The sequence below is a fragment of the Cupriavidus sp. 10L43_2 genome (assembly GCF_056395265.1).
Map to the genome: position 1 here is coordinate 173,015 of NZ_JBFTJE010000006.1, position 112,621 is coordinate 285,635.

Below are 112,621 nucleotides of genomic sequence, written 5' to 3' on the forward strand. Positions count from 1 at the left end.
ACGATGGCCAGCCCCAGGCCGGTGCCGCCGGTGTCGCGCGAGCGGCTGCGGTCCACGCGGTAGAACCGCTCGGTCAGGCGCGGGATGTGCTCGGGTGCAATGCCCAGCCCCGTATCGCTGACCGAAAACACCGAGTGTCCATCGGTAAAACTCAGCCGGATCGCAATCCGCCCGCCGTCCGGCGTGTAGCGCACTGCGTTCGACACCAGGTTACCCAGCGCCGACAGCAACTCGCTCTCCGCCCCGCGCAGTACCACGCCTGTGTCGATCTCGGCGGCGATCTGGTGGCGGTCCTGCGAGAGCGCCTCCGCATCGTGCACAAGGTGGGCCGCCAGGGCGCCCACATTCACGCGATCCTGCGTCGGCGGCTGCACATCGCTCTCGAGCTTGGCCAGCGCCAGCAGGTCTTCGACGATCCGCTGCATGCGCATCGACTGCACCAGCATCAGGTCCACGTAGCGCCTGCGGTCCTCTTCGGACACCGGCAAGTCGCGCACGGTTTCCAGGAAGCCGGTGAGCACGGTCAGTGGCGTCTTCAGTTCATGCGACACATTGGCCACGAAATCGCGGCGCATGGCTTCGGTGTTTTCCACCTTGGTGATGTCCTGCGTCAGCACGAGCTTGCGGTTTTCGCCGTAAGGAAGGATCTGGACAGAGGTGATGTTGCGCTTGTGCTCGCCCATGTCGCGCATGACCAGCGGTTCGTCGTAGCGCTCGCGGGTCAGGTACTGAATGAACTCGGGGCGGCGGATCAGGTGCGTAATGCGCTGGCGCACATCGCGCCGCGCGTTCAAGCCGAAATGCTGCTCGGCCACGCCGTTGCACCATTCGATCTGGTCAGCATCGTCAAGCATCAGCACGCCGTAAGGCGACGCCTGGATGGCCTGGATAAAGCGCGTGTGCTGCTGCTCCACCTGGAGCACCTGCGTGCGCCAGCGCTTGACCAGCCGGTGCAGGCGGTAATAGACCTCGCCCCACAGCCCGAGCGCGCTCGGGATTTCGCCATAGGCGGGCGCGTCGAGCACCTTCCACAGCCGGTTGATCTGGAACAGGTAGTAGCAAAGCTGCAGGAACAGCGCGATGCAAAGGAAGGTCAGGCCGGCAACCGGCCCCACAAAGACGTACAGACCGGCGGCGATAACTGCCAGGCTGACGAGGATGGCCGCGGATCGGGCCCAAATGACATTCATGAGAGGGATGTGGAGTCAGGCGGCCGGCCGGAGGCCGGGTCGACCGCAGTCGTTGCGACGGAGTGTGCCACGAATCCGCCGTGGCGATGGTGCCGGCGCGGCCCCTCTTACTGCTGCTCCGCGCCGGACTTGCCAGGATCTGGCGATCGGCGGATCAGTGGCTCGGCGAGCGCGCCAACCGATACCCGCTGCCACGTACCGTTTCGATCATATTGCTGTAGCCCCCGGGCGTCAGCGCGGCGCGCAGGCGCTTGATGTGCACGTCCACTGTCCGCTCTTCCACAAACACATGGTCGCCCCAGACCTGATCCAGCAATTGTGACCGACTATGCACACGTTCCGGATGAGTCATCAGGAAATGCAGCAAACGGAATTCGGTAGGACCAAGGTCCAGCTTGATCGGGCCGGAGTCATCCTGGCCGGTCACGCGGTGCGTGGCCGGGTCCAGCCGCAGGCCGTTGATGGCCACCACGTCGTCGGTCAGCTGCGGCGCACGACGGCGCAGCACGGCCTTGATGCGGGCCAGCAGTTCCTTGGGCGAGAACGGCTTGGTGACGTAATCATCCGCGCCAGCCTCGAGCCCCATCACCTTGTCCTGCTCCTCGCTGCGGGCGGTGAGCATGATGATGGGAATCTGCTTGGTGCGGTCGTTGGTACGCAGTTCCTTGGCGAAGGTCGCGCCCGACTTGCCCGGAAGCATCCAGTCCAGCAACACGAGGTCTGGCAGGACATCGCTCATGAGGGACAGCGCCTGTTCGGCGTTATACGCTCGGATTGGATAGTGCCCCGCGTGCTGCAGGTTGACGGCGATCAGTTCTGCAATCGCCGGTTCGTCTTCGACAACGAGAATACTGCTTGGCATGTATGTTTTCTCCGCTTCTCAGTCTTGCCGCCAGGGTCAGCTCAGCGCTTCGCGCTCCATATCTTCGCGCGAGGTATGGCGCACGTCCGTGCCCTTGACGATGTAGATGATGAATTCTGCAATATTCTTGGCATGATCGCCGATTCGTTCGATCGCCTTGGCGATGAACAGGAAGTCCAGCGCTACCGAAATCGAGCGCGGGTCTTCCATCATGTAGGTGATCAACTTGCGCACGAAGGCGCGGAATTCATCGTCGATGGCCTTGTCATCTTTGACGATGCGCGCAGCCGCCACGGTGTCGAGCCGGGCGAAGGCGTCCAGCGCCTGGCGCAGCAGCGTGATGGCCATCTCCCCCGACAGCTTCACCTCGGAGTAGTTGATGTTGTGCGCCGCCGCGTCTTCCATGATGTGCTTGGTGCGCTTGGCCACTTTCTCGGCCTCGTCGCCGGCGCGCTCGAGGTTGGTGATGGTCTTCGAGATCGCCATCACCAGGCGCAGGTCACGCGCGGTGGGTTGGCGGCGCGCGATGATGTTGTTGCAGTCCGCGTCGATTTCCACTTCCAGCGCATTGAGTTGCTGTTCGCGGGTGATGACCTGGTCCGCCAGGTCGGCGTCGAAGTCGGCCAGCGCGCGCATGGCGAGCTCGATCTGCGACTCGACAAGCCCGCCCATCTGCAGCAGCTTGGTGTTGATCGCGTTGAGGTCGGCGTCGAACTGGGTCGACAGGTGCTTGTCAGTCATGATGTTCTCCTGGCCGGGGCGTGGAAGGTCTGCGATCAGCCGAAGCGGCCGGTGATGTAATCCTCGGTTTCCTTGCGGTGCGGCTTGATGAAGATCTTCTCGGTCTCGCCGAATTCGATCAGCTCGCCCAGGTACATGTAGGCGGTGTAGTCCGAGCAGCGCGCGGCCTGCTGCATGTTGTGGGTGACGATGACCACCGTGTACTCGTCCTTGAGTTCGGCAATCAGTTCCTCGATGCGACCGGTGGAGATCGGGTCCAGCGCCGAGCACGGTTCGTCSAGCAGCAGCACTTCCGGACGGATGGCGATGCCGCGCGCGATGCACAGACGCTGCTGCTGGCCGCCCGACAGGCCGTAGCCCGACTGGTGCAGCTTGTCCTTGGCCTCGTTCCACAGGGCGGCCTTCGAGAGCGCCCACTCCACGCGGTCGTCCATTTCGGAGCGCGAGAGCTTTTCGAACAGACGCACGCCAAAGGCGATGTTGTCATAGATCGACATCGGGAACGGCGTGGGCTTCTGGAACACCATGCCCACCTTGGCGCGCAGCAGCGCGATGTCCTGCTTGCTGGCCAGCAGGTTCTCGCCGTCCATGTTGATCTCGCCCTCGGCCCGTTGCTCCGGGTACAGCGCGAACATCTTGTTGAAGGTGCGCAGCAGCGTGGACTTGCCGCAACCGGACGGGCCGATGAACGCAGTCACCTTGCGGTCCGGGATGGACATGTTGATGTGCTTCAGCGCGTGGAACTGACCGTAATAGAAGTTCAGGTTCCGCACGTCGATCTTGGCGCGCACGGTGTCGGGAATGTCGATGACGGTAGAGGTCATGCTCGTGTCTCGCTGGAATTCGATGATCGGGGCACGTGGCGCCGGCTTATTTCTTGAACAGCATGCGCGCGACGATATTCAGCGCGAGCACACCGACGGTAATGAGGAACACACCGGCCCAGGCCAGCTGCTGCCATTCGGTGAACGGGCTCATCGCGAAGCGGAAGATCGTCACCGGCAGGTTGGCCATCGGCTTGTTCAGGTCGCTGGTCCAGAACTGGTTGGACAGCGCCGTGAACAGCAGCGGCGCGGTCTCGCCGGCGATACGGGCCACGGCCAGCAGCACGCCGGTAACGATGCCCGCATACGACGACTTGACCGTGATCGACATCACCATCTTCCACTTCGGCGTGCCCAGGGCCAYGGCAGCCTCGCGCAGCGCGTTCGGCACCAGGTTCAGCATGTTCTCGGTGGTACGCACCACGATGGGAACCTGCAGCAGTGCCAGCGCGCAGATGCCGGCCCAGCCCGAGAAGTGCCCCATCCGCGTGACCACCAGCGCATAGACGAACAGGCCGATCACGATGGACGGCGCCGACAGCAAGATGTCGTTGATAAAGCGGATCAGGCTGGCCAGCGGCGACTTCTGACCATACTCGGCCAGGTAGATGCCGGCCAGGATGCCCAGCGGCGTGCCAATCAGCGTGGCCACGCCCACCATCACGAAGCTGCCGAAGATGGCATTGGCCAGACCGCCGCCGGCGGTGTTGGGCGCCGGGGTCATCTGCGTGAACAGGTCGAGCGACAGGCCGCCCACGCCCAGCGAAATGGTAGTCCAGAGGATCCACGCGAGCCAGAACAGGCCGAAGACCATGGCCGCGAGCGAGGCGGTCAGCGCGTAGACGTTCATACGCCGGCGGGACGCCTGCAGCCGGGTGCGCACGGCGTCCGCATCGGGGCGAACGGCCGGGATCTGCGTGGCAGATACGGTTTGGCTGGCTTGGTTCATTTGCCCCCCTCATTCTTGGCAAGGCGCAGCAGCAGCACTTTGGACAGCGCCAGCACCACGAAGGTAATGAAGAACAGGATCAGGCCCAGTTCCATCAGCGCGGCCGTGTGCAGGCCGGCACCGGCTTCGGCGAATTCGTTCGCCAGCGCCGAGGTGATGGAGTTGCCGGGCGAAAACAGCGAGACGTTGTCCAGCAGGTTGGTGTTGCCGATCACGAACGTCACGGCCATGGTCTCGCCGAGCGCGCGGCCCAGGCCAAGCATCACGCCGCCGATCACACCGGCCCGGGTGTACGGCAGCACCACGCGCCACATCACCTCCCAGGTGGTGCAGCCCACGCCGTACGCCGATTCCTTCAGCAGCACCGGAGTCACTTCGAACACGTCGCGCATCACCGAAGCGATGTACGGGATGATCATGATCGCCAGGATCACGCCGGCACACAGCAGGCCGATGCCCAGCGGCGCGCCCTGGAACAGCTTGCCGATCACGGGCACCTGGCCAATCGTGTTGGCCAGCGGCCTCTGGAAGTACTCGCCGAARATCGGCGAGAASACSAGCAGGCCCCACATGCCGTAGACGATGGACGGCACGGCAGCAAGCAGCTCGATGGCAGTGCCGAGCGGCCGGCGCAGCCAGGCGGGCGACAGCTCGGTCAGGAACAGGGCGATGCCGAAACTGACCGGCACGGCGATGATAAGCGCGATGATCGAGGTGATCAGCGTGCCGTAGATGGGGACCAGGGCGCCGTAGACGTCGGCAGGCGGATCCCATTCGGCGTTCCACAGGAACGAGATGCCGAATTTCTGGATCGAGGGCCAGGCGCTGAATGCCAGGGAAACGATGATGCCGCCCAGCAGCAGCAGCGTCACGATGGCGGCGCCGCGCGTCAGGCCGCCGAACAGGATGTCGCCCATGCGGCTGGGGGGCCGGACGGCGGGGAGATCGGGCGTAGTGGCCATGGTGGGATATGGAGTGCGTGGATGCAAGCGGCACGGCCCGCCTCGGTGACTTACCTGGGCGGGCCGGCCAGCCCTGCGGATGACAAGGCACGTGATCCGGTAGATCCTCGCGCCCTGCCCGTGCCGTCAGTACAGCAGCTTAGTACAGCGACTTGCCCGACGCGTCCTTGACGCTGGTCTTCCACGTCGTGCGGATCTGGTTCACGACCGATTCCGGCAGCGGCACGTAGTCCAGGTCAGCGGCCATGTTGGCGCCGCTCTTGTAGGCCCAGTCGAAGAACTTCAGCACTTCCGCGCCTTGCGCTGCCTTTTCCTGGCTCTTGTGCACCAGGATGAACGTGGCGCCAGCGATCGGCCATGCGGTCTTGCCTTGCTGGTTGGTCAGGATCTGGTAGTACGTCTTGCTCCAGTCCGCACCGGCGGCGGCGGCCTTGAAGGCGTCGTCGCCCGGCTGCACCACTTCACCCGAGGCGTTCTTCATGTTCAGGTGGGTCATCTTGTTTTGCTTGGCGTACGCGTACTCCACGTAGCCAATGGCACCGTTCAGGCGCTGCACGAAAGCGGCCACGCCTTCGTTACCCTTGCCGCCCGTGCCGCCGCCCGGCCAGTTGACCGTGGTGCCTTCGCCCACCGTGCTCTTCCAGTCAGCGCTGACCTTCGACAGGTAGTTCGTGAAGATGAACGTGGTGCCCGAGCCATCGGCGCGACGGACCGGCAGGATGTCCTGGTTCGGCAGCTGGACCTTCGGGTTCAGGGCCTTGATGGCGGGATCGTCCCACTTCTTGATCTTGCCCAGGTAGATGTTGGCGAGCAGTTCACCGGTGATGGTGAGGTCGCCCGGCTTCACGCCTTGCAGGTTGATCACCGGCACCACGCCGCCGATCACCGTCGGGAACTGCACCAGGCCTTGCTTGGCCAGTTCCTCGTCCTTCAGCGGGGCGTCCGATGCGCCGAAATCGACCGTCTTGGCGCCAATCTGCTTGATGCCGCCCGACGAACCGATGGATTGATAGTTGACCTTGTTACCCGTAGCTTTTTGGTAGGCGTCTGCCCATTTGGAATACACGGGCGCCGGGAACGAGGCGCCTGCACCGGTAATTTCCGCCGCGAACGCAGTACCCATCACTACCATCGAAACGATGCCTGCCACGGCAGTCTTGACCAGCTTCATATGTCCTCCAGAGAACATGGTTGGGAATGACAAATTTTTGACATCCGAACTTTATGCTTTCTATATGACAGATCCGTGACAACACGAGATGTTCTTAAAGCGGCCTTTTGTGATGGCTAGTTAACTCGTATATGTGGAGAAAAAGGCATAAATAATGACGCCAGCATCACGCTGGCGTCATTTTCGGTCACTACAGGAACGGTCAGGCGCGCAGCGAGTCAGCCAAGGCCTGGGCCGCGCGTTCGGCGGTCTCGACCTGTTCGGCCTCCACCATTACACGGACTACCGGCTCGGTGCCCGAGGCGCGGATCAGCACCCGCCCACGGCCTTCGAGTTCCGGCTCGATCTTGGCGCGCACCGCCTGCAGCCCGGCATGGGTCTGCCAGTCGAAACCCTTCTCCACGCGCACGTTGATCAGGGTCTGCGGGAACAACTTCACGCCTTCCAGCAACTGCGCCAGCGTCTTGCCGCTCCGGCGCAGTGCAGCCAGCACCTGGAGTGCCGACACGATGCCGTCGCCCGTCGTGTGACGATCCAGGCACAAAAGATGGCCGGAGCCTTCGCCGCCGAGTGTCCACTTGCGCTTGTTGAGTTCTTCCAGCACGTAGCGGTCGCCCACCTTGGCGCGAACGAATTCGACGCCAAGGCGCTTCAGCGCCAGCTCGACAGCCATGTTCGTCATCAGCGTGCCCACCGCGCCATCGACGCGGTGGCCAGCAGCCTGCCGGTCCCGCACGATCAGGTACAGCAGTTCGTCGCCGTTGTAGAGCCGGCCATCGGCGTCCACCACCTGCAGGCGGTCGGCATCGCCGTCGAAGGCCAGGCCCAGGTGCGCGCCGTGCGCCTTGACGGATTCGATCAACCGCTCAGGCGCCGTGGCGCCGTAGCCGGCGTTGATGTTGCGGCCGTCCGGCTGGTTGCCGATGGAGATCACCTCGGCACCGAGTTCGTGGAACACGTGCGGGGCGATGTGGTACGCCGCCCCGTGGGCGCAGTCCACCACGAGCTTGAGCCCGTGCAGGTCCTGCTCATACGGGAATGTGCTCTTGCAGAACTCGATGTAGCGGCCAGCCGCATCGTCGATGCGGCGCGCGCGGCCGAGGTCGTCCGAACGCACGCAGGCCATCGGCTCTTCGAGCTGGGCCTCGATCTTCAGCTCCGTCTCGTCCGGCAGCTTGTCGCCCGTCGACGAGAAGAACTTGATGCCGTTGTCGTAGTACGGATTGTGGCTCGCGGAAATGACCACGCCCGCCGCCAGCCGCAGCGCGCGGGTCAGGTAGGCCACGCCCGGCGTCGGCAGCGGACCGGTCAGCAGCACGTGCACGCCGGCAGCCGTGAAACCGGCTTCCAGCGCGGCTTCGAGCATATAACCCGAGATCCGCGTGTCCTTGCCGATCAGCACGGTCGGCCGGCCCTGGCTGGTTTTCTGGCCCAGCGCCAGCACCTTGCCGGCGGCGTAGCCGAGCCGCATCACAAAATCCGGCGTGATCGGTGCTTCACCAACCCGACCCCGCACGCCATCTGTCCCGAAATACTTGCGCGTCATCTGTTTCATTCTCCCGATTGCCCTGTACCGGCAACTGATTCATGGCGAATCGCCCACCAGGTCTTGATGGCGTCCACCGTCTGTTCCACGTCGTGCACCCGCACGATAAATGCGCCCCGCTCCACCGCGCACACGGCCGCGGCCAGGCTGGCCGCCACGCGCTGCTGCGGCGGTCTGCCGCCGAGAATGGCGCCAAGCGTCGACTTGCGCGAGAGCCCGGCCAGGATCGGCAGGCCGTCCACGGCCAGTCGCGGCATTTGGCCGAGCAGACGGAGATTATGATCCGGCGTCTTGCCAAATCCAAACCCCGGATCGAGCGAAATACGTGCGTCGTCCACGCCCGCCGCACGCAGGGTTGACACCCGTTCGCGCAGGAACCCCTCCACCTCGGCCACCACGTCGACATACTGCGGGTCTTCCTGCATGGTCTGCGGGTCACGCTGCATGTGCATCACGCACAGGCCCGCCTGTCCCGCCGCCGCGCCGCTCACGGCTTCCACCGCGCCCGGCATGCGGAAGCCCCAGATATCGTTGATCAGATCCGCTCCGCCCGCCAGTGCCGCACGCATGACTTCGGGCTTGTAGGTGTCGATCGACAACGGTTTGCCACACGGCGCCAGGGCCTCGACGATCGGCATCACCCGGGCCAGTTCCTGATCCAGCGGCAGCGCCGCTGAGCCCGGACGGCTCGATTCCCCGCCAATGTCGATGATGTCCACGCCTTCGGCAATCATCTGCTCCGCGTGGCGCAAGGCCGCATCGCGGCCCGCATGCTGGCCACCGTCGGAAAACGAATCGGGTGTGACGTTGAGGATGCCCATCACCAGTGGACGGCGGTTGCGGGCGAAACGGTAGCGCCCGCACTGGAAGAACTCGGTCGACAAGATCTGCTGTCCTGGAATGGAAAAAGCCGGTGCGCAGGGCACCGGCTTCTGAACTGCCCGCCTGCGAAGGCAGGGCAATCGCGATCAGGCCGTGGCAGGCGCGTTGGTCGGCGCCACCGGCGAACCGCCCGAAGGCGTGTTACCACCACCGTTCTGGCCCGACACGTTACGCGGCGGACGCGGCGGCTTGCCAGCCATGATGTCGTTCACCTGATCGGCGTCGATCGTTTCCCACTCCATCAGGGCGCTGGTCATCGCCTCGACCTTGTCGCGGTGATCTTCGAGCAGGTGCTTCGCCAGCGCATATTGCTCGTCGATGATGCGACGGATCTCGCCGTCAACCTTCTGCTGGGTGGCCTCGGACACAGTCTTCGACGAGAGCTTGCCGAACATGCCGTCCTGCTCCGTATCGACATAGACCATGGCGCCGAGCGAATCGCTCATGCCGAAACGGGTCACCATGTCGCGGGCGATCTTGGTGGCGCGCTCGAAGTCGTTGGACGCCCCCGTGCTCATGGCGTTGAGGAAGACCTCCTCCGCCGCACGGCCGCCGAAGAGAATCGCGATCTCGTCGAGCATGTTGTCCTTGTACTTCGAATATTTGTCATGCTCCGGCAGCTGCCAGGTCACGCCCAGTGCCCAGCCGCGCGGCATGATCGTAACCTTGTGCACCGGATCGGCCTTCGGCAGCAGCTTGGCCACCACCGCATGGCCGGACTCGTGGTAAGCCGTGGCCTTGCGCTCTTCTTCGCGCATGACCGTCGACTTGCGCTCCGGGCCCATGAAGATCTTGTCCTTGGCGTCCTCGAAGTCCTGCATGTCCACCACGCGCTTGTTGCGGCGGGCGGCGAACAGCGCGGCCTCGTTGACCAGGTTGGCCAGGTCGGCACCCGAGAAGCCCGGGGTACCACGACCGATCACCGACGCGTCCACGTCGTTGCCGATCGGCACCTTGCGCATATGCACCTTCAGGATCTGCTCGCGGCCGCGGATGTCCGGCAGGCCCACGTAGACCTGGCGGTCGAAACGACCCGGACGCAGCAGCGCCTTGTCCAGCACGTCGGCACGGTTGGTCGCGGCGATCACGATGACGCCCGAGTTGGCCTCGAAGCCGTCCATCTCGACCAGCATCTGGTTCAGCGTCTGCTCGCGCTCGTCGTTGCCGCCGCCCATGCCGGCGCCACGATGACGACCGACCGCGTCGATTTCATCGATGAACACGATGCAAGGCGCCTGCTTCTTGGCGTTCTCGAACATGTCGCGCACACGGGCCGCGCCCACGCCGACGAACATTTCGACGAAGTCCGAACCGGAAATGCTGAAGAAAGGCACCTTGGCCTCGCCGGCGATGRCGCGTGCCAGCAGCGTCTTACCGGTACCCGGAGGGCCAACCAGCAGCACGCCGCGCGGAATACGGCCGCCCAGCTTCTGGAATTTCTGCGGATCCTTGAGGAAGTCGACCAGTTCGACCACTTCCTCCTTGGCCTCGTCGCAGCCGGCCACGTCCGAGAACGTGACGGCGTTCTGGTTCTCGTCGATCAGGCGTGCACGGGACTTGCCGAACGAGAAGGCACCGCCTTTCCCGCCGCCCTGCATCTGCCGCATCATGTAGAACCAGAAGACGATGATCAGCAAGGTTGGCCCGAGGTAGTACAGGGCCTGGACCAGCACGTTCGGCTCGTCGTCGGCCTTGCCGGTGACCTGGACGCCGTACTTCATCAGGTCGCCGACCATCCAGATGTCGCCCGGCGAGATGATCGTGTACTTGGCGCCCTCTTTGGGCGAAACCACGAGATTACGGCCCTGCACGTCGACGCGGCTCACCTTGCCGTTCTTGGCGTCATCCATGAACTGCGAATAGGTGACACCGTCCTGGGCACGTGGTTTGTCGAACTGCTTGAAGACGGTGAACAATACCAGCGCGATTACGAGCCAGATTGCCGCCTTTTGAAACAGGTTGTTATTCAAGGCCGAACTCCTTTGCAATTGCCTTGCCAACGGGATAGCTGCATTGCATTGTAATGCAGCCCCCGCCCCCGCAGGGAATCTCTGAATCTATGGTCCCGATAGTGCCCGAGGCGCCCCATGGCGGCAAGCCGCCCGGGGTGTCCGGCGCACGTTTCAGTCCACCGACTTCAGGTAACGCCCAAGAATAAAGGTTTCTGAAGACTTGTCGCGCGACGCCTTGGGCTTGCGCTTCGCGACTACCTTGAACTGGCGCTTGAATTTCTCCACGATCTGGCTATACCCGCTGCCGTGGAAACACTTTACCAGCAACGATCCCTCGGGTTTCAAGTGCGCCTGGGCGAACTCGAGCGCCAGATCGCATAAATACTCGATCCTTGCCGAATCGGCCGAAGACACACCGGACAAATTGGGGGCCATGTCCGAGATAACAAGGTCGATCCGGGTGCCGCCAGACGCGGCCAGGACCACCTCCTCGAATTCCCGGAATACCGATTCCTCGCGGAAGTCACCCAGAATAAAAGTGACGTCGGCGACAGGTTCCATCGGCAACAGGTCGATGGCGATCACCGCTCCATCGATCTTGCCATCCTTGGCGCGCGGCGAGGCCGCCAGCCGGTTGCGGGCGTACTGGCTCCAGCTGCCCGGGGCGGCGCCGAGGTCGACGATGACGTGGCCCGGCTGGATCAGCTTGTCCTGCTCGTCGATCTCCTTGAGCTTGTAGGCCGCACGGGCGCGATAGCCCTCGCGCTGCGCCATTTTCACGTAGGGATCGTTGATGTGGTCATGCAACCACGCGTGATTAAACTTGTTCTTTGCCATTTTTTGCTGATCTTTACCGCCTGCCGGCGTCATTTTGGCGGATAATACGCGCCATTCCGCTTTGCGCCCTGACATGCCCGCACTAGAACTGATACCTGCCCAACGCTCCTCCCTCCGCGCCCGCGCCCACGGTCTGAACCCTGTGGTCATGGTCGGTGCGGAAGGCCTGACCCGCGCGGTCCTGGCCGAGATCGACCGGAGCCTGGCGGCTCACGATCTGATCAAGATCCGTGTATTCGGCGACGAGCGCGACACGCGCATCGCCATTTATGAAGCCATCTGCGACGAACTCGACGCCGCGCCCATCCAGCATATCGGCAAGCTGCTCGTGATCTGGCGTCCGGGTCCGGCCCGTCTGGAAGAGAACCGGCCCGAGGAACTGGGTCGCATGGCCCCGCGCCGCCCGACCACTGGCACCGCGCCGCGCACCGTGACGGTCCGCAAGCCCAGCGCCGCGCCGAACCGTCGGCCCACCCGCAAGGAAGTGACCGTGCTCGGCAACGAGCGCGTGACCCAGGGCGGCAACGTCAAGCGCCTGCGCGCCCGCCCCAGCAGCCAGAAGAAGAAGGCGCTGGGCTGATCCGCCCTGCCCTGCCTTCCTGGCCTGAAGAACGCCCGCTTGCGCGGGCGTTTTTATTCCCCGGCCGAACGCGGCGCTGCCGCGCGCCACACCAGCACTAGTGCCAGTATGCTGTGCACGAGGTAGATGACGCTCGACACGCCGTGCAGCATGCCGAACTGGCCCTTGAACGGCGACTCGGAGACGCCCAGGTTCAGCGCCTGCGCACGGACCTTGAGGCCTTCCATGAACGGCTGCACGCCGAAGTAGCCGGCCAGCACGCAAGCCAGCATGGCCAGCACGATCCAGCGCAGCGTGCGATAGCGCTTGGCACCGCGGCGGATCATCACGTTGCACAGTACCAACTGCAGCACGCCCACCGTGATGCCGAGGATCGCCTCGGTCCGGAACAGGTGGCCGGCGATCATGCCTGCCATCTCACGGTTCGGCAGCACCGAAAACAGCGTCGGTGCCACCATGTAACCTACTGTCCACAAACTGCCGGCCCAAACAACGGTCAGCAGCAGGAAAATCCGGTGGGGCAGCGGCGGCAGGTTCGAATACGAGGAAGAGAACACGTGTGGGCGCCCGTCAGACGTAGCGGACGGTGATCACTTCGTATTCGCGCTCGCCACCCGGGGCCAGCACGATCGCCACGTCGCCTTCGAACTTGCCGATCAGGGCCCGGGCGATGGGCGAGCTGACCGAAATCTTGCCGCTGTCGAGGTCGGCTTCGTCGTCGCCGACGATCTGGTAGCTCACGGGCTTGCCCGATTGCAGGTCTTCCAGGTCCACGGTGGCGCCAAAGACGATGCGGCCGTCCGTGTCGAGCTGGGTCGGATCGATGATCTGGGCAGCCGACAGCTTCGACTCCACGTCCAGGATGCGGCCTTCGATAAAGGCCTGCTTTTCCTTGGCGGCGTCGTACTCGGCGTTTTCCGACAGGTCACCCTGCGCGCGCGCTTCGGCGATGGCAGTGATCACCGCGGGACGTTCGACGGCCTTGAGGCGCTGCAGTTCTTCCTTCAGGAGTTCGGCGCCACGCTTGGTAATCGGAATGGTGCTCATATCTCGTTCAACAAAAAAATGAGCCGCAGCGGAGCTGGAGCCATGCTCCCGGCAAGGTTGCCGGAAGCACTTCCGCTCGACCGCGGCTTTCGGATAGGACCGAACGGCCCGTAGGCCGTTCAATCGACGAATTCGACGTAGTGTAGGCCAGAAAGCCCGCCGGTATCAACCCGGCGGGTCTGGCGGTGCAGCAATCAGGCCAGCTGCTTGTGCAGGCTCTGCAGGTCGTAGACCTCCAGGCTTTGCATGTGCTTCAGGCCCTCCACTGCGGCGCGGGCGCCGGCAATGGTGGTGTAGTAAGGCACCCGGCCGGCCAGCGCGGCGATACGGATCGAACGCGAATCGGCGATGGCCGTACGCGTCTCGTCCACCGTGGTGAACACCAGCGCCAGTTCGCCGTTCTTGATCATGTCCACAATGTGCGGACGGCCGTCCTTGACCTTGTTGACCACGCGCACCGGGATCCCCGCTGCCTCGATGGCCGACGCCGTGCCGCGCGTGGCGACGATCGGGTAGCCCAGGTCGTGCAGCATGCGGGCCACGCCCACGGCACGCGGCTTGTCGCTGTCCTTGACGGTGATCAGCACGGTGCCCTTCTCGGGCAGGCGCGAACCGGCGGCCAGCTGGCTCTTGAACAGGGCCTCGCCGAACACCTTGCCCACGCCCATCACCTCACCGGTGGAGCGCATCTCAGGTCCAAGCACCGGGTCCACGCCCGGGAACTTGTTGAACGGGAACACGGCTTCCTTGACGCTGAAGTACGGCGGTATCACCTCTTCGCCGATGCCCTGCGAGTCCAGCGACTGGCCGGCCATGCAGCGTGCGGCGATCTTCGCCAGCGACAGGCCGGTAGCCTTCGACACATACGGCACGGTCCGCGAGGCGCGCGGGTTCACTTCCAGCACGTACACGGTGTCTTCGCCGTTGTGCTGCTGGATCGCGAACTGCACGTTCATCAGGCCGATCACGTTCAGGGCCTTCGCCATGGCGGCGGTCTGGCGCTTCAGCTCGTCCACGGTGGCTTGCGAGAGCGAGTACGGCGGCAGCGAGCAAGCCGAGTCGCCCGAGTGCACGCCAGCCTGCTCGATGTGCTCCATCACGCCGCCGATGAACACGCGCTGGCCGTCGCTCAGGGCGTCCACGTCGCATTCGATCGCGTCGTTCAGGAAACGGTCCAGCAGCACCGGGGAGTCGTGCGACACCTTCACGGCCTCGCGCATATAGCGCTCGAGGTCGCGCGGCTCGTGCACGATTTCCATCGCGCGGCCACCCAGCACGTACGACGGGCGCACCACCAGCGGGTAGCCGATTTCCTCGGCCAGGCGCAGCGCCTCGTCCTCGGCCCGCGCGGTGCGGTTCGGCGGCTGGCGCAGGCCCAGTTCCTGCAGCAGCTTCTGGAAGCGCTCGCGGTCTTCCGCGGCGTCGATCATGTCCGGGCTGGTGCCGATGATGGGCACGCCGTTGGCTTCCAGGTCCAGCGCCAGCTTCAGCGGGGTCTGGCCGCCGTACTGGACGATCACGCCGACCGGCTTTTCCTTGTCGACGATTTCCAGCACGTCTTCCAGCGTCAGCGGCTCGAAGTACAGGCGGTCCGAGGTGTCATAGTCGGTCGACACGGTTTCCGGGTTGCAGTTGACCATGATGGTCTCGTACCCGTCTTCGCGCAGCGCCAGCGCGGCGTGCACGCAGCAATAGTCGAACTCGATGCCCTGGCCGATCCGGTTCGGGCCACCGCCCAGCACCATGATCTTCTTGTTGGCGGTCGGCTCGGCCTCGCACTCGCCGTGTTCGGCTTCGTACGTGCCGTACATGTAGGCGGTGTTGGTGGCGAACTCGGCCGCGCAGGTGTCCACGCGCTTGTAGACCGGGCGCACGTTCTGGGCGATACGCGCCTCGCGCACCGACTTGGCGTCGGTCTTGAGCAGCTTCGCCAGGCGGCGGTCCGAGAAACCCTTCTGCTTGAGCAGGCGCAGTTCGGGCGTCGAGAGGCTGGCCAGCGTGCGGTTGCGCACGATGGACTCGGTCTTCACGATGTCTTCGATCTGGGCCAGGAACCACGGGTCGATGGCGGTCTCGGCATGCACTTCCTCGAGCGACATGCCCAGGCGGAACGCGTCGCCCACGTACCAGATGCGGTCCGGGCCGGCTTCGCCGATCTCTTCCACCACCTCGTCGCGGTCGGTCGACTTCTCGTCCAGGCCATCCACGCCCACTTCCAGGCCGCGCAGTGCCTTCTGGAACGATTCCTGGAAGGTGCGGCCCATCGCCATCACCTCGCCCACGGACTTCATCTGCGTAGTCAGGTGGCTGTCGGCCTGCGGGAACTTCTCGAAGGCGAAACGCGGCACCTTGGTGACCACGTAGTCGATCGACGGCTCGAACGACGCCGGGGTCTGGCCGCCGGTGATCTCGTTCTTCAGCTCGTCCAGCGTGTAGCCCACGGCCAGCTTGGCCGCCACCTTGGCGATCGGGAAGCCGGTGGCCTTCGAGGCCAGCGCCGACGAACGCGACACGCGCGGGTTCATCTCGATCACGATCATGCGGCCRTCGGCCGGGTTGATCGAGAACTGCACGTTCGAGCCGCCCGTATCCACGCCGATCTCGCGCAGCACSGCCAGCGAGGCGTTACGCAGGATCTGGTATTCCTTGTCGGTCAGCGTCTGCGCCGGGGCCACGGTGATCGAGTCGCCGGTGTGGATGCCCATCGGGTCCAGGTTCTCGATCGAGCAGATGATGATGCAGTTGTCCGCCTTGTCGCGGACCACTTCCATCTCGTATTCCTTCCAGCCCAGCAGCGATTCCTCGATCAGCAGCTCGCGCGTCGGCGACAGGTCCAGGCCGCGCTTGCAGATTTCCTCGAATTCCTCGCGGTTGTAGGCGATGCCGCCGCCCGAGCCGCCCAGCGTGAACGACGGGCGGATCACGATCGGGTAGCCCGCCGTGCCGGTGTCCGCGGCGATGCGCGACTGCACGGCCACGGCCTCGTCCATCGAGTGCGCGATACCAGACTTTGCCGAACCGAGACCGATCTTGGTCATCGCGTCCTTGAACTTCTGGCGGTCCTCGGCCTTGTCGATGGCTTCCGGCGACGCGCCGATCAGCTCCACCTTGTACTTGTCCAGCACGCCATGGCGATGCAGGTCCAGCGCGCAGTTCAGCGCGGTCTGGCCGCCCATGGTCGGCAGGATCGCATCGGGACGCTCACGCTCGATGATGCGCTCGACCACTTCCCAGGTGATGGGCTCGATGTAGGTCACGTCGGCCGTGTTCGGGTCCGTCATGATGGTCGCCGGGTTCGAATTGACCAGGATGACCTTGTAGCCCTCTTCGCGCAGGGCCTTGCAGGCCTGGGCGCCGGAGTAGTCGAATTCGCACGCCTGCCCGATGATGATGGGGCCCGCGCCGATGATGAGGATGCTCTTGATGTCTGTGCGTTTTGGCATTGCACGCTCTCTTTGGTGGCCGGTGCGCGAAAGTCTCGCGCGCCGCGCCGGATATTCAGGTTATTTCGACTCGCCGGATCAGTTCAGCGTGGCCGTCGCCAGCTTCGCGCCGAAGCCGATGAACATGGCCCCCACACCGCTCGCCATGCCTGCCGACAGCCTGCGGCGCCGGCGGAACGCTTCGGCAAGCCGCGCGCCCACAAGGATGATGGTGGTCAGGTAGACGAAGCTGCAGATCTGGCAGACCAGCCCCAGCGCCACGAACGACAGCACCGGGCGCGCGAACTGCGGGTCCACGAACTGGATAAAGAACGAGATGAAGAACAGGATGGCCTTCGGGTTCAGCAGGCTGATGACCAGCGCCTTGCGGAACGGGTCCGTGGTGCGCTCGACCGGCACTTCGACCGCCGCCGGCTGCCCGGCCTCGCCCCGCTGGGACCAGCTGCGCAGCGCGCCGCGCAGCATCTGGAAGCCGATCCAGGCCAGGTAGGCCGCGCCGATGGTCTTGACCACGTAGAACAGCGCCGGGCTGGCCTTGAGCAGCGACGCCACGCCCGCGGCCGACAGCACCATCAGGATCAGGTCGCCCAGGAATACGCCGCACGCGCCCCGGTAGCCGGCGCGCACACCGCGCTGGGCGGCCACCGACAGCACGTACATCGAGTTCGGCCCCGGCAGCAGCACGATGAAGATCGTGCCRAGCACAAAGGTCCAGAAATCGGTAATGCCCAGGCTGGCGTGCATGAACGCGTTCATGGTTTCTCGCTGTGTCCTTGTTCTCGTTCGCGGCGGCTTACTGCTTCGCGTCCTTCATCAGCTTGATGAAGCGGTCGAACAGGTAGGCCACGTCGTGCGGGCCGGGCGATGCTTCCGGGTGACCCTGGAAGCAGAACGCCGGCTTGTCCGTCAGCGCGAAGCCCTGCAGCGAGCCGTCGAACAGCGACGTATGCGTGACGCGCACGTTGGCCGGCAGCGTGTCGGCATCCACGGCAAAACCGTGATTTTGCGACGTAATCACCACACGACCATCGTCCATGTCCTTGACCGGATGGTTCGCGCCATGGTGGCCGAACTTCATCTTGAGGGTCTTGGCGCCCACGGCCAGGGCCATGATCTGGTGACCCAGGCAGATGCCGAAGGTGGGAATGCCACGGGCGATGAACTCACGCGTGGCAGCCACGGCGTAGTCACACGGCTCGGGGTCGCCGGGGCCGTTGGACAGGAAGATGCCGTCCGGATTCAGCGCCAGGGCATCGGCGGCGCTGGCCTGGGCCGGCAGCACCGTGACCTTGCAGCCGCGCTCGGCCAGCATGCGCAGGATGTTGAACTTGACGCCGTAGTCATAGGCCACCACGTGGAACTGCGGCTTGTCCAGCTTGCCGTAGCCCTCGCCGAGCTTCCACTCGTTCTGGGTCCACTCGTACGGTTCCTTGACCGACACCACCTTGGCCAGGTCCATGCCGGCCAGGCCGGGGAACGAGCGGGCCAGGTCGATGGCGCGCTGGACGTTGTCCTCGCCAGCCAGGATGCAGCCGTTCTGGGCACCCTTCTCGCGCAGGATACGGGTCAGCTTGCGGGTATCGATGCCGGCAATGGCCACCACCTTTTCCTGCTTGAGGTAGTGGGCGAGCGTGTGTTCCTTGCGGAAGCTCGAGGCCAGAATCGGCAGATCCTTGATGATCAGGCCGGCGGCATGGACTTTCGTGGCTTCGACGTCCTCACGATTCACCCCGACATTGCCGATATGCGGATACGTCAGCGTGACGATCTGCCGGGAATAGCTCGGGTCGGTGAGGATTTCCTGGTAACCGGTGAGAGCGGTGTTGAACACCACTTCGCCGATGGTATGGCCGGAAGCGCCGATGGAATAGCCACGAAAGACCGTGCCGTCTGCAAGCGCGAGAATGGCGGACGGAAAAGACGGTAACACGGGTAGGCTCCTGCTGGACTCACCCCGTGACCGACCTGCTCAACGCCTCGTGCCCCGGGGCGGCGCCTCGCGCGCATGGGCGAGGGACCGGCCGGCTGCGTCTCATTCGTCACTTTTTGTAGTGCACGAACGGCGCGCGGATGGGGCGGCGGAAGGTGGAATACGGTAGGCGCTAGGGTGAAGGGTTCTGAAAGCGAAACTTTCGAATTATATCCCGCCGTGCCCAATTTCTCAAGTTTTCAAGGACTTGCGATGGCAAGCCCTGCCGTGATCGGTTATATACAGCGCCGCCACTAACCTGCCGACACGTCCGCCGGCACCACCGCCGTGACCTCGATCTCCACCTGGGCGCGCGGCTCCACGAGGTCCGCCACCTCCACCGCCGTCATCGCCGGGAAGTGCCGGCCGATGATTTCCCGATAGTGCTGGCCGATGTCCTTGTAAGCGCCCACGTACGCGGCCTTGTCCTTCACGTACCAGGTCATGCGCGCGATGTGCTCGGGGCGAGCCCCGCCCGCCGCCAGCACCGCAACGATATTGCGCAGGGTCTGCGCGACCTGCAGCGCGAAGTCGTCGGTCTCGAACTCGCACTGGGCATTCCAGCCGATCTGACCGCCGACGAAGATCAGGCGGCTGCCTACCGTCATCTCGGCGAGGATGCCGTTGGCGTAGCCCCGGGGCGGTGCCCAGTCGGGCGGTTGCAGCGTTTTCAACATATGACGATCCGGTTATGCGTGGGGATGAAGGAAACGCGCCATCGCGATGCGTACCCGGTCGGGCAGCGGCGTTGGCGTCATGGTTTGAGTATCGACGCAGACGAGCCGCTGGCCCACGGTCAGGCGCGTCTCGCCGTCCGGCCCGGCGAAGCGGGTGTCGATGGCGAAGCTGGTCCGTCCGATGTGCGTCACACGCAACTCGCGGGTCAGCAGTTCGCCCAGCCGGCTCGGCGCGGTAAAGCGGCATTGCAGTTCGGCGGTCGGCACGCCGGCGTGGCCGGCGAGGTGCATGGCGTCGAACGGCCAGTCGAGCCCATCGGCGAACCAGTCTTCGATGAAGTCGTTGAGCATCTCGAAGTAGCGCGGATAGAACACGATGCCGGCCGTGTCGCAGTGCTTGAAGCGCACCCGCACCGTGTTGCGGAACACGTCACTCATGGCTTGGTGCCTTCCGCGCCGGTCTCGGCGGTCTCGGTCGCCAGCTGGCGCAGCCGGAACCGTTGCAGCTTGCCCGTCTCGGTGCGCGGCAGCGCGGCCACGAACTCGATCCGGCGCGGGTATTTATAGGGCGCGATCTCGCGCTTCACGTAGGCCTGCAGCGCGGCGCGCATGGCGTCGCCGGGCTCCACGCCGGGGCGCAGCACCACGTAGGCCATCACCACCTGCCCGCGCTCCGGGTCCGGCGCGCCCACCACGCCGCACTCGGCCACGGCCTCGTGGCGCATCAGCGTGCCTTCCACCTCGGGTCCGGCGATGTTGTAGCCGGCCGAGATGATCATGTCGTCCGAGCGCGCCTGATAGAAGTAGTAGCCATCGGCGTCGGCCAGGAAGGTGTCGCCCGGCAGGTTCCAGCCATCGCGCACGTAGTTGGTCTGGCGCGGGTCGTCCAGGTAGCGGCAGCCCGTGGGCCCGCGCACGGCCAGCTTGCCGACCGTGCCCGGCGGCACCGGCTGCATGGCTTCATCGACGATGCGGGCCTCGTAGCCCGGCACCACGCGGCCCACCGCGCCGGGGCGCACGTCGGCGCCGGCGCTGGAGATGAAGATGTGCATCATCTCGGTGCCGCCCAGCCCATCGGTCATCTCGATGCCGGTGGCCGCCTTCCACGCCTGGCGCGTGGCGTCCGGCAGTGCCTCGCCGGCGGAGACGCTTTTCTTCAGGCTGGACAGGTCGAACTGGGGCGCCAGCGTCGCCATCTGGCGATAGAAGGTCGGCGCCGTGAAGACGATGGTGGCGCGATGGTCCTGGATCAGCTTCAGCAGCGTCTCGGGCGTGAGCTTCTCGGCCAGCGCCGTGCTCGCCCCGATCCGCAGCGGAAAGCACAGCATGCCGCCCAGCCCAAAGGTGAACGCCAGCGGCGGCGTGCCGCAGAAGATGTCGTCCGCCGTGGGCTTGAGCACATGGCGCGGGAACAGGTCGCACATCGCCAGCACGTCGCGGTGGAAGTGCATCGTACCCTTGGGCTGGCCGGTGGTGCCGCTGGTGAAGGCGATCAGGCAGGTGTCGTCGGCAGCGGTGTCGCAGGCGGTGAAGGTGTCGGGCTTGCTGGCCAGCGCCGTCTCCAGCGCGTCCGGGCCGGTGCCGTTGAAGTAGCGCACCGTCTTCAGGCTGGGGCAGAAGTGCTCTCCGCCGGCCAGCCGGTTGGCGTCGAGTTCGGCCTGAAGCCGGGCATCGCAGAGCGCCGCGCCCACCTCGGCTTTGTCGATGACCTGCTTCAGCTCCTTCGCGCGCAGCAGCGGCATGGTCGGCACGGCGATCAGCCCGGCCTTGAGCGTGGCCAGCCAGCAGGCCGCCATCATCAGGTTGTTCGGCCCGCGCAGCAGCACGCGGTTGCCGGGCACCAGCGCCATGTCTTCCACCAGCACATGGGCAATGCGGCTGACCAGCGCGGCCAGTTCGGCATAGGTCACGGTCTCGATGCGGCCGTCGCGCTCGTGCCGAATGGCCACGCGGGCGCCCTGCCCGGCTGCAACGTGGTGGTCCACCAGCGCCTCGGCGGCGTTCAGCCGCGCCGGATAGGTGGTGTCGGCGTTGAAGCGGAATTCGGGCCATTGCTCGGGCGGCGGCAGGCGGTCGCGAGCGAAGGTGTCGACCACGGTATCGCGCGTGGAAGTGGAAGCGGCGGTGGCAGGGGCGGGGGCGACCATGCTTGTCTCTCCTGTTTTCGTCGATTTACGACCGGCTGCGATCGGCCGCGGCCAGCGTCTCGCGCGCGATGATCAGCTTCTGCACCTCGGTGGCGCCCTCGTAGATCCGCAGCGAGCGGATTTCGCGATACAGGCTTTCCACGCGCGTCCCGACCTTCACCCCGAGCCCGCCGAACATCTGCACGGCACGGTCGATGACCTGCTGGGCGTTCTCGGTGGCCACCATCTTGGCCATGGCCGCCTCGCGGGTGGTGCGCACCCCCCGCACGTCGCGCAGCCACGCGGCACGGTAGGTCAGCAGCGCGGCGGCGTCCACCGCCGTGGCCATGTCGCCGATGGCGGCCTGCGTCAGTTGCAGGTCCGCCAGCACGCCGCCGAACATCGGGCGGCTGGTGGCGCGCGCCAGCGCATCGTCCAGCGCGGCCCGGCCGAAGCCCAGCGCGGCCGCCGCCACCGAGGCGCGGAAGATGTCGAGCGTCATCATCGCCACCTTGAAGCCCTGCCCCGGCTCGCCCAGCCGCTGGCCCACGGGCACGCGGCAGTCGTCGAATTGCAGCGTGGCCAGCGGATGCGGGGCGATCACGTCGATCCGCTCGGCGATGCGCAGGCCCGGCGTGTCGGCATCCACCACGAAGGCGGTGATGCCGCGCGCGCCCGGCGCCTCGCCGGTACGGGCGAACACGCAGTAGAAATCGGCGATGCCGCCGTTCGAAATCCACGTCTTGCTGCCGTTCAGCGCGTAGTGGCTGCCGTCCTCGGACAACCGCGCGCTGCATTGCATCGCCGCCACGTCCGAGCCGGCCTCGGGCTCGGACAGCGCGAACGCGGCGATGGCCTCGCCGCGGGCCACGCGCGGCAGGTAGTGGGCGCGCACGGCGTCGCTGCCGGCCAGCGTGATCGCGCCCGAGCCCAGTCCCTGCATCGCGAAGGCGAAGTCGGCCAGCCCATCGTGGCGGGCCAGCGTTTCGCGCAGCAGGCACAGCGCGCGCGAGTCCAGCGCCGGCAGCGCGCCGCCATGGGCGGCCGGCACGCAGTAGCGCAGCCAGCCGGCGTCGCCGAGTTGCCGCACCAGCGCGCGGCAGGCGGCGTCCGTATCGGTGTGATCGACGTGGGCCAGCGCGGTGCGGCACCACGCATCGAGGTCACGCTCCAGCGCCCGGTGCGCATCGTCGAAAAACGGCAGGTCGATGTAGGTCTTGTCGCTCATGGATGCTCCCCGGCCTCAATCAGCCTCAATCGCCCTCGAATACCGGCTTCTGCTTCGCCACGAAGGCGTCGTAGGCGCGGCGGAAGTCCTTCGTCTGCATGCAGATGGCCTGCGCCTCGGCCTCGGCCTCGATGGCTTCGTCCAGCCCCATGTTCCATTCCTGATGCAGCAGCTTCTTGGTCACGCCATGGGCAAAGGTCGGCCCCGCCGCGATCTGGGCGGCCAGCGTCTGGGCAGCGGCCAGCACGGCGTCCGGCGCGTGCAGCGCGTTGAAGAAGCCCCATTGCTGGCCTTCCTCGGCGGTCATCGCGCGGCCCGTGTAGAGCAGCTCGCTCGCCCGGCCCTGTCCGATCACGCGCGGCAGCAGCGAGCACGCGCCCATGTCCGCGCCGGCCAGCCCCACGCGCACGAACAGGAAGGCCGTCTTCGCCTGCGGGGTGCCGAGGCGCAGATCCGAGGCCAGCGCCATCATCGCCCCGGCCCCGGCGCAGATGCCGTCGATGGCGCTGATCACCGGCTGCGGGCAGGCGCGCATCGCCTTGACCAGGTCGCCGGTCATGCGGGTGAAATCGAGCAGCTCGGGCATGCTCATCTTGGTGAGCGGGCCGATGATCTCGTGCACATCGCCGCCCGAGCAGAAATTGCCGCCCGCGCCGGTCACCACCACGGCCTTGATGTCGGTGGCGTAGCAGAGACCGCGGAACAGGTCGCGCAGCTCCGCGTACGAATCGAAGGTCAGCGGGTTCTTGCGCTCTGGCCGGTTCAGCGTGATGGTGGCCACCTTGCCGTCGCCGGACACCGTCCACAGGAAGTGCCTGGGCTGGTAGTCGGCAAACGGGCGCTTGTGGTGGTGCATGTGCAGTGCGATCTCGCTCATGGGTTGTCTCTCTCGCTCTCGAATTTGTTCTCGAATTTGTTCGATGTCAGCCGGCCATGACCTCGCCGCCCGCCACGGGCACGGCCTGCCCGGTGATGGCGGACGCCGAGGGGCGGCACAGCCACGCCACGGCATCGGCCACCTCGTCCGGCTGCACCAGCCGGCGCTGCGGATTGCGTGCGGCCAGTTCGGCCCGGGCCTCCGCCTCGGTGCGGCCGGTCTTGCCGACGATATTCGCCACCGCGTCGCGCACGATGTCGGTTTCGGTGTAGCCGGGGCAGACCGCGTTGACGGTGATGCCCTTGGCGGCCAGCTCCAGCGCCAGCGCCCGCGTGAGGCCGATCACGCCGTGCTTGGCCGCGCAGTAGGCGCTGACGTAGCCGTAGCCGATCAGCCCCGCCGTGCTCGCCACGTTGACGATGCGCCCCCAGCCCGCGTCCAGCATCGCCGGCAGCGCGGCCTGCGTGCACAGGAAGGTGCCGGTCAGGTTGACGTCGAGCATGCGCTGCCACAGCGCGAGATCAGTCTTGCCGAACGGCGCGCTGTGCGCCTGCCCGGCGTTGTTGACCAGCACGGTGATGGCGCCGCGCGCCTCGGTGGCGGCGGCAAAGGCGGCTTCCACGCTGGCGGGCTCGGCGATGTCGGCGCACACGGCGCCCACCGAGGCGTCGCCGAGCCGGTGCGCCTGCAGCGCGGTGACGGTGGCGTCGAGCGTGGCAGCGTCGCGGCCCAGCAGCGTCACGCTGGCCCCTTCGCCCAGTAACTGACGCGCGATGGCGGCCCCGATGCCGCGTCCGCCGCCGGTGACGAGCGCGTGCCTGCCAATCAATGATGGCGATGGGGATAGGCCCATGGTCACTTCCCCGCCGGCACGCCGGCCGTGGCCGCCGCGCGCTCCATATTGGTTTCGAGCTGGCGCTTGCCGGCCACGTACTGCTTCGGCCAGGTTACGTCGCGGAAGCCGAGCCGCGCGGCCTCGTGCAGCGTCCAGGCCGGGTCGGCCAGATGCGGGCGGGCAATCGCGCACAGGTCGGCCCGGCCCGCTGCGACGATGCTGTCCACATGGTCGGCCTCGAAGATGGCGCCGACGGCAATCGTCGCAATGCCAGCCTCGTTGCGGATGCGGTCCGCGAACGGCGTCTGGTACATCCGGCCATAGACGGGCGCCTGATCGGGGCTGACCTGCCCGGAAGAGCAGTCGATCATGTCCGCGCCGGCCGCCTTGAACGCGCGCGCGATGGCCACCGCGTCGTCGGCGGTGATGCCGCCCTCCACCCAGTCGTGCGCGGAAATCCGCACCGACATCGGCCGCTCCGCCGGCCAGACCGCGCGCACGGCGGTAAAGACTTCGAGCGGAAAGCGCAGCCGGTTCGCCAGCGTGCCGCCATAGGCATCGGTGCGCAGGTTGGTCAGCGGCGAGATGAAGCTGGAGAGCAGGTAGCCGTGGGCGCAGTGCAACTCCAGCCAGTCGAAGCCCGCCTCCGCCGCGCGGCGCGCGTTGGCCACGAAGTCATCGCGCACCTGCGCCATGTCGGCGGGCGTCATCTCGCGCGGCATCTGCGAGATCCCGGGCAGATAGGGCAGCGGCGACGCGGAGATCAGCGGCCAGTTGCCCTCGGCCAGCGGATAGTCCATCTTCTCCCAGCCCAGTTGGGTCGAGCCCTTGCGGCCCGCATGGCCCAGCTGGATGGCGATCTTCGCGTCGCTGTTGGCGTGGACGAAATCGACGATCCGGCGCCACGCATCGCGCTGGGTGTCGTTCCACAGCCCGGGGCAGCCCGGCGTGATCCGCGCGTCCGGGGACACGCAGGTCATCTCGGCCACGACCATGCCCGCCCCGCCCAGCGCCCGCGCGCCCAGGTGCACGAGGTGGAAATCGCCCGGCACGCCATCGACCGACGAATACATCGCCATCGGGCTGACCACCACGCGGTTTTTGAGGGTGACGCCGCGCATGCGGTACGGCGTGAACATCGGCGGCAGGCCGTGTTGGGGATCGGCGGCGCGCAGGTGCAGCGTCTCGAGCGGCACGCCGGCCTGGGCGGCCAGCCATTGTTCGAAGTCCGCCACGTAGCCGGCATCGCGTACACGCAGGTTCTCGTGGGAGATGCGCTGCGAGCGGGTGAGCAGCGAATAGGCGAACTGCTCCGGCGCGAGGCTGTCCGCGTAGCGCTCCACGTTCTCGAACCATTCCGTGGAGTTGCGCGCGGCGTTCTGGATCTTGAGCACCTCCACGCTGCGAGTGGCCTCATAGTGCGTCAACGCCTCGGGCAGGCCGTCGATGCCGCCGTGCGCGCGTCCGATGGCGTTGGCGAGGTCGATTGCATCCTCCAGCGCCAGCTTGGTCCCCGAGCCGATCGAGAAATGCGCCGTATGCGCCGCGTCGCCCATCAGCACGACCGGCACCCGGCGCCCATCGTCCAGCGTGTTCCAGTGCACCCAGCGATGGCAGATCACACGCGGGAAGCGAATCCAGTTGGCCGAGCCGCGCAGATGGGTGGCGTTGCTGATGAGCGGATGGCGGTCCAGATGGCGCGCGAACAGGCGCTCGCAGAAGGCCACGCCCTCTTCCTGGCTCATCTGCTCGATGCCAGCGTCGCGCCAGACGCGCTCCGGGGCTTCGACGATAAACGTGGACGTGGTGTCGTCGAAGCGGTACGCGTGAGCCTGGAACCAGCCGTGCTCGGTCTTCTCGAACGCGAACGTGAAGGCGTCGAACAGCTTGTGCGTGCCGAGCCAGACGAAGCGGCACTGGCGGGTGTCGATGTCCGGTGCGAAGGTCTCGGCGTAACGCGTGCGGATGCGGCTGTTGATCCCATCGCAGGCAATCACCAGATCGGCGCCGTACTGGCGCGCCAGCGCCTGGTCATCGGCCACATCGGTCTCGAACACGAGCCGCACGCCCAGCGCCTCGCAGCGCGCCTGGAGGATGTTCAGCAGCCGCTTGCGGCCGATGCCGATAAAGCCGTGGCCGCCCGAGCGGATGGTGCGGCCGCCGATGTGGATGTCGATGTCGTCCCAGTGGTTGAACGCGGCGTCGATCTCGCGCGCACTCACGGGGTCGGCCTGGCGCAGGTTCTCGAGCGTGGCATCGGAGAACACCACGCCCCAGCCGAACGTGTCGTACGGCCGGTTGCGCTCCACCACCACTACGTCGTTGGCGGGGTCCTGCAGCTTCATCAGCAGCCCGAAATACAGGCCCGATGGCCCACCACCAATGCAAAGCACGCGCATAGGGTCGCCTCACTACATCATGGTTAAATATTTGATGCTTAAAATATTAGGCCGCACGGGAAGTCGTGGCAAGCGAAATCTGCGCGGTCGAAGGATGCCTCCCCGAGCCGTGCAGACTTTGCCCCTATATATATAGGCAGTCAGCCCGCCATGGCGGTCTTGACCTGCTCAAGTGCTGTGGGATCCTCAATTGTGGTCAGGTCGCCGGGGTCGCGGCCCTCGGCCACGGCCTGGATCGCGCGGCGCAGCAACTTGCCGGAACGCGTCTTGGGCAGTGCGTTGACGAAATAGACCCGCGCCGGCCGCGCCACCGCGCCCAGTTGCTGGTCCACCGTCTTCATCAGCTCGCCCTCCAGCGCCTGGCAGTCCGCCGGCGTAGCGGTGCGCGCCGCGTCACGGGCGATGCAGAACGCCATCGCCACCTGCCCCTTGAGCGCGTCCTGCACGCCCACCACGGCCACCTCGGCCACGCCGGCGTGCGAGGACAGGCTTTCCTCGATCTCGCGCGTGCCCAGCCGGTGCCCCGCCACGTTGATCACATCGTCGGTGCGGCCCAGGATAAAGACGTAGCCGTCTTCGTCGCGCACGCCCCAGTCGAAGGTCGAGTAGCACTGGCGATTCGGCACGGCGGACCAGTAGGTCTTCACGAAGCGCGCGTCGTCGCCCCAGATCGTGCTCATGCAGCCCGGCGGCAGCGGATAGTCGATGGCCACCACGCCCTTCTGGTTCGGCGCGCATTCCTCGCCGGTCACCTCATCCACGATGCGCAGGTCGTAGCCATAGGCCGGTACGCCGGGGGAGCCGAGCTTGGGCGGCAGCGGCTCCACGCCGCGCTGGATGGCGATGATCGGCCAGCCGGACTCGGTCTGCCAGTAGTTGTCCACCACGGGCTTGCCGATGCCGTCCTGGATCCAGCGCGCGGTAGGTTCGTCCAGCGGCTCGCCGGCCAGGAACAGCAGCCGCAGGCTGGACAGGTCGTTGCGCCGCAGCAGCGCCGGGTCCTGCTTCTTGAGCACGCGGATCGCCGTGGGCGCGCTGAACATGATGTTCACGCCGTGCTCCGCCACGATCTGCCAGAGGATGCCGCCATCGGGCCGGATCGGCGTGCCTTCGTACATGACCGTGGCCATGCCCGCCAGCAGCGGCGCGTAGACGATGTAGCTGTGCCCCACCACCCAGCCGATATCCGATGCCGTGAACATCGTGTCGCCGGGCTTGCCGCAGAAGATGTATTCCATCGACGTGGCCAGCGCCACCGCATAGCCGCCGGTGTCGCGCTGCACGCCCTTCGGCTTGCCGGTGGTGCCGGAGGTGTAGAGCACGTACGAAGGCTCGCTCGACTCCAGCCACGCGCAGGGCACCACCTGCCCGGCCACGCGCTCGCGCCAGGCGCCGTAGTCCTCGTCGCGGCCAGCGGTGACCGGCATGTCCGCGAGGCCACGGTTGACCAGCAGGACCTTGTCGGGATGATGGCCGGCCAGCCGGATCGCCTCGTCCAGCAACGGCTTGTAGGGCACCACCTTGCCGGCGCGGGAGCCCGCGTCGGCGCTGACGATCACGCTCGGCTTGGCATCGTCGATGCGTGCGGCGAGGCTCACCGAGGCAAACCCGCCGAAGACCACCGAATGCACGGCGCCGATGCGGGCGCAGGCCAGCATCGCGAACATCGCCTCGGGAATCATCGGCATGTACACCAGCACGCGGTCGCCCTTGCCCACGCCGAGCCCCTGCAGGATGGCGGCCATGCGCTGCACTTCGTCGTGGAGCTGGGCGTAGGTGTAGACGCGCTGCTGGTCCGTCTCGGTCGACACGTAGATCAGCGCGCGCTGGTGGGCGCGGTCCGCCAGATGGCGGTCGATGGCGTTGTGGCAGAGGTTGGTGCGCCCGCCGACGAACCAGCGGGCGAAGGGCGGCCGGCTGTCGTCGAGTACCGTTTCGAAGGGCGTTTCCCAGTCGATCCGCTTCGCCTGTTCCGCCCAGAACCCCGCCGGGTCGGACAGCGATCGCGCATGCAGGGCACGGCTTGCCGTCATGGTGTGTCTCCTCCGCCTTATCCGGCGTGTCTTTGGTCGACGGCCAGTGTGCCAGCGCGTGCGGCGCCGGTCTATCGGGGGAAATGGGGTGAAGCTCGGGGTGAAGCTGGGGGGGGGGGGAAGACTGCGGGGAAAGAGACGCCGCGCCGCCATGGAAGGGGCGCGGCGTCTCCCGGTCTCAGTGGACCTTGCTCTTGCTGCTGGCGCTGGCCTTGGGCGCCGGCGACGGCTTGGCCTCGCGCACGACCTTGGCCGGCGCGGCCTTGGATGCGGGCTTGGCCGCGCCCTTGCGCGGGGTGGCTTCCACCACCACGCGCTTGCGCGGCTCGGCCTTCTCGGTCTTTTCCGCCTTGGCGGACTTGTTGACGGTGTGGCCCTTGGGCTCCGGCTTGCCACGGGTGGCGGCACGCACCGGGGTGTCGTCATCGTCGTCGCGCGCGGCGCGGGCGGCGGCCGGCGAGTTGGGCCGCACCATCAGCACGAGGCTCTGGCCCGCCACGAGCTTGCTGCCCGACAGCTTGTTCCACGACTGCACCTGGCGCGGCGAAACACCGTAGCGGCGCGCCACCGACACCACCGTGTCGCGGCGGCTGGCCCGCACGACGATGCGCTTGGCATCCGGCACATCCGGCTCCACGGACAGCATCGCCGTGTCCACCAGCGAGGCGCTGATGTCCTGGTCATGCCGCTCCGAGCGCGGAATCATCACCGTCGAGCCAGCCTTCAGGCGCATGCCCTTGGGAATGCGGTTGATCTCACGCAGCGTGTCCGCATCGACATTGAGCCGCGCGGCCAGCGACTCCACGCGCTCGCGGCTGTCCACGGTCACCGCCGTCCAGCTCGACAGCCCGCCCCGGTACGTATTGAGGTTGAACTGGAAGCGCTCGGCGTTATCGAACGGTAGCAGGATCTGCGGATTGGCCGCGCCGAGGATCACCGGGCGGTTGAACGAGGGGTTCAGCGCCTTGAACTCGTCCAGCGGCATGTTGGCGAGCTTGGCGGCCAGCGCCACGTCGATGTCCCGCGAGGTGGTCACCGTGACGAAATACGGGTGATCGGGGATCTCGGGCAGCTTCACGCCGTACGCGGCCGGGTTGGCGATGATGTTCTTCACCGCCTGCAGCTTGGGCACGTAGTAGCGCGTCTCGTTCGGCATGGTCAGGCTGGCGTAGTCCGTGGGCAGCCCGCGCGCCTGGTTGCGCGCGATGGCCCGCGACACGGCGCCCTCGCCCCAGTTATACGCGGCCAGGGCCAGGTGCCAGTCGCCGAACATGTCGTACAGGCGCGAGAGATAGTCGAGCGCGGCATCCGTGGAAGCCAGCACATCGCGCCGCTCGTCGCGGAACATGTTCTGCTTGAGGTTGTAGGACTTGCCCGTGCTCGGGATGAACTGCCACATGCCGGCCGCCTTGGCCGTGGATTCCGCCTGCGGATTGAACGCGCTCTCCACGAACGGCAGCAGGGCCAGTTCCGTGGGCATCTTGCGCCGCTCCAACTCTTCCACGATGTGGTACAGGTAGCGGCTCGACCGCCCCACCATCCGCTCCATATAGTCAGGGCGTGCCGCGTACCACTGGGTGCGGTCGTCGACCAGCGTGCCCTCGAGGTCCTGCATGGCAAAGCCACGGCGAATGCGGTCCCAGATATCGTTCGACGGGCCGCGCAGCCAGTCGAGGCTGACCTGGTCCACGTTGACCACGGTGGTGCTGGCCAGCGAGCCGGCCTTGCCGGTGCTGTTGAGCGTATTGAGCGGGTCCTTGGGCGGACCGGATTCGAGGGCGGTCGTCGTGCCGGCCATCTCGCCGGCGGGCGGGGTGGGTGTGCTGGCGCAGGCTGCAACCAGCGCCGCACACGCAACTACCGCCAGAAATCGACCAAATTGCATGAATTTCTCTGAAGTGACGCCAAAAAAAGGTGGCCCGATCCTATGGAAAAGCCCCGTTGGCGTCAATGAGATTTTCCCGCGATCGGCCGATCTGCCGGCCTGTTTCGGACAAATTCGATGTCCTTTTCGATCCCTCCCCGCGCGCCGGCCCGGGGTCAGCGGAAGCCCTGCGCCCGCTCAGCGGAAGTTGTCCTTCCAGCCGCGCAGCGCGCCGAAAGCCGCCGCGTCGGTACTCATATCCGCGCCCTGGGCCTGGACGGCCCGGCGCACCGCCGGCTCGCGCGAGCGCAGGAACGGATTGACCGCGCGCTCGTGCGCCACGGTAGTCGGCACGGTGGGCGTGCCAGCTTCGCGCAGCGCATCCACGCGGGCCGCCCAGGCGGCGAGGTCCGCATTGGCCGGCTCCACCGCCTGCGCAAAGCGCACATTGCTGCGCGTGTACTCGTGGGCACAGTAGACGCGGGTGTCGCCCGGCAGCGCGGCGAGCTTGTCCAGCGAGGCCAGCATCTGCGCCGGCGTGCCCTCGAACAGCCGCCCGCAGCCGCTGGCGAACAGGGTGTCGCCGCAGAAGACCACCGGGCCGGCGCCGGGCAGGTCGCCCGCATAGGCCACATGGCCGGCGGTGTGCCCCGGTACGTCGATCACCCGGAAGGTGGCAGCCGGATGGCGCAGCGTCACCGTGTCGCCCTCGCGCACCGCCTGGGTGCGGTGGCCGATACGTTCGCCGGCCGGCCCGACCACCGGCACCGGGGCGCCATCGGGCCCCTTGGGATGGTCCGCCAGCAGGTCCGCCACCCCACCCTGGTGATCGCCATGGTGATGGGTGATTACAATAGCGCCCAGTGCCAGCCCGCGCTCGGCCAGGAATCGCGCCACGGGCGCAGCCTCGCCGGGGTCGACGATGGCGGCGCTATGCCCGTCATGGATCGCCCAGATATAGTTGTCCTGGAATGCGGGGATTGGCTCCACTTTCAACATGAGTGCTCCTATGTCCAACCGACCGATTATAGATTGGGAAGAATGGCTCGCCTCGCCGCCCGGCCAGTACGTGCTGGAATGGGAGTCGCGCCAGTACGACCAGGTCGTGGCGGACATCTTCGGCTATCACGCCGTGCAGATGGGCCTGCCCGCCATCGACACGCTGCGCGAGAACCGTATGCCGTTCTCGGCACTGGCGCTGGACGGCCGCGCCGGCCCCCACGGCCCGCGCGACGCCCATCCGGACGCCCGCCAACTGTTGTGCCGCTTCGACGAGCTGCCGTTCGACACCCAGAGCATCGACCTCGTCACCCTGCCCCACATCCTGGAATTCTCGGAAGACCCGCACGAAGTGCTGCGCGAGGTCTCCCGCGTGCTGATGCCCGAAGGCCGCATCGTGGTGACCTGCTTCAACCCGATGAGCCTGTGGGGCGCCCGCCAGGGCCTGAACCGGCTCGGCGCCCTGCCCTTCCTGCCCAGCGACGCCCAGACCATGGGTTTCGTTCGCATCAAGGACTGGCTCAAGCTGCTCGGGTTCGATATCATTCGCGGCCGCTTTGGCTGCTACTGCCCGCCCTACCGCACCGAGCGCTGGCTGCAACGCAGCGCGTTCATGGAGAAGGCCGGCGACCGCTGGTGGCCCATCTTCGGCGCCGTCTACATGATCTCGGCGGTCAAGCGGGTGAAGAACATCCGACTCGTCGGCCCGGCCTGGAAAAGTCCGAAATCCGCGCTGGCGCCAGTCTCCGCCCCGGTGGCCACGCCCACCGGCACGCACGGCAAGACGCCGCGCGACCATCGCTGAACCCATCGACCACGCCATGCAAGAAGTTACGATTTACTCCGACGGTGCCTGCAAGGGCAACCCCGGCCCCGGCGGCTGGGGCGCCGTGCTCATCGCGGGCACCCATGAGAAAGAACTGTTCGGCGGCGAGAACCCGACCACCAACAACCGCATGGAGCTGATGGCCGTGATCGAGGCGCTGCGCTCCCTGAAGCGCCCGTGCGTGGTCCAGGTCTATACGGACTCGCAATACGTCCAGAAAGGCATCAGCGAGTGGATCACCGGCTGGAAGGCGCGCGGCTGGAAGACGGCCGACAAGAAGCCGGTGAAGAACGCCGACCTGTGGCAGCAACTCGACGAAGCACGCCAGCCGCACACCATTTCCTGGCACTGGGTGCGCGGCCACAACGGCCACCCGGGCAACGAGCGGGCCGACGCGCTGGCGAATCGCGGCGTGGCGTCCATCGCCGTGTAACCACCCCGTCTCCGTTAGAATGCCCGCCATGCGACAGATCGTTCTCGACACCGAAACCACCGGCCTGAACCACGCCACCGGCGATCGCCTGATCGAAATTGGCTGCGTGGAACTGGTGAACCGGCGCCTGACCGGCCGCCACCTGCACTACTACGTCAACCCCGAGCGCGACATCCACGAGGACGCCATCGCCGTCCACGGCATCACGCTCGATTTCCTGGCCGACAAGCCGAAATTCGCCGAAGTCGTCCACGACATCCGCGAATTCGTGCAGGACGCCGAGTTGATCATCCACAACGCGGCGTTCGACCTGGGCTTCCTCGACATGGAATTCCAGCGGCTGGGCCACCAGCCCTTCCGCTCGCACGCCGCCAACGTGATCGATACGCTGCGCGAGGCGCGCCAGATGTTCCCGGGCAAGCGGAATTCGCTCGATGCCCTGTGCGACCGCCTCGGCATCAGCAACGCCCACCGCACCCTGCACGGCGCCTTGCTGGACGCGGAACTGCTCGCCGAGGTCTACCTGGCCATGACGCGCGGCCAGAACTCGCTGGTCATCGACATGCTCGACGCCGGCCCCCACGGCGCCGGCGCCCAGGCCGCGGCGGACCTCTCCGCCCTGACCCTGCCCGTGCTGCTGGCCACCGACGACGAAGTCACCGCCCACATGGGCGTGCTGAAGGAGCTCGACAAGGCCAGCGGCGGCAAGACCGTCTGGCAGGACGCCGCCGAAGCGACGCCGACGCTGCAGTAACCCGCGAAGTTTTTCGCGGAATGCCGAAAAAAGGGCTTTACAAGATACTGCGGCATCTGCATAATCTCGTTTCTCCACTGCACGACGTCACGCAACAACGACGCCGACGCAGCAAGGGGTGGTTAGCTCAGCGGTAGAGCACTGCCTTCACACGGCAGGGGTCACAGGTTCAATCCCTGTACCACCCACCAGAATACGGTGACCAAAAAGGATCTGAGGCGAAAGCCCAGGTCCTTTTTGCTTTGGGGCGCCGCCGAAGTTGGATGCACGGTGCCCTCTGGCACAATCGCGCCATCCCGTCCGCTTCCCCTCCCTAAATGCTCCGCCTCACCCTTCTCTTCGCCATCACCGCTGTTGCCGAGATCGTCGGTTGCTACCTACCGTGGCTGGTGCTCAAGCAGGGGAAGAGCGCGCTGCTGCTAATCCCCGCCGCAATTTCCCTCGCCCTGTTCGCCTGGCTGCTAACCCTCCACCCCACCGCCGCCGGGCGCACGTATGCCGCCTATGGCGGCATGTATATCGTCGTGGCGCTGGTGTGGTTGCGGGTGGTGGATGGGGTGCGGCTGACGAGTTGGGATGTGGCCGGCGCGGTGGTGTGCCTTGCCGGCATGGCGTTGATTGCGTTGCAGCCGCGGGCTTAGCCCGTCGTCAAACCACCTCGAAGAAGTGCGTGCCGTCGCGGTCGAGTTGGGCGATGAGGCCGAATTCCCAGTCGAGGTAGGCCTGCATGGCGGCCGATGCGTTGTCGGTGCCTTCGTACGGGCGGCGGTAGCGGTCGGTTCTCGGCACGGCCAGGCGGGTTTCGCCGGATTCCAGCGGCAGGCCAGCGTCGATCCAGGCCGTGGTGCCACCTTCCAGCACCACCACCTGCGCCGATGTGAGCCGCTTCAGGTCCGCCGCCGCAAAGCGGGCGAGCTGGCTGGTGCCGCAGGTCAGCACATAGCGTTTTGCCGAAGGGATCGTCGCCAGCGCCTGCGCCAGTTGGGCGCGGATGGCAAACCAGGCGCCTGGGATATGGCGCTTGACGTAATTGGCGCTGGCCGTCACGTCGAGCACGGCGATGTCGCCCTCGCTCGCATCCTCTAGCCATTTCGCGAGTTCGGCTGGCGAGACGGAATCGACGGCATCCGCTTCCGGCACCGGCGCCGCCGACGTGCCGCGCTCGCTGCGAGCATGTTCGCCCGCCGCCTCCACCACGAATACTTCCCAGCCCATCTGCGCCAGCCACGAAGCCGTCATGTCGGCGCGCACGCCGTGGTCGTCGTCGGCCAGCACGATCCGTGCGCCGCGCACCGGGGCGCTGTGGTCGGTTTCCTGCACCAGCTGGCCGCCCGGCGCGCTGGCGAAGCCCGGCAGGTGGCCATCGGCATATTCCTCGGGCGTGCGGACGTCGAAGCGGTACAGCGTCCGCCCCGGCTGGGCCAGCGTCGCCACGGCGTCGTGGGCAATCCGTTGCACGCCGGCCTTGTCGGCAATCGCCCGGGCGCCGCTACGGGCCCGCTCGCGGTGGGCGGCGTCCACCGCTACCGGCGCGCGCCGGCTGGCGCCGTGGTCGAGGGTCTGCCCCGCCAGCGTCCAGCCGATGGTGCCGTTGCGCAGCGCCGCCACCGGGTTCGGCAGGCCGGCATTGATCAAGGATTGCGTGCCGATGATGCTGCGCGTCCGGCCCGCGCAGTTCACGATGACCCGCGTCTGCGGGTCCGGCGCCAGTTCCCGCACGCGCAACACCAGTTCCGCGCCGGGCAGGCTGGTGGCCGTGGGGATGCTCATGGTCTGGTATTCGTCGAAGCGGCGCGCGTCCACGATGACCACATCGGCACGTTCGTCGATGAGCGCCTGCACTTCCTGCGCGGCCAGTGACGGCGTATGGCGCTTCGCCTCCACCAGCTCGCCGAACGACTTGCTCGGCACATTCACGTCGCGGAACACCTCGCCGCCGGCGGCGATCCAGGCCGCCAGCCCGCCGTCCAGCCGCGACACATCCGTATAGCCCAACCCGTGCAGCACCGCCGCCGCGCGCGGCGCCAGATCCTCACCGGCATGCTCGCCATAGACGACGATCCGCGTGTCGCGGCGCGGAATCCGTCGCCACGCTTCCAGTTCGAGCTTCGAGAGCGGGAAGTTCGCCGCCCAGAGCGGATGCTCCTGGGCGTAGGGGTCTTCCTCGCGCACGTCGATCAGCGCGATCTCGGCGCGGCCGAGCAGCGCCTGCCGCACGGACAGGCTGGAGACGGCGGGAAACACGGCGGGAACGACGGAGGGCAAAGCGGTCATGACGAAACGGGTTCCTTCGATCGATCCCAGGGATTGGGCAGGGTGGAATTGGAATAGCCGGAGATAAACGGCTTGCGCTCGCCCGCCTCCGGGTAGACGTGCCGCCGCACCGCGCCGATATTGGCGCCGTACACGTGGATGCTGATGGAGACGCGGTCCTCGTAGGCGTTGTGCACACGGTGGATGTCCCCCACCGTGGGCGACACCGCCTCCACGTGGCCCGGCTCCAACCGCGTGGCCGCGCCGTCCAACTGCGGGCGGCCTTCGGCATCGATCCGGTACGGCTGCGAATACTCGGCCCCGCGCAGCATGCCGATCAGCCCCCAGACCGTGTGGTCGTGGATGGGCGTGCGCTGCCCCGGCCCCCAGACAAAGCTGACGATCGAGAACCGCTCGGCGGAATCGCAATGGAGCAGGACCTGCTGGTAGTACTCAGGGTGCGGCTGGGCGAAGGCATCGGGCAGCCAGTCGTCGCGCGCCACCAGCGTGGCGAGCAGCGCGCCGCCTTCGGCCAGGATGCGAGGCTCATCGGGCTGCTGGTCGAGCAGCGCCGAGAGGCCGGTGATGAACTCGCGCAGCGGCGTGAGCGTACGCGCTGGGTGCGTGGGGTGTGTCAGGGCGTCGTGCATCCCGTGTCTCCTCGGTGGTCCGCGCGGTGATCCCGTTCGGTGGGCCGTCTGTGGATGGCGACGATCGCTGCGGCCCTGTCTCGAACAGCGGCCTTAAACATAGCACGAAGCCATCGTTCCGATATGGGTCAACCGGCCAGCGCGGCGCGGCCGGCGGCGGTCAGGATGGCGTCGTTCTGCGGCGTGTGGATGCGGCTGCAAAGCACATCGCGATAGTGCCGTTCGAGCGGATTGTTGCGGCTCAGGCCGTGATTGCCCGACAGCTGCAGCGCCAGCTCCACCGCCCGGATCGCATTGCCGGTGACGGTGTACTTCAGCAGCCCGCTGTCCGTCGCCGAGGCCGGCGTGCCGGCATCGGCCCGCGCGGCAGCATCGTCGAGCAGCACCTGGTTGGTGCGCAGCAGCGCGGCGATCTCGCCGATGGTCTCCTGCACGCGCGGCAGGGTGGCGAGCGGCGCACCCAGGCTGCCCGGCGCGCGGTCCTGCACGAAGCTGCGGATCCAGTCGAAGCCGGCCCGCGCCACGGCGTCGTAGAGCGTGCCGAGCAGGCCCACCATCCACGCCTGCTGGTCGGCATTGGCATCCACGTCGGCCTGGCTGGCCCCGGCTGGCGCCCAGGCCTCGGGCCGGCGGATGTCCACCGCATGGTCGAGCGGAATCCACACGTCCTCGAACACGGTTTCATGGCTGCCGGACGCGCGCAGGCCGAGGTGATTCCAGCTCTCCACCACGCGGATGCCCGGCGTGTCGGCCGATGGCTTCGGCACCAGGAAGATGCCCACGCGCGGCTCCGGCTCGTGCGTGCGGCCCCACACGGCCAGCCAGCGCAGCGCCGGAATGCCGGTGGTGTAGAGCTTGTGGCCGCGAATGCGCCAGCGGTCGCCAACGCGCGTGGCGACGGTGCCCGGCAGGCCGCCGCGCGCCGGCGAGCCGAGTTCCGGCTCCACGCGCAGCGAGTTGATCAGCGCGCCCTCTTCCACCGCGCTGGCGAAGACCTCGCGGCGCACCACCTCGGGCCAGCGCGAATCGGCCCGGCCGATGGCGCGATGCTGGAGATAGGTCATGGTCAAGACAAGCGCCGTGGCCGGGTCGCCGGCCGCCACGGCCGCGATGATCCGGCGTGCCTCCGCCAGCCCCGCCCCACCACCGCCGTAGTCGCGCGGCACCACCTGGGCGATCAGGCCATGTTCGTGCAGCAGCTCGAAGTTCGCGTGCGGGAAGCTGCCGTCTGCGTCATGGCGCGCGGCGGTGGTAGCCAGCCGGGCGGTCAGCGTCGCCAGCAACTCGGCCAGCCGGGGCTCGCTCGCAGGCAGGCGGCGCAGGGTGGTACGCGGGGAAGTCGAAGCCATGATGGGGGATCTCGGGAAAGCATCGTGCGATGAGTGCCGCATAGCGTACCGCGCGCCCGCCGCGCCGATAACGACGCATATCGCATATCGAGCGACGGTTTCTGCCGCATATCGAGCCGCGTTTTTATTCGTTTGGGGCCACCGCCCGCCGGGCGTACTTTGCTCGTCATTCCTGACACCGCCCGCAAGGAGGCCCGCGCCATGAGCGTCGATTTCATCGGCATGATCCAGAGCCAGAAGCAGTCCGAGATCCATCCGCCCTCGGGCCCCGTGATCGACCGCGACTATGTGCGCGCGTTCGCCCAGGCCCATGAGCAGGCCGGGTTCGACCGCGTCCTGGTGCCGCACCACTCCACCGGCCCGTCGGCCACGCTGACGATTGCCTACGCGGCGGCCGTGACCGAGCGCATCCACTTCATGCTGGCGCACCGCCCCGGTTTCACGGCGCCGACGCTGGCGGCGCGCCAGATCGCCACGCTCGACCAGTTCAGCGGCGGCCGGCTGGGGGTGCACTTCATCTCGGGCGGCTCCGACAGCGAGCAGGCGCGCGACGGCGATTTCCTCGATCACGACCAGCGCTACGCGCGCACGGACGAGTACCTGGGCATCCTGCGGCGCATCTGGACCGAGGACAAGCCGTTCGACCACGACGGCGAGTTCTACCGCTTCACGCAGGGCTTCTCGGAGGTCAAGCCGGCCCAGAAACCGCATGTGCCGATCTACTTCGGCGGCGCGTCCGAGGCGGCGCTGACCGTGGCGGGCAAGCATGCCGATGTCTACGCGCTGTGGGGCGAATCGCTCGACCAGGTGCGCGAACTGACCACCCGCGTGCGGGCGGAAGCCGCCAAGCACGGGCGCGAGGTGCGCTTCTCGGTGTCGTTCCGCCCGGTGCTGGCGGAGACCGAAGAGAAAGCGTGGGCGCGTGCCGACAGCATCCTCGAACGGACCCGCGCGCTGCGCGTGCAGGCCGGCTACAGCCGGGGCGGCCCGCAGCAGAGCGAAGGCGCGCGCCGCCTGCTGGCCGCCGCCGAACAGGGCGATCGCGTGGACCAGCGCCTCTGGACCGCCATCGCCCGCGAGACCGGCGGCCGCTCCAACTCCACCGGGCTGGTCGGCACGCCCGAACAGGTGGCGGAGGCCCTGCTGGCTTACTACGACGTCGGCGTGACCACCTTCCTGATCCGCGGCTTCGACCCGCTGGAGGACGCCATCGACTACGGCCGCGAGCTGATTCCACGCGTACGGGAGCTGGTGGCACGCCGCGATGCGGAAGCCAGCCGCAAGGCCGCCTGAGGCCGCCTGAGGCCACCTGCGCGTGCGCCCAACAACAACGAAAACGGGGAGTTCCAACACCATGAGCCAATCCAACGAATCGAATCCGCCCAACCTGCCACAGCCCAACACCCGCCGACGCGGCGTGCTGCGGCTGGCCGGCAGCGCCGCCCTCGCCGCCCCGGCGCTGATCCTGGGCCGGCAGGCGTGGTCGGCGCCGCGCAAGCTCACCTTCGCGTGGAACCAGAATTCGTTCTGCCTGACGCCCATCGTGGTGGCGCAGGAGCGCGGCTTCTTCGAGAAGAACGGCCTGCAGGTGGATCTGATCAACTACAGCGGCTCCACGGACCAGCTGCTGGAGTCGATTGCCACCGGCAAGGCGGATGCGGCGGTGGGCATGATCCACCGCTGGCTCAAGCCGCTGGAAGCCGGCTTCGACGTCAAGATCATCGGCAGCTCCCACGGCGGCTGCGTGCGGCTGGTGGGGGCCAAGGCGGCGGGGGTGACCAACCTCCAGGCGCTCAAGGGCAAGACCGTGGGCGTGAGCGACCTGGCCGCGCCGGGCAAGCACTTCTTCACGATCCTGCTGGCCAAGAATGGCATCGACCCCGACCGCGACATCACCTGGCGGCAGTACCCCGCCGACCTGCTCGGCGTGGCCGTCGACAAGGGCGAGATCCAGGCGATTGCCGATGGCGACCCCAATCTCTACCTGCTGGAGAAACGCACCAACGGCGCCTACGTGGAGCTGGCCACCAACCTGACCGGCGAGTACGCGCGCAAGGTCTGCTGCGTGGTCGGCGCCCGGGGCGATCTGGTCCGCAACGACAAGCCGGCCGCCGCCGCACTGGCGCGGTCCATCGTGCAGGCCACGGATTTCGTCAACGAGAACCCGAACGAGGCCGCGAAGATCTTCGCCAAGTACTCGCCCAAGATCAGCCCGGACGATCTGCGCAAGCTCTACGCCACGCTGACCTACACCCACCACCCCACCGGCGTGGACCTGCAGGAGGAAATCGCCTTCTATGCCGACGACTTCCGCAAGATCGGCGTGCTGAAGAAGTCCACCGACGCGAAGCGGCTGGCGCAGCACGTCTACGCCAACGTACTGGGATGATGCGATGACCACAACGAGTCCCTCCACCCTCGACGCGCGACTCGCCGCTAACGCGCCACGCCAGGCCGCCGTGGCCCGGCCGGGCCGCCTCTGGCCCACCGGCCTCCTGGCCGCGCTGGCCTGGGCCGCGTTCGGCGCCATCACCTGGCGCTGGCCGAACAAGGTGGCCGGCTTCACCGACTGGGCCTACACCGAGGAACTCGGCATCGCCGCGCTGGTGGTCGCTGCCGCGCTGGCCGGGCTGGCGCTGGCGGGATCGCGCCTCCCCCCGCTGCACCGCACGCTGGCCACCCTGCGCCCCACCGGGCCGTGGCTGGTGGCGTTGCCGCTCGGCTTCCTCGGCTGGGAAATTCTCACCGCCAAGGCCGCGCTGCTGCCCACGCCGTTCTTCGCGCCGCCGCAGGCCCTGATCGAGGTCTATGTGGATGACTGGCGCCGCCTGGGCGACAGTGTCCTCAACACCATCCGCCTGCTGGGGCTGGGCGTGGCCTATGGCGGCGTGGCGGGCTTCCTGATCGGCGTGTCGATTGGCTGGTCGCGGCGCATCGGCTACTGGGTGCACCCGGTGCTGCGCGTGCTGGGTCCGCTGCCCTCCACCGCACTGCTGCCGCTGACCTTCTACTTCTTCCCGTCGAGCTACTCGGCCGCCGTGTTCCTGATTGCGCTGGCCACCGCGTTCCCCGTGGCGGTGCTCACGTGGTCCGGCGTGGCGAGCGTCAACAAGAGCTATTACGACGTGGCGCGCACGCTGGGCGCCTCCGGCTGGTTCCTGGTGCTGCGCGTGGCGATTCCGGCCGCGCTGCCGCAGGTCTTCGTCGGCCTGTTCATGGGGCTGGGCGCGTCGTTCTCGGTGCTGGTAACGGCCGAGATGATGGGCGTGAAGTCCGGGCTGGGCTGGTACCTCACCTGGGCGCAGGGCTGGGCTTCGTACGTGAACATGTACGCCGCGCTGATCGTGATGGCGCTGCTGTTCTCGAGCGTCATCACGCTGTTGTTCGCCGTGCGCGACCGCGCGCTCTCGTGGCAGAAAGGAACTGTGAAATGGTAGCCGTGCTGGAACGTGAACCCGTGGCGGAAGCACCGGCAGCCCAGGCCAGCGCCGGAGCGCGCATCGACATCCGCAACGTCAGCCATGACTTTGGCGATGCCGGCCAGCGCCTGCCCGTATTGGACAACGTGAACCTGAGCGTGGCGCCCGGCGAGTTCGTGGCGCTGCTGGGGCCGAGCGGCTGCGGCAAGTCCACGCTGCTGCGGCTGGTGGCGGGGCTGGATGCGCCCACGTCCGGCCAGATCCTGCAGGACGGCACGCCGATCACCGAGCCCGATCCGTCGCGCATCGTGGTCTTCCAGGACCCCACGCTCTTCCCGTGGCGCCGCGTGCGCGCCAACGTGGCGCTCGGCCTGCAGGCACGCGGCATCGCCCGGCAGGAGGGGCATCGCGTGGACGAGGCGCTGCGGCGCGTGGGGCTGGAAGCCTTCGACCGCGCGTATCCGCACCAGCTCTCCGGTGGCATGGCGCAGCGCGTGGCGCTGGCCCGCGCGCTGGTCAACGACCCGCGCCTGCTCGTGCTCGACGAACCGCTCGGCAAGCTGGACTCCCTGACGCGCCTGACCATGCAGAGCGATCTCGTCGAACTGTGGCAGCGCGCGCGGTTCTCGGCCCTGCTGGTCACGCACGATGTGGAGGAGGCGCTGTTCCTGGCCCAGCGCGTGATCGTCTTCAGCCAGCGGCCGGCGCGCATCACGGCGGAGATCGTGGTGGACCTGCCCTACCCGCGCCATCGCGGCGATCCGCGCCTGACTGCGCTGCGGCATGAAGCGCTGCGCCATCTGGGGCTCGATGCCAGCTGGTGATGGGTGCTTCGGTCTGGCTCAACAACCTGCTGGCGGGGCTGCAGGCGGCGCAGCTTGCGCTGCTGCGGCTCTGCCACGCGCTGGGCCTGACGGGCGATAGCCACGGCCAGCCGGCGTGGCCGTGGGCACGGCGCATTGCCGGCGAGACGCTGCTGATCGATCCCGGGCTGGCCCGGCAACTGGCGTGGAGCATTGGGGCGATGGCATTCGCGCTGCTCGCGCTGATGTTGGCGCTGGCATGGCGACGGGGCCGGCTGGCCTCGTTCGGCGCCGGCGCGCTCGCCCTGATCCTCGCTCCATGGCCGGCGCCCGACCTCGTCCTCGGCCCCGCCGCCCCCACCAGCTTCCACGTCAGTCCTACCCCCTTCGCCGTGGCCTCCATCGCGCGGGGTGAACGGGTCTATACCCGGCACTGCGCGGCCTGCCATGGCGACGATGGCCGGGGCGAGGGCCCGCTGGCGGCGTCGCTGTCGCGCTGGCCGCCGACGCTCGCCGGCCCGCTGCTGGGCCGCCGCGCCGATGGCGAGCTGTTCTGGCATATCGTGGCCGGCATGCGCGGCCGCGACGGCCAGCCGACCATGCCCGCGTTCGGCGCCACGCTGGGCGACGCCGATGTCTGGGCCGTCATCGACTATATGAAAGCGCTGTCCGCCGGCACCGGCGCGCGCCTGCAGGGGACGTGGCCCACGGCGCTGGCCCTGCCGGACATGCCCGTGCAATGCGAAGGCGCGGCGCCCCGCTCGCTGGCCGACTGGCGCGGGACGCAGCGGGTGCGGCTGGTGGCCGTGGATAGCCGCGCGGCGCTGCCGATGGAGGACCCGCGCTTCCTGACCCTGCTGGTGACGCCGGATGGCCACGCGCCCGCCGAGGTGCCGCAGTTCCGGGCCGGCTGCGTCGCCGCCGCGTCCGAGGCGTGGGCGGTGATGGCGCGCATTGCCGGCGTGTCCCCGGCGGCCTTGCCGGGCACCGCCCTGCTGAGCGACCGCCAGGGCTGGCTGCGGGCCCGAGGGGCGCCGGGGCAGGCCGCGTGGCGCGAATCGGACCTGCTGTGCACGTCCGGGGGACCGCGCCAGTCTCCGGATCCATCGGTCGATGCCCCCGTCGATGGCCTGACCGCCCTGCTGCTGCGCATGGACGCCGAGCCGGTCCGCTTCATCAAGGGCGGCTTCGTCCATTAGCCCGGGGGCTTTTGCACTTTCAGAATCGTCTCAAAGACAGCAGCGGGCGCCGTGCTTACCGTGGGGGTTCCGTCCCACCACAAAGCGCCGCGCATGTCCCTCGATGTCCTTCCCGATGAAATCACCCTGCAGGCCGTCTCCGGCCGGACGCTGACGTGGACCGGCCACTACGCCGTGTCCGCCGGCCTGTTCGAGATCCGGCCGCCCCGTATTCCGCGCGACGCGCGCCCCGTGTTCGACGAGGATCTTGACTGCATCATCGGCTACCAGCGCAGCTTTGGCGGCTGCTATCAGTTGTACGACCTGAACGGCGACATGACGGCGATCTGGGAGGGGCTGCGGGACACGGTGCCGGTGGAGAAGCGCGACCCCATGCTGGTGGTGGGCGGCCTGTGGGCGGCCAATGTGCGCGGCCTGACCGCGCTGGCGCTGCCCGGCATCGGCTCGGCCATGGCCCCGACCACGCTGGCCCTGCTGCGCAAGCGCTTTTCCGGGCTGGCGGCCGCACCGCTGCTGTTCACGGCCGCCGCGCACACCACGATGAACGATGCGCACCGCTTCGTGCCGGTGCATATCCTGCGGCTGGCCATGCGCCACGGGGACCGCATCCAGCCGCCGCCCGGTGTGCCCGGCGCGGCGCGCTACCTGGCCCGGATGGCGATCCGGCGGCGGCCCTGCATGCTGGATGTGGTGACGACCCATGGCAACGCCACGATCGTCCAGTTCGAGTACTGGTCCTACGCGGACACGTTGCCGGCGGCCTGATGCGACGGACCCGACTGACCCGCCTGACCCGCCTGACCCGCCTGACCCGGCAGCTTGGGCGCCACGGAGTCGATGGCGGCCAGCACGGCCTCCACCGAGGGCGGCTTGCCCTGGTCGCCGATCGACACCGACTGGCCCGGCTTCTGCACGCCGAAGTGCTCGCACGAAGTGGCCGTGAAGATCATCACCGTGGGCTTGCCGAGCGCGTCGGCCAGATGGACAAAGCCGGTGTCCATGCCGACGACCAGCGCGGCGGCGTCCAGACGCTGCGCCACCTCGGTGATCGACATGCGCGGCAGCACCTCGGCGTCCGGAATCGCGGCGGCCAGCGCGCGGGACTCCTCGTGCTCCTTCTCCGAGCCCCACGGCAGCTGCACGCGGAACCCGCGCGCCGCCAGCGACTGGCCCACCGCAATCCAATGGGCCTGCGGCCATTTCTTGATTTCGGCGGAGGTGGCATGGAACAGCATCGCGCGCGGCACGCCGTCCGTGTTCAGCGGGGTGGCCGGGGCCGGTATGCGCAGCGCGTTGGTCTCGGCTTCGGGATAGGTGTAGCCCAACGCGTTGGCCGTCACCAGCCGCATCTTTTCGCGGCAGGTGGCGTTGCCATGCGGGCCGAAAATGTCGGTGTAGGCGAATTCGGCCTTCGCCTCGCCCAGGAATTCGGCGGCGTAGCCGAAGCGGCGCGGCGAGCGGGCCAGCCGGGCGACGATCGCGCTCTTGTAGACGCCATGCACGTCCACCACGACGTCGTACTTCTCGCGGCGCAACTCACGCACGGCGCGCAGGATGCCGCGCAGGTCCTTCCACTTCTTGCCGTTCTTCTTGAACTGCCGCAGCGGCGGCGCAATCACCCGGTCTACGCCGATGGCCCAGCGCGGAATGTCCGCGCACGAGGCGTCGGCCACCCAGTCGATGGCGGCGTCGGGATAGGCGCGGCGCAGGTCGGACACCAGCGGCAGCGTATGCACCATGTCACCGAGCGAGGTGATCTTGATCAGCAGGATTCGCTTCATGAAATCGGGGGCAGCGGATGGGCGCGCGGGCGATGGGGCCCGGGGCGCGAAGGCGCTAGTATGCCTGAGCCGCCCGGGCGGGCCGCGGTCGGACCTGCCATCCACACCCCCTACGCGCCCGGGGCGTCACAGGGCCAGTTCGCCCAGCCCGGCTCCCCCCTATTGCCAGACCGAGGCGTCCGGCACCACCGTGGCGAACCGGTCATTCAGCGCCGCCAGCGTAACCCGGTGCAGTTCGGCAGCTGCCAGCGGCTCCCCGCCGAGCGGATCGGGCAAATCCCGCGTGGCGCAGGCGCTGGCCACCAGCGTGACGCGGTAGCCATGGTCGAGCGCCGACCGCACGGTGGCGCTGACGCACATATGGGTCTGGAAGCCGGCCACGATCAGTTCCTTTTTACCCAGCGCGGCCAGCCGGGCGTCCAGCTCGGTGCCGGCGAAGCTGTTCGGCAGCTGCTTGACCACGGTTTCCTCGCCAGGCGCGGGCTGGAGCCCCTCGATGATCGCGGCATACGGGCCGGCCGGGTCGAACGCGCCGCCGGCCTTGCCGTGATGCACCACATGGATCACCGGCGTGCCGTGGGCACGGGCGCGCGCCAGCAGGTCGGCACAGGCCGCCACGGCCTCGGGCATGCCGGTCAGCGGCAGCTTGCCATCGATGTATTCGCGCTGATGGTCGATCAGGACCAGCACGGCGGCTTCCCAGGCGGCAGGGGTGCGGCTGGCACCGGCGGCGTCGAGCAGCGTGAAGGGCGCGGACATGGGGCGGTTCTCCTAGTTGGGTATGCACGCAGCGTAGGGCAGGCTATGCTGTGCGCCAATTCGCCACGAACTCACACTCACTGTGCAAAAAAGCACAATCTCCTGGGACGACCTGCTCACGCTTTCCACGCTGATCCGGGCCGGCAGCTATTCGGCCTGCGCGCGGGAACTGGACATTACCCACGCCACGGCGATCCGACGCATCCGCCGGCTGGAGGCGGCGCTCGGCAAACCCGTGGCCACGCGCACCGACGGCACCTTCGTGCTGACCAGCGTGGGCCGCAATGCGCTGACGGCGGCGCGGCAAATGGAGCAATCGGCCGACCGCCTGCTGCGCGAGATGGAAGGCGCGAGCGCGGGGGTGTCTGGCGTGGTCCGTGTGGCGACCACGGCGGCGCTCGGCAGCGACTTCCTGACGCCCCGGCTGCCGTCGCTCTACGCGCAGAACCCCGATATGGAAGTCCGGCTCGAGGTGGACAACCGCGTCACCAGCCTCGCCCGGCGCCGCGCCCATATCGCCGTGCGGCTGAACCGCCCGCACGAGGGCGAACTGGTGGCCCAGCGCGCCGGCACGCTGCGCTTCGGGCTCTATGCCTCCGCACGCGGGCCGGTGGCCGACGACGCGCCGCTATGCGGCCTGCTCGACGAAGGCTTCACGCTCCCCGAAGTGGCGTGGCCGCAGTCCCTCGGCCGGCCGTTCTCGTTCCAGTCCAACAGCCTGCTTGGGGTGCGCGCCGCCGTGCGCGCCGGGCTCGGCATCGCCCTGCTGCCCCACTTCCTGGCCCACGACGATCCGGCGTTGCAACTGGTGCGCGAGGTGCCCGAGGTGATACGCGAGGTCTGGCTCGCCTACCCTGCCGAATTCCGGGGCGCCTCCCGCTTCCGGCCCGTGATCGACTGGCTGGCGGACACCCTCGCCGACTGCCCTTAACGCAACAACGCGCACCCCGGTCCACCATCGCCTGTTGCATCGGCACGACCCACGCGGCGCATGCGCCACCTCGTGTGGCATGCCGCACCAGATTGCCGAAAAGGCCGTCCGGCGCGGCCCTGCGGTCTGCTACGCTACGAATCGGTTGCCAGCCAAGGGGCGGGGGTTGTGGATCAAAGCCCGGCAGCCGATAAAACGGGTTCAGTGCAAATACCAAGAAGAGATTCATGCGGCACTCCTTGAAGTACCGGATGGCGATCGCCGCAGCCGGCGTGGTCACGGTCATTCTCGTGACGCGCGCTTGCTACGCCCAGTTCTATGCCTATGAAAGCCTGAAGACGCTGCTTCAGGCGCAGCAGGACACACTGGTCAAACTGGTCGCCGGCCAACTCGACGAAAAACTCGAATCCCGTGAGGTGGTACTGCGCCGCCTCGCGCGCACACTTGCGCCCCATCTGGACGAGACCCCGCGCCAGCAGTCGGCCCTGGCTACCGACGCTGTCGATATGCCCGAGAGCTTCAACGCCGTGTTCCTGGCCCGCCCGGACGGCACGCTCTCGTTCAGCACCGCCGTGCCGGAAGGCGTAAAGATGACCGTGGGCGAGCGCGACTATTTCCGCGCCATCGAACGTGGCGCCTCGTTCGCCGTGTCGGACCTGCTGCAGGGCAAGCACTCTGCCGCGCCGGGCGTCATCCTCGCCGTGCCGATGCGCGATACGGACGGCAAGCTGCGCGCCGTGGTGGGCGGCGTGCTGAACCTGTCGGCCAACAACTTCCTGCGCGAACTGGCGCACAGCCGCGTGGGCGTGACCGGCTACTACTGCCTGGTCTCCGCCGGCGCCAATCCGCGCTACGCGCTGCACCCCGAGGCGGACCGCGTGCTGGCGCCGGCCCATGCCCTCGGCGAAATGTGCGGCGCCGAGCAGGCCGAGTCCGACTGGGAAGTCTTCTGGCCCACTCAGCCCATCGTGTCGCGCTACCTGCTGTCGTCGAATGGCTGGGAGGTGGTAGCGGTGCTTCCGGCGGAGGAAGCCTATGCCCCGCTGATCGACGTCCGCCAGCGCACGGTCGTGATCGGCTTCTTTTCCCTGCTGATTACCGCCGCGCTGATGTGGCTGGTGATTCGCCGCCTGCTTGCCCCGCTCGAGCACCTGCACCGCACGGTGCGCCAACTGGCGATGCAGCCCGCCGCCGTCTCGGACCTGCCGGTGCGGCGCGACGACGAGATCGGCGAACTGGCCGGCTCATTCGCCGAGGTGCTGCACCAGCTTTCCGAGCGAGAGGCCGCGCTGAAGGCCGCCAAGGACCGTGCCGCCGCCAGCGAGAAGCGGATCGAGGCGATTGCCAACCATGTGCCGGACTTCGTCGCCTTCATCGACGTCAACGAACGCTTCGCCTTCGTGAACCAGGCCTACGCGCGCCACTTCGGCCTCCCTGCCGATCAGGTGGCCGGGCTGTCGCTGCGTGAGCTGTGGGGCACGCCGGAATATGTGGCGAATGCGCCCTATCTTGAAGAGGCCCGCGCCGGACGCGTGACCACCTTTACCCGCGAGTCGGCCGATGGGCTGGCGTGGGAGGTCACCTACCAGCCGGCGTGGAACGACGCCCAGGACACGGTGTCCGGCCTGCACATGTTCGCGCGCGACGTGACCGGGGAGCGCCAGAAGCTGCGCTCGCTGGAGGCACAGACCCTGTCCGACCACCTGACCGGCCTGCTCAACCGCAAGGGCTTCGATCGCCGGCTCAACGAGACCATGGCCCGCGCCGATGCCGGCGGCCACCGCGCGGCGCTGCTGCTGGTGGACCTGGACGACTTCAAGGCGGTGAACGACACCTACGGCCACCCGGTGGGCGACCGCCTGCTGGTGTCCTTCGCCGAACGGCTCGCCACCTGCGTGCGCAAGGGCGACGCGGTGGCCCGCATCGGCGGCGACGAGTTCGCCATCATCCTGGACAACGTATCGAACCCGGCCACCGTGGAACGGATTGCCCAGACCGTGGTGCAGGCCGCGCTGCGGCCCTTCCCCGTGGATGGCCTGACGCTCGTCTCCACGGCCAGCGTGGGCAGCGCCATCCATCGACCGGATACCGGCTCGTCGGTCAGCGAGTTGTTCATGCGGGCCGACATGGCGCTCTACGAGGCCAAGCGCCACGGCAAGGCCCGCCATGCCGCGCCGAATTGCGCGCCGGTTGGTGCCCCAACCGCCCCCGCCGGCGCGATGTCCGGAACCTGAAACGGAACGGTGGCGCCCCCACCGCTGGCGCCACCGTCCCTCCCCCCTACCGACTCACCGGTGCATCACCGCACGCGGCCTTCCTTCCACGCCTGGAGCAGCTTGTCATAGGCGATGGTCTCGCCCTTCGGCTTCTCGTTGTCCAGCTTCTTCCAAGGCGCGTGCTCGGTGCTCAGCCACTTGGCCGGGTCGCTCTTGGGGTTCAGCTTGGGCGCACAGTTGGTCATGCCGGCGCGCTGGAGCCGCGCCATTACCTGATCCATCTCCTCGGCCAGGTTGTCCATGGCCGCCTGCGGGGTCTTCTCGCCCGTCACCGCCGTGGCCACGTTCTTCCACCAGAGCTGGGCCAGCTTCGGGTAGTCGGGCACGTTGGTACCGGTCGGCGTCCAGGCCACGCGGGCCGGGCTGCGATAGAACTCGATCAGGCCGCCGTACTTGGCCGCGTTCTTGGTCAGGTAGTCGGTGTTGATGTCGCTCTCGCGGATAAAGGTCAGGCCCATCAGCGACTTCTTCAGCGAGACCGACTTGGCCGTCACGAACTGGGCGTAGAGCCACGCGCCCGCCAGGCGGTTGGGGTCGGTGTTCTTGAAGAAGGTCCAGGAGCCCACGTCCTGGTAGCCGTTCTGCATGCCCTGCTTCCAGTACGGCCCATATGGCGACGGCGCCATGCGCCACTTGGGCGAGCCATCGGCATTCACCACCGGCAGGCCCTTCTTGGTCATGTCCGCCGTGAAGGCCGTGTACCAGAAGATCTGCTGGGCGATCTGGCCCTGCGCGGGCACCGGGCCGGCTTCGGAGAAGGTCATGCCCATGGCCTGCTGCGGGGAGAACTTCTTCATCCATTCGATGTACTTGGTCAGCGCGTAGACCGCCGCCGGGCTGTTGGTGGCGCCGCCGCGTGAGACCGAGGCGCCTACCGGCGTGCACTTGTCCTCCGCCACGCGGATGCCCCACTCGTCCACCGGTATGCCGTTGGGCAGGCCCTTGTCGGCGGTGCCGGCCATCGACAGCCAGGCGTCCGTGAAGCGCCAGCCGAGCGAGGGGTCCTTCTTGCCGTAGTCCATGTGGCCGTAGACCTTCTTGCCGTCCAGCTCCTTCACATCGTTGGTGAAGAAGTTGGCGATGTCCTCGTAGGCCGACCWGTTGGTCGGCACGCCGAGGTCATAGCCGTACTTGGCCTTGAACTTGTCCTGCAGGTCCTTGCGGGCGAACCAGTCGGCGCGGAACCAGTACAGATTGGCGAACTGCTGGTCGGGCAGCTGGTACAGCTTGCCGTCCGGCGCCGTGGTGAACTTGGTGCCGATGAAGTCCTTCACGTCGAGGCCGGGATTGGTGAATTCCTTGCCGGCGCCGTTCATATAGTCGGTCAGCGGCAGGATCGCGCCATAACGGTAGTGGGTGCCGATCAGGTCCGAATCGGAGATCCAGCCGTCGTAGATCGACTTGCCGGACTGCATCGACGTCTGGAGCTTCTCCACCACGTCGCCTTCCTGGATCAGGTCGTGGTTGACCTTGATGCCGGTGATTTCCTCGAACGCCTTGGCCAGCGTCTTGGACTCGTATTCATGCGTGGTGATGGTCTCCGACACCACATTGATCTGCGTCACACCCTTGGCCTTGAGCTTGGCGGCGGCGTCGATGAACCACTTCATCTCGGCCATCTGCTTGTCCTTGGCCAGCGACGACGGCTGGAACTCGTTGTCCACCCACTTCTTCGCGGCGGCCTCGTCGGCTCGCGCCCCGCCGCATGCCAGCGTGGCCGCCATGGCCAGGGCCGACATCCCCAACTTCACGTGCACTTTCATCAGTGTCTCCTATTGGAATAATGGAATGATGGAACGGCAACGACTGCGCGCGCCGGCGGGCGTCAGCCACGGCGCATGACCACAAGCAGCACCACGGCCGCGATGGCCGCGCTGATCCAGATCGACGGTTCCTCCGCCAGCCCGAACCAGGTCTGCATCTTCTCGCCCAGCCCTACCCAGGCCAGGTTGATCCACGCGGCGAACATCAGCCCGATGAACAGCCGGTCGCCGCGCGTGGTGGCAATCGGCAGGAAGCCCTTGCGCATGACCGTGGGGGAGCGCGCCTCCCAGACCGTCATGCCGATCAACATCACCACCACCAGCGCGAAGAACACCGCCACCGGGGTGGTCCAGACCATCCAGCTCAACATGTGACGAACTCCTCTCTTTGACCGGGGCGCGCTACACGCGGCCCATGGCGAAGCCCTTGGCGATGTAGTGCCGCACGAACCAGATCACGATGGCGCCCGGCACGATGGTCAGCACGCCGGCGGCGGCCAGCACGCCCCAGTCCATGCCGGAGGCCGACACCGTTCGGGTCATGGTGGCGACGATCGGCTTGGCATTGACTGAGGTCAAGGTCCGCGCCAGCAGCAGTTCCACCCAGCTGAACATGAAGCAGAAGAACGCCGCCACGCCCACCCCGGCCTTGATCAGCGGCAGGAAGATGGTGAGGAAGAAGCGCGGGAACGAGTAGCCGTCCACATAGGCGGTTTCGTCGATCTCGCGCGGCACGCCGGACATGAAGCCTTCCAGGATCCAGACCGCCAGCGGCACGTTGAAGACCAGATGCGCCAGCGCCACGCCGAGGTGGGTGTCCATCAGCCCGATGGTGGTGTAGAGCTGGAAGAACGGCAGCAGGAACACCGCCGGGGGCGTCATGCGGTTGGTCAGCAGCCAGAAGAACACGTGCTTGTCGCCGATGAACTGGTAGCGCGAGAACGCGTAGGCCGCCGGCAGCGCCACGCTGATCGAGATCACCGTGTTCAGGGCGACGTAGATCAGCGAGTTGATGTAGCCGGAGTACCAGGAGGCATCGGTGAAGATGGTCCGGTAGTGCTCGAGCGTGAACGACGCCGGCCACAGCGACAGCGTGGTCAGGATCTCCTCGTTGGTCTTGAACGACATGTTGACCATCCAGTAGATCGGCACGATGGCGAACAACAGGTAGACCACCAGGAACACCGGCCGCCATGCGCCGGCCCGGTTGCTGGCGTGTTGACTAGCCATGGGGCACCTCCTCCCCGCCGGACGTGCCGGCGCGCTGCATCCAGTTATAGAGGATGAAACAGGTCAGCAGGATGATCAGGAAGTAGACAATCGAGAACGCCGCCGCCGGCCCCAGGTCGAACTGGCCCACCGCCTTCTGGGTCAGGTACTGGGAAAGGAAGGTGGTGGCGTTGCCCGGCCCGCCGCCGGTCAGCACGAAGGGCTCGGTATAGATCATGAAGCTGTCCATGAAGCGCAGCAGCACGGCAATCATCAGCACGCCGCGCAGCTTGGGGAGCTGGATGTAGCGGAAGACGGCGAAGCGGCTCGCCCCGTCGATCTGGGCCGCCTGGTAGTAGGCGTCCGGAATCGCGCGCAGCCCGGCGTAGCAGAGCAGCGCCACCAGCGGGGTCCAGTGCCAGACATCCATCACCAGCACCGTGACCCAGGCATCCACCGCGCTGCCCGTGTAGTTATAGTCGAATCCCATCGCCTCCAGGGCGGCGCCGAGCAGGCCGATGTCGGTGCGGCCGAAGATCTGCCAGATCGTGCCGACCACGTTCCATGGAATCAGCAGCGACAGCGCGATGATGACCAGCACCGCCGACGCCCGCCAGCCCTTGGCCGGCATGGCCAGCGCCAGCAGGATGCCGAGCGGGATCTCCACCAGCAGCACGGCCAGCGAGAAGCCGAGCTGGCGAACCAGGGCGTCGTGCAGTTCGCCGTCGCGCAGCACGGTGCGGAACCATTCCGTGCCGACGAACACGCGGCGCTCCGGCGAGATGATGTCCTGCACCGAATAATTGACGATGGTCATCAGCGGCAGGATGGCGGAGAACGCCACGCACAGCACCACGGGCAGCACCAGCAGCCAGGCCTTCTGGTTGACGGGCTTCATTGGACCAGTTCCTCGTTGATATAGAAGCAGGTGTGGCGATTGAACACCGTGAGCCACGCCGTGTCCCCGGGGGCCAGGGTGGCCGCCTCGGTGCCGAGCCGGGCGCGCAGGATGCCGCCGGCCTGATCGCCCTCCCCCGCCACCGTGCCGGTGACGAGCCAGTACGTGCCGATGTCCTGCGCGCGCGTCACGCGCATCGGCATGGCCTGGGGGTCGTCGGCGGCGGCCAGTTGCAGGTACTCGGGCCGCACCCCCACCTTGAAGGTGCCGGCGCCCTCCAGCGCGGCGCCGATGCCCGCCGGCAGCTCCGGCATGTAGCGGCGCCCGGCCACCTCGATGGCGCCGTTGCGCCACGTCCCCGGCAGGAAGTTCATGCCCGGCGAGCCGATGAAATTGCCGACAAAGGTATGCGCGGGCCGCTCGAACAGCGCATCGGCGGCGCCCACCTGCACCGCCTTGCCGCGCGACATCACCACCACCTGATCGGCGAAGGTCAGCGCCTCGGTCTGGTCGTGCGTCACGTAGATCAGCGTCAGCCGGAATTCGTGATGGATTTCCTTGAGCTTGCGCCGCAGCTGCCATTTCAGGTGCGGATCGATCACGGTCAGCGGCTCGTCGAACAGGATGGCCGAGACGTCCTGCCGCACCAGCCCGCGCCCGAGCGAGATCTTTTGCTTGGCGTCCGCCGCCAGCCCGCTCGCGCGACGGTCCAGCGAAGCCGACAGGTCTAGCATTTCGGCGACTTTGCCCACCCGCTCCTTGACCTGGGCCGCCGGCACACCGCGATTGCGCAGCGGAAAGGCCAGGTTCTCGCCCACGGTCATCGTGTCGTAGATCACCGGAAACTGGAACACCTGGGCGATGTTGCGCGCCTGCGGGGTGGCGGCGGTCACGTCCTGGCCATCGAACTGGATCGTGCCCTGCGAGGGCCGCAGCAGGCCGGACACGCAATTCAGCAGCGTGGTCTTGCCGCAGCCGGAGGGCCCGAGCAGCGCGTAGGCGCCGCCATCCTCGAAGGTGAAGCGCAGCGGCAGCAGCGCGTAGTCCTCATCGGTCTTCGGTTCGGCGACGTAGGAATGGGCGAGGTCGAGGTCGATCCTGGCCATCTCAGCCACCCGTCTCGGTGATGGGCGTGCTGACCACATCGGCCAGCGCGCCGGGCCGCTGGGGCGCGTGGATGCGCAGGCCGGCGGCGTCGAACAGGTAGAGATGGGCCGGCTCCAGATGCAGCGAGAGCGGCGCGCCGAGTTTCAGGTCGAGCACCCCGGCGAACTGCGCCACGAGGTTGCCCATCGCCGTATCGAGGTGGACGAAGGTGTCGGAGCCGGACAGTTCGGCCAGCGCCACCTTGCCCGGCACGGCCACCGCGCCGGGCACGGCGGCCAGCCGCAGCGCGGCGGCGCGCACGCCCACCGTGACCGGGCCATCGGGCGCCTGCACGTCGGGGAGCGGAATCACGATGTTCCCGGCCAGCGTTACGCGGCCCGCTTCCAGCCGGCCTTCGACGAGGTTCATCGGCGGATCGCTAAACGCCCGCGCCACGCGCAGCGAGGCGGGATAGTGGAAGACCTCGGGGGTCGGACCGTACTGGAGCAGTTCGCCGGCATCGAGCACCGCCGTGTAGCCGCCGAGCAGCAGCGCCTCGGCCGGTTCGGTGGTGGCGTAGATGACCGTGGCGTCGCCATGGGCGAACAGCTGGGTCAGCTCCTCGCGCAATTCCTCGCGCAGCTTGTAGTCGAGGTTGACCAGCGGCTCGTCCAGCAGCATCAGCGGCGCGTTCTTGGCCAGCGCCCGGGCCAGCGCCACGCGCTGCTGCTGGCCGCCGGACAACTCCGCCGGGTAGCGCGCCAGCAGGTGGTCGATGCGCAGCCGGCCGGCGATTGCGCGGACCTGGGTGTCCAGCTCCGGCCCGCGCACGTTGCGCAGCCGCAGCGGCGAGGCGATGTTGTCGAAGACGGTAAGCGAGGGGTAGTTGATGAACTGCTGGTAGACCATCGAGACATTGCGCTCGCGCACCGGCACGCCGGTCACGTCGGTCCCGTCGGCCAGTACCCGGCCCGCGCTGGGCTTGTCCAGCCCCGCCATGACCCGCATCAGCGAGGTCTTGCCCGCCTGGGTGGCCCCAAGGAGAATGGTCACGGCCCCGCGTACAGGCGCCAGTGACATCGGATAAAGATAGGCTTGCGATCCCACCTGCTGCGCAACGCCGTCCAGGCTCAGTTGCATCCGGTCTCCATCGGTTCGATTCGTGTTCGAACTGCATTGGCGTGCTTGTTCGATCACATTCAGAACCGTGACCGAGGGGCACTATTCATGGCATCCCGCTCGTTTTAGCAAATAAACGAACACAAAACAATCGTGCAGTGCATCATTTGTTTTCGTTTGTGTTTGAACTAGAATGCGGCACATGACGCTCAATCCCCGCCAGACCGCCCTGCTCGAGGAAGTCCGCAACCAGGGCTTTGCCTCCATCGACGAACTCGCGCGCAAGTTCGGCGTGACGCTGCAAACCGTGCGGCGCGATGTGAATCTGCTGGCGGAAAACGGCATGCTCGCGCGTTTTCATGGCGGCGTGCGGATGGATGGGTCCACCACCGAGAACATCGCCTACCGGCAGCGGCAGGTGCTGCATGCCGAGGGCAAGGTGCGCATCGCGCGGGCCGTGGCGGCGGCGGTGCCGGAAGGCTGCTCGCTGATCCTGAACATCGGCACGACGGTGGAGGAAATTGCCCGCGCGCTGATGCATCACCGCGGGCTGCGCGTCATCACCAACAACCTGCACGTGGCCAATATCCTGGCCGACAACCCCGATTGCGAGGTCATCGTGGCCGGCGGCGTGCTGCGCTCGCGCGACCGGGGCATCATCGGCGAGGCCACGGTGGAGTTCATCCGCCAGTTCAAGGTCGATATCGGCCTGATCGGCATCTCGGGCATCGAGACCGACGGCACGCTGCGTGACTACGATTTCCGCGAAGTGAAGGTGGCGCGCACGATCATGGAGCACTCGCGCGAGGTGTGGCTCGCGGCCGATGCCAGCAAGTTCAACCGTCAGGCGATGGTGGAACTGGCGCCACTCTCCAGCATCGACCGCCTGTTCACGGACGAGCCGCTACGGCCGCCGTTTGTGCAGATGCTGGCGGACAGTGGAGTGAATTGTGTGGTGGCGGACGGGGAATGAAGCGGGGGCGGTGTCCTTGACCGGCGCCGTCCCTCTCCCCCGACCCCWCWCCCGGAGGGAGAGGGGAGGAACACCCTCGGCCTGTCACGCGCTGCCGGTTTGCTCCCCTCTCCCGCTTGCGGGAGAGGGGCCGGGGGAGAGCGTCAGCGCCCCTTGGTGCGATACCGTCCGTTTACTTGAAGACGACGGTCTTGTGCCCGTTCACCAGGATGCGGTGTTCGGCATGCCACTTGACCGCGCGGGCCAGCGCCACGCATTCCACGTCGCGGCCGACGGCGGTCAGTTGCTCGGGGTCCATGCTGTGGTCCACGCGCTCGATTTCCTGCTCGATGATCGGGCCTTCGTCGAGGTCGGCCGTCACATAGTGCGCCGTGGCGCCGATCAGCTTCACGCCCCGGTCGTGCGCCTGGTAGTACGGCTTGGCGCCCTTGAAGCTCGGCAGGAAGGAATGGTGGATGTTGATCGCGCGGCCGGCCAGCTTGCGGCACAGGTCGTCGGACAACACCTGCATGTAGCGCGCCAGCACCACCAGATCAATGTTCTGGTCACGCACCACCTCGAACACGCGCGCTTCCTGCGCGGACTTCTGCTCGGCGGACGCGTTCATCAGCGGCAGGTGGAAGAACGGCACGTCGTACGACGCGGCGAGCTGGTAGAAGTCACGATGGTTCGAGACGATCGCGGCGATCTCCACCGGCAGCCCGCCCGCCTTGGCGCGGAACAGCAGGTCGTTCAGGCAGTGGCCGATCTTGGACACCATGATCATCACGCGCGGCTTCACGGTGGCGTCGAATACATCCCACTGCATGCCGAACTGGTCACCGACCGGCGCGAAGGCCTGGCGCAGCGCGGCGAGGTCCGGGCCGCCGGGGGCGGGCATGAAATGCACGCGCATGAAGAAACGGCCCGTGAATTCGTCGCCGTACTGGTCGGAATCGACAATATTGCAGCCGTGCTGGAACAGCAGGCCGGAAACAGCATGAACAATGCCCGGCTGGTCCGGGCACGAAAGGGTAAGGATAAATCCGGTGGCGCTCATCGTAGGCAAATCGGGCAAATCATCATGTGGCAGGCCGGCACCGTGATGCGCAGCGAGGCTGGGGCGGGTCAGGCTGGGGGCGCGCTGGGCGTCCAGCCGCGCCGGATAAGCGTATCCAGCGTCACCAGCGTGGCATCCACGGTCATGGCGCGGTCCGCCATGATAGCAAGCAATGCGCCCGGCTCGATACGCCGGTGCTCGGCCACCTCCCCGTCGCGGTTCACCGGCACGAAGTCCGGCGGCAGCGTCAGGTCATATATGTATACGTGCTCCCACTGCACACCCTCGGGGATCTCGCGCAGTACCTCGATCACGCCGTGGGGCGCGGCCCGGCCCGCCAGATCGGGCGGAATGCCGGATTCCTCGTCGCATTCCCGGATCAGCGTTTCGAGCGGATGGCTGCCGTGGGGCATGCCGCCGGCCACGAGGTTGTCCCACATGCCGGGGTCGACCGATTTGCTCTCGCTGCGGCGGGAAATCCACATCGCCCGCTCGCCGGCGATGATCCCGTTCATGTGCGAGGCGAAGGTCAGCAGCCCGAGGAAGCGCGCTGCAGCGCGCTCCACCACGGCGAACGCCGGCGCGGCGAGGGCCGGGGTGATCGCGAACAACTCGTTGCGCCAGCCGCGCACGTGGCCGGCGTCGGCCAGTTGCCGTGCCAGCGTGGCCAGCGCCGCGCTGCGGGTCTCGAAGGTGGTGCAGGCGGGGAGCAGCGTCACGGCGTCCGGCTCGCCCGCGGGGCCATCGCCCAGCATGCCGGGGATGCGCCGCAACAGTTCCGCATGGACGCGGGGCATCCACCCCACCTGCTGTCCCGCCACGGTCAGCCGCAAGTGGGCGGCGGGCTCGAACGGGCTGCGCGCGGTCACGCCGGCGCGCACCACACTCACGATATCTGACGGTTGGAACAAGGATTCGGCCATGGCAGCGATGTCTGGCCGGCAAACCCGGCCGCAATTCAATTCCGGATGGAACGCATGACCCCGACGCCTTCATCGCAGCAGCCCCAGTACGTGCTGGCCCTCGACCAGGGCACCAGCAGCTCGCGCGCCATCCTGTTCGATCACGCCGGCAATGTGGTGCGGATCGCCCAGCGCGAGTTCCGGCAATATTATCCGCATCCCGGGCACGTCGAGCACGATCCCTATGAAATCTGGCAGTCGCAGCTGGCCGTGGCCCACGAGGTATTGGGCGATGCCGGCGTCAGCGGCACCCAGATCCGCGCCATCGGCATCACCAACCAACGCGAGACCACCGTGCTGTGGGACCGCAAGACCGGCGAGCCGGTGGGCCGCGCGCTGGTCTGGCAGGACCGCCGCACCGCGCCGATGTGCGAAGCCTTGCAGGCCGAGGGCCACGGCGACACCTTCCAGCAAAAGACCGGCCTGATCATCGACGCCTATTTCTCGGGCACCAAGCTGCGCTGGATGCTCGACCACTACGAAGGCGCCCGTGCCCGCGCCGAACGCGGCGAACTGGCCTTCGGCACCGTCGATAGCTGGCTGATCTGGCAATTGACCGATGGCAAGCGCCACGTGACGGATGTGTCGAATGCATCACGCACGCTGCTGTTCAACATCCACGATTTCCGCTGGGACGACGAACTGCTCGGCCTGCTCGACATTCCGCGCAGCCTGCTGCCGGAGGTGGCGCCCTCCAGCGGCGAGGTGGCGCGCACCTCGGCCCGGCTGTTCGGCACCGAGATCCCCATCGCAGGCATCGCCGGAGACCAGCAGGCGGCCACCTTCGGTCAGGTCTGCTTCTCGCCCGGCATGGCGAAGAACACCTACGGCACCGGCTGCTTCATCCTGATGAATGCCGGAAGCCAGCCCGTGACCTCGCGCAACCGGCTGCTGACGACGATTGGCTGGCAGATCGGCAACGACACGCAATATTGCCTCGAAGGCGGCGTGTTCATGGGCGGCGCCACGATCCAGTGGCTGCGCGACGGCCTGAAGCTGATCCAGAGCGCGCCCGAGGTGGAGCCGCTCGCGCGGCAGTGCGAGGACACCGGCGGCGTGGTGCTGGTGCCGGCCTTCGCCGGGCTCGGCGCGCCACACTGGGACCCCTTCGCGCGTGGCACCATCGTCGGCATCACGCGGGGCACCGGCGGGCCGCATATCGCCCGTGCCGCGCTGGAATCGATCGCCCTGCAAAGCGTGGATGTACTCGACGCGATGCAGAAGGACGCCGGCATCGCGCTGGCCGAGCTGCGGGTGGATGGCGGCGCCTCGCGCAGCGACCTGCTGATGCAGATGCAGGCCGACCTGCTCGGCACGCCGGTGGTGCGCCCCCGCGTGACCGAGACCACCGCGCTGGGCGCCGCCTATCTGGCCGGGCTGGCCACCGGCTACTGGGCCGATACCGAAGAGATTGCGCGCCAGTGGCAGGTGGAGCACCGCTTCGAGCCACGCCTCTCCGCCGATGAGCGCGCGCAGCGGCTGGCCCGCTGGCACCGCGCCGTGGACCGCGCCCGCGACTGGGCGCGCGACGACGCGCCGGCCGCCTGACCGCGCCTCACCACGCGACATCGCCAAACTTCGCCGACATACGATCGATTTGCACCGAACCACCATGCCCACACCCGCCCTCCCCATCCAGCCCCCCTCGCGCGCCGCCCTGCTCGACACCCTGCGGCGCGAGGCCCGCTGGGACGTCATCGTCATCGGCGGCGGCGCCACCGGGCTCGGCACGGCCGTGGACGCCGCGTCGCGCGGCTATCGCACCCTGCTGCTGGAGGCGGCCGACTTCGCCAAGGGCACATCAAGCAAGGCCACCAAGCTCGTGCACGGCGGCGTGCGCTACCTGGCCCAGGGCAACATCAGCCTGGTACGCGAGGCGCTGCACGAGCGCGGCCTGCTGGCCCGCAACGCGCCGCACCTGGTCTGGCCGCTGGGCTTCGTGGTGCCGGCCTACCAGATGTTCGACCAGCCGTTCTACGGCATCGGCCTCAAGGTGTACGACATGCTGGCGGGCAGCCTGAACCTGTCCGGCAGCCGCTGGCTGAACCATCGGGAGACGCTGGAGGCCGCGCCCACGCTGGCCGAACACGTCGGCGGCCGGCCGCTGCGCGGCGGCAACCTCTACTTCGACGGCCAGTTCGACGATGCACGGCTGGCCGTGGCGCTGATGCGCACGCTGTTCGACGTGGGCGGCACGGCGGTCAACTACATGCGCGTGACCGGACTCTCGCAGAAAAACGGCGTGATCACCGGCGTGACCGCGCAGGATGCCCTCGATGGCAATGGCAATGGCAACGGCGAAGGCAGCGAGACCTTCCCGCTGCGCGCGGACTGCGTGATCAATGCCACGGGGGTGTGGGTCGATGCCGTGCGGCAGATGGAGGACGGGCAGGCGCGGACCATGGTGGCGCCGAGCCAGGGCGTGCACCTGACCATCCCGCGCAGCTTCCTGCCCGGCGACCGCGCGATCCTGATACCGAAGACCGATGACGGCCGGGTGCTGTTCGTCGTGCCCTGGAACGGCCACACCATCGTCGGCACCACCGACACGCCGCGCCACGACCTGCCGCTGGAGCCCCGCGCGGGCGCCGATGACGTCGATTTCATCCTGGAGACGGCGGCGCGCTACCTGTCCCGCGACCCCACGCGCGCCGACGTGACCAGCGTCTGGGCCGGCCTGCGGCCGCTGGTCAAGGCGACTGGCGAGGCGTCCACGGCCTCGCTGTCGCGCGAACATACGATTTTGGTGTCGAAGGCTGGCCTGATCACGGTCACCGGCGGCAAGTGGACCACCTATCGCAAGATGGCCGAGGACGTGGTGGAAACGGCGATCCAGCGCCAGCTACTGCCCGCGGCACCGGGCCGCACGGCCGATCTGCCGCTGCACGGCGCCACCGGCCTGCCGGCGGACCTGCCCGCGCCGGGCTCCGGGTCGCCAGACCGCTACTACGGCGCCGACCTGCCGCTGGTGCACGCGCTGCCCGGCGCCGACGTCCTGGTGGTGCCCGAAACCGGCCTGACCGAGGCCCACGTCCGCTTTGCCGCCCGCCACGAACTGGCCCGGCGCGTGGAAGACGTGCTGGCCCGCCGCAACCGCGCGCTGTTCCTGGACGCCCGCGCAGCACTGGCCGGCGCCCCGCGCGTGGCCGCCATCCTGGCCGAGGAACTCGGGCACGACGCGGCCTGGCAGGCGCGCGAACTGGAGAGCTTTGGCGCGCTGGCGAAGGGGTACCTGCTATAAAGGCGCAGCTGGCGCCAAGACTTGGGCGATAATGCCGGGTATCGCATCAGGGAGAACACCATGGACGAGATTGACGATCTGTCCGATCTGCCGATGCCMCGGTTCATCTGGGGCTTCGCTGTCATCGCCGGCAAGGGCGGCGAGATCATGCATGACGAATTTGAATATTTGACCCACACGCGCAGCCCGCGCTTCACGTGCCGTGTGGTGGAGCTGGAGGACATGCCGGCGGACAGCGAGGAGTCCGGCATCGACGGCCGCCTCGTGCATTACGACGAGCCGGACCGCCTGTTCTACATCACCGACGCCGGGCTGGCGCTGGTGAACTTCCAGCTGTTTGACAGCTTGCCCGAGAAAGGCAAGCTCAAGAAGGTCTGCGACGAAGCCATCACCAACTGGCTGCTGCGCCGCGATTTCCTCGACGACGAGGAAGACGAAGGCTAAAGCCTTCAGCGCCCCTCTTCCACAGGGAGAGGGGCCATCCCAGCTTCAGGCGGTCACGCCCGCCAGCCCCTTTTCCAGCACTTCGGCCATCAGGCCGTTCATGCCGCCCGGGTGCTCCTTGGCGAGTTCCTGCAGGCGCGTCGCCAGTTTCCCTTCCAGTTTGCATGCAAACGGCACCAGGCCGGCCTGCTGGTCGAGCTTGCGCTGCTCGCGCCGGGCGAGCGTTGCCGCCTGACCCGCGCCACCGCCACGCACCGCCGCAGCGTGCTTCATCTCATGGGCGATCTTGAGGCCTTTGTTCTTTTCCAGGTCCGTCTTCTTCACGGGAATTTGTCCGAGGGGAATTAAGTAAGGGCGCCATTGTACCGGGGCGGGCCAGGTGGCCGGTTTATTCCGGCTGCACCGTGATCAGGCCCGACGCCACGCGTTCGATCTCGCAATAGACCGGCAGCGCCTCCAGCGGCCCGGTGCAGCCTACGCCCGAGGCCTGGCCCGCATCCGCGCCCGGGGGCAGGAACACAAACGCCATGCCGGGCTGCCAGCCCGGATGCCGACGCAGGCTGTCGTTGAGGATGTCGAGATACTGCGCACGCGAGAAGACCTGCTTTGCCATGTCTCATGCCTCCGGGTGGAATCATCTCGCGGAAATCCTAGCATGGCGCCCCGCGCGGCAGTTACCGCATGATGAGAAGACCGTGACTCAGCACTCGCCTTTCTTGGCGTGGCCCGGCGGGCAGCCCTTGCCGCCCTTGTCCTTGTGCTTGCCGTGGTCGCCCGGCCCCTGGTTCCAGCGCTCCGGCTGCATCACCCAGCCATTGCTCGCCTCCACCCAGCGCGGCGACTCGTAGACATAGCCCGGCCGATCCTTGGCCCACTTGCCCTGCTTCCACTTGTGCTTGTGACCGTGGTCGTCCCAGGCCCAGTAGCCGGGCTGCCAGACATAGCCGGGGCGCGGCGCGGGCACGGCCTCGTAGATCGGGGCCGGCGGCGGGGTGCCGATGCCGATATTGATATTGACCTGCGCCATCGCCGCCGGCGCGAACGCCAGGGTGGCTGCGAGCAGCGTCGCGCCTGTCATGGCGCGGACGAGATGGCGTTGGACCTGGTCTTGAAGCCTGGGCATTCCTTCTCCTTCTATCTGTCTTCGGGTTTTCGATGGCAAACAGGCAGCAGCGGGCACGGACCGATGGGGCCCGCCTTGCGAAAGGATATCGGGAAACGAGGTGGCGTGACAGTCACCGGGCACGCCGGATGAGCGACCGTCAGTGATCGGCGGCCATCGCCTTGAGCTGGGCGTCGCCGGCCACGCGCGCGGCGTCGGCCGTGGTGAACGTGTCGTCGGACACAATGGTGCGCCGGACCTGCTGGGCGCTGAAGTCCACCAGCGCAATGATCCAGACATAGCGCCCTGCCTGCGGCGCGGTCTGCACGAACGCCTTCACTTGCCCTTTTTGTTGCGATTGGGATTCGGTTGCCATGGTGCCCTCCGTGGACAAACGCGTTCAAACGACTCTAGCACATCCACATGGGCGCGCCCGCTACAGTTTGCCGGCCCGGTGCCGACATCCCAATGGATCCCACCCTACTGGCCCCCACCCCCACCCCCACCCCCACCCCTGCCCGTGCCGCGCGCCAAGTCTCTGTCCCTCCTGCTGCCCGCCTTGCCGATGCTCGCCGCGCTGCTGCTGGCCACGCCCCGGCTGGCCGCGCACGACCTGGCACCGGCCGCCCCGGCGCTGCCGCGCCCGGAGGCCGTGGCGCGCGTGGTCATGTCCCTGCTCGGCTACGCGCGCTGGCCCGTGGAGCGCGACACCCTGCGGCTCTGCGTGGACCCCGTCGCGCGCTATGCCGGCAAGCTGATGGAGGGCGGCGCGCTCTCCACAGGCCGGCTGGTGGCCACGCGGCAGCTCGATCCGATGGCCAGCAACCCGGCGCCCGACTGCGACGCGCTCTATGTCGGCGCGATGTCCGCCCCGCGTCGCGAGAAGATCTCGGCCGACCTGACCGGCCGCCCGGTACTGATCATCGCCGAGGAAGACTTCGAATGTGACGCAGGCAGCATGTTTTGCCTCAATGTCCGCGAGCGGCAGGTCTCGTTCCGCGTCAACCTCGATGCCCTCGGCCGCAGCGGCATCCACGTCCACCCCGGCGTGCTGCAACTGGGTCGCCGCAAGGCGCCGGCATCATGACCCGCGCCGCCCGGCCGTCGCTCTATGGCACCCTGCGCCGCTTCCACCTGAGCGTGGCGCTGATCGCCGTCTTCACGGCCGGCACCACGCTCACCGGCCTGGGCCTGACCGCGCTGCGCGACTATGCCGACCACAACCTGCGGCTGGTGGCGCGCTCCATCGCCTATACGGTGGAGGCGCCGATCGTGTTCCGCGATGAAGCCGCCGCCGCCGAGACCCTGGCGATGATCGCCGCCAGCGAAGACGTGACCGCGGCCTGGATTTTCGATCGGGACAGCCAGCCGGTGGCCAGCTGGCATCGCCATGGTTCGGCGCGCTTCCCAGACCTGCACCAGTTCGCCCGGGACCTGCTGACCTCGGGCCCGGTGGACCAGCCGGTCTTCCACGAATCCCAGCAGGTGGGCAGCGTGCGCGTGGTCGGCGACCCCGTGGCGCTGCTCCACTTCCTGCTCAAAGGCATGCTCGGGTTGATGGCCTGCCTGCTGCTGACGGCGGTGGGCGCGCACTACCTGTCCAGCCGCATGCTCGTGCACATCATCGATCCGGTGCGCAGCCTGATGCGCGTGGCCCATGCGGTGCGATCCGAACGCGCGTTCGGCCAGCGCGTGCCGCCGGCGCGCATCGACGAACTCAATGCGCTGGGCGAGGATTTCAACGTGCTGCTCGACGAACTGGAGGCCTGGCAGGGACAGTTGCAGCACGAGAACCGCTCGCTGGCACATCGCGCCACGCACGACAGCCTGACCGGCCTGCTGAACCGCGCCGCCTTCACCGAGGCACTCGACCAGGCCGTGCGCAGCGCGGCGGCGCTGGGCCAGCGCGTGGCCGTGCTCTATCTGGACAGTGACGATTTCAAGGGCATCAACGACCGCCACGGCCATGCCGTGGGGGACACGGTGCTGGTGGGCATCGCCCAGCGCATCCGGGCCTGCCTGCGCGAGACCGACCGCGCGGCCCGGCTGGGCGGCGATGAGTTCGCGGTGCTGCTGGGAACCTTGCGGGAGGCCGACGACGCCGTGCTGACCGCCCAGCGCATCCTGGCGGCGATGACCGAGCCGTTCGGCGTGGCGGGCGGGGCGAGCATCGGGGCGACGCTCAGTATCGGGGTGGCGGTCTATCCGGTGCACGCGCGCGGCGGTACCGCGCTGCTGCATGCGGCGGACGCCGCGATGTACGGCGCCAAGCGCCAGTCCGGCGCCACCTGGCGCTACGCAGAGGCGGTGGCGCCGGCCTGAGCCGCACCATCCGCCATCCACAATCCTCAGTCGCCGAACGGGTTCGGCACGGTGGAGACCGGCTCGTCGGTCAGGTCGAACTCGTCCCGGACGTCATCCACGACATTGCGGATGGCGGCTTCGAAGCCGCGTGCATTGCCGAAGCGGGCCATGTCCCAGTTCCGGCCGCGCACATCGCGCGGGTGCGGCTGCGGGTCCGGCACCTGGATGTGTCGGCCTTCGTCGGCAATCTCGTCGATCTGCTGGACCCGCCGGCTCACCTCTTCCATGATGACGCGCCGGCTGCGCTCGCGCTTGGCCATGACTGGCCTCCTCTCGGTGGTTCGTCCGCGGCCATCCTAGCACGGGCACGCCGTGCGTTATAGCGCTGCCTTGGCCGCCTGGTAGGCCGCGTAGAGGCGCTGGAACACCGGGCCGGGCTTGCCGTTGCCGATGGCGCGGCCGTCGAGCGTGACCACCGGCAGCAGCTCCTTGCTGGCCGACGACAGCATGACTTCGTCCGCCGCGAAAACCTCGTCGCGCGAGATGCGGCGCGAGGTGAACGAGATGTCCATGGCGGCGCAGAGTTCCTCCATCAGGCCGTAGCGGATGCCTTCCAGGATCAGGTTGTCCTTCGGCGGGGCCACCACGCGGCCCTGCTGCACCAGCCACACGTTCGACGCCGAGGCCTCGGTGAGCTGGCCGTCGCGGAACTGGATCGCCTCGGTCACGCCGTTGGCGGCGGCTTCCTGCGCAGCCAGCACGTTGCCGAGCAGCGAGGTGGACTTGATCTGGCAGTTCAGCCAGCGGCGGTCTTCCATCGTCACGCAGGCCACGCCCTGCTCCACCGCCGACGCCGGTGGCAGCGCCATCGGGTTGGTCATGATCAGCACGGTCGGCGTGACCGCTTCCTTCGGGAACGCATGTGCCCGCTTCGCCACGCCGCGCGTGACCTGCATGTAGACCATCTGGTCCGACAGGCCGTTGGCCTGGACCACGCGGCCGATCAGCGCGAGCCATTCGGCTTCGGTATAGGGATCGTCGATGCCGATGGCCGCCAGGCTGCGCTTCAAACGCGCCAGATGCTGCGCGCCCCGGAACGGCTTGCCGTTGTAGAGCGGGATCACTTCATAGATGCCGTCGCCAAAGATGAACCCGCGGTCGAGGACGGGAATGCGGGCTTCGGACAACGGGAGCAGGTCCCCGTTCAGGTAGACGATGGCTTCGGACATGGCGCGATGACGGCGATGAGGGTAGGAGATTGTCATTCTTCCACATGGCGCTTCCTCCCCTTATGCAAATTGTGCATCGACGCTGCACCATTTCTCGCCAATCCGCGCCCGTGTGACGCCAAACGCTTGACCCGTTCGCGCAAACAGGAGCCACTGAATTCAATCTTTTGCCCGAATGCGGCGATGTGAATTGAATTCTTTTTAATTCACGATCCACGCCCCGCACCACCTCGTAATTCGCCGAAAACTGCGTGCTATATTCGTCACGCAGTCCCGTGAGCGCGGCGCTTCGGTCTTCTTTGATGGTGCGGCTGCGCCACCTTCACAGGGCACTCGATATGACTCTTCTCGTGTCAGACCTGCGCTGTGGCGGCAAACGGCTCGCCATGCTGTGCATGGCCGCAGGTGCCGCGTCCGCGATGGCGCAAACGCCAGCCCCGGCCCCTGCGGCAACGGCAGCTTCGAGCCCGGCAGCCGCTGCACCGGCCCCGGGCCGCACCCAGGTGCTCACGCTGGCCCAGATGGGCGCCAACCAGCCCATCCCGCTGCGCGGCGTGGACCCCGACCGCACCCTCAATGTCGGCGTGCGCCTCGATGAAGTGGTCACGGCCGCCAGGCTCAAGCTGGTCTTCACGTATTCGCCCTCGCTGGTCTATCCGCTCTCCCACCTGAAGATCCGCCTCAACGACGAAGTCGTGGCCACCCTGCCGCTGGAGAAGGAGCAGGCGGGCCAGCAGATCACGCGCGAGATCGACCTCGACCCGCGCTACTTCACGGACTTCAATCGCCTGAACGTGCAGATGATCGCCCACTACACGGTCGATCACTGCGAGGACCCCTACCACTCCAGCCTCTGGGCGGACATCAGCCCGGCCACCACGCTGACGCTGACCAAGCTGCCCGTCACGCTGCCGGACAACCTCGCGCTGCTGCCCGCCCCGTTTTTCGACCGCCGTGACAACAGCCGCGTCACCGTGCCCTTCGTGCTGCCAGCCAATGCCGATGCGGCCACGCTGCAGGCCGCCGGCGTGGTGTCGTCCTGGCTCGGCGCGCTGGCCAGCTATCGGGAGCTGCGCTTCCCGTCACGCAGCCAGCCGCCCGCCGATGCCCACGCCATTGTCTTTGCGATGCCGAACGCCATCCCGGCGGGCCTCCAGTTGCCCGAGATCCAGGGCGCCTCGGTCAGCGTGATGCCGAATCCGTCGAACCCGGCGCGCAAGCTGCTGGTGCTCGCCGGCCGCAATCCGCAGGAACTGCAGGTGGCGGCCAATGCGCTGGTGCTTGGCAAGGCTGCCATGGCGGGCAACCGCGCCGGCGTGCAGTCTGTGGAACTCGGCAAACCGCGCAAGCCCTACGACGCGCCGGCCTGGGCGCCGGTGGACCGCCCCGTGCTGTTCAAGGAACTCGTCACGGACCCGCAGCAGCTCCAGGTAGGCGGCGCCAGCCCCGAGCCGATCCGGGTGAACCTGCGCGTGCCGGCCGACCTGTACGGCTGGAACGACCGCGCCGTGCCGATGAACGTGAGGTACCGCTACACCGCGCCGTCCACCTACAACGACTCGGTGCTCAGCGTCGATATCAACGAGCAGCTCGTGCGCTCGTACYGGCTCAAGCCGCTGACCGCGCAGAACGACGAGAGCCTGGTCAGCGTGCCGCTGATCTCGGGCGGCAGCGCGTCCGTCAGCAACGAAATCCTGATCCCGGCCTTCCGCGTGGGCAGCAACAACCAGATGCAGTTCCGCTTCCACATGGACTCGCAGAAGACCGGCCTGTGCGCGTCCACGGCGGCCAACGTGGCGCGCGCGGCGGTCGACCCCGATTCGTCGATCGACTTCAGCGGCTTCTCCCACTACGCCGCGCTGCCCAACCTCGCCTTCTTCGCCAACAGCGGCTATCCGTTCACCCGGCTGGCGGACCTGGCCGATACCGCCGTGGTCATGCCGGACGCCCCGAGCGCGCTCGACCAGGAGGCGATGCTGACGCTGCTCGGCCACATGGGCAAGTGGACCGGCCTGCCGGCGCTGCGCGTGGCGGTGGCGCCGGCCAAGGCCATCGACACCGTGAAGGACCGCAACCTGCTGATGGTGGGCACGGGCAGCGCCGGCGAGATCCTGGCGCAGTGGGGCAAGTCCCTGCCGATCCTGGTCCAGCAGGGCCGCACCGAAATCACGCTGCGCGACCAGCGCGGCGGGGCGTGGACCAACTGGCTCAGTGGCGAGGCAGACCACAACGTGTCACCCGCCGGGCGCGCCATCCTCTCGGCCGATGGTCCGCTGGCGGCGCTGATCGGCTTCGAGTCACCGTACGCGGCGCAGCGCAGCGTGGTCGCCGTGACCGCCACCGCGCCGGAGAACGTGCGCGATGTGCTCGATGTGCTCGAGGACGCCGGCAAGGTCGCCCAGATCCGCGGCGACCTCACCGTGGTCCGCCAGCGCGAGGTGGAGGGGCTGCGCCTGGGCGAGCGCTACTACGTCGGCACCCTGCCCTGGTATGCGCGCGTGTGGGTGCGCATGGCGGACCACCCGGCGCTGCTGGCCATCGCCGGCCTCGTCGCCGGGCTGCTGGTGGCGCTGACCCTGTTCTGGGCGCTGGGCCGGATCGCGGCACGCCGCAACGGAGGGTGACATGCGGCGTGCGCTGCCCCGCTGGCTCAGGCAGATCGCTCGCGGCATGGTGACGGCCACGCTGGCGGGGCTATCGCTCGCCAGCCTGGCGGCCACCTGCCCGTGGCCGGACTGGGATGCCTTCCGGCGCGACACCATTAGCCCGGACGGCCGCGTGGTCGATGCCAGCACCGAGCGCCAGGCCACGGTCTCCGAAGGGCAGGCCTACGCGCTGTTCTTCGCGCTCGTGGCCAACGACCGCGCCACCTTCGACAAACTGCTCGGCTGGACCGAGAACAACCTGGCGCGCGGCGACCTGAGCGCCCACCTGCCCGCGTGGATCTGGGGCAAGCGCGACAGCGGCCCCGAGGCCGGCACCTGGGGCGTGATCGACACCAACGCGGCCAGCGACGCCGACCTGTGGATCGCCTACACGCTGCTCGAAGCCGGCCGGCTCTGGCGCGAACGCCGCTTCACGGCGCTGGGCACGCTGGTCGCCCGGCGCGCGCTGCGCGAGGAATCGGCCGTGCTGCCCGGACTGGGCCGCACGCTGCTGCCGGGCCCGGTCGGCTTTCATCCCACCCCGGATAGCTGGCGGCTGAACCCGAGCTACGTGCCGCTGCCGGTGATGCGCCGGCTGGCCGCCGTGCTGACCGAGGACCGCGGCTGGCAGGCCATGGTCGAGAGCGCGGGGCGGCTGATCGTGGACACCGCGCCGCGCGGCTTCTCGCCCGACTGGGTGCTGTATCAGAAAGGCGCCGGCTTCCGGCCCGATACGGACACGCAGGCCACGGGCTCCTATGATTCGATCCGGGTCTACCTGTGGGCCGGCATGACCGCTGCGGGCGACCCGCTGCGCGCCGGTGTGCTGCGTACGTTGCATCCGATGGCCGACTACGTGCTCGCCAACGGCCACCCGCCCGAGCGGGTGGACACGCAGGCGGGCACGTTCGGGCCGAACGCGGGCAATGCGGGCTTCTCGGCGGCCATCGCACCGTTCATGCTGGCGCAGGGCCAGCCGGACGCCGCGCGCACCCAGGCCCAGCGCACGCGCACGCTGGCCGCGCAGTCGCCCTCCGGCTACTACAGTCAGGTGCTGACGCTGTTCGGGCTGGGGCATGTGGATGGCCTGTACCGGTTCGAGGCGGACGGCAAGCTGGTGCCGGCGTGGAACACCGCATGCCCGGCAAGGCGCTAGCTCCCACGCTGTGGCTGCTGCTGGCCAGCGCCGCGCTGCCGGGGGAGGCAGCGGCTGCCGACGCCGCATCGGCCCCAGCCGCCGCCAGCGCCACCACGCGCCGGGAGATGGCGCAGTTGCTGGCATCGGCACGCATGTGGGAGGCACGCAACCGTGCGGACATGGCGCGTGGCGTGCTGGAGAAGGCGTTGTTGATCGATCCGCGCCAACCGGAGGCGCTCAAGATGCTGGGCTTGATCGAAATCCGTTCCAATCGCCCCGCCGAAGCCGACAAGGTGCTGCGGCGCATGCGCGAGGTGGCGCCAGACAGCGCCGCCACGCGCGACCTCGAAGACGCCTACCGCATCGCCACGCGCGACAAGCGCGAGATGGCGCAGGTGCGGCTGCTCGCCCGCAGCGGCAAGTCCGAGGAAGCCGCCACACGGCTGCAGACGCTGTTCCCGCGCGGCGCGCCAGGCGGCGAGCTGGCGGTGGACTACTACCGCATCCTGGCCGGCACCACCGCCGGCCGCCCGCGCGCGATTGCCGAGTTGCGCCGCCGTGTGAAGCAGGAGCCGGACGATTCGCGCCTCGCGCTGGCGCTGGGCAGCCTGCTGACCGACCGCGAGGCCACCCGGCAGGAAGGGCTCGCCATCCTCTACGACCTCACCCAGCGGCCCGATGGCGACCGCAAGAGCGCGCTCGACATCTGGCGGCGCACGCTGTACAGCGTCAACGAAGATCCGGCCTACTACGTGTGGTTCGAGCGCTACCTCAAGGAAGTGCCCGACGACGAGGCCGCCAAGCAGACGCTCGCCAGCCTCGGCACCCAGCGCGAAGCCCAGCGCAAGCTCGAAGCCGATCCCGCCTGGCAGGCGCGGCAGCGCGGGCTGGCCCAGCTGGAGCGCGGGCAGCTCAACGAGGCCGACATCGCCCTCCAGAAGGCGTACCAGAAGCGCCGGCAGGACGGCGAGGTGGTCGGCGGGCTCGGCCTGGTGCGGCTGCGCGAAGGCCGCCACGATGAAGCCCGCGAGCTGTTTTCCCGGGCGATGACGCTCGATCCGGACAATCGCAATAAATGGCGCAGCCTGCGGGACACGGCCACGTTCTGGGGCACCGTGGCGCGTGCGCGCGAGGCCAACGCCCAGGGCAAGCCGGTGCAGGCCGAAGCGCTGGCGCGCGAGGCGCTGGCCCTGCAGCCCGGCAATGAGAACGCGCAGGCGATTCTGGCCGACGCGCTGATCGCCCAGCACAAGGATGCCGAGGCCGAGACGCTGCTGCGCCAGATGCTGGCCCGGCCGAAGCCGGACATGGGCGCGCTGCGCAGCCTCGTCGCCCTGCTCCAGACGCGGCAGCGGCAGGACGAGATCGGCCCGCTGATCGCGGACGCGTCGCGCCGCATGCAGGGCTCCGAGTCTGAATTGCGCGCGCTGCGGGCTGACCTGCTGTCCGTGCAGGCCGACCAGCTCATCGCGCAGAAGAAGCGCAGCCCGGCGCTGCAGCGGCTCGAAGATGCCATCCGGCTGGCGCCCGATGCCGCGTGGACACGCTACACGCTGGCCCGTCTCTATCGCGACCTCAACCTGCCGGTGCTGGGCCGCAGCGTCATGGAAGATGGGGTCGCCGCCGCGCCCACCGCCGAGATGCGCTACGCCACGGCGCTCTATCTCAATGCCGTGGACGACATCGACGCCGCCACAGCTGTGCTGGCGGCGGTGCCCGAGGCCGAACGCAGCGAAGGCATGCGCGGGCTCGCCAGCAACCTCGCGGCGCAAAAGCTGCTGCGCGAGGCTCGACTGCGGCTGGCCGAAGGCCGCGACGACGAGGCCCGGGCGCTGCTCGACCAGGCCGCCATCGCGGCGCGCGACGAACCGCACATGCTCGCCTCCATCGGCCGTGAATGGATCGGGCTGGGCGAGACCAACAAGGGCCTGCGGCTGGTCAGCGACTGGCTGGCCGCGCACCCCGAGGATCCCCGCCTCGACATCCGCCTGCGCTACGGCGAACTGCTGGCCGCCGCCGACCGCGACGACGCGCTGCAGGCGTGGATCGCCGAATCGCGCGCCCTGCCCGGCATCACCGCCGCGCAGCAGGCATCGTTCGACGATCAGTCACTGCGGCTGGCGCTGCGCCGCACCGACCGGCTCATGGCCGACGGCGACCTGACGCGGGCACGGCAGACGCTGTACGCCGTGCCCGAGGCCCAGCAGGCCGACCGCCGCTGGCTGCTGACGCTGGCCGATCTGCGCGAGGCCGGCGGCGACTACCGGGGTGCGGCGGAGGCCGCGCAGGCGGTGCTCGCCAAAGATCCCAAGGATGCCGACGCGCGGCTCACGCTCGCGCGCATGCTCGAACGGCAGGGCAAGGAGGCGCAGGCGCTGGAGATCGTGCGCGCGGTGCTGGCCGATACCCCCGACGACGACATCGACACCCGGCTCTCGGTGGCGCGGCGCTTCACGGCGATGCGGCGCACGGACGAGGCCAGCGCTGTGGTCGACGACCTCGCCCAACGCTACCCGGACCGCGCCGACATCACCGTGCAGCAGGGCCGCATCGCCCAGGCACGTGGCGACTTCAACGACGCGGCGGCGCACTATCGCACCGCACAGGGGCTGGAGCAGCGCGAAGGCGTCCTGGCTGGCCCCGAAGGCACGCCGGCCGGCCGCGCCCTGGCCGGGCTGGAGGCGCGCCGCCAGGGCGAGGTGGCGACCGCCGTGATGCAGTCGAACAAATCCGGTGATGCCGGCATCTCGCGGCTGCACGCCACCGAGATCCCGCTGTTCGTGCGCATTCCGCAGGGCTACACCGGCCACATGTTCTTCCATGCGGACACCGTGCTGCTCGACGCCGGCACGCTGCAGGCGAGCAACTTCTCGAAGGCGTCCGAGTTCGGCAAGATCGCCGCGCTCGGCAACACGGGCCTCGGCACCATCGGCCAGACCGACCGTGGCGTGGCGCTGGCCGCCGGCTACGAGTTCGATGGCGCCGACAACAGCTGGCGGGCGGACCTCGGTACCACGCCGCTCGGCTTTACCGAACAGACCGTGGTGGGCGGCTTCCGCTATCGGGCGGATCTGGGCGTCTCGTCCGCCTCCGTCGATGTCTCGCGGCGGGCCGTGACCAGTTCGCTGATCTCCTACGGCGGCGCCACCGACCCCGTCACCGGCGAGACCTGGGGCGGCGTGGTGCGCAACGGCATCCACCTGCGCTACGCGCGTGACATCGGCCGCGTAAGCGTATTCGGCGACGTGGGCGCCGGGCTCTACACCGGCCACAACGTGGTGACGAACCGCGAGTTCACGGTCCGCACCGGCTTCGACCTGCCCGTCTACGCCCAGCGCGACCAGCGCGTGACCAGCGGGCTGGTGCTGAACTACTGGCGCTACAGCGACAACCAGCGCTTCTACTCGTTCGGCCATGGCGGCTACTACAGCCCGCAACGCTACCTCTCGTTCGGCATCCCGCTCGACTGGACCGGGCGCTACGCGCGCTGGTCGTGGCGGCTGCAGGGCTCGGCCGGCTGGTCGTTCACCTACGAGGACGACGCGCCCTACTTCCCCACCCGTCCCGACCTGCAACAGCTCGCCGGCAATCCGATCTACACGGGCGGTTCGGGCGGCGGTTTCAGCTACACGCTCGGCGCCACGGTGGAATACAGCTTCGCACCGCACTGGGTGGCCGGCGCAGGCTTCCAGATCGACCGCTCGCGCGACTACGCGCCGAACCGGGCGATGGTCTGGCTGCGCTACCTGTTCGATCGTCGCCGCGACCCGGTGCCGTTCCCGCCGAACCCGGTGCGGCCCTACTCGGCCTATTGATGGGGGATCGATGAAGCACACCGACCGCACTGCTGCCCCCGCCATCCCCGCCACGGCCCTGCCGGGCCTGCGCGCGCGCTTCCAGGCGCGCACGGGGCTGGCCATCGACGGCCTGTCGCCGGCGCTGGCCACGCTCACGCCGGCCCGCGCGCACGTGGTCTATGCCGAGCCCTCGCCCGCCCGCGACGCGCTGTTCTGGCAGACCGCCGCCACGGCGCTACGCGCGCCGGCCACGGTACTCTCCACGCGCGACGCCGCCGACATCGTCGCCCAGCTACGTGCCCATGGGCTCGACATCGACGCCAACCGCGCCCTCCACGGCCGCGCCAACCTGTGCGCGCTGCGCCCGCCCACGGACGCCAGCCGGCCCGCCATCGACGGGTTGATGGAGGCACTCCAGGCGCTGGTGGACCAGTGCGGGGCGCAGGGCAGCATGATGCTGATCGAAGGGGCGGAGGGGTTCTTCGCCTGGCACGATGCGGGGCGGCTGGCTCAGGAAGGCCAGCGCCTGGGCGAATGGTGCGCGCGCCACCGCTGCGCGGTGCTGCTGGTGATGGGGCCGCCGGCGCCGGAGCCGGGCCAGCCGGCGCCAGACCTGCAGGGCTTCCACGGCCGCTTTGCCGGCGCGGTGCAGCTCTCGCAGCAGCAGGGGCAGTACACCTGGGAGGTGGCGTTCTGGCGCGACAACCAGGCCGTGGTGGCAGGCGAGATCGTGCCGCTGCGCTTTGCGCCGCACGAGCACCGGCTGATGGTGGCCGCGCAGACCTTCACCGACACGATCGAGGAAGCCGGCATGCTCGCGCCGGACGAGCAGCGCGTGATCGTCAGCCGCGACGCGGTGCTGCGCGAGCGCTACATCCCCGAGCACTGGCGTGTAGTGGACAGCAACGAAGCCGCCGTGGCCAGCGCCGCCCGCGCGGTGGCGGCCACGGTCCTGCTGCACTACGGCGGCGGGCGCGAACTCGAGGCGCTGGCCGAGCAGGTGCACCGGCTGCGGCGCAGCGCCGGGCGCGCGCTGAAGATTGCCGTGCGCGAGGACAAGGAGGCCATGCGCCAGCACTACGAGCTGCTGATGCTCAACCTCGGCGCCAATCTCGTCATCGCCCAGCGCACGCCGTTCGCCCGGGTGCAGGCCATGATCGAGGGCCTGCAGGGGCAGGTGTTCTCGCGGCCGATTCTTGCCGACTACCGCAACGCGCTGTCCGCCGTGCTGACCACCTCGACCAGCGGCTACGTGCCGCCCGCCGAGTTCGTCTCGCTGGTGCGCGACGCCGTGGAGCGCAGCCGCATGATCCGGCTGCCCCACGTGCTGCTGCAACTGCCGCTGCTGCCCGAAGTGGCCCATGTGGAGGCGCTGCGCGCCTGCCGCATGAACCGCGCGGGCGATCTCTGCACGGCCGGCAGCGACAGCCTCTACGCCTTCTTCTTCGCCTGCCGCATGGACGACGTGGATGCCGTGTGCCGGCGCGTGTTCCAGCAGCCGCTGGGCGAGCTGTTCCATGGCGACGTGCGCAATGGCGACCTGGAGTCCATCGGCGCCACGCTGGGCCGCTTCGAGGCCGAGATCGCCGAGGTGCCGCCGCCCGACTACAGCAGCTGGCTCGCGCGCCAGCAAGAGGCGCCCCGCCCCGCGCCGGCCCCGATGCCGGACACCACGGCGGCGCTGCTTGCCCACGATGGCACCGACGCCCCGCCAGTGGCGGAGATCCCCACGCTGCCGCTGCGCGACACCCCGCCCGCGCAACCGCGTGCCATGCCGCAGCCGCACCCCGTGCCGCTGCTTCGACAGGATTGACGCGACATGTCCATCTTCCTTGGCTACTTCATCTGGGGACTGATTCTGGCGGCGCCGCTGGCGTTCGTGATCTGGCGCTTCGACCTGCTGCGCTGGTTCCCGCAATGGACCACGCCGCGCCCGCGCCGCACCGTACGCCTGCCGCCGCAACTGCACGGCATGGTGATTCGCGGCAAGCGCCGCCCGGACCGGGAGCCCCAGCGATGAAAACTATCGCCATCGTCTCCCCCGCCGGCGGCGCCGGACGCACCATGGTGACGGCCTCGCTGGCCTCGCTGCTGGCCGGGCGCGGGCACCCGGTGCTGGCGCTCGAATGCGATCCGCGCAATCTGCTGGGCTACCACTTCGGCCTGCGCGACGCGGCGCGCGCGGGGCTGTCCGGCTGCCTGGCCGACGGATCGCCCACCGCGTGGGCGCAGGCCGGGCTGCGCAGCGACGATGGCGTGCTGTTCGTGCCCTGGGGCGAGCAGGACAGCGACGACGATGACATCCAGGCCGGCAAGCTGCTGCGCGCGGGGCCGCACTGGCTGCGCGGGCTGATCGCCCAGGTGGCCACGCCGGCGCACGGCGCGGTGCTGATCGACACGCCGCCCTGGCCCTCGCCGCACGCGGGCCAGGCCATCGCCGCGGCCGACCTCGTGCTGGTGCTGCTGCCGCCGCAGCCCGAAGTCTGCGTCGGGCTGGGCCGGCTGACCGATGCGCTGGCGCGGCGCGGCCACACCGCCTGCTACGTGGCCACGCGACTCCAGCCGGCACGGCGGCTGCATGCCGATATCGTCACGCTGCTGCGCGCCACGCTCGGCAATGCGATGCTGGCCTGCCCCGTCCACGAGGACAGCGGCATTCCGGAAGCCTTCGCGCGCAGCGAGAACTTCTGCCGCAGCGCGCCACACTCGCAGGCGGCGCACGACCTGCAAGGGCTGGCGTCGTGGGTGTCCCACTGGATCGGCGCCCCGCCACAGGAGCGCGAACGATGAGCGACAAGCCCGCCCGACTCCACCGCTGGCTGGCCATCGCGCGCGACCGGCTGGCGCGCCACCTTGGCGTCACCGCGCCGGCGCACGGCGGCATCTGGGTGCTGCGCGCCGTGTTTCAGCCGCCCCGCCCCGGCAAGCCCGATATTCCTGCGGAATGGGCCGCGCTGCTGTACCGGCGCGCGCTGGCCCGGCTCGGCATGGGCCGCCGCCGCGACCCCGCCGCGTGGCTGTGGCGGCTGTTCATCCGCCCGCCTCGTCCGCGCTACCGGCTGGCCGCCGACCTCCGCAAGCGTCGCCAGGTTGCCGCGCCGCCGGGGGTCACACCGTTCCGGCGCTGGCTGGACCGCCTGCTCGGGCCGATCTACTACGCGGTGACGCGCATGCGGCGCCGCATTGCCGCGCGGCTGCCCCGCGTGGACTGGGCGCGCGTGGGCGATGGCGTGGAGGCCGTCGCCACGCGCGTGGGCCGCATCCCGTTCGCGGTGCCCACCTCGTTGGTGCTCGCCTGCCTGGCCGGCGCGGTCATCAGCACCACGCCGCTGACGTTCTCGAGCCAGCTACTGCTGTTCGCCATCGTCTGGATCGGGTTAATGGTGCTGCGGCGCATTCCCGGCCGGCTGCCGACGCTGGCGATGATGGTGCTCTCCGCGCTGATGGCGGGCCGCTATATCTGGTGGCGCTCCACGCAGACGTTGCAGTTCGCCACGGCCACCGAGGCCGCCGTGGGCTACCTCCTCTATGCGGCCGAGGTCTACACCTGGATCGTGCTGGGGCTGGGCTACCTGCAAACGGCGTGGCCGCTGAACCGCCAGCCCAAGGCGCTGCCGGCCGACCCGGAGGCATGGCCGACGGTGGACGTCTACATCCCCACCTACAACGAGTCGCTGGCTGTGCTGCAACCCACCGTGTACGCGGCGCTGAGCATGGACTGGCCGGCGCACAAGCTGCGCGTGTTCATCCTCGACGATGGCCGGCGGCCCGCGATGCGGGAGTTCGCGGCGGCGGCCGGGGTGGGCTACCTCACGCGGGAAGACAATTTCCACGCCAAGGCCGGCAACATCAACAAGGCGCTGGCGAAGACGGACGGCGAGTACATCGCCATCTTCGACTGCGACCACATCCCCACGCGCTCCTTCCTGCAGATGACCATGGGCGAGTTCCTGGCCGACCCGAAGTGCGCGCTGGTGCAGACGCCGCACCACTTCTTCTCGCCAGACCCGTTCGAGCGCAACTTCGACACCTTCCGGCGCGTGCCGAACGAGGGCAGCCTGTTCTACGGCCTGATCCAGGACGGCAACGACTTCTGGAACGCCACCTTCTTCTGCGGCTCCTGCGCGGTCATCAAGCGCGCGCCGCTGCTGGCGATCGGCGGGATTGCCGTGGAGACCGTCACCGAGGACGCCCACACGGCGCTCAAGCTGCACCGGCTCGGCTACAACAGCGCCTACCTGCGCACGGTGCAGGCGGCCGGGCTGGCCACCGAGAGCCTGTCCGGCCATATCGGGCAGCGCATCCGCTGGGCGCGCGGCATGGCGCAGATCTTCCGCATCGACAACCCGCTGCTCGGGCGCGGGCTGCACCTGTTCCAGCGCATCTGCTACAGCAACGCGATGCTGCACTTCTTCTACGGCATTCCCCGGCTGATCTTCCTGACCATGCCGATCGCCTACCTGTACTTCGGCCTGCACGTGATCAACACCTCGGCGCTGCTGATCATGGCCTACGTGCTGCCCTACCTGTTCGTGGCCAACGTGACCAACTCGCGGCTCCAGGGCCGCTACCGCCATTCGTTCTGGGCCGAAGTCTACGAATCGGTGCTGGCCTGGTACATCGTGCTGCCGACCACGGTGGCCTTCATCAACCCGCGCCTGGGCAAGTTCAACGTCACCGCCAAGGGCGGGCAGATTGCCGACGACTACCTCGACTGGACCATCTCCAAGCCCTACCTGGTGCTGCTGGCGCTCAACGTGATCGGGCTGGCGGTTGGCGTCGGCCACCTGCTGTTCGGCAGCACCGACGAGCCGGCCACGGTGCTGATGAACATGGGCTGGGCGCTGGCCAACCTGATCATGCTTGGCGCCGCCGTGGGCGTGGCGCGGGAGGCGCGGCAGGTGCGGGTCTCCCACCGCATTCCGATGCGCGTGCCGGCCACGCTGCTGCTGCCGGACGGCGCCACGCTCGCCTGCCGCACCGAGAACTACTCGATGGGCGGCCTCGGCCTGCTGCTGCCGGTGGAGGTGATGCTGGACGAAGGCGCGCGCGTGGGCGTCTGCCTGGCGCGCGGCACGCGCACCTACCACTTCCCCGGCCTGGTCACGCGCAACGTCAACCGCCACCTCGGCGTGCGCATGGAGGGGCTGACGGCCGAGCGCGAGATCGAACTGATCCAGTGCACCTTCGGCCGCGCCGACGCCTGGATCGACTGGCTGGACGACGAACACGCCGACGCCCCGCTGCGCAGCCTCAAGGAGGTGATCGAGATGGGCTACCAGGGCCTGCTGCGCCTCTACGACGCCTGCGCGGAAGCGGTCGACCTGCTGATCGGGCGCCGCCGCCCCCGCCAGCCTTAATTCATCACGCCGGCCATCACGCCGCAGGAGCCGAACCACACATCGCCATGGGAATCTGGAACCTCTACTTCCTCGCCAAGCTCTGGCTGTTTCACACGGGCCACCTCCAGCCGCACTGGCTGACGAACCTGGTGTTCGCGCTGTTCCTGGCGGTGCCGATGGAGTCGCGGCCGCTGCGGGTGCTGCGCCAGCTCATCGCCATCGTGGTCGGGGCGATGCTGGCCTACCGGGAATCGACGCTGCCGCCGTTCGCGCGCGTGGTGTCGCAGTTCTCGAACGTGAGCGCGTTCACGCCCGAGTACCTGCTCGAACTGGCGCAGCGCATCGTCTCCCTGCAGATGGTGGTGGCGATCGCGCTGGCGGTGCTGCTCTACCTGATCATCAACCGCTGGGTGCGGGTGACCACCTTCGTGCTGCTGGCGCTGATCGCCATCCCGTTCTGGCACGGCACCGGCGACGGCAACCCGCCGACGCGGCTCAACCAGATGACCGCGCGCGCGGCAGACACCCCACGCGCCGACTTCGCGGTGCGCGGCGGCTACGATGCCCAGCTGGCCGCCTTCCGCGAGCAGGAATCGACCCGCTCAGCCACCGCCCAGCCGCTGACGGCCACGCCCGACGCGCAGTTCGACATCATCGTGCTGCACATCTGCTCGCTGTCCTGGGACGACATGGACGCCGCCAAGGCCAGCAACCACCCGCTGTTCACGCGCTTCGACTACCTGTTCAAGAATTTCAGCTCCGCCGCGAGCTACAGCGGGCCGGCGGCCATCCGGCTGCTGCGCGCCTCGTGCGGCCAGGAACCCCACGCCAGCCTGTACTCGCCGGCGCCGGCCGAATGCCATCTGTTCGAGGCACTCGCCCAGGCCGGCTTCGGCCCCCACGTGCTGCTGAACCACGATGGCCGCTTCGACAATTTCCGGAGCTTTGTCGACAAGGAAGTGGGCGTGGCGGGCATCCAGCCCGAGTCCAACGAAGGCGTGCCCGTGGCGATGCGCGCCTTCGACGACTCCCCGGTGCTGGGCGACTACGACACCTTCGACCACTGGTACAAGCGCCGCCTCCAGCAGAACAGCGGCCCCGTGGCGCTCTACTACAACACGGTGACGCTGCACGACGGCAACCGGCTGCCGGGCAAGCGGCTGACCAGCCTGGAGTCCTATCCGCTGCGGCTGGCCAAGCTGCTCGAGGACGTCGACCGGATCATCGAGACCATCAGCAAGTCCGGCCGCAAGGCGGTGGTGGTGTTCGTGCCCGAGCATGGCGCGGCGCTGCGGGGCGACGAAAACCAGATCTCCGGGCTGCGCGAGATTCCCACGCCGCGCATCGTCCACGTGCCGGTGGGCGTGAAGCTGGTGGGCCTGCCGACCACAGCCACGGGCGGCATGGTGACGATCGACGCGCCGTCCAGCTTCCTGGCGCTGTCGCAGCTGCTGTTCAACCTCGTGGCAGACAGCCCGTTCCGCCAGGGCGCGCCGCCCACCGCCAGCTACAGCGAGAACTTGCCGCAGACGATGATGGTGGGCGAGAACGAAGGCACCGTGACCATGAAGCTGAGCAAGGGTTATGTGATTCATACGCCAGATGGCGTCTGGGTGGAGCAGAAATGAGCGAGTCGCCGAAGTCCCCGAAGACCCCGTCGGTGCCGCGCGGCACGCCGGGCGCCTATAGCGATATCGACGCCCTGGGCCGGCATGTCGAAGGCTTTGACGCGCGGCGTTACTTCGACCAGCAGGATGCGGTGCAGACCCGGGCGGCGGCGCAACGCTGGCCGCTGCTGGGGCGCGCGCTGGGGCATTCGCCGGACGACACGGACGACTCGTCGACCCGCACCGACGGCTAATGCCGCCACCCCACTCGAGTGGGGCTTTAACCATTGATTTACAAGGAAAACCGTCACATAGCCGACATGCATCCGCCGTAGACTCTGGGCCACTTTCCCCACCCTGGTTCCTTCGGTCATGTCTGGCGTCCTGGTTGATCCCTCCGCTGCCCGCCTGCGCTTCCGGCAGCCCTGTGCCGAGGATCTGGCCGTCATCACGCCTTCCGTGACGACCGACCACACGAATCAGGACGTGCTCGAGGTCTTTGCGCTACACCGCGACCTCAACTGCCTGCCCGTGACCGAGCGCGACAAGCCCATCGGCCTGATCAACCGGTCGATCTTCCTGTCGCAGATGAGCAAGCCGTACCACCAGGAACTCTACAACCGCAAAAGCTGCATCGCGTTCATGGACAAGGAGCCGCTGATCGTGGACGCCGCCATGAGCATCGACGCGCTGACGTTCCGCGCGGTCGAGTATGGCGAGAAGGCGCTGGCGGAAGGCTTCATCATCGCCCGCGACGGCAAGTTCATCGGTCTGGGGCACGGCCTGCAGCTGATGCGCGTGGTGGCCGACATGCAGGCCGAGCGCAATCGGCAGATCATGCAGAGCATCGACTACGCCAGCACGATCCAGCGGGCGATGCTGCGCACCTCGCGCCAGACGCTGGCCGCCACGCTGCCGGACGCCGCACTGGTCTGGGAGCCGCGCGACGTGGTGGGCGGCGACTTCTATCACTTCGCAGCATTCGACGACGGCTGGTTCGCCGCGCTGGCCGATTGCACCGGCCATGGCGTGCCGGGCGCGTTCATGACGCTGATTGCCTCGTCGCTGCTGACGCAGGCCATCGAGCAGCAGGGCCCGCGCGACCCCGGCGCGCTGCTGGCGGCCGTCAATCGCGGCATCAAGCAGATGCTTGGGCAGATCGACGGACCGCTCGACGGGCAGGACGGCCAGCGGGGCGAGCGCGGCATCGCCGAATCCGACGACGGCATGGACGCTGCCTTCTTCTGGTTCGACAACGCCACCCGTACGCTGACCTTCGCCGGTGCCAAGTGCGCGCTGTTCGTGCTGCAGCCCGGTGACACCGAGGGCCAGATGATCAACGGCGCCCGCATGGGCGTCGGCTACGTCGACACCGGCATGGACTACGCGTGGCAGAACGCGGCCGTGCCGATGCCGCCCGACACGGTGGCCTTCGTGACCACGGACGGCCTGATCGACCAGATCGGCGGCCCGCGCGAGATCTCGTTCGGCAAGCGCCGCATGCGCGAAGCCATCTGCGCCAGCCGCGCGGCATCGGCGGCGCAGATCAGCCAGGCGGTGCTCGAGGTGCACCGCGCCTGGCAGGGCCAGCACCGGCGCCGCGACGACCTGACCTTCTTCTGCTTCCGCGCCCGATAACACCGCGCCAGACTCTTACAGCGCCCCACCGGCCGCACGACACATGAACGCCGCACAATCGATTGACAAGGAATATGAGCCGTTCTTCGCGATGGCTCGGGAACGCAACGTGATCTTCTACTACGTCGGCTACTTTTCGCAGAACATCATCGCCGCCATGTCCGACGCGGTGCGCCTGCAGCTCGCCGTAAGCGGGGTCGATGGCACCACGCGGCGCAAGCTGTTCTCGTCCTTCGTGGAAATGGCGCAGAACATCGTCCACTACTCCTCGGACGCCCTGACCGCACCCACGCCGGAGAGCGAGCAGCAGCGCGGCCAGTTGCGCCATGGCTCGGTGTGCATCAGCATGGTGGACGAGCACTACCGCCTGATGTGTTCCAATCCGGTGGCGACGGTGCGTGTGCACCAGCTGCGCGCCACGCTGGAGCCGCTACGCACGATGACGCTGGACCAGATCAAGCAAGCCTACAAGCAGACCCTGCGCGCGGAGGCGCCGGAGGGCAGCAAGGGCGCCGGGCTCGGCTTCCTGACGATGGCGCGCGATGCCAGCGCGCCCCTCGAATACAACTTTCAACCGATCGACACGGATCCGGGATCGACGATGTTCCAGCTCGTCGCCACGATCTGACCTATCGGGAAGAGCCTCTGCCATGGAAAACCTGTTTATCGCCGCCACGCCCTCCTCGCCCGAGGTGAGCTTCGACTTCGAGCGGCACATCCTCTCGCTCAAGGGCGAGTCCTACCCCGAGAACGCTGCCGTGTTCTACGGCGAGGCCATCGCCCGCCTGCGCAAGTACCTGGCGGCGTGCGACGGGGTCTCGGTCACGGTCAACGTGGCGCTGACTTATTTCAACAGCTCGAGCACCAAGATGCTGTTCAGCATCTTCGACGCGCTGAACGACGCCGCCGAGCGCGGCAACCGCATCGAACTGCACTGGTTCCATGACGAGGACGACGACACCATCCTCGAATTCGGCCAGGAACTGCACGACGACTTCCCTGCGATTGCGTTCCACGACGTAGCGACCACCGGCAGTTGAACCCGCCCGCCGCCATCATGTCCGAGCCCGACCTGTTCGAATCGGAGAACAGCGTCCTGGCGCATGCCAAGGCCGTGTTCTGCGATGTCGATGCCGGCGAGGAATCGTATCGGCATACGCTGGGGCAGCTCATCAGCTACTACGAGCGGCTGATGCGCGAGACGCGCCGGCTGATCCGCCGCAGCGACCGTGAGGAACTGGAGATGAACCGGCTCAACCACCGGCTCCAGGAACTGGCGCAGGAACTCGAATACCGCGCCACGCACGACACGCTGACCGGCGCGCTCAACCGTGGCGCCGTGATCGACCGCGCCACGGCGGCGCTGGCCCGCGGGAGCCTCTCGATGATCGTGCTCGACATCGACCATTTCAAGCGGCTCAACGATGCCTATGGCCATCCGGTGGGCGACGCGGTGATCTGCGGCGTGACCGCCTGCCTCAAGGACACGGTGGATGCCGAGGGCGCCATCGGGCGCGTGGGCGGCGAGGAGTTCACCGCGCTGCTGCCAGGCGTGCCGCTCGAAGACGCGCTGGCGCTGGCCGAGGACATGCGCCATGCCATCGCCACGCATCGCTTCCCCTCCCCCGTGGACTGCCCGGTCACGGCGAGCTTCGGCGTGAGCTGGTCCGCCCAGGGCCGCACCTTCGAGCACGCATATGGCCGCGCCGACGAGGCGCTCTACGACGCCAAGCGCAACGGCCGCAACCGCGTGATGCAAGCCGCCGCATGACCCTGTTTTGCTGATCCATTGACTGGTCGGACACTGTCATCTGGAATACGGTGGTTTGCCCTCGCGAAGCCAAACGTTTCCGATAAGGCAAGCCTTGACTACTATCCAGAGTGATCCCTGATATCAGGACGGCGCAGGTCACCTCGCCGGCCAGGACAAGGAGAGGCATGCACCACATCGAGCCAGTGGAATGCGTCTGCGGCGCGACGCTCCACATCCGCGAATACCGGCTGGGCCTTGTGAGGACCCCACGCAAGGAACACGCACCCTGCCCCATCTGCGGGCGCACCGTCTACGAAACCGAGATGGACGGCTTCCTGCTGGTGGAAGTCGTCACGCGGCGCGCCCCGGTCATGCCGGTGGCGGCCAAGGTGCAGAAACGGAAGGCCCAGCGAACGTGAGCCCGCGCGGGCTATGACTTCGTGATGCGCTGGGGATGGGTCGCGTAGTACGCGAGGATGACTGACGCGGTGAACGCCATGCCGGCCACGGCAAAGGCGATCAGCGTGGGAAAGGCGACGCCGGATTTTTCCTTGGACATGCGGGACTCCTCGGACGAATGGTCACGGTATGGTAGCCCGGCCTGGCGCCGGCTGCTGACCCGACGTCGCCGAGGGTGCGCCGCGGCCTGGTCCATCAGGCGCTCCAACACCGTTATGTTGGAATCCCGCCTGGAAATGCAAAAAGCCGCCTCGATGGGCGGCTTTTTGCTACTGGCTGTTCTGGCGGAGAGACGGGGATTCGAACCCCGGATAGGCTATTAACCTATACACGCTTTCCAGGCGTGCGACTTAAACCACTCATCCATCTCTCCGGGAAGTCGGCGATTATAGCAGAGCCGTTCGGGCTGTCCAGCCCCCTCGGGGATGTGGTTGTGACCTGCCCTACCCTTTTCGCAGGTAATTGACAAGCCGGTCGATGACCGGTGCGTTCCTCGGCGTGACCAGGCTCACGAGGATGGCCACGGCAAACCCGGCCGGCACGCCGAAGGCGCCGGAGGCGATCGGGTCCACGCCGAACCAGCGGTTGCCGAAGATTCCGGTCATCTTCGTGAAGAACGGGTAGTTGACGAAGATGTAGTACATCGCCACGCCCAGCCCGGTGGCCATGCCCGCCACCGCCCCGGCCGCCGTGGTTCGGCGCCAGAAGATGGCCAGGACCAGCACCGGGAAGAAACTCGACGCCGCCAGCGAGAAGGCCGCCCCCACCAGGAACAGGATGTTGCCAGGCCGCAGCGAGGTCACGTAGGAGGCGAACAGCGCCACCGCCAGCAGCACGATCTTGGCGGTCGTCACGCGGCGCTGGTGGCTCGCCTGGCGGTCGATCATGTGGTAGTAGACGTCGTGCGACAGCGCGTTGGCAATCGTCAGTAACAACCCGTCCGCCGTGGACAGCGCCGCCGCCAGCGCGCCGGCCGCCACCAGCCCCGAGATCACGTACGGCAGCCCGGCGATCTCGGGCGCCGCCAGCACAATCATGTCCGGCTGGATCAGGATTTCCGCCCACTGGACGATGCCGTCGCCATTCACATCGCGGATGCCGAACACGGGCGGGTCGACCTTGCGCCATTGCACCACCCACTGCGGCAGCTCCGCGAACGGCGTGCCGACCAGGTGCTGGAAGAACTCGGCCTTGACCAGCGCCGCCAGCGTGGGTGCCGACACATAGAGCAGCGCGATGAAAAACACGGCCCAGGCCACCGAATTGCGCGTTTCCCGGACCGACGGCGTGGTGTACAGCCGCGTCAGGATGTGCGGCAGGCTGGCCGTGCCGAGCATCAGGCAGAACACCAGCAGGACGAAGTTGAGCCGCTTGGTCTTCCGCTCCGCCTCGGACGCCGCCGGGTAAGGCTCGGTCGATGGCGTGGCGGCATGGCTGCGCGCCAGCGCCTCCTCCCGCATCTGGCTCCACTGCTGCTGGGCGTCGGCGATATCCACGGGAAACGCCAGCCGCTCGCGCTCCACGCTCTTGATCTCGCGCAGCGGCGCGTTGCGCGTGCGCAGTTCCTGGAGCCGATCGTCCAGCACGCGCCGTTCTTCGTCGAATGACTGCGGCAGCCGCGCGATGCGCTCCTGCAGCATCACCGCCTGCTGGCGAAACAACTCCCGCACCTGCCGCTCCGCGGGATCGTGCTCAAGCCGCTTCTCGGCCTGTTCGATCTGGCCCAGCAGCGAGCCATAGCTGACCTGCGGCAGCGCCTCGCGATGATGCTTCCACGCAATCATCGACACGGTTAGCAAAAACGCCACAATCAGCATGATGTACTGCGCCACCTGGGTCCACGTGACCGCGCGCATGCCGCCCAGGAACGAGCAGACCAGGATGCCGGCCAGCCCGAAGAACACCCCCACGGCGAACTCCACGCCGATAAAGCGCGTGACGATCAGCCCCACGCCCTGGATCTGCGCCACCAGATAGACGAAGGAGCACAGGGAGGCCGCCAGCACCGCAATCGCCCGCACCGGCAGGTTGCCGCCGGGCTTTCCGTTGCCGTAGCGCGCCGCAAGGAAGTCCGGGATCGTATAGCCGCCATATTTGCGCAGATACGGCGCCAACAGGAACGCCACCAGGCAGTAGCCGCCGGTCCAGCCCATCACGTAGGCCAACCCCTCGTAGCCGGAGGCGAACAGGATGCCGGCCAGGCCGATGAACGACGCCGCGCTCATCCAGTCCGCGGCGATGGCCATGCCGTTGAACAGCGCCGGCACCCGTCGCCCCGCCACGTAATACTCGTTGAGGTCCGAGGTGCGGCAGATCAGGCCGATGCAGGCGTAGATCGCAATTGTGACGAACAGGAAGACATAGCCGAGCCACAGCGCGTCGGCGTTGGAATGCTCGAGCAGCCCCATCATGCCGATGAAGCCGAACAGCCCGAGCGTGAACAGACCGTAGTAGAGCAACAGCCGGCGCCGGAAGCGCGACTGGGCATCAGCCATGGGCGAACTCAAGAAAATGCCGGCACGCGGCCGGCATCGGATGGGAGGAAACCCGCACGGGCGGGGGCGCTTATTGCGCTTGCTTCAGTTGATCGAGGATGGCCGGATTCTCGAGCGTGGACGTATCCTGCGTGATTTCCTCGTTCTTGGCCAGCGAGCGCAACAGCCGGCGCATGATCTTGCCCGAACGGGTCTTCGGCAGGTTATCGCCAAAGCGGATGTCCTTCGGCTTCGCAATCGGTCCAATTTCCTTGCCGACCCAGTTGCGCAGCTCCGTGGCGATCTTCACCGCCTCGTCGCCGGTCGGGCGCGAGCGCTTGAGCACGACGAAGGCGCAGATCGCCTCGCCGGTCATGTCATCCGGGCGACCGACCACGGCGGCCTCGGCCACCAGCGGGTTCGACACCAGCGCCGATTCGATCTCCATCGTGCCCATGCGGTGGCCCGACACGTTCAGCACGTCGTCGATCCGGCCCATGATCGTGAAGTAGCCAGTTTCCTTGTCGCGGATGGAGCCATCGCCAGCCAGATACAGCGTGCCGCCCAGTTCCTCGGGGAAATAGCTCTTCTTGAAGCGCTCCGGGTCGCCCCAGATCGTGCGGATCATCGACGGCCACGGACGCTTGACGACCAGGATGCCGCCACTGCCATTCGGCACGTCCTGCCCGGTTTCATCGACGATGGCCGCCATGATGCCCGGCAGCGGCAGCGTGCACGAGCCCGGCACCAGCGGCGTGGCGCCCGGCAGCGGCGTGATCATGTGGCCGCCGGTCTCGGTCTGCCAGAAGGTGTCGACCACCGGGCAACGCTCGCCGCCGATGTTCTTGTAGTACCACATCCACGCTTCCGGGTTGATCGGCTCGCCCACCGTGCCCAGCAGGCGCAGGCTGGAGAGATCGTACTGCTTCGGATGGATCTTCTCGTCGGCCTCGGCGGCCTTGATCAGCGAACGGATGGCCGTCGGCGCGGTGTAGAAGATGCTGACCTTGTGGCGCTGGATCATGTCCCAGAAGCGGCCGGCGTTCGGGAAGGTCGGCACGCCCTCGAACACCACCTGCGTGGCGCCGGCCGCCAGCGGGCCGTAGGCAATATAGGTGTGGCCGGTGACCCAACCGATGTCGGCGGTACACCAGAACAGGTCGTCCGGCTTGATGTCGAAGGTCCAGCGCATCGTCATCAGCGACCAGAGCAGGTAGCCGCCCGTGCTGTGCTGCACGCCCTTCGGCTTGCCCGTCGATCCGGAGGTGTAGAGCACGAACAACGGATGCTCGGCATCCACCGGCTCGGCGGCGCAGGCGTCGGGCTGGCCGGCGGAGACGTCTTCCATCCAGCGGTCGCGGCCTTCGGTCCAGGCCACCTTGCCGCCGGTGCGGCGATAGACCACTACGTGCTTGACGGCCTCGCAGCCGCCCAGCGCCAGGGCTTCGTCGGCGATGGCCTTGAGCGGCAGCGCCTTGCCGCCGCGCATCTGTTCGTCGGCGGTGATCAGCGCCACGGCGCCCACATCAACCAGCCGCTCCTGCAGCGATTTGGCCGAAAATCCGCCGAACACCACCGAATGGGTGGCGCCGATGCGGGCGCAGGCCTGCATGGCGACCACGCCTTCCACGGACATCGGCATGTAGATGACGACGCGGTCGCCCTTCTTGACGCCGAGCGCCTTGAGACCATTCGCAAAACGGCTGACCTTGGCCAGCAGTTCCTTGTAGCTGACGCGGCTCACGGTGCCGTCATCCGCCTCGAAGACGATGGCGATTTTCTCGCCAAGTCCCTGCTCGATATTGCGTTCCAGGCAGTTGTACGAGGCATTGAGCTGGCCGTCCTCGAACCACTTGTAGAACGGCGCGTTGCTTTCGTCGAGCACCTTGGTGAACGGCTTGTCCCAGTGCAGCAGCTCGCGGGCGTGGCGCGCCCAGAACCCCTCGTAGTCGCGCTCGGCTTCGTCGCACAGGGCCTGATAGGCCGCCATGCTGGGAATAGCCGCCGTCTTGGCGAACGACTCAGGGGGTGGGAAAACGCGATGCTCCTGCATCACCGATTCGATGGCCGACATGGCTTGTCTCCTGTTTGGCTTAGGACTGCTTGCTTTTGGCTGGAAGGTACGCCCGGCGGCTTACTTAAACCTGACGGAGTCGCCATGCGCGACGGCGCATGCAGTGCTGCGATGCAGCAAATCAGATCGGAGGGAGGCGGGGGCGCAACCTGGCCACAAGTGCAGCCGGCTCTACTAGGCTAGCACCGGCACGTGCCGCAGCGCAAACCTGTCATCTGGACGATGGGACGCACAAGGTACAATCAGACCTGCCTTTGATTGTCTGATGACATTTACTTCACGTTTGCGCACCCCATGTCATACACCCCGCTCCGCCCCATCCCCCGCATCATCTTCGCCTCCCGCTGGCTCCAGCTGCCGCTCTACCTCGGCCTGATCGTCGCGCAGGGCGTCTACGTCTATCACTTCCTGGTCGAAGTCTGGCACCTGCTGTCCCATGTCACCACGTTCGACGAGACCAAGATCATGCTGGTGGTACTCGGCCTGATCGACGTGGTGATGATTTCCAACCTGCTGATCATGGTGATCGTGGGCGGCTACGAGACCTTTGTCTCGCGCCTGGGCATCGACAATCACCCCGACGAGCCCGAGTGGCTTGACCACGTCAATGCCGGCGTGCTGAAGGTGAAGCTGTCGATGGCGCTGATCGGCATTTCGTCGATCCACCTGCTGAAGACCTTCATCGACGCCGAACAACGCTCTCACCACACCATCATGTGGCAGGTGATCATCCACGTGGCCTTCCTGGCTTCGGCACTGGCCATGGCATGGGTGGACCGCATGGTGTCCCAACCGCACGTGCCGCAGCAGGCGCACTAACGCTCCCTCTCGCACCAGATGGCGTATTCGCCACTTACGGTGCTGCTTTCCTGGTGTCGACGGCTGTATGCATTCCCGCAGCCGGCGCCGCCACGGTGTATCATCCCGGGCTGTGTTTCACCGCTGCCCTCCCCCACAAAAATGACCGTCATCAAGCAAGAAGACCTCATCCAGAGCGTCGCCGACTCGCTGCAGTACATCAGCTATTACCACCCGATGGACTACATCACCAGCCTGGGCCGTGCCTATGAGTTGGAGCAGAGTCCGGCCGCCAAGGACGCGATTGCGCAGATCCTGACCAACAGCCGCATGTGCGCCGAAGGCAAGCGTCCGCTGTGCCAGGACACCGGCATCGTCACGATCTTCGTCAAGGTGGGGATGGACGTGCGCTGGGATGGCGCCACGATGGGCCTGTCGGACATGATCAACGAAGGCGTGCGTCGCGGTTACACGCACCCGGACAACGTGCTGCGCGCGTCGATCGTGAGCCCGCCCGAAGGCGCCCGCAAGAACACCAAGGACAACACGCCGGCCGTGATCCACTACGAGGTGGTGCCGGGCAACACCGTGGACATCCAGGTCGCGGCCAAGGGCGGCGGCTCCGAGAACAAGTCGAAGTTCGTGATGCTGAACCCGTCCGATTCCATCGTCGACTGGGTCCTGAAGACCGTGCCGACCATGGGCGCCGGCTGGTGCCCGCCCGGCATGCTGGGCATCGGCATCGGCGGCACGGCCGAGAAGGCCATGCTGATGGCCAAGGAATCGCTGATGGAGTCCATCGATATCCAGGACATCATCGCCCGCGGCCCGCAGGACTGGGTCGAGGAAATGCGCGTGGAACTGTACGAAAAGGTCAACGCGCTCGGCATTGGCGCGCAGGGCCTGGGCGGCCTGGCCACCGTGCTCGACGTCAAGATCATGGCTACCCCGACCCACGCGGCTTCCAAGCCCGTGGCGATGATCCCGAACTGCGCGGCCACGCGCCACGTGCACTTCACGCTGGACGGCAGCGGCCCGGCCAAGCTGGAAGCCCCGGACCTGTCGGCCTGGCCGCAGGTGGAATGGGCGCCGAACACCGAGACGTCGAAGAGTGTGGACCTGAACACGCTGACGCCCGAGGAAGTCGCTTCGTGGAAGCCCGGCCAGACGCTACTGCTGAACGGCAAGATGCTGACCGGCCGCGACGCCGCGCACAAGCGCATCGCCGACATGCTGGCCAAGGGCGAATCGCTGCCGATCGACTTCACCAACCGCGTGATCTACTACGTCGGCCCGGTCGATCCGGTGCGTGACGAGGTGGTCGGCCCGGCCGGCCCCACCACGGCGACCCGCATGGACAAGTTCACCGAGACCATGCTGGCCCAGACCGGCCTGATCGCGATGATCGGCAAGGCCGAGCGCGGCCCGGTGGCGATCGAATCGATCCAGAAGCACAAGTCGGCCTACCTGATGGCCGTGGGTGGCGCGGCCTACCTGGTGTCGAAGGCGATTCGCGGCGCCAAGGTGCTGGCCTTCGAAGATCTCGGCATGGAAGCCATCTACGAGTTCGACGTCAAGGACATGCCCGTGACGGTGGCCGTGGACAGCTCGGGTACGTCGGTGCACAAGACCGGCCCCGCCGAGTGGCAAGCCAAGATCGGCAAGATTCCGGTCGCTGCGGCATAACCGGCCAGGGCCCTGCGGCCCTGCCGGCGTTCCCCCTCTATATATAGAAGGGGAACGCCACTCTCCTCCCTTCCGTGAATCCCTCTCCCATCGGCGTTTTCGATTCCGGCCTCGGCGGCCTCTCGGTGCTGCGCGAAATCCGCGCGCTGCTGCCGCATGAGTCCCTGCTCTACTTGGCCGACTCGCGCTACGCGCCGTATGGCGAAAAACCCGAACGCTTCGTCGAGGCGCGCACGCTGCAAGTCTGCGAATGGCTGGTGGCACAGGGCTGCAAGGCGCTCGTCATTGCCTGCAATACGGCCACGATGCATGCCGTTCAAACCCTGCGCGAGACATTGCCGCTGCCGATCATCGGCGTCGAACCCGGCCTGAAGCCGGCCGCGGCGGCCAGCCGCAGCAAGGTGGTGGGCGTGCTCGCCACGGCCAACACGCTGCGCAGCGCCAAGTTCAATCGATTGCTGACGTCGCTGGAGGGCGAAAGCCGTTATCTGTGCGCGGCCGGTCTCGACCTCGTCGCCAGTATCGAACAGGGCGATGTCTCTGGCCCTGCGGTGCGCGCGCGGCTCGAAGGCCTGCTGACCCCGATGCTGGACGCCGGCGCCGACACGCTCGTACTCGGCTGCACCCACTATCCGTTTCTCTCCGACACCATCCGCGCGATGGTCGGCAATCGTCTCGCCCTAGTGGACACCGGCAGTGCCATCGCCCGGCAACTTGCGCGCAAGCTCGTTGAACACGACCTCGCCGCCGCACCCGATGCGGTGCCGCAAGACCGCTATGCGTCCACACGCGACGCCGCGCACCTGCGTGCGATGGCGGCGACGCTGCTGAACGTGGATACCCTCGCAGAAACCGTAGTCATCGAGCCAGCGCCGCCGCTCTGATCCGGGCGGCGCCTTGCCGGCTATTGGATGAACCCCAGCGGCTTGTGATGCCGCACCTCGGGCTTGATCGCGTGTTCCTGTCGTAATTGCGCCAGAAACTCGTCCGGGGTCAGCGCTTCGCCGAGCACCACCGACTGCCGCTTGACCGTGGCGAAGTCGCCCGGCGTCAGGCAATCCATCGAATCGAGTTCGCGCTGGATCGTCTCGGTCATGCGCGCGGGATCGCCTTCGAGCGCCTCATCCACGAACATCGTCACGCGTTGCTGCGGCTTGAGCGACAGGAAGCGGATCTTGAACGAGAACCGCCGCAGCGCCGCTTCGTCAATCCGGTCGAACAGATTGGTCGTACAGAGGAAGATGCCATTGAAGCGCTCCATGCCCTGGAGCATTTCGTTGACTTCCGACACCTCGTAGTTGCGCACCGCCTGCTGCCGGCTCTGCATGAAACTGTCGGCCTCGTCGAGCAACAGCACCGCACCGTCCTCTTCTGCACGCGCGAACATCGCCGCGATCTGCTGCTCCGTCTCACCGACGTACTTGCTCATCAGGTCAGAAGCGCGGCGGATCATCAGCGGCAGGTCCAGTTCCGCCGCGATGTGCTCGGCCAGCGCCGTCTTGCCAGTGCCCGGCGGCCCATAGAAACACAGCGTGCCGCGCTGGCGCGCGCCGAGCGCCTGGACGATCTTTTCCACCGCGTAGCGCGATTCGATATTGAGGTTGTCGAGCCGGTAGCGCGTCACCACGGGCCGCGCCTCGGCCTCGGGGCGCAGCCCCATCGCGCGGTCGGCGTGTTCGAGCTGGCGCAGGATCAGCGCCTCCACGGGTTCATCGACGTCGCTGCGCGCCAGTTCCACGAACCGCGCCGCCGATTGCACCTGCGCCGGCGTCAGCGTCTTGCGCGCGGCCAGCGTGGCGATGAACGCGTCGCTGACATCGAGTCCGCCCAGATGCTTGCGGATGATGTTCTCGCGCACCAGAGGTGGCGGAATCTTTAATTCCAGATGGAACTGGAAGCGCCGCAGGTACGCGGGATCGATCTGACGGATCGAATTCGAGATCCAGATCACCGGCACGGGATTCTGTTCGAGCGTCTGGTTGACCCACGCCTTGCCGTTGACCGAGCCACGCGTGTCTTCCTGCCCGAACAGGCTCATCAGCTCGCGCGCACTGCCTGGGAATACGTCTTCCACCTCATCGAACAACAAGGCCGTACGCGGCCGGCCGCGCAGGAAGGCCTGCGACACCTGCAGGGAGCGATAGCGGTCCTTGCCGGAGAGCGAGTTGCCGTCGCGGTCGAAGCAATCCACCTCGTAGAGTTCGCAGTCCGCCTCGCGCGCCAGCAGCCGCGCGAACTCGGTCTTGCCAGTGCCCGGCGGGCCGTAGATCAGCACGTTCACCCCTGCGGCGTTCTGGCGCGTGGCGTTGCCCAGCAGCGCGGACAGGTAGCGCGCGTCGGTCTCCACATGCGGATAGTCGCTCGTGCCCAGCGTCGGCGGCGCAGCGGGCCGCGTGAACACGGCCATCATCTCCGCGTCGCTGGCGTAGTTGCCGAGCAGCACGTGCAGCAGACGATCGGACAGGCGCATCAGGTCGCCGAGGTCCGTGACGCTGTTCTCGGGCAGCGGCTGCTCGATCAGGTTCAGCGTCTCGAGCCGCGAGCCGGGACGTAGTGAAACAGCGATATCGGCGGGGCTGGCACCAGTCAGGCCGGCCAGGATCTGGAACGCCTCCTGGCTGTGCGCGACCTTGCAATCGACCATGACCGCGCGCAGATCGCGCTTGTACTTGGCCAGCGCTGCATACAGCAGCAGCTTGCGTTCATGCTCGGGCAGGTTCAGCACATGGCTGAGCATGTCGATGTTGCGCACCAGCAGCACCCGCTCGCCATGGAGGCGCGAGGCAATCGCGGCAGCCGACGCATCGAACACGGCGAACATGTCCTTCGCATGGTGCTTCACGTACTCATCGAGATAGTAAAACAGCGCACTTTCGTCGAAGGCGCTATTCCATTGGCCATGCCGCTCGAGGAACTCTTCTGGGGTCAGCCGCGAGGCGCCCTTCCACGCGGGCATGTCCGCGCAGCGCGCGGACAGGAAGCGCTGGACGCGCAGCACCACGCCATAGGGCCAGACCATTTCCTGGGCGCTGACCGTCAGCACGTCGTTGATATTGCTGCGCAGATTGAAGCGCGGCCCCAGCGCGCAGACCACGCGCAGCGCGAACTGGGCGCACATCCAGTCAAGGGCCGAGGTCCCCGCCACGCCGGGCGCGGCACGCAGGAGCGTCGAGCGGTCGTCTTCAGCAAAACGGGTGAAGTCCATGGCCATTCCCTTCGCTTGGGCTGGCGGGCGTCCGGACCGCGGGGGCGCCACCAGTACCAGGCTGCCGATGTTTGTCACACTGTTATCACGCTGCTTTCTTCCATCCTAGCGCGGTTTGCCGCCGATGGGGCATTGCAGACACCCACCGACGCGCGGGCGCCCACGCACCCACCTCACGCAATCGGATATCGTAATTCGACGATTGCATTGCACAATGCGCAACAAATAAGAATCATTATCGTTTATACTGTGCCGCTACGCTGCCCAAGAGTGGCGCTCCCCAGCAACCCCGTTTCACGGTTTTCTCCGGTTCACGTGGCTGTACATCAGGAGCGTTATCATGGAATTGCTATTGAGCCTGCTGGTCGGATGTGGCATCTCGCTGATCCTGTTCTATCGCAAGTGAGCGAGTACAGACGCGCGCCGCCTGCCCATTTCGAATACCTGTCGTATCTCTCATGTTCGATCAACGTTTCCTCAAGATCACTGTTGCTGTCCTGTTGTTCCACGTCGGGCTGCTTTACCTGATCCAGAGCGGCCTGGCGCGCAAACTGACCGAAGCGGTCATCGCGCCCGAGATCATCGCCCGTATCATCCCGATGGAGCCGCCCAAGCAGCCTCCGGCGCCGGAGCCGCCCAAGCCGCAACCGCAGACGCCCCCGAAGCAGGTGAAGGTGGTAACACCGCGCCCGACCCCGCCGAAGCCGCAGCCGACCCCGGAACCCGTAGCCTCGCTGCCGCCCTCGCCGACGGCCATCGAAGCCCCGCCGGCCCCCCCTGCCCCGCCGGCGCCTGCCGAACCGCCTTCGCCGCCCGTATCGGCCAATGCCGCGCCGCGCGCTGTCGGCATCGGCGAGATCGCCTGCTCGCCGCCGCAAGTGGCCTATCCGTCGCAATCGCGCCGAATGGGTGAAACCGGCAAGGCTGTTGTTCGTCTGACGACCGATGAGTCTGGCCGCGTGGTCAAGACCGCGGTGGTCACGTCGAGCGGCTCGAGCCGACTGGACCAGGCTGCAGTGGATGCCGTGCAGCGCATGCGTTGCAAGCCCTATTTGGACAATGGCCGCGCCGTGGCCGTGACCGCCCAGCAGCCGATCAACTTCGAGCTGAACTGATTTCCCGGAATTTTCCGATCTTTCCCAAACACTGACACCAGGAACCACCATGCAGGACCTCGGACTCTCCCACCTCTGGTCGCAAGGCGACTTCGTCATGCGAGCGACCGCCATCATTCTGCTCATCATGTCGCTGTTGTCGTGGATCGTGATTCTCACCAAGGCGTGGGATCTGGTTCGCCTCAAGAAGATGGCAAATGGCGCGGAAAAGCGCTTCTGGCACTCGGATGACTTCGACCACGCGCTGGAAACACTCGGCGCGAGCGATGCCAATCCGTTCCGCACGCTGGCCATGACCGGCAAGGAAGCGGCGCAGCACCACCGCGCCAGCCAGCCGCAACTGCACGACCAGCTCGACATCTCCGACTGGCTGACCCGCTCGCTGAAGAGCTCGATCGACGAGGCGGTGTCGCGCATGCAGTCGGGCCTGGCGGTGCTGGCCTCGGTGGGCTCCACCGCGCCGTTCGTCGGCCTGTTCGGCACGGTGTGGGGCATCTACCACGCGCTGATCGGCATTGGCGCCTCGGGCGTGCCGACCATCGACAAGGTGGCCGGCCCCGTGGGCGAAGCCCTGATCATGACCGCCTTCGGCCTGGCCGTGGCGATCCCGGCGGTGCTCGGCTACAACGCACTGAGCCGTGGCAACAAGGGCGTCATCAACAAGCTGAACCGCTTTGCGCACGACCTGCACGCCTACTTCGTGACCGGCGCCCGCGTGCGCCCGGGCTCCTCCGCCCGCACGGCCGACGACGGCTCGGTGCGGCTGGCTGTCAAGAACTAAGCGCGACACTCGCGCCAGAAGGAACGCATCATGGCATTCGGCACGCTCGACGGTGACGATGACGAGGTGATGAGCGAGATCAACATGACGCCGCTGGTCGACGTCATGCTGGTGCTGCTGATCATCTTCATCATCACGATTCCCGTCATCAACCACGCGGTGAAGATTGATCTGCCGCGCGCGACGAACCAACCGAACGACACCAAGCCGCAGAACATCAACGTCTCGGTCGACGCGCAGGGCAAGGTGTTCTGGAACCAGCAGGAAGTTGACGAGGCTGCGCTGGAACAACGCATCGCGGAAGCCGCGCAACAGGAGCCGCAACCCGAGTTGCACCTGCGCGCGGACCGCGAGGTCCGCTACGAGCGCGTGGCTGAAGTCATGGCCGCCGCGCAGCACGGCGGGCTCGGCAAGATCGGCTTCATCACGGAACCGAAGCACTGATCTCCCCCGCCTCGAACATGAAGGGCACCCCTCACCGGGTGCCCTTTTTGTTGGCGCCCGGCAGCGAGCCAGGTTGCGATTTCCTGTCGATCCGTGACGGCCTTGGCACAGGTGTAACGGTTAGTGAAGATCACTTGTAATGATAACAATTCTCATTTATGATCCTCTTCATCGTAACCAACACGCATCGCTTCCCCTACGTGAAGCGCTTCCACGGAGAAGACCATGAGCACAATCAGCCTGCCGATGTCGCAACCGCGTGAAGTCACGCGCCGCCGCCTGTCCCTGCGCCGCGTCGAGGTTGCCTCGCAGGCGCGCCGCGAACCGTCGACGGCATCGTCGGCTATCGAGACCGTGAAGTCGGCGGTAGCCGGCCTGCCCGCCCGCCTGGAAGCGCTGATGCGCGCCGACGCACCGGCCGAAGGCAACACCGCGCAAGCCGTGCCGCTGGACGCCATCATGCGCGGCGCCACGACGCTGCCGATCCTGCATAACGGCGACGTGTACACGCTGCGCGTGACGCGCTACGGCAAGCTGATCCTGACCAAATAATCGACAGTCTTTTGTGGGGACCACCCCTTCGCGGGGTGTTGGGCAGTAGCCAGACGATCGGTACACGCTGACAGGGAAGATTTCCAAACCCCTTGCCTGTCAGGCCGATGCCAGCCATGCCGCCTTTTTATACCGCCCCGCAGGCGTTGCGCCTGCGGGGCTTTTGCATTGGCGGCTCGCAATGCGATCCCGCCGTGCAATCAGACGCCGAGCGCAGCGATACCAGCGCGTGCGATCTGCGCGTCTTCGGTAGACTTCACGCCGGACACGCCTACGGCGCCCACGACCTGGCTGTTCACGACGATGGGCACGCCACCTTCGAGCATGCCCTGCAGGTGCGGAGCGGTCATGAACGAGTAGCGGCCGTTGTTGATCATGTCTTCGTAGATCTTCGACTCACGACGGCCCATCGCAGCCGTGCGGGCCTTTTCCGTGGCGATGTAGGCCGAGATCGGGGCCACGCCGTCCAGGCGCAGCGAGCCGAGCGGGTGGCCACCGTCGTCGACGACCACAATCGTGACAGCCCAGTTGTTGGCCTTGGCTTCGACCTCGGCAGCCGCCAGCAACTTCTTCACGTCATCGGCCGTCAGTACGGTTTTTTGCTGCATACCTCTCTCCAGTCTGTTCATCAGTGTGAGGCCGCAGTATATCGCGCCGTCCGGGGCAACAATGGTGACATGACCAGTACAAGGACTTTTGACTTGACGGTTATCCCGCAGCCCTTGTCGAGCGGCCGCCAAAGAAAAAGCCCGCAGGCGGCGGGCTTTTCTGGATCCGGTTGAGACGAGCCGGTCAGGCGCCGTCGCTGAAGGAACTGCGGGGATCGGTCACGCGTGCGCCGTCGGTGTAGACATCGCGCTTATCGTTGGCGCGGGCACCATCGGTATAGGCATCGCGTTGATCGGTCACGCGCTGGCCACCGCTGTAGACGTCGAACTTGGCCGGTGCGGCAAAGGCCGATACCGACAGCACGGAAAGCGCGCCGAGGGCGGCGACGGCAGCGATGCGTTGCTTGATCTTCATGAGAATCCCCTTATTGATGTTAGTCGTGGGCGTCGCGCCATCAGGCGGATGCTTGTGGGAGCGGCGTCACCCAAGGAGTTTAGGGGGAAACCCTGAGGCCGAAGTCCAGCCGCATTGAGCGGACGCATCAAATTCTTTGAGCAATAAAAATCGTCGGGAACTCCCAGGCGCAATCTTCCACCATCGATTGTCAGAAAACGCCGGCGAGCCGCCAAGAGAGCGTCACGCAGAAATAGAAAAAGCCCCACGAAGGGGCTTTTTCCGACGATGGCCTTTCAACGACCTTACTGAACGATTACACCACTGCGTCCGGTCGCGATTCGCGTCTTAGTCGCGCCAGCGGCCATGGCCCCGACCGTGGCCGTGACCATGGTAATGGTCGCCGCGATATCCCGGCGGGCCGTAGTAGTAGCGCGGACCCGGGTAATAGCGGGGACCGTAGTAGACCGGCGCCGGACGCACCACGACAGGCGGCGGGCCATAATAAACCGGAGCCGGCGGCGCGTAGTACACCGGCGGCGGCGGCGCATAGTAGGCGGGACCACCCACCACCACACCCGGAACGCCAATTGCCACGTCCACGTTCACGCGTGCCATTGCAGCCCCAGACGCCAGCGCGGCGGCTACACCGAATGCTGCGAACAACCAACGTTTCATGATCGTGCCTCTTTGAGTTAGGTCAAGCTGATAACTCGTATTGTAGGGGTTCGCGATTTTCGAGGTGAAACGGCGGGTTCTACATTGTTACCGGCGGTAACAGCAACGTCACATGGCGAAGTGGCGCGTGTTGGCTTGCGTCCTGCGGACGAAGCCACCACAATACCGGGCTTGCCGTGCGGCCGTGGAGAAATTGGTAGACTCAGCAGACTTAAAATCTGCCGCTCTTACGGGCTTACGGGTTCGAGTCCCGTCGGCCGCACCAGCGCGCTCCATATCGCTTCCCATCGCGCTACACCGCGCAGCGCAGCGCTCAGACGAGCCACGCGCACAGCAGCGCGCCGACCACCATCAGGAAGACAAACAGCACCGCGGCGAGCGCCAGCGGCTTGCGTCCTGCACGTAGCAGATCACCGATTCGGGTATGGAGTCCGATGGCCAGCATCGCGCAGGCCAGCAGCCAGTTGTCCAGGGCGACCAGGCCAGGCTTCCACTCGCCCGGCACCATGCCGGCAGAGTTCACCGCCATCACCGCGACGAAACCGAGCGCGAACCACGGCACGGACTTCAGCAGCGCGCGCCAGTTGCGACGGCCGTTGCCGCCCGCGTCGCCACCGCTTGCACGCGGCCACAGCGCCATGATCAACAGCAACGGACCCAGCGCCAGCACGCGGACCATCTTGGCCACCACGGCGGCGTCAGCGGTGGCATCGCTCACCATCTTGCCGGAGGCGATCACCTGCGCCACCTCATGCAGCGTGGCACCCGTAAAAATGCCAAACGCGCGTTCCGTCACGGGGAGATGCCAGTGTTGCGTCGCCAGCTCGTAGAGCCACGGATAGAGCAGCATGCCGACCGTGCCGAACAGCACCACGGTGGCCACGGCCACCGCCGTCTGCTTGTCATCGGTACGCACCACGGACGAGACCGCGATGGCCGCCGCCGCACCGCATACGGCGCTGCCTGCGCTCACCAGGATGGCCTCGCGCCGGCTCAGGCCGAAAAACGCCGATCCCACCCACGTACCGAAGAGCAGCGTGGCCACCAGCATCACGAGCGGCACCACGACGCCACCCAGGCCCAGTGCAGCAATCGCCCCGAACGTCAGCCGCAGGCCATACAACGCCACGCCAAGCCGCAGCAGATGATGGCGCGCGAACTGCATGCCCGGCGCCAGGGGCGTCAGCCAGTGCTTCGGCATCGTATTGGCCGCGACCATGCCGGCACACATCGCCAGCGTCAACGCGGACAGCCCGTATTGGGACACGGCGGGGTGATCGGCCAGCACCAGCGCCAAGCCCGCAATGGCACCAAGCGGCAGCAAAGTGACGAGACGGATACGCCACAGGTTGAAACCGGTGGGGGCGAGCGTGAGCGGGGTGGCAGGGGTCGTGGACATAGCAGTTCTTCTAGGGATTACCTGAAGGGTACGCATGCCGCCTTGACCAGTAAAACGGGTAATATCGTTATGACTTACCGTTATTATCGATAAAGCCATGGAGCAACGCCCGCTTCGCCTTACCTTGCGCCAGTTGCAGGTCTTCGTGGCCGTGGCCCAGCACGGCAGCACCACGGCCGCGGCCGAGTCGCTCGCGATGTCCCAGTCGGCCGTCAGCGCGTCGCTGGCCGAACTGGAACGTGCGCTGAACGGCCCCTTGTTCGACCGCGTAGCGCGCCGCCTGAGCATCAACGAAACCGGGCGCCAATTCTTTCCGCGCGCGCTGTCCCTGCTCGACCAGGCGCACGAACTCGAGCGATTTGCCTCGGAAGGCGGCGTGCAGCTGCGCATCGCGGCCAGTAACACCATCGGCAGCTACATCCTCCCTGCCCTGCTGGCGGGGTTCCGCAATGCGCAGACCGGGCCGTGCGAACTGGACATGCGCATCGGCAATACGCAGGACGTGCTGCACGCCCTCCTCAAGTTCGAGGCCGATATCGGCCTGATCGAAGGGACCAGCCATGAGCGGGACTTGCGCAGCATGCACTGGTGCGATGACGAGATGGTGGTGATCGTGGGGCCGGCGCATCCGCTGGCGATGGTGGCCGAGCAGCCCGAGTTGCTGCACGACATGCTGCGCGAGGCCGACTGGATCGTGCGCGAGCCGGGCTCCGGCACGCGCGAGATCATCGAATCGCGCCTCGTGCCCGCCCTGGGCGCGCTGCGCTTTGCGCTGGAGCTAGGCAACACAGAAGCCATCAAGCGCGCCGTCATGAGCGGATTTGGCGTCAGCTGCCTGTCACTGCATGTCGTCGGCGATGAAATCGCGCGCGGTGAGTTAGTACCGCTGCGCGCCGGCCTGCCGCGCGTGATCCGGCCACTGCAACTGGTCGTGCATCAGGACAAATTCCCGACTCAGGGGCTGCTCGCCTTTACCGAATACCTACGCGGCGCGGCACCCGTGCTGTGTGCCTGAGCTGCGATACCGGCGTTAGAACAACTGAACGGCTAGAACGCAAAACGGCGCCACAATGGGCGCCGTGGGCTTGAAACGTCGGTAAAACTTGGAGGCGGAGGTCGGAATCGAACCGGCGTACACGGCTTTGCAGGCCGCTGCATAACCACTCTGCCACCCCGCCAGGTGACGATGCAGGATTGTACGACAATCCTGTCAAACAAAAAGGGAAGCCACGCTTCCCTTTGGGATTGGAGCGGGAGACGAGTCTCGAACTCGCGACCTCAACCTTGGCAAGGTTGCGCTCTACCAACTGAGCTACTCCCGCGTACAAACTTTCTACTTCTACTACTTACCGCCAGCCCGACGATGCTACCGTCGAACCTTACTTAACCTGGAGCGGGAGACGAGTCTCGAACTCGCGACCTCAACCTTGGCAAGGTTGCGCTCTACCAACTGAGCTACTCCCGCAGGGCCCTGCATCTTACAGAAAAGCAGACTATCGCGCAACTTCTTTTAAACACGCAGCTTTGTGCTGGTATTTCGCGCTAAGTACCGCTTATCTTGCTGCTTTCGTCTTTCGTCGTCAGCAGCGAGAACGAGATTATTGCAAAGAGGGGGCCGGGGCGTCAAGGACTTTTTCGCGCAACGCTTCACTTTTACTTCTGCGCGCCCGCACTACCCGTGACATTGCTGCGCTCGCGGATCTGCGGCCACGCCAGCTTCATGTAATAGAACATCGACCACAGCGTGAGCACCGCCGCCAGATAGATCATCCAGCCGCCGAGCAACGAGGCATCGATGCCGAACAGCGAGTCGTTGAACAGCAGCAACGGAATCGCAATCATCTGCACCGTGGTCTTCAGCTTGCCGAGGAAATTCACGGCGACGCTCTTGGACGCGCCGATCTGCGCCATCCATTCACGCAGCGCGGAAATCGTGATTTCACGTCCGATGATGACCAGCGCGATCAGGTCCGCCACGCGGCCCAGCGCCAGCAGGGACAGCAGCGCCGCGGTCACCATGAGCTTGTCGGCCACCGGGTCCAGGAACGCGCCGAACGACGAGGTCTGGTTCCAGCGTCGCGCCAGGAAGCCATCCAGCCAGTCCGTCGCCGCGGCGATGACGAAGAACGCGGCCGCGGTCACGTTCTTGGTATGCATCGGCAACCAGGTTTCAGGCAGGTAATAGACCCCGACCACGAGAGGGATCATGGCCACGCGAAGCCAGGTCAGCAGGATGGGAATATTCAGGGGCATGGGCGGAGCGTTGGAAAAGGAACGGGCCGATCCGGCGATGGTCTGGAAGGCGAATGCCGCGATTGTCGCCGATTTCCAGCCGAACCCGCCAGTTTCGGGCTGAAATGGCTGGCAACCGGCCGGGCGGGCCGGTCAATGCAACTGGCGGTAGATCTCCTCGGCCAGGGTGCGCGAGATGCCTTCCACGCTGGCAAGTTCGTCGATGCTGGCAGCCATGACGCCGCGCAGGCCGCCGAAACGCGTCAGCAGCTTTTGCCGCCGGCGCGCGCCCACACCCTCGATTTCCTCCAGCCGCGACGTGTTGCGCGCCTTGGCGCGCCGCGCCCGCATGCCGGTGATGGCAAAGCGGTGGGCCTCGTCGCGGATCTGGGCGACGAGCATCAGCGCTGCGCTGCCCTGCCCCAGTTCCAGCGACGGGCGGCCATCGGCGAAGACCAGTGTCTCCAGCCCCACCTTGCGGCCTTCGCCCTTCGCCACGCCGACCAGCAGGCCGATGTCGAGCCCAAGCTCCTCGAACACCTGGCGCGCCACCTCGACCTGCCCCTTGCCGCCGTCGATCAGTACTACGCGCGGCATGCGCGGCACGCCGTCCGGGGCGCCTTCTCCGCCCAACTCGCCGCCATCTTCCTGGATCTGCTCCACCAGCTTCTGGTACCGGCGCGTGAGCACCTGACGCATGGCCGCATAGTCGTCGCCGGGCGTGATGTCCTGGATGTTGTAGCGCCGATATTCGCTGTTCTGCATCTCATGGTGGTGGAACACCACGCAGGATGCCTGGGTGGCCTCACCCGCCGTGTGGCTGATGTCGAAGCACTCAATGCGGAGCATCGTCAGGTCTTCCATATCCAGGGCGATGGTCTCGGCAAGCGCACGCGTGCGCGCCTCCTGGCTGCCCTGCTCCGCCAGCCGGCGCGCCAACGCCAGCGCCGCGCCTTGCGTCGCCATCTCGAGCCAGATCTTGCGCTGGCCCTGCGGCTGCCGCACCAGCGCGATCTTGCGGCCTGCCTGCATCGACAGGGCCTCCACCAGCGCGGCATCGGCTGGCAGATGGCTCACCACGATGATCGGCGGCGGCGCCTGATCGAGATAGTGCTGGACCATGAAGGCCGACAGCACGCGGGCCGCGATGCGGTCCACGGACAGCGGCCCGGCTTCCGGCACCACCTGCTCGCCTTCGCCCTCCCCGGCATCGTCGCTATCTTCGACGATCATCGCCGCTTCGTCGGCATGCGCGGGGAAATAGGCTTTGTCGCCAAGATGGCGGCCCCCGCGCACCATCGCCAGATTCACGCACGCACGCCCACCCTGCACGGCCACGGACAGAATGTCGATGTCGCGCGCCTGCCCCACCTCCTCCACCGCCTGCCGCTTGAGCACCGTGGAGAGCGCGGCGATCTGGTCGCGCACAGCGGCGGCCTGCTCGAAGCGCAGTTGCACCGCGTGCTCTTCCATCTTGACCTGGAGGCCGTCGAGCACCTCGGTCTCGCGGCCCTGGAGGAAGCGCGCGGCGTTATGCACGTCGCGCGCGTAATCTTCCTCGCTGATCGCCTTCACGCACGGCGCCGTGCAGCGATGAATCTGATGCAGCAGGCAAGGCCGGGTGCGGTTGTTGAACACCGTGTCCTCGCAGGTGCGCAGCTGGAACACCTTCTGCAGGATCTGCATGCTTTCGCGCACCGCGTAGGCACTCGGGAACGGGCCGAAGTACTGGTGCTTGCGGTCCGTCGCCCCCCGGTAGTAGGCCATGCGCGGGAACTTGTGGCCGGTCAGCTTGAGGAATGGATAAGACTTGTCGTCGCGGAACAGGATGTTGTAGCGCGGGGCGAGTGCCTTGATGAGATTGTTCTCAAGCAGCAGCGCCTCGGCCTCCGTCCGGACCACCGTGGTATCGATGCGAGCGATCTTCCCCACCATCATCGCGATGCGCGGCGACAGCTGGGTCTTGTTGAAGTAGCTCGAGACACGCTTTTTCAGGTCGCGCGCCTTGCCCACGTAGAGCACGTTGCCGTCGGCGTCGAAATAGCGGTACACGCCCGGCAGGCCGGGCAGCCGCGCCAGGATCTGCCGGGGATCGAATGCCGGGATGTCGGCGGGGGCCTCGGCCGGGAGATCCACGCGGACCTCGGCGGGTGCATCGTTCGAAGCGTCGTTCGGGGAAACCGGTTCCTGCTCGGGCATCGGGGGACAAGAAAGTTTGGGCGGCAAGGCGCGCAGGGGCTGGCCTCGCTCTAGAATCGCAAGTTTAGAGCAAATCTTCCGCGTGCCCTCGCGGAACGGGACGCCGCCATGCCCATTCAATCCTGCGACATCTTCTGCACGGTCGTCGATAACTTCGGCGATATCGGCGTTTGCTGGCGCCTGGCGCGCCAACTCTCACAGGAGCACGGCCACGCGGTGCGACTCTGGGTGGATGACCTGGGCAGCTTCGCGCGGCTGGCGCCGGAGATCGACCCGGCGCGCGCCTGCCAGCACCTGGGCGGCGTGGAGGTGCGTCGCTGGGATGCCTCTCCCGGTGCCCCGTTCGAGCCGCTGCCGCCGCACGACCTCGTCATCGAGGCGTTCGCCTGCCACCTGCCCGAGCCCTTCCTGGCCGCGATGGCCGCCGCGCCGCGCCCGCCGGTATGGATCAACCTGGAATACCTGAGCGCCGAGGCATGGGTCAGCGAGCACCATGCGCTGTCCTCGCCCCATCCGAAGCTGCCGCTCGTGAAGTACTTCTTCTTCCCCGGCTTTGCGCACGGCACGGGCGGGCTGCTGCGGGAGTCAATGCTGGGCGCGCAGCGCGATGCCTTCCTATCCAGCCGCGCCGCGCAATCGACACTCTGGTACCGGCTCGGCACGCAACCCCTGCCAGATGCGTTGCGCGTAAGCCTGTTCGCCTATACGAATCCCGCCCTACCCGCCTTGCTGGCCCAATGGCGCGACGGCGCCACGCCCGTGCAGTGCCTGGTGCCGCAAGGCCCGGCAGCGCAGCAGGCGGCCGCGTGGTTCGGCGCCCCGGCGGAGCAGGTGGCCCCCGGCACCTCGCTGACGCAAGGCAACCTGACCCTCCAGGTGATTCCGTTCGTGAGGCAGGAAAACTACGACGAACTGCTCTGGGCCTGCGACGTGAACTTCGTGCGTGGCGAGGATTCCTGCGTGCGCGCGCACTGGGCCGCGCGGCCCATGGTCTGGCACATCTACCCGCAGGACGACGTGGCGCACCATGTGAAGCTCGATGCGTGGCTCGAGCGATTCAGCCGGTGCGGCGTTTCGCCGGAGGCTGCCCAGGCCATGACCGCCTTTTGCCATGCCTGGAACGGCCATGGCGCCACCCCGCACGCGCCCGACTGGGCGCAGTTCCACGCACAATTGCCTGCTCTCGCTACGGCCATGGACCGCTGGCAGCGGCAATTGCAGCACTTGGGCGACCTCGCGGCAAATCTGGTGGTCTTTTGCGAAAATCGGGTAAAATAACGGGTTGATTTTGATGATGGCGAGCCAAAAAGAGCAACTGCCGGCCGCGCGCCTTCGCCATACCGCATATCGCGAATCGGGGTCATGAGCGCCCCGGATTACTTTTTTCAGGAAGATAGTTCAGATGAAGATCGCACAAGAACTCCGCGTCGGCAACGTGTTCATGATCGGTTCCGACCCGATGGTCGTGCAGAAGGCCGAGTACAACAAGTCGGGCCGTAACGCCGCCGTCGTCAAGATGAAGTACAAGAACCTGCTGACGGACGCCCCGGGCGAGTCGGTGTTCAAGGCTGACGACAAGTTCGAAGTGGTGATGCTGGATCGCCGCGAATGCACCTACTCGTACTTCGCCGACCCGATGTACGTGTTCATGGACACGGACTACAACCAGTTCGAAGTCGAGCAGGACAGCATGGGCGACGCGCTGAACTACCTCGAAGACGGCATGAACGTGGAAGTGGTGTTCTACAACGAGAAGGCCATCTCGGTGGACATGCCGACCACGCTGGTCCGCGAGATCATCTACACGGAACCGGCCGTCAAGGGCGACACGTCGTCGGGCAAGGTGCTCAAGGGCGCCAAGATCAACACCGGGTTCGAGCTGCAAGTGCCGCTGTTCTGCAACATCGGTGACAAGATCGAAATCGACACGCGTACCGGCGAATACCGCAGCCGCGCCAACTAAGGCGTCGCCGCGAGACAGCAAAAAGGGCAGCTTCGGCTGCCCTTTTTGTTTTTGCCCGCCGACGTCGACGTGTCAGGCGATCAGGTCATGCTCGCGCAGCAGGCGCAGTGCGGCACGATAGTCGGCATCCTGTTGCAGTTTGTTCCAGTCCAGCGGACGCTTGCGACCGAACAGCTTGCGGATGCGGCGTTGCGACACCTTGTCGCCCTTCAGATCGTCCAGTTCCTTCAGCAACTGGTCGGCGCGCTCCGGATGGTTGCAGATCAGCACCATGTCGCAGCCCGCATCGAGCGCGGCTCGCGCGCCCTGGGTCACCGTGCCGGCCACGCTGGCGCCTTCCATGCTCAGGTCGTCGCTGAAGATCACGCCCTCGAAGCCGAGTCGCGTACGCAGTACATCCTGAAGCCAGAACGGCGAGAAGCCGGCCGGGTTCGGGTCGACCTTCGGATAGATCACGTGCGCGGGCATCACGGACGCCAGCGCATTGCCCATCCAGTCATACGGACGCGCGTCGAGGGCCAGAATCTCTTCGACGTCACGCTCGTCGACCGGCACGGCCACGTGCGAATCAGCCTCGACGAAGCCATGACCCGGGAAATGCTTGCCGCAGTTGCTCATGCCAGCCAGCAGCAGGCCGTGCGTGAGATGGTTGGCCAGCATCGTCACCACGCGTGGATCGGCGTGGAACGCGCGGTCGCCGATCACGGCGCTGCGGCCATGGTCGAGATCGAGCACCGGCGTGAAGCTCAGGTCGATGTCGCACGCGCGCAGTTCGGCGGCCAGCACGTAGCCGCACGCGATGGCGACCTTGGTGGCCGTCATCACATCGCGATCCCACAATTCGCCGAGTTTTGCCATCGCCGGCAGGTGCGTGAAGCCATCGGTCTTGGCGCGCTGCACGCGGCCGCCTTCATGATCGATGCAGATCAGCACGTCCTCGCGCACCGCGCGAATCGCCCGCGTCAACGCGGTCAACTGGGCGCGCGACTCGAAATTCCGTGCGAACAGGATCACGCCGCCCGTCAGCGGATGGGCGATGCGACGCATGTCCTCGGCGTCGAGCTGCTTGCCAACCACGTCGAGCACCACCGGGCCCGGATGCTTGCCGGAAACTTTCTTGATCATAGGAATATCTTGAGTTCAGGCTGCGTAGGTTCAGGATGCGGTGTCGGCCGGCTGGCCGCCCCGCTCCGCGATGGCGAACGCCACCGCGTACTCGTGTTCGTCACTGACACTGACCCGGATGGTCAGCCCGCGTTCCTGCACCCAGTCGGCCAGCTCACCGGTGCATTGCGGCGTGGGCTCGCCCGACGGCAGGTTCAGCAGTTCCATGGCGCGCCACGTCATCGGCCAGCGCATCCCCAGGCCGATGGCCTTCGAGAACGCCTCCTTGGCCGCGAAGCGCGTGGCCAGGAAGGCCAGCCCGCGCTTCTCCGAGCGCGCCTTGCGCGCGTGATAGACCTTCAGCTCACGCGGGCCGAGCACCTTCTCCGCGAAACGGCCGCGCGTGCGCTCCATCACGCCCTGCACGCGATCGATCTGGATGATGTCGGTGCCGATGCCGTAGATCACGCCGCCTGTCCCGGCACGGGATAACGGGTGCCAAGGCGCGCGGCCACCATGATGGCCTTCATCTCGCGCACCGCGTTCTGCCAACCGACGAACACCGCATGCGCAACGATCGCATGGCCGATGTTCAGCTCCTTGACGCCGGGCAGCGCCGCGATCTGTTGCACATTGGTGTAATGCAGGCCGTGGCCGGCATTGACGACGAGGCCCTGGCGGATGCCTGCGTCCACGCCTTCGGACACACGACGAAATTCCGCCGCCTGCTCCTCGGGCGTATGGGCGTCGGCGTAGCGGCCGGTGTGGATCTCGATGACCGGCGCCTTGCACGCGGCCGCGGCCGCGATCTGGTCCGGATCAGGATCGATAAACAGCGAGACGCGGATGCCCGCATCCGCCAGTTGCCGGCAGGCAGCGCTGACCTGCTCGAAATGGCCGGCGACGTCGAGACCGCCTTCGGTAGTCACTTCCTCGCGCTTCTCAGGTACGAGGCAGACGTCCTGCGGACGGATTTCGCAGGCGATATCGAGCATTTCGCGTGTGATTGCGCACTCCAGGTTCATCCGGGTGGCGAGCTTCGGGCGCAGTGCGCGCACGTCCGCGTCGCGGATATGGCGGCGATCCTCGCGCAGGTGCAGCGTAATCACGTCTGCGCCGGCGATTTCCGCCTGGAGGGCGGCCTCGATCGGGTCAGGGTAGGCGGTGCCGCGCGCATTCCGCAGCGTGGCCACGTGGTCGATGTTGACGCCAAGGTCGATGACGCCGGGATTCGCGTGAAAAATCATGGCTTTACAGAAATTGCAGGTCGATAAGGATTTGCCGCGTTTTCAGCGGCGCACCCTGCAGATAATAATGCAGCAGGAAACGCATCAGGGCGCGGCTTTGTGTGGCGGTCTGGGCGCGGCCGTAGTCGTCCCGCCCCATGTCCAGCAAGGTCTGGCCGGACACCACGGGCCAACTCGACGGATCGCTCGGCTGCGCGCGGCGCACGCCGCGTTCGGGGTGATACACGTAGTCGAGGCCCGGTTGCACCGACTCCCCCGTGCTCACGCACTGGTCGAACGCCACCGCGAACCCGGTCTCCTGCAGCAACACGCGCTCGAAGCTGCGTAGCACCAGACTGGCCGGCTCACCATGCGCGAGCCGCGTCAGCGTGATCATGTAGTGCTTGAACAGCGCCGGATGTGCATCCTCGCGCGGGCAGAAGCGCAATAGCAATTCGTTGAGATAGAAGCCCGATAGCAGCGCATCGCCGGCCAGCGGAAGCATGCCGCCCATGTATTCGGCCTTAGTCAGCGTCTTGACCTCGCCGCGGCCGGTCCAGGAGAGCGAAATCGGATGGAAGTGCTGAAGCACCGAGCGCAGCGCCGAATGCGGCCGCTTGGCGCCCTTCGCCACCATGGCCATGCGGCCGTGGTCGCGCGTGAAGACGTCCAGAATGAGACTGGTCTCACGATAGGGATAGGCGTGGAGCACGAAGCCGGACTCGTTGGTCACGCGTAGCTCGGTGCGCGCGGGCACGATCCGCATGGCCCGGTCCATCATCTCGCGGCCGGCGGCCACGGCCGGGGACAGCCCGGTACCGCCCTGCACCTCCAGCAGTTCGGCGGCCTCCTCGGCGATGGGATCGGCGCTCCGCGCGCGCCTGGGCGCGGCTCGGGGCGCGTCAGGCATCTTGCTCACTCGTAGCCGTAGGCCCGCAGTCCGGCTTCGTTGTCTGCCCAGCCGCTCTTGACCTTGATCCACATCTCCAGGTAGACCTTGCCGTCGAACAGCTTCTCCATGTCGAGGCGCGCCTCGGTGGAGATCTGCTTGAGCTTGGCACCCTTGTTGCCGATGATCATGGCCTTGTGCGCGTCGCGCTCGACCAGGATCGTCGCAAACACGCGGCGCAGCCGGCCTTCGGTCTCGAACTTGTCGATGATCACGGTGCTCGTGTACGGCAGCTCATCGCCAGTCCAGCGGAAGACCTTCTCGCGGATGATTTCCGAGGCCAGGAAGCGCTCGCTGCGGTCGGTCATCGCATCGGCGTCGTACATCGGCTCGCCTTCGAGCAGGTACGGACGGATGATGGCCAGCAGCCGCGTGATGTGATCGTGCGTCTTCGCCGACATCGGCACCACTTCCCGGAACGGGAACAGCTGTCCCATCTTTTCCAGGAACGGCATCATCACCTCGGCGCGGTTCTCGCCCAGGCGATCGAGCTTGTTGGTGACCAGTAGCACCGGCACGTTCTTCGGCAGCAACGACAGCACCTTCTCGTCATCGGCGCTGAAATAGCCGGCTTCCACGACGAACAGCACCAGATCCACCGTAGACAGCGTGGACGTGACTGCGCGGTTCAGCGAGCGGTTCAGCGCGCTGGCGTGGCGGGTCTGGAAGCCTGGCGTATCGACGAAAACGAACTGCGCGTCATCGGTGGTCTGGATACCGACGATGCGATGGCGCGTGGTTTGCGCCTTGCGGGACGTGATGCTGACCTTCTGGCCGACAAGTGCATTCATCAACGTGGACTTGCCCACGTTGGGGCGGCCAACAATGGCCACCGTGCCGCAGCGGAACGCCGTGGCATCCGAGGGTGCCTGGGCGTCCTGCTGCGGAGGGGTAGATTCGGTCATTCCTTCAACCTGAGAGACAACTGGGGATCCGGTGGCACCGGCTGCTTGCGGGTCTTGCCCGTGCGCTCGGCCCGGCTGCGCTTGAGCAGCTGGGGCACGAGCTTCTGCACCTCATCCAGCGCGAGCTTGGCCGCCGCCTGCTCGGCCGCACGGCGCGAGGCGCCGGTGCCGAACACGCGCACCTCCAGTTTAGGCACGGTGCATTCGACTTCAAACTGCTGGCTGTGTGCGGCACCGTGTGTGGCGATGACGTTGTACTGCGGCAGGGCGATCTTGTGGCCCTGCAGATACTCCTGGAGCAGGGTCTTGGCGTCCTTCCCCAGCGTACGGGGGTCCACCTGCTCCAGAATGGGGATATACAGCTTGCGGATCAGCGCCCGCGCGGCGTCAAAGCCGGCATCGAGGAACACTGCGCCGACAATGGCCTCCAGCGCATCCGCCAGAATCGACGGACGGCGGAAGCCGCCGCTCTTCAACTCGCCCTCGCCCAGGCGCAGGGCGTCGGAGAGCTGGAGCATCTGGGCGATCTCGTACAGCGCCTGCTGCTTGACCAGGTTGGCGCGCACGCGGGAAAGATCGCCCTCATCGAGCTTGCCGAACATGCCGTAGAGCATGTCGGCCACGGCGCAGTTCAGCACCGAGTCGCCCAGAAATTCCAGGC

The 112,621-nt window shown here is 67.1% G+C and carries 104 protein-coding genes and 6 tRNA genes (2 of these 110 cut by a window edge); 45 read left to right on the top strand and 65 right to left on the bottom strand.

The window, feature by feature from the left end; genetic code table 11:
• From phoR to AC1DEL_RS11310, 11 genes are all read right to left on the bottom strand, one after another.
• Window positions 1-1,190 carry the 5' portion of a phosphate regulon sensor histidine kinase PhoR gene (gene phoR / locus AC1DEL_RS11260; RefSeq protein ID WP_092289785.1) on the bottom strand. 157 nt of this gene lie to the left of the window's left edge, so only the first 1,190 of its 1,347 coding nucleotides appear in the window; the start codon lies at window positions 1,188-1,190; its stop codon lies beyond the left edge, outside the window.
• 154 nt (window positions 1,191-1,344) lie between these two features.
• Complete coding sequence (phoB, locus tag AC1DEL_RS11265) at window positions 1,345-2,052, bottom strand: phosphate regulon transcriptional regulator PhoB (RefSeq protein WP_066735924.1); 708 nt, start codon at window positions 2,050-2,052, stop codon at window positions 1,345-1,347.
• 36 nt (window positions 2,053-2,088) lie between these two features.
• Window positions 2,089-2,793: a phosphate signaling complex protein PhoU gene (gene phoU, locus AC1DEL_RS11270; protein WP_092289787.1), complete on the bottom strand. Its 705-nt coding sequence runs from the start codon at window positions 2,791-2,793 to the stop codon at window positions 2,089-2,091.
• A gap of 35 nt (window positions 2,794-2,828) precedes the next feature.
• Window positions 2,829-3,617, bottom strand: coding sequence for a phosphate ABC transporter ATP-binding protein PstB (gene pstB / locus AC1DEL_RS11275; protein WP_092289789.1), 789 nt, complete (start codon window positions 3,615-3,617; stop codon window positions 2,829-2,831).
• Between the two features lie 46 nt (window positions 3,618-3,663).
• Window positions 3,664-4,566: a phosphate ABC transporter permease PstA gene (pstA, locus tag AC1DEL_RS11280; protein WP_477159077.1), complete on the bottom strand. Its 903-nt coding sequence runs from the start codon at window positions 4,564-4,566 to the stop codon at window positions 3,664-3,666.
• A complete protein-coding gene (gene pstC / locus AC1DEL_RS11285; protein WP_092289793.1) occupies window positions 4,563-5,528 on the bottom strand; it encodes a phosphate ABC transporter permease PstC in 966 nt (321 codons plus the stop codon). Before pstC ends, pstA begins: the two co-directional genes overlap by 4 nt.
• A gap of 139 nt (window positions 5,529-5,667) precedes the next feature.
• Complete coding sequence (gene pstS / locus AC1DEL_RS11290; protein WP_441590502.1) at window positions 5,668-6,699, bottom strand: phosphate ABC transporter substrate-binding protein PstS; 1,032 nt, start codon at window positions 6,697-6,699, stop codon at window positions 5,668-5,670.
• A gap of 202 nt (window positions 6,700-6,901) precedes the next feature.
• The gene (glmM, locus tag AC1DEL_RS11295) at window positions 6,902-8,245 is read right to left on the bottom strand and encodes a phosphoglucosamine mutase (RefSeq protein ID WP_477125752.1); all 1,344 of its coding nucleotides are present in this window, start codon (window positions 8,243-8,245) and stop codon (window positions 6,902-6,904) included.
• A gap of 5 nt (window positions 8,246-8,250) precedes the next feature.
• The gene (gene folP, locus AC1DEL_RS11300; protein ID WP_092289799.1) at window positions 8,251-9,129 is read right to left on the bottom strand and encodes a dihydropteroate synthase; all 879 of its coding nucleotides are present in this window, start codon (window positions 9,127-9,129) and stop codon (window positions 8,251-8,253) included.
• 84 nt (window positions 9,130-9,213) lie between these two features.
• Window positions 9,214-11,097 (bottom strand): ATP-dependent zinc metalloprotease FtsH, encoded by a 1,884-nt coding sequence (gene ftsH / locus AC1DEL_RS11305; protein ID WP_477159078.1) that lies wholly within the window; start codon window positions 11,095-11,097, stop codon window positions 9,214-9,216.
• Window positions 11,098-11,250: 153 nt separating this feature from the next.
• On the bottom strand, window positions 11,251-11,916 hold the full coding sequence (locus AC1DEL_RS11310; protein WP_092289803.1) for an RlmE family RNA methyltransferase: 666 nt from the start codon (window positions 11,914-11,916) through the stop codon (window positions 11,251-11,253).
• 73 nt (window positions 11,917-11,989) lie between these two features.
• Here AC1DEL_RS11310 and AC1DEL_RS11315 point away from each other — a divergent pair, with 73 nt between their 5' ends.
• Window positions 11,990-12,496 (top strand): YhbY family RNA-binding protein, encoded by a 507-nt coding sequence (locus AC1DEL_RS11315; protein ID WP_092289805.1) that lies wholly within the window; start codon window positions 11,990-11,992, stop codon window positions 12,494-12,496.
• A gap of 53 nt (window positions 12,497-12,549) precedes the next feature.
• Here the strand turns inward: AC1DEL_RS11315 and AC1DEL_RS11320 are convergent, their stop codons facing one another.
• The 15 genes from AC1DEL_RS11320 to gloB all read right to left on the bottom strand — a co-directional run bounded on the left by AC1DEL_RS11320 (window position 12,550) and on the right by gloB (window position 31,993).
• A complete protein-coding gene (locus tag AC1DEL_RS11320; protein ID WP_477125753.1) occupies window positions 12,550-13,053 on the bottom strand; it encodes a DUF4149 domain-containing protein in 504 nt (167 codons plus the stop codon).
• A gap of 13 nt (window positions 13,054-13,066) precedes the next feature.
• Window positions 13,067-13,543 carry a transcription elongation factor GreA gene (greA, locus tag AC1DEL_RS11325; protein WP_092289809.1) on the bottom strand — a complete coding sequence of 159 codons (477 nt, stop codon included), beginning with the start codon at window positions 13,541-13,543 and terminating at the stop codon, window positions 13,067-13,069.
• Window positions 13,544-13,737: 194 nt separating this feature from the next.
• Window positions 13,738-16,986, bottom strand: coding sequence for a carbamoyl-phosphate synthase large subunit (carB, locus tag AC1DEL_RS11330; protein ID WP_092289811.1), 3,249 nt, complete (start codon window positions 16,984-16,986; stop codon window positions 13,738-13,740).
• 78 nt (window positions 16,987-17,064) lie between these two features.
• Window positions 17,065-17,742: a leucine efflux protein LeuE gene (leuE, locus tag AC1DEL_RS11335; protein ID WP_092289813.1), complete on the bottom strand. Its 678-nt coding sequence runs from the start codon at window positions 17,740-17,742 to the stop codon at window positions 17,065-17,067.
• Window positions 17,743-17,779: 37 nt separating this feature from the next.
• Entirely contained in the window at window positions 17,780-18,916 is a 1,137-nt protein-coding gene (gene carA / locus AC1DEL_RS11340; RefSeq protein WP_092289815.1) for a glutamine-hydrolyzing carbamoyl-phosphate synthase small subunit, read from the bottom strand.
• Window positions 18,917-19,209: 293 nt separating this feature from the next.
• The gene (locus AC1DEL_RS11345; protein WP_441590503.1) at window positions 19,210-19,632 is read right to left on the bottom strand and encodes a RidA family protein; all 423 of its coding nucleotides are present in this window, start codon (window positions 19,630-19,632) and stop codon (window positions 19,210-19,212) included.
• A gap of 12 nt (window positions 19,633-19,644) precedes the next feature.
• Window positions 19,645-20,070: an acyl-CoA thioesterase gene (locus AC1DEL_RS11350; protein ID WP_441590504.1), complete on the bottom strand. Its 426-nt coding sequence runs from the start codon at window positions 20,068-20,070 to the stop codon at window positions 19,645-19,647.
• Window positions 20,067-21,779: an AMP-binding protein gene (locus AC1DEL_RS11355; RefSeq protein WP_477125754.1), complete on the bottom strand. Its 1,713-nt coding sequence runs from the start codon at window positions 21,777-21,779 to the stop codon at window positions 20,067-20,069. Before AC1DEL_RS11355 ends, AC1DEL_RS11350 begins: the two co-directional genes overlap by 4 nt.
• Window positions 21,780-21,804: 25 nt before the next feature.
• Window positions 21,805-22,986, bottom strand: coding sequence for an acyl-CoA dehydrogenase family protein (locus AC1DEL_RS11360; RefSeq protein WP_477125755.1), 1,182 nt, complete (start codon window positions 22,984-22,986; stop codon window positions 21,805-21,807).
• Between the two features lie 25 nt (window positions 22,987-23,011).
• Window positions 23,012-23,863 (bottom strand): enoyl-CoA hydratase family protein, encoded by an 852-nt coding sequence (locus tag AC1DEL_RS11365; protein ID WP_092289825.1) that lies wholly within the window; start codon window positions 23,861-23,863, stop codon window positions 23,012-23,014.
• 46 nt (window positions 23,864-23,909) lie between these two features.
• Window positions 23,910-24,716, bottom strand: coding sequence for an SDR family NAD(P)-dependent oxidoreductase (locus AC1DEL_RS11370; RefSeq protein ID WP_477125756.1), 807 nt, complete (start codon window positions 24,714-24,716; stop codon window positions 23,910-23,912).
• 2 nt (window positions 24,717-24,718) lie between these two features.
• Window positions 24,719-27,097 carry a bifunctional salicylyl-CoA 5-hydroxylase/oxidoreductase gene (locus AC1DEL_RS11375; RefSeq protein WP_477125757.1) on the bottom strand — a complete coding sequence of 793 codons (2,379 nt, stop codon included), beginning with the start codon at window positions 27,095-27,097 and terminating at the stop codon, window positions 24,719-24,721.
• A 140-nt stretch (window positions 27,098-27,237) separates the two neighbouring features.
• A complete protein-coding gene (locus AC1DEL_RS11380; protein ID WP_477125758.1) occupies window positions 27,238-29,130 on the bottom strand; it encodes a propionate--CoA ligase in 1,893 nt (630 codons plus the stop codon).
• A gap of 178 nt (window positions 29,131-29,308) precedes the next feature.
• Complete coding sequence (locus tag AC1DEL_RS11385; RefSeq protein WP_441643959.1) at window positions 29,309-31,015, bottom strand: transglycosylase SLT domain-containing protein; 1,707 nt, start codon at window positions 31,013-31,015, stop codon at window positions 29,309-29,311.
• Between the two features lie 177 nt (window positions 31,016-31,192).
• Entirely contained in the window at window positions 31,193-31,993 is an 801-nt protein-coding gene (gene gloB, locus AC1DEL_RS11390; protein WP_092289835.1) for a hydroxyacylglutathione hydrolase, read from the bottom strand.
• A gap of 10 nt (window positions 31,994-32,003) precedes the next feature.
• Between gloB and AC1DEL_RS11395 the strand changes: the two genes are divergently transcribed.
• The 5 genes from AC1DEL_RS11395 to AC1DEL_RS11415 all read left to right on the top strand — a co-directional run bounded on the left by AC1DEL_RS11395 (window position 32,004) and on the right by AC1DEL_RS11415 (window position 34,647).
• On the top strand, window positions 32,004-32,798 hold the full coding sequence (locus AC1DEL_RS11395) for a class I SAM-dependent methyltransferase (RefSeq protein ID WP_092289837.1): 795 nt from the start codon (window positions 32,004-32,006) through the stop codon (window positions 32,796-32,798).
• A gap of 16 nt (window positions 32,799-32,814) precedes the next feature.
• The gene (gene rnhA / locus AC1DEL_RS11400; RefSeq protein WP_092289838.1) at window positions 32,815-33,252 is read left to right on the top strand and encodes a ribonuclease HI; all 438 of its coding nucleotides are present in this window, start codon (window positions 32,815-32,817) and stop codon (window positions 33,250-33,252) included.
• A gap of 28 nt (window positions 33,253-33,280) precedes the next feature.
• The gene (dnaQ, locus tag AC1DEL_RS11405; protein ID WP_092290837.1) at window positions 33,281-34,006 is read left to right on the top strand and encodes a DNA polymerase III subunit epsilon; all 726 of its coding nucleotides are present in this window, start codon (window positions 33,281-33,283) and stop codon (window positions 34,004-34,006) included.
• A gap of 116 nt (window positions 34,007-34,122) precedes the next feature.
• A tRNA-Val gene (locus tag AC1DEL_RS11410) sits at window positions 34,123-34,197 on the top strand.
• A 126-nt stretch (window positions 34,198-34,323) separates the two neighbouring features.
• Window positions 34,324-34,647, top strand: a complete 324-nt coding sequence (locus tag AC1DEL_RS11415; RefSeq protein ID WP_092289840.1) for a YnfA family protein — start codon at window positions 34,324-34,326, stop codon at window positions 34,645-34,647.
• 7 nt (window positions 34,648-34,654) lie between these two features.
• On the opposite strand, the gene AC1DEL_RS11420 is transcribed toward AC1DEL_RS11415, so the two are convergent.
• From AC1DEL_RS11420 to AC1DEL_RS11430, 3 genes are all read right to left on the bottom strand, one after another.
• Entirely contained in the window at window positions 34,655-36,280 is a 1,626-nt protein-coding gene (locus AC1DEL_RS11420) for a rhodanese-related sulfurtransferase (RefSeq protein WP_477125759.1), read from the bottom strand.
• Complete coding sequence (locus AC1DEL_RS11425) at window positions 36,277-36,909, bottom strand: cysteine dioxygenase family protein (protein WP_092289844.1); 633 nt, start codon at window positions 36,907-36,909, stop codon at window positions 36,277-36,279. Before AC1DEL_RS11425 ends, AC1DEL_RS11420 begins: the two co-directional genes overlap by 4 nt.
• 128 nt (window positions 36,910-37,037) lie before the next feature.
• The gene (locus AC1DEL_RS11430) at window positions 37,038-38,258 is read right to left on the bottom strand and encodes an acyl-CoA dehydrogenase family protein (protein WP_092289845.1); all 1,221 of its coding nucleotides are present in this window, start codon (window positions 38,256-38,258) and stop codon (window positions 37,038-37,040) included.
• Between the two features lie 201 nt (window positions 38,259-38,459).
• Here AC1DEL_RS11430 and AC1DEL_RS11435 point away from each other — a divergent pair, with 201 nt between their 5' ends.
• The 6 genes from AC1DEL_RS11435 to AC1DEL_RS11460 all read left to right on the top strand — a co-directional run bounded on the left by AC1DEL_RS11435 (window position 38,460) and on the right by AC1DEL_RS11460 (window position 44,444).
• Window positions 38,460-39,551, top strand: coding sequence for an LLM class flavin-dependent oxidoreductase (locus tag AC1DEL_RS11435; RefSeq protein ID WP_092289847.1), 1,092 nt, complete (start codon window positions 38,460-38,462; stop codon window positions 39,549-39,551).
• 61 nt (window positions 39,552-39,612) lie between these two features.
• On the top strand, window positions 39,613-40,647 hold the full coding sequence (locus AC1DEL_RS11440; RefSeq protein WP_092289849.1) for an ABC transporter substrate-binding protein: 1,035 nt from the start codon (window positions 39,613-39,615) through the stop codon (window positions 40,645-40,647).
• Between the two features lie 4 nt (window positions 40,648-40,651).
• Window positions 40,652-41,695, top strand: coding sequence for an ABC transporter permease (locus AC1DEL_RS11445; RefSeq protein WP_477125760.1), 1,044 nt, complete (start codon window positions 40,652-40,654; stop codon window positions 41,693-41,695).
• Window positions 41,689-42,501: an ABC transporter ATP-binding protein gene (locus AC1DEL_RS11450; protein WP_477125761.1), complete on the top strand. Its 813-nt coding sequence runs from the start codon at window positions 41,689-41,691 to the stop codon at window positions 42,499-42,501. The genes AC1DEL_RS11445 and AC1DEL_RS11450 overlap by 7 nt, the downstream gene beginning before the upstream one ends.
• Window positions 42,501-43,679 (top strand): c-type cytochrome, encoded by a 1,179-nt coding sequence (locus AC1DEL_RS11455; RefSeq protein ID WP_477125762.1) that lies wholly within the window; start codon window positions 42,501-42,503, stop codon window positions 43,677-43,679. Before AC1DEL_RS11450 ends, AC1DEL_RS11455 begins: the two co-directional genes overlap by 1 nt.
• A 93-nt stretch (window positions 43,680-43,772) precedes the next feature.
• Window positions 43,773-44,444: a hypothetical protein gene (locus tag AC1DEL_RS11460; protein WP_255370657.1), complete on the top strand. Its 672-nt coding sequence runs from the start codon at window positions 43,773-43,775 to the stop codon at window positions 44,442-44,444.
• Here AC1DEL_RS11460 and waaC read toward each other — a convergent pair.
• Together waaC and AC1DEL_RS11470 are read right to left on the bottom strand one after the other, a co-directional pair.
• Window positions 44,417-45,460 carry a lipopolysaccharide heptosyltransferase I gene (gene waaC, locus AC1DEL_RS11465; RefSeq protein ID WP_477125763.1) on the bottom strand — a complete coding sequence of 348 codons (1,044 nt, stop codon included), beginning with the start codon at window positions 45,458-45,460 and terminating at the stop codon, window positions 44,417-44,419. The two genes, AC1DEL_RS11460 and waaC, sit on opposite strands and share 28 nt — an antisense overlap.
• Before the next feature lie 159 nt (window positions 45,461-45,619).
• On the bottom strand, window positions 45,620-46,219 hold the full coding sequence (locus AC1DEL_RS11470; RefSeq protein ID WP_092289858.1) for a cysteine hydrolase family protein: 600 nt from the start codon (window positions 46,217-46,219) through the stop codon (window positions 45,620-45,622).
• 82 nt (window positions 46,220-46,301) lie between these two features.
• Between AC1DEL_RS11470 and AC1DEL_RS11475 the strand changes: the two genes are divergently transcribed.
• Both AC1DEL_RS11475 and AC1DEL_RS11480 read left to right on the top strand, forming a co-directional pair.
• On the top strand, window positions 46,302-47,150 hold the full coding sequence (locus tag AC1DEL_RS11475; protein WP_092289860.1) for a LysR family transcriptional regulator: 849 nt from the start codon (window positions 46,302-46,304) through the stop codon (window positions 47,148-47,150).
• Between the two features lie 227 nt (window positions 47,151-47,377).
• Window positions 47,378-49,384 carry a diguanylate cyclase domain-containing protein gene (locus AC1DEL_RS11480; RefSeq protein ID WP_255370658.1) on the top strand — a complete coding sequence of 669 codons (2,007 nt, stop codon included), beginning with the start codon at window positions 47,378-47,380 and terminating at the stop codon, window positions 49,382-49,384.
• A gap of 65 nt (window positions 49,385-49,449) precedes the next feature.
• Here the strand turns inward: AC1DEL_RS11480 and AC1DEL_RS11485 are convergent, their stop codons facing one another.
• From AC1DEL_RS11485 to AC1DEL_RS11510, 6 genes are all read right to left on the bottom strand, one after another.
• A complete protein-coding gene (locus AC1DEL_RS11485) occupies window positions 49,450-51,177 on the bottom strand; it encodes an ABC transporter substrate-binding protein (protein ID WP_477159083.1) in 1,728 nt (575 codons plus the stop codon).
• 74 nt (window positions 51,178-51,251) lie between these two features.
• Complete coding sequence (locus AC1DEL_RS11490; protein WP_149135621.1) at window positions 51,252-51,560, bottom strand: DUF2160 domain-containing protein; 309 nt, start codon at window positions 51,558-51,560, stop codon at window positions 51,252-51,254.
• Between the two features lie 31 nt (window positions 51,561-51,591).
• Window positions 51,592-52,419: a carbohydrate ABC transporter permease gene (locus AC1DEL_RS11495; protein WP_092289866.1), complete on the bottom strand. Its 828-nt coding sequence runs from the start codon at window positions 52,417-52,419 to the stop codon at window positions 51,592-51,594.
• A complete protein-coding gene (locus tag AC1DEL_RS11500; protein WP_477125764.1) occupies window positions 52,412-53,296 on the bottom strand; it encodes a carbohydrate ABC transporter permease in 885 nt (294 codons plus the stop codon). Before AC1DEL_RS11500 ends, AC1DEL_RS11495 begins: the two co-directional genes overlap by 8 nt.
• Window positions 53,293-54,402, bottom strand: coding sequence for an ABC transporter ATP-binding protein (locus AC1DEL_RS11505; protein ID WP_092289870.1), 1,110 nt, complete (start codon window positions 54,400-54,402; stop codon window positions 53,293-53,295). The genes AC1DEL_RS11500 and AC1DEL_RS11505 overlap by 4 nt, the downstream gene beginning before the upstream one ends.
• A gap of 1 nt (window position 54,403) precedes the next feature.
• Window positions 54,404-55,522, bottom strand: a complete 1,119-nt coding sequence (locus AC1DEL_RS11510; RefSeq protein ID WP_092289872.1) for an ABC transporter ATP-binding protein — start codon at window positions 55,520-55,522, stop codon at window positions 54,404-54,406.
• A 181-nt stretch (window positions 55,523-55,703) separates the two neighbouring features.
• On the opposite strand from AC1DEL_RS11510, the gene AC1DEL_RS11515 reads away from it, so the two are divergent.
• Complete coding sequence (locus tag AC1DEL_RS11515; RefSeq protein WP_177219831.1) at window positions 55,704-56,474, top strand: DeoR/GlpR family DNA-binding transcription regulator; 771 nt, start codon at window positions 55,704-55,706, stop codon at window positions 56,472-56,474.
• Window positions 56,475-56,646: 172 nt separating this feature from the next.
• Here AC1DEL_RS11515 and purU read toward each other — a convergent pair whose 3' ends face one another.
• Together purU and AC1DEL_RS11525 are read right to left on the bottom strand one after the other, a co-directional pair.
• On the bottom strand, window positions 56,647-57,513 hold the full coding sequence (gene purU / locus AC1DEL_RS11520; RefSeq protein ID WP_092289875.1) for a formyltetrahydrofolate deformylase: 867 nt from the start codon (window positions 57,511-57,513) through the stop codon (window positions 56,647-56,649).
• Window positions 57,514-57,581: 68 nt separating this feature from the next.
• Window positions 57,582-58,436 carry an NUDIX hydrolase gene (locus AC1DEL_RS11525; RefSeq protein WP_092289880.1) on the bottom strand — a complete coding sequence of 285 codons (855 nt, stop codon included), beginning with the start codon at window positions 58,434-58,436 and terminating at the stop codon, window positions 57,582-57,584.
• Window positions 58,437-58,490: 54 nt separating this feature from the next.
• Here AC1DEL_RS11525 and glpK point away from each other — a divergent pair, with 54 nt between their 5' ends.
• From glpK to AC1DEL_RS11540, 3 genes are all read left to right on the top strand, one after another.
• Complete coding sequence (gene glpK, locus AC1DEL_RS11530; RefSeq protein WP_477125765.1) at window positions 58,491-60,023, top strand: glycerol kinase GlpK; 1,533 nt, start codon at window positions 58,491-58,493, stop codon at window positions 60,021-60,023.
• 64 nt (window positions 60,024-60,087) lie between these two features.
• The gene (locus AC1DEL_RS11535; protein ID WP_092289884.1) at window positions 60,088-61,716 is read left to right on the top strand and encodes a glycerol-3-phosphate dehydrogenase/oxidase; all 1,629 of its coding nucleotides are present in this window, start codon (window positions 60,088-60,090) and stop codon (window positions 61,714-61,716) included.
• A 60-nt stretch (window positions 61,717-61,776) separates the two neighbouring features.
• A complete protein-coding gene (locus AC1DEL_RS11540) occupies window positions 61,777-62,160 on the top strand; it encodes a hypothetical protein (protein WP_092289886.1) in 384 nt (127 codons plus the stop codon).
• 45 nt (window positions 62,161-62,205) lie between these two features.
• Here AC1DEL_RS11540 and AC1DEL_RS11545 read toward each other — a convergent pair whose 3' ends face one another.
• The 4 genes from AC1DEL_RS11545 to AC1DEL_RS11560 form a co-directional block, all read right to left on the bottom strand.
• A complete protein-coding gene (locus tag AC1DEL_RS11545; protein ID WP_092289887.1) occupies window positions 62,206-62,484 on the bottom strand; it encodes a hypothetical protein in 279 nt (92 codons plus the stop codon).
• A 64-nt stretch (window positions 62,485-62,548) separates the two neighbouring features.
• Window positions 62,549-62,773 carry a hypothetical protein gene (locus AC1DEL_RS11550; RefSeq protein WP_092289888.1) on the bottom strand — a complete coding sequence of 75 codons (225 nt, stop codon included), beginning with the start codon at window positions 62,771-62,773 and terminating at the stop codon, window positions 62,549-62,551.
• An 87-nt stretch (window positions 62,774-62,860) separates the two neighbouring features.
• A complete protein-coding gene (locus tag AC1DEL_RS11555; RefSeq protein WP_092289890.1) occupies window positions 62,861-63,283 on the bottom strand; it encodes a YXWGXW repeat-containing protein in 423 nt (140 codons plus the stop codon).
• Window positions 63,284-63,422: 139 nt separating this feature from the next.
• Window positions 63,423-63,638 carry a hypothetical protein gene (locus AC1DEL_RS11560; protein WP_092289892.1) on the bottom strand — a complete coding sequence of 72 codons (216 nt, stop codon included), beginning with the start codon at window positions 63,636-63,638 and terminating at the stop codon, window positions 63,423-63,425.
• A 189-nt stretch (window positions 63,639-63,827) separates the two neighbouring features.
• Here AC1DEL_RS11560 and yfiR point away from each other — a divergent pair, with 189 nt between their 5' ends.
• Both yfiR and dgcN read left to right on the top strand, forming a co-directional pair.
• Window positions 63,828-64,349, top strand: a complete 522-nt coding sequence (yfiR, locus tag AC1DEL_RS11565; RefSeq protein ID WP_441644005.1) for a regulatory sequestration protein YfiR — start codon at window positions 63,828-63,830, stop codon at window positions 64,347-64,349.
• The gene (gene dgcN / locus AC1DEL_RS11570; RefSeq protein WP_092289903.1) at window positions 64,346-65,584 is read left to right on the top strand and encodes a diguanylate cyclase DgcN/YfiN; all 1,239 of its coding nucleotides are present in this window, start codon (window positions 64,346-64,348) and stop codon (window positions 65,582-65,584) included. The genes yfiR and dgcN overlap by 4 nt, the downstream gene beginning before the upstream one ends.
• Window positions 65,585-65,610: 26 nt before the next feature.
• On the opposite strand, the gene AC1DEL_RS11575 is transcribed toward dgcN, so the two are convergent.
• Together AC1DEL_RS11575 and AC1DEL_RS11580 are read right to left on the bottom strand one after the other, a co-directional pair.
• A complete protein-coding gene (locus AC1DEL_RS11575) occupies window positions 65,611-65,886 on the bottom strand; it encodes a hypothetical protein (RefSeq protein ID WP_092289905.1) in 276 nt (91 codons plus the stop codon).
• A 57-nt stretch (window positions 65,887-65,943) separates the two neighbouring features.
• Window positions 65,944-66,795 carry a D-amino acid aminotransferase gene (locus AC1DEL_RS11580; protein WP_092289907.1) on the bottom strand — a complete coding sequence of 284 codons (852 nt, stop codon included), beginning with the start codon at window positions 66,793-66,795 and terminating at the stop codon, window positions 65,944-65,946.
• A 338-nt stretch (window positions 66,796-67,133) separates the two neighbouring features.
• On the opposite strand from AC1DEL_RS11580, the gene bcsB reads away from it, so the two are divergent.
• From bcsB to AC1DEL_RS11650, 14 genes are all read left to right on the top strand, one after another.
• On the top strand, window positions 67,134-69,419 hold the full coding sequence (gene bcsB / locus AC1DEL_RS11585) for a cellulose biosynthesis cyclic di-GMP-binding regulatory protein BcsB (protein WP_477159079.1): 2,286 nt from the start codon (window positions 67,134-67,136) through the stop codon (window positions 69,417-69,419).
• Window position 69,420: 1 nt separating this feature from the next.
• On the top strand, window positions 69,421-70,596 hold the full coding sequence (bcsZ, locus tag AC1DEL_RS11590) for a cellulose synthase complex periplasmic endoglucanase BcsZ (protein WP_477125767.1): 1,176 nt from the start codon (window positions 69,421-69,423) through the stop codon (window positions 70,594-70,596).
• Window positions 70,566-74,393 (top strand): cellulose synthase subunit BcsC-related outer membrane protein, encoded by a 3,828-nt coding sequence (locus tag AC1DEL_RS11595; RefSeq protein WP_477125768.1) that lies wholly within the window; start codon window positions 70,566-70,568, stop codon window positions 74,391-74,393. The genes bcsZ and AC1DEL_RS11595 overlap by 31 nt, the downstream gene beginning before the upstream one ends.
• A gap of 10 nt (window positions 74,394-74,403) precedes the next feature.
• Window positions 74,404-76,188, top strand: coding sequence for a cellulose biosynthesis protein BcsE (gene bcsE / locus AC1DEL_RS11600; RefSeq protein ID WP_477125769.1), 1,785 nt, complete (start codon window positions 74,404-74,406; stop codon window positions 76,186-76,188).
• Between the two features lie 6 nt (window positions 76,189-76,194).
• The gene (locus AC1DEL_RS11605) at window positions 76,195-76,395 is read left to right on the top strand and encodes a hypothetical protein (RefSeq protein WP_477125770.1); all 201 of its coding nucleotides are present in this window, start codon (window positions 76,195-76,197) and stop codon (window positions 76,393-76,395) included.
• Window positions 76,392-77,165: a cellulose biosynthesis protein BcsQ gene (bcsQ, locus tag AC1DEL_RS11610; protein ID WP_477125771.1), complete on the top strand. Its 774-nt coding sequence runs from the start codon at window positions 76,392-76,394 to the stop codon at window positions 77,163-77,165. Before AC1DEL_RS11605 ends, bcsQ begins: the two co-directional genes overlap by 4 nt.
• The gene (bcsA, locus tag AC1DEL_RS11615; protein WP_477125772.1) at window positions 77,162-79,735 is read left to right on the top strand and encodes a UDP-forming cellulose synthase catalytic subunit; all 2,574 of its coding nucleotides are present in this window, start codon (window positions 77,162-77,164) and stop codon (window positions 79,733-79,735) included. Before bcsQ ends, bcsA begins: the two co-directional genes overlap by 4 nt.
• A gap of 47 nt (window positions 79,736-79,782) precedes the next feature.
• Complete coding sequence (gene bcsG / locus AC1DEL_RS11620) at window positions 79,783-81,345, top strand: cellulose biosynthesis protein BcsG (protein WP_092289933.1); 1,563 nt, start codon at window positions 79,783-79,785, stop codon at window positions 81,343-81,345.
• A complete protein-coding gene (bcsR, locus tag AC1DEL_RS11625) occupies window positions 81,342-81,578 on the top strand; it encodes a BcsR/BcsP family cellulose biosynthesis protein (RefSeq protein WP_477125773.1) in 237 nt (78 codons plus the stop codon). The genes bcsG and bcsR overlap by 4 nt, the downstream gene beginning before the upstream one ends.
• Before the next feature lie 118 nt (window positions 81,579-81,696).
• Window positions 81,697-82,962 carry a SpoIIE family protein phosphatase gene (locus AC1DEL_RS11630; RefSeq protein WP_441590522.1) on the top strand — a complete coding sequence of 422 codons (1,266 nt, stop codon included), beginning with the start codon at window positions 81,697-81,699 and terminating at the stop codon, window positions 82,960-82,962.
• A gap of 43 nt (window positions 82,963-83,005) precedes the next feature.
• Entirely contained in the window at window positions 83,006-83,590 is a 585-nt protein-coding gene (locus tag AC1DEL_RS11635; RefSeq protein ID WP_092289939.1) for a SiaB family protein kinase, read from the top strand.
• A gap of 22 nt (window positions 83,591-83,612) precedes the next feature.
• The gene (locus tag AC1DEL_RS11640) at window positions 83,613-84,002 is read left to right on the top strand and encodes a DUF1987 domain-containing protein (protein WP_092289941.1); all 390 of its coding nucleotides are present in this window, start codon (window positions 83,613-83,615) and stop codon (window positions 84,000-84,002) included.
• Between the two features lie 17 nt (window positions 84,003-84,019).
• Window positions 84,020-84,733: a GGDEF domain-containing protein gene (locus tag AC1DEL_RS11645; protein WP_092290843.1), complete on the top strand. Its 714-nt coding sequence runs from the start codon at window positions 84,020-84,022 to the stop codon at window positions 84,731-84,733.
• Between the two features lie 167 nt (window positions 84,734-84,900).
• Complete coding sequence (locus tag AC1DEL_RS11650; protein WP_092289943.1) at window positions 84,901-85,134, top strand: hypothetical protein; 234 nt, start codon at window positions 84,901-84,903, stop codon at window positions 85,132-85,134.
• Window positions 85,135-85,145: 11 nt separating this feature from the next.
• On the opposite strand, the gene AC1DEL_RS11655 is transcribed toward AC1DEL_RS11650, so the two are convergent.
• The 4 genes from AC1DEL_RS11655 to acs form a co-directional block, all read right to left on the bottom strand.
• Window positions 85,146-85,274, bottom strand: a complete 129-nt coding sequence (locus AC1DEL_RS11655; protein ID WP_255370660.1) for a hypothetical protein — start codon at window positions 85,272-85,274, stop codon at window positions 85,146-85,148.
• A gap of 182 nt (window positions 85,275-85,456) precedes the next feature.
• Window positions 85,457-85,547: transfer RNA gene (locus AC1DEL_RS11660), tRNA-Ser, on the bottom strand.
• A gap of 70 nt (window positions 85,548-85,617) precedes the next feature.
• A complete protein-coding gene (locus AC1DEL_RS11665) occupies window positions 85,618-87,669 on the bottom strand; it encodes a VC_2705 family sodium/solute symporter (protein WP_092289950.1) in 2,052 nt (683 codons plus the stop codon).
• Between the two features lie 70 nt (window positions 87,670-87,739).
• The gene (acs, locus tag AC1DEL_RS11670; RefSeq protein ID WP_454757190.1) at window positions 87,740-89,722 is read right to left on the bottom strand and encodes an acetate--CoA ligase; all 1,983 of its coding nucleotides are present in this window, start codon (window positions 89,720-89,722) and stop codon (window positions 87,740-87,742) included.
• A gap of 294 nt (window positions 89,723-90,016) precedes the next feature.
• On the opposite strand from acs, the gene AC1DEL_RS11675 reads away from it, so the two are divergent.
• The 3 genes from AC1DEL_RS11675 (at window position 90,017) to murI (ending at window position 93,090) form a co-directional block, all read left to right on the top strand.
• On the top strand, window positions 90,017-90,541 hold the full coding sequence (locus AC1DEL_RS11675; RefSeq protein ID WP_092289953.1) for a TIGR00645 family protein: 525 nt from the start codon (window positions 90,017-90,019) through the stop codon (window positions 90,539-90,541).
• Window positions 90,542-90,682: 141 nt separating this feature from the next.
• Window positions 90,683-92,206 (top strand): fumarate hydratase, encoded by a 1,524-nt coding sequence (locus AC1DEL_RS11680; RefSeq protein WP_092289955.1) that lies wholly within the window; start codon window positions 90,683-90,685, stop codon window positions 92,204-92,206.
• Window positions 92,207-92,280: 74 nt separating this feature from the next.
• A complete protein-coding gene (murI, locus tag AC1DEL_RS11685) occupies window positions 92,281-93,090 on the top strand; it encodes a glutamate racemase (protein ID WP_477125774.1) in 810 nt (269 codons plus the stop codon).
• Between the two features lie 20 nt (window positions 93,091-93,110).
• Here the strand turns inward: murI and AC1DEL_RS11690 are convergent, their stop codons facing one another.
• The gene (locus tag AC1DEL_RS11690) at window positions 93,111-95,411 is read right to left on the bottom strand and encodes an AAA family ATPase (protein ID WP_092289959.1); all 2,301 of its coding nucleotides are present in this window, start codon (window positions 95,409-95,411) and stop codon (window positions 93,111-93,113) included.
• Between the two features lie 458 nt (window positions 95,412-95,869).
• Here AC1DEL_RS11690 and AC1DEL_RS11695 point away from each other — a divergent pair, with 458 nt between their 5' ends.
• The 4 genes from AC1DEL_RS11695 (at window position 95,870) to AC1DEL_RS11710 (ending at window position 98,303) form a co-directional block, all read left to right on the top strand.
• Window positions 95,870-96,526 carry an energy transducer TonB gene (locus AC1DEL_RS11695; protein WP_092289961.1) on the top strand — a complete coding sequence of 219 codons (657 nt, stop codon included), beginning with the start codon at window positions 95,870-95,872 and terminating at the stop codon, window positions 96,524-96,526.
• 49 nt (window positions 96,527-96,575) lie between these two features.
• Entirely contained in the window at window positions 96,576-97,307 is a 732-nt protein-coding gene (locus AC1DEL_RS11700; RefSeq protein ID WP_092289963.1) for a MotA/TolQ/ExbB proton channel family protein, read from the top strand.
• Window positions 97,308-97,337: 30 nt separating this feature from the next.
• The gene (locus AC1DEL_RS11705; RefSeq protein WP_092289964.1) at window positions 97,338-97,751 is read left to right on the top strand and encodes an ExbD/TolR family protein; all 414 of its coding nucleotides are present in this window, start codon (window positions 97,338-97,340) and stop codon (window positions 97,749-97,751) included.
• Between the two features lie 225 nt (window positions 97,752-97,976).
• Window positions 97,977-98,303, top strand: coding sequence for a hemin uptake protein HemP (locus tag AC1DEL_RS11710; protein WP_092289965.1), 327 nt, complete (start codon window positions 97,977-97,979; stop codon window positions 98,301-98,303).
• Between the two features lie 200 nt (window positions 98,304-98,503).
• Here the strand turns inward: AC1DEL_RS11710 and AC1DEL_RS11715 are convergent, their stop codons facing one another.
• The 3 genes from AC1DEL_RS11715 to AC1DEL_RS11725 form a co-directional block, all read right to left on the bottom strand.
• Window positions 98,504-98,911 carry a heme-binding protein gene (locus tag AC1DEL_RS11715; protein WP_092289966.1) on the bottom strand — a complete coding sequence of 136 codons (408 nt, stop codon included), beginning with the start codon at window positions 98,909-98,911 and terminating at the stop codon, window positions 98,504-98,506.
• A gap of 184 nt (window positions 98,912-99,095) precedes the next feature.
• Window positions 99,096-99,326, bottom strand: coding sequence for a hypothetical protein (locus tag AC1DEL_RS11720; RefSeq protein WP_092289967.1), 231 nt, complete (start codon window positions 99,324-99,326; stop codon window positions 99,096-99,098).
• 327 nt (window positions 99,327-99,653) lie between these two features.
• The gene (locus tag AC1DEL_RS11725) at window positions 99,654-99,983 is read right to left on the bottom strand and encodes a hypothetical protein (protein ID WP_092289968.1); all 330 of its coding nucleotides are present in this window, start codon (window positions 99,981-99,983) and stop codon (window positions 99,654-99,656) included.
• Between the two features lie 178 nt (window positions 99,984-100,161).
• Here AC1DEL_RS11725 and AC1DEL_RS11730 point away from each other — a divergent pair.
• Window positions 100,162-100,248, top strand: a tRNA-Leu gene (locus AC1DEL_RS11730).
• Between the two features lie 48 nt (window positions 100,249-100,296).
• Here AC1DEL_RS11730 and AC1DEL_RS11735 read toward each other — a convergent pair.
• On the bottom strand, window positions 100,297-101,382 hold the full coding sequence (locus AC1DEL_RS11735; protein WP_092289976.1) for a YeiH family protein: 1,086 nt from the start codon (window positions 101,380-101,382) through the stop codon (window positions 100,297-100,299).
• 97 nt (window positions 101,383-101,479) lie between these two features.
• Here AC1DEL_RS11735 and AC1DEL_RS11740 point away from each other — a divergent pair, with 97 nt between their 5' ends.
• Window positions 101,480-102,397 carry a LysR family transcriptional regulator gene (locus AC1DEL_RS11740; protein WP_092289977.1) on the top strand — a complete coding sequence of 306 codons (918 nt, stop codon included), beginning with the start codon at window positions 101,480-101,482 and terminating at the stop codon, window positions 102,395-102,397.
• 89 nt (window positions 102,398-102,486) lie between these two features.
• Here AC1DEL_RS11740 and AC1DEL_RS11745 read toward each other — a convergent pair.
• The 5 genes from AC1DEL_RS11745 to uvrC form a co-directional block, all read right to left on the bottom strand.
• Window positions 102,487-102,560: transfer RNA gene (locus tag AC1DEL_RS11745), tRNA-Cys, on the bottom strand.
• A gap of 68 nt (window positions 102,561-102,628) precedes the next feature.
• Window positions 102,629-102,704: transfer RNA gene (locus AC1DEL_RS11750), tRNA-Gly, on the bottom strand.
• A 67-nt stretch (window positions 102,705-102,771) separates the two neighbouring features.
• Window positions 102,772-102,847, bottom strand: a tRNA-Gly gene (locus tag AC1DEL_RS11755).
• A gap of 188 nt (window positions 102,848-103,035) precedes the next feature.
• Window positions 103,036-103,635: a CDP-diacylglycerol--glycerol-3-phosphate 3-phosphatidyltransferase gene (gene pgsA / locus AC1DEL_RS11760; RefSeq protein ID WP_092289979.1), complete on the bottom strand. Its 600-nt coding sequence runs from the start codon at window positions 103,633-103,635 to the stop codon at window positions 103,036-103,038.
• Window positions 103,636-103,767: 132 nt separating this feature from the next.
• The gene (gene uvrC, locus AC1DEL_RS11765; protein ID WP_441590527.1) at window positions 103,768-105,813 is read right to left on the bottom strand and encodes an excinuclease ABC subunit UvrC; all 2,046 of its coding nucleotides are present in this window, start codon (window positions 105,811-105,813) and stop codon (window positions 103,768-103,770) included.
• 108 nt (window positions 105,814-105,921) lie between these two features.
• On the opposite strand from uvrC, the gene earP reads away from it, so the two are divergent.
• Window positions 105,922-107,091, top strand: coding sequence for an elongation factor P maturation arginine rhamnosyltransferase EarP (gene earP / locus AC1DEL_RS11770; protein WP_092289985.1), 1,170 nt, complete (start codon window positions 105,922-105,924; stop codon window positions 107,089-107,091).
• A gap of 124 nt (window positions 107,092-107,215) precedes the next feature.
• Window positions 107,216-107,776: an elongation factor P gene (efp, locus tag AC1DEL_RS11775; RefSeq protein ID WP_092290000.1), complete on the top strand. Its 561-nt coding sequence runs from the start codon at window positions 107,216-107,218 to the stop codon at window positions 107,774-107,776.
• 72 nt (window positions 107,777-107,848) lie between these two features.
• Here the strand turns inward: efp and nagZ are convergent, their stop codons facing one another.
• The 6 genes in view from nagZ to rnc are tightly spaced (at most 30 nt apart) and all read right to left on the bottom strand, a layout consistent with a single transcriptional unit that may run on beyond the window.
• Window positions 107,849-108,901, bottom strand: coding sequence for a beta-N-acetylhexosaminidase (gene nagZ / locus AC1DEL_RS11780; protein WP_092290005.1), 1,053 nt, complete (start codon window positions 108,899-108,901; stop codon window positions 107,849-107,851).
• A gap of 30 nt (window positions 108,902-108,931) precedes the next feature.
• Complete coding sequence (acpS, locus tag AC1DEL_RS11785) at window positions 108,932-109,348, bottom strand: holo-ACP synthase (protein WP_092290011.1); 417 nt, start codon at window positions 109,346-109,348, stop codon at window positions 108,932-108,934.
• A complete protein-coding gene (gene pdxJ / locus AC1DEL_RS11790; RefSeq protein WP_477125775.1) occupies window positions 109,345-110,127 on the bottom strand; it encodes a pyridoxine 5'-phosphate synthase in 783 nt (260 codons plus the stop codon). Before pdxJ ends, acpS begins: the two co-directional genes overlap by 4 nt.
• 4 nt (window positions 110,128-110,131) lie before the next feature.
• A complete protein-coding gene (gene recO / locus AC1DEL_RS11795; protein ID WP_092290845.1) occupies window positions 110,132-111,016 on the bottom strand; it encodes a DNA repair protein RecO in 885 nt (294 codons plus the stop codon).
• Window positions 111,017-111,021: 5 nt separating this feature from the next.
• Window positions 111,022-111,960: a GTPase Era gene (gene era / locus AC1DEL_RS11800; RefSeq protein WP_477125776.1), complete on the bottom strand. Its 939-nt coding sequence runs from the start codon at window positions 111,958-111,960 to the stop codon at window positions 111,022-111,024.
• Window positions 111,957-112,621, bottom strand: partial view of a ribonuclease III gene (rnc, locus tag AC1DEL_RS11805; protein WP_092290014.1) — the 3' portion only. It continues 106 nt past the right edge of the window; the window shows 665 of its 771 coding nt (coding positions 107-771); its start codon lies beyond the right edge, outside the window — the gene reads right to left on this strand; it ends in the stop codon at window positions 111,957-111,959. The genes era and rnc overlap by 4 nt, the downstream gene beginning before the upstream one ends.

Excerpts from the sequence above, each read along its gene's own strand:
- AC1DEL_RS11650 (WP_092289943.1), top strand. The coding sequence starts at position 84,901 with ATGCACCACATCGAGCCAGTGGAATGCGTCTGCGGCGCGACGCTCCAC.
- AC1DEL_RS11495 (WP_092289866.1), bottom strand. The coding sequence starts at position 52,419 with ATGGCTAGTCAACACGCCAGCAACCGGGCCGGCGCATGGCGGCCGGTG.
- AC1DEL_RS11700 (WP_092289963.1), top strand. The coding sequence starts at position 96,576 with ATGCAGGACCTCGGACTCTCCCACCTCTGGTCGCAAGGCGACTTCGTC.
- AC1DEL_RS11500 (WP_477125764.1), bottom strand. The coding sequence starts at position 53,296 with ATGAAGCCCGTCAACCAGAAGGCCTGGCTGCTGGTGCTGCCCGTGGTG.
- uvrC (WP_441590527.1), bottom strand. The coding sequence starts at position 105,813 with ATGCCCGAGCAGGAACCGGTTTCCCCGAACGACGCTTCGAACGATGCA.
- AC1DEL_RS11510 (WP_092289872.1), bottom strand. The coding sequence starts at position 55,522 with ATGCAACTGAGCCTGGACGGCGTTGCGCAGCAGGTGGGATCGCAAGCC.
- era (WP_477125776.1), bottom strand. The coding sequence starts at position 111,960 with ATGACCGAATCTACCCCTCCGCAGCAGGACGCCCAGGCACCCTCGGAT.
- AC1DEL_RS11380 (WP_477125758.1), bottom strand. The coding sequence starts at position 29,130 with ATGACGGCAAGCCGTGCCCTGCATGCGCGATCGCTGTCCGACCCGGCG.
- pstS (WP_441590502.1), bottom strand. The coding sequence starts at position 6,699 with ATGAAGCTGGTCAAGACTGCCGTGGCAGGCATCGTTTCGATGGTAGTG.
- greA (WP_092289809.1), bottom strand. The coding sequence starts at position 13,543 with ATGAGCACCATTCCGATTACCAAGCGTGGCGCCGAACTCCTGAAGGAA.
- AC1DEL_RS11560 (WP_092289892.1), bottom strand. The coding sequence starts at position 63,638 with ATGGCAACCGAATCCCAATCGCAACAAAAAGGGCAAGTGAAGGCGTTC.
- AC1DEL_RS11395 (WP_092289837.1), top strand. The coding sequence starts at position 32,004 with ATGTCCAACCGACCGATTATAGATTGGGAAGAATGGCTCGCCTCGCCG.
- phoB (WP_066735924.1), bottom strand. The coding sequence starts at position 2,052 with ATGCCAAGCAGTATTCTCGTTGTCGAAGACGAACCGGCGATTGCAGAA.
- nagZ (WP_092290005.1), bottom strand. The coding sequence starts at position 108,901 with ATGATCAAGAAAGTTTCCGGCAAGCATCCGGGCCCGGTGGTGCTCGAC.
- AC1DEL_RS11655 (WP_255370660.1), bottom strand. The coding sequence starts at position 85,274 with ATGTCCAAGGAAAAATCCGGCGTCGCCTTTCCCACGCTGATCGCCTTT.
- pgsA (WP_092289979.1), bottom strand. The coding sequence starts at position 103,635 with ATGCCCCTGAATATTCCCATCCTGCTGACCTGGCTTCGCGTGGCCATG.
- AC1DEL_RS11575 (WP_092289905.1), bottom strand. The coding sequence starts at position 65,886 with ATGGCCAAGCGCGAGCGCAGCCGGCGCGTCATCATGGAAGAGGTGAGC.
- AC1DEL_RS11360 (WP_477125755.1), bottom strand. The coding sequence starts at position 22,986 with ATGAGCGACAAGACCTACATCGACCTGCCGTTTTTCGACGATGCGCAC.
- glmM (WP_477125752.1), bottom strand. The coding sequence starts at position 8,245 with ATGACGCGCAAGTATTTCGGGACAGATGGCGTGCGGGGTCGGGTTGGT.
- yfiR (WP_441644005.1), top strand. The coding sequence starts at position 63,828 with ATGCTCGCCGCGCTGCTGCTGGCCACGCCCCGGCTGGCCGCGCACGAC.
- AC1DEL_RS11430 (WP_092289845.1), bottom strand. The coding sequence starts at position 38,258 with ATGGCTTCGACTTCCCCGCGTACCACCCTGCGCCGCCTGCCTGCGAGC.
- AC1DEL_RS11350 (WP_441590504.1), bottom strand. The coding sequence starts at position 20,070 with ATGAGTGACGTGTTCCGCAACACGGTGCGGGTGCGCTTCAAGCACTGC.
- AC1DEL_RS11555 (WP_092289890.1), bottom strand. The coding sequence starts at position 63,283 with ATGCCCAGGCTTCAAGACCAGGTCCAACGCCATCTCGTCCGCGCCATG.
- AC1DEL_RS11455 (WP_477125762.1), top strand. The coding sequence starts at position 42,501 with ATGGGTGCTTCGGTCTGGCTCAACAACCTGCTGGCGGGGCTGCAGGCG.
- AC1DEL_RS11635 (WP_092289939.1), top strand. The coding sequence starts at position 83,006 with ATGAACGCCGCACAATCGATTGACAAGGAATATGAGCCGTTCTTCGCG.
- AC1DEL_RS11675 (WP_092289953.1), top strand. The coding sequence starts at position 90,017 with ATGTCATACACCCCGCTCCGCCCCATCCCCCGCATCATCTTCGCCTCC.
- AC1DEL_RS11690 (WP_092289959.1), bottom strand. The coding sequence starts at position 95,411 with ATGGACTTCACCCGTTTTGCTGAAGACGACCGCTCGACGCTCCTGCGT.
- AC1DEL_RS11460 (WP_255370657.1), top strand. The coding sequence starts at position 43,773 with ATGTCCCTCGATGTCCTTCCCGATGAAATCACCCTGCAGGCCGTCTCC.
- AC1DEL_RS11740 (WP_092289977.1), top strand. The coding sequence starts at position 101,480 with ATGGAGCAACGCCCGCTTCGCCTTACCTTGCGCCAGTTGCAGGTCTTC.
- acs (WP_454757190.1), bottom strand. The coding sequence starts at position 89,722 with ATGTCGGCCATCGAATCGGTGATGCAGGAGCATCGCGTTTTCCCACCC.
- AC1DEL_RS11415 (WP_092289840.1), top strand. The coding sequence starts at position 34,324 with ATGCTCCGCCTCACCCTTCTCTTCGCCATCACCGCTGTTGCCGAGATC.
- AC1DEL_RS11435 (WP_092289847.1), top strand. The coding sequence starts at position 38,460 with ATGAGCGTCGATTTCATCGGCATGATCCAGAGCCAGAAGCAGTCCGAG.
- AC1DEL_RS11505 (WP_092289870.1), bottom strand. The coding sequence starts at position 54,402 with ATGGCCAGGATCGACCTCGACCTCGCCCATTCCTACGTCGCCGAACCG.
- AC1DEL_RS11355 (WP_477125754.1), bottom strand. The coding sequence starts at position 21,779 with ATGGTCGCCCCCGCCCCTGCCACCGCCGCTTCCACTTCCACGCGCGAT.
- AC1DEL_RS11720 (WP_092289967.1), bottom strand. The coding sequence starts at position 99,326 with ATGAAGATCAAGCAACGCATCGCTGCCGTCGCCGCCCTCGGCGCGCTT.
- recO (WP_092290845.1), bottom strand. The coding sequence starts at position 111,016 with ATGCCTGACGCGCCCCGAGCCGCGCCCAGGCGCGCGCGGAGCGCCGAT.
- AC1DEL_RS11480 (WP_255370658.1), top strand. The coding sequence starts at position 47,378 with ATGCGGCACTCCTTGAAGTACCGGATGGCGATCGCCGCAGCCGGCGTG.
- AC1DEL_RS11490 (WP_149135621.1), bottom strand. The coding sequence starts at position 51,560 with ATGTTGAGCTGGATGGTCTGGACCACCCCGGTGGCGGTGTTCTTCGCG.
- AC1DEL_RS11450 (WP_477125761.1), top strand. The coding sequence starts at position 41,689 with ATGGTAGCCGTGCTGGAACGTGAACCCGTGGCGGAAGCACCGGCAGCC.
- AC1DEL_RS11680 (WP_092289955.1), top strand. The coding sequence starts at position 90,683 with ATGACCGTCATCAAGCAAGAAGACCTCATCCAGAGCGTCGCCGACTCG.
- dnaQ (WP_092290837.1), top strand. The coding sequence starts at position 33,281 with ATGCGACAGATCGTTCTCGACACCGAAACCACCGGCCTGAACCACGCC.
- AC1DEL_RS11365 (WP_092289825.1), bottom strand. The coding sequence starts at position 23,863 with ATGAGCGAGATCGCACTGCACATGCACCACCACAAGCGCCCGTTTGCC.
- AC1DEL_RS11445 (WP_477125760.1), top strand. The coding sequence starts at position 40,652 with ATGACCACAACGAGTCCCTCCACCCTCGACGCGCGACTCGCCGCTAAC.
- AC1DEL_RS11375 (WP_477125757.1), bottom strand. The coding sequence starts at position 27,097 with ATGCGCGTGCTTTGCATTGGTGGTGGGCCATCGGGCCTGTATTTCGGG.
- AC1DEL_RS11725 (WP_092289968.1), bottom strand. The coding sequence starts at position 99,983 with ATGAAACGTTGGTTGTTCGCAGCATTCGGTGTAGCCGCCGCGCTGGCG.
- AC1DEL_RS11385 (WP_441643959.1), bottom strand. The coding sequence starts at position 31,015 with ATGCAATTTGGTCGATTTCTGGCGGTAGTTGCGTGTGCGGCGCTGGTT.
- phoU (WP_092289787.1), bottom strand. The coding sequence starts at position 2,793 with ATGACTGACAAGCACCTGTCGACCCAGTTCGACGCCGACCTCAACGCG.
- earP (WP_092289985.1), top strand. The coding sequence starts at position 105,922 with ATGCCCATTCAATCCTGCGACATCTTCTGCACGGTCGTCGATAACTTC.
- AC1DEL_RS11440 (WP_092289849.1), top strand. The coding sequence starts at position 39,613 with ATGAGCCAATCCAACGAATCGAATCCGCCCAACCTGCCACAGCCCAAC.
- AC1DEL_RS11370 (WP_477125756.1), bottom strand. The coding sequence starts at position 24,716 with ATGGGCCTATCCCCATCGCCATCATTGATTGGCAGGCACGCGCTCGTC.
- AC1DEL_RS11470 (WP_092289858.1), bottom strand. The coding sequence starts at position 46,219 with ATGTCCGCGCCCTTCACGCTGCTCGACGCCGCCGGTGCCAGCCGCACC.
- bcsE (WP_477125769.1), top strand. The coding sequence starts at position 74,404 with ATGAAGCACACCGACCGCACTGCTGCCCCCGCCATCCCCGCCACGGCC.
- pdxJ (WP_477125775.1), bottom strand. The coding sequence starts at position 110,127 with ATGATTTTTCACGCGAATCCCGGCGTCATCGACCTTGGCGTCAACATC.
- AC1DEL_RS11580 (WP_092289907.1), bottom strand. The coding sequence starts at position 66,795 with ATGTCCGAAGCCATCGTCTACCTGAACGGGGACCTGCTCCCGTTGTCC.
- AC1DEL_RS11695 (WP_092289961.1), top strand. The coding sequence starts at position 95,870 with ATGTTCGATCAACGTTTCCTCAAGATCACTGTTGCTGTCCTGTTGTTC.
- AC1DEL_RS11345 (WP_441590503.1), bottom strand. The coding sequence starts at position 19,632 with ATGTTGAAAACGCTGCAACCGCCCGACTGGGCACCGCCCCGGGGCTAC.
- bcsQ (WP_477125771.1), top strand. The coding sequence starts at position 76,392 with ATGAAAACTATCGCCATCGTCTCCCCCGCCGGCGGCGCCGGACGCACC.
- AC1DEL_RS11535 (WP_092289884.1), top strand. The coding sequence starts at position 60,088 with ATGCCCACACCCGCCCTCCCCATCCAGCCCCCCTCGCGCGCCGCCCTG.
- AC1DEL_RS11735 (WP_092289976.1), bottom strand. The coding sequence starts at position 101,382 with ATGTCCACGACCCCTGCCACCCCGCTCACGCTCGCCCCCACCGGTTTC.
- waaC (WP_477125763.1), bottom strand. The coding sequence starts at position 45,460 with ATGAAGCGAATCCTGCTGATCAAGATCACCTCGCTCGGTGACATGGTG.
- bcsG (WP_092289933.1), top strand. The coding sequence starts at position 79,783 with ATGGGAATCTGGAACCTCTACTTCCTCGCCAAGCTCTGGCTGTTTCAC.
- AC1DEL_RS11315 (WP_092289805.1), top strand. The coding sequence starts at position 11,990 with ATGCCCGCACTAGAACTGATACCTGCCCAACGCTCCTCCCTCCGCGCC.
- AC1DEL_RS11715 (WP_092289966.1), bottom strand. The coding sequence starts at position 98,911 with ATGCAGCAAAAAACCGTACTGACGGCCGATGACGTGAAGAAGTTGCTG.
- AC1DEL_RS11710 (WP_092289965.1), top strand. The coding sequence starts at position 97,977 with ATGAGCACAATCAGCCTGCCGATGTCGCAACCGCGTGAAGTCACGCGC.
- AC1DEL_RS11515 (WP_177219831.1), top strand. The coding sequence starts at position 55,704 with ATGACGCTCAATCCCCGCCAGACCGCCCTGCTCGAGGAAGTCCGCAAC.
- rnhA (WP_092289838.1), top strand. The coding sequence starts at position 32,815 with ATGCAAGAAGTTACGATTTACTCCGACGGTGCCTGCAAGGGCAACCCC.
- gloB (WP_092289835.1), bottom strand. The coding sequence starts at position 31,993 with ATGTTGAAAGTGGAGCCAATCCCCGCATTCCAGGACAACTATATCTGG.
- AC1DEL_RS11525 (WP_092289880.1), bottom strand. The coding sequence starts at position 58,436 with ATGGCCGAATCCTTGTTCCAACCGTCAGATATCGTGAGTGTGGTGCGC.
- AC1DEL_RS11420 (WP_477125759.1), bottom strand. The coding sequence starts at position 36,280 with ATGACCGCTTTGCCCTCCGTCGTTCCCGCCGTGTTTCCCGCCGTCTCC.
- AC1DEL_RS11630 (WP_441590522.1), top strand. The coding sequence starts at position 81,697 with ATGTCTGGCGTCCTGGTTGATCCCTCCGCTGCCCGCCTGCGCTTCCGG.
- AC1DEL_RS11640 (WP_092289941.1), top strand. The coding sequence starts at position 83,613 with ATGGAAAACCTGTTTATCGCCGCCACGCCCTCCTCGCCCGAGGTGAGC.
- AC1DEL_RS11310 (WP_092289803.1), bottom strand. The coding sequence starts at position 11,916 with ATGGCAAAGAACAAGTTTAATCACGCGTGGTTGCATGACCACATCAAC.
- purU (WP_092289875.1), bottom strand. The coding sequence starts at position 57,513 with ATGAGCGCCACCGGATTTATCCTTACCCTTTCGTGCCCGGACCAGCCG.
- AC1DEL_RS11705 (WP_092289964.1), top strand. The coding sequence starts at position 97,338 with ATGGCATTCGGCACGCTCGACGGTGACGATGACGAGGTGATGAGCGAG.
- AC1DEL_RS11550 (WP_092289888.1), bottom strand. The coding sequence starts at position 62,773 with ATGGCAAAGCAGGTCTTCTCGCGTGCGCAGTATCTCGACATCCTCAAC.
- bcsA (WP_477125772.1), top strand. The coding sequence starts at position 77,162 with ATGAGCGACAAGCCCGCCCGACTCCACCGCTGGCTGGCCATCGCGCGC.
- dgcN (WP_092289903.1), top strand. The coding sequence starts at position 64,346 with ATGACCCGCGCCGCCCGGCCGTCGCTCTATGGCACCCTGCGCCGCTTC.
- bcsR (WP_477125773.1), top strand. The coding sequence starts at position 81,342 with ATGAGCGAGTCGCCGAAGTCCCCGAAGACCCCGTCGGTGCCGCGCGGC.
- AC1DEL_RS11425 (WP_092289844.1), bottom strand. The coding sequence starts at position 36,909 with ATGCACGACGCCCTGACACACCCCACGCACCCAGCGCGTACGCTCACG.
- AC1DEL_RS11665 (WP_092289950.1), bottom strand. The coding sequence starts at position 87,669 with ATGGCTGATGCCCAGTCGCGCTTCCGGCGCCGGCTGTTGCTCTACTAC.
- efp (WP_092290000.1), top strand. The coding sequence starts at position 107,216 with ATGAAGATCGCACAAGAACTCCGCGTCGGCAACGTGTTCATGATCGGT.
- AC1DEL_RS11645 (WP_092290843.1), top strand. The coding sequence starts at position 84,020 with ATGTCCGAGCCCGACCTGTTCGAATCGGAGAACAGCGTCCTGGCGCAT.
- glpK (WP_477125765.1), top strand. The coding sequence starts at position 58,491 with ATGACCCCGACGCCTTCATCGCAGCAGCCCCAGTACGTGCTGGCCCTC.
- bcsZ (WP_477125767.1), top strand. The coding sequence starts at position 69,421 with ATGCGGCGTGCGCTGCCCCGCTGGCTCAGGCAGATCGCTCGCGGCATG.
- AC1DEL_RS11605 (WP_477125770.1), top strand. The coding sequence starts at position 76,195 with ATGTCCATCTTCCTTGGCTACTTCATCTGGGGACTGATTCTGGCGGCG.